The 115,343-nt window shown below is 63.1% G+C and carries 93 protein-coding genes and 2 pseudogenes (2 of these 95 running past the window's edge); 52 read left to right on the top strand and 43 right to left on the bottom strand.

Features of this window, described 5'->3' with window-relative positions; translation table 11 throughout:
• The 4 genes from CKW35_RS04235 to CKW35_RS04220 all read left to right on the top strand — a co-directional run.
• Positions 1-918, top strand: partial view of an aliphatic sulfonate ABC transporter substrate-binding protein gene (locus CKW35_RS04235; protein WP_016487392.1) — the 3' portion only. The gene continues 63 nt to the left of window position 1, outside the view; only the last 918 of its 981 coding nucleotides appear in the window; its start codon lies off the left edge, out of view; the stop codon is at positions 916-918.
• Between the two features lie 16 nt (positions 919-934).
• The gene (locus tag CKW35_RS04230) at positions 935-2,326 is read left to right on the top strand and encodes an LLM class flavin-dependent oxidoreductase (protein ID WP_024717556.1); all 1,392 of its coding nucleotides are present in this window, start codon (positions 935-937) and stop codon (positions 2,324-2,326) included.
• 106 nt (positions 2,327-2,432) lie between these two features.
• Positions 2,433-3,269: a bifunctional allantoicase/(S)-ureidoglycine aminohydrolase gene (locus CKW35_RS04225; RefSeq protein ID WP_060518220.1), complete on the top strand. Its 837-nt coding sequence runs from the start codon at positions 2,433-2,435 to the stop codon at positions 3,267-3,269.
• A gap of 90 nt (positions 3,270-3,359) precedes the next feature.
• On the top strand, positions 3,360-3,959 hold the full coding sequence (locus CKW35_RS04220) for an START domain-containing protein (RefSeq protein WP_095115179.1): 600 nt from the start codon (positions 3,360-3,362) through the stop codon (positions 3,957-3,959).
• Positions 3,960-4,114: 155 nt separating this feature from the next.
• On the opposite strand, the gene CKW35_RS04215 is transcribed toward CKW35_RS04220, so the two are convergent.
• Complete coding sequence (locus tag CKW35_RS04215; RefSeq protein ID WP_024717557.1) at positions 4,115-5,542, bottom strand: amino acid permease; 1,428 nt, start codon at positions 5,540-5,542, stop codon at positions 4,115-4,117.
• 343 nt (positions 5,543-5,885) lie between these two features.
• A complete protein-coding gene (locus CKW35_RS04210) occupies positions 5,886-6,308 on the bottom strand; it encodes an Lrp/AsnC family transcriptional regulator (RefSeq protein WP_016499380.1) in 423 nt (140 codons plus the stop codon).
• A gap of 191 nt (positions 6,309-6,499) precedes the next feature.
• On the opposite strand from CKW35_RS04210, the gene CKW35_RS04205 reads away from it, so the two are divergent.
• Together CKW35_RS04205 and ctlX are read left to right on the top strand one after the other, a co-directional pair.
• Positions 6,500-7,552, top strand: coding sequence for an ornithine cyclodeaminase (locus CKW35_RS04205; protein WP_016487397.1), 1,053 nt, complete (start codon positions 6,500-6,502; stop codon positions 7,550-7,552).
• 25 nt (positions 7,553-7,577) lie between these two features.
• Complete coding sequence (gene ctlX, locus CKW35_RS04200; RefSeq protein ID WP_049870359.1) at positions 7,578-8,531, top strand: citrulline utilization hydrolase CtlX; 954 nt, start codon at positions 7,578-7,580, stop codon at positions 8,529-8,531.
• A gap of 87 nt (positions 8,532-8,618) precedes the next feature.
• Here ctlX and CKW35_RS04195 read toward each other — a convergent pair whose 3' ends face one another.
• Both CKW35_RS04195 and ggt read right to left on the bottom strand, forming a co-directional pair.
• On the bottom strand, positions 8,619-9,500 hold the full coding sequence (locus CKW35_RS04195; RefSeq protein WP_016487399.1) for a LysR substrate-binding domain-containing protein: 882 nt from the start codon (positions 9,498-9,500) through the stop codon (positions 8,619-8,621).
• A 44-nt stretch (positions 9,501-9,544) separates the two neighbouring features.
• Positions 9,545-11,335: a gamma-glutamyltransferase gene (gene ggt, locus CKW35_RS04190; RefSeq protein WP_016487400.1), complete on the bottom strand. Its 1,791-nt coding sequence runs from the start codon at positions 11,333-11,335 to the stop codon at positions 9,545-9,547.
• 116 nt (positions 11,336-11,451) lie between these two features.
• Between ggt and CKW35_RS04185 the strand changes: the two genes are divergently transcribed.
• On the top strand, positions 11,452-12,102 hold the full coding sequence (locus tag CKW35_RS04185; RefSeq protein ID WP_024717558.1) for an ankyrin repeat domain-containing protein: 651 nt from the start codon (positions 11,452-11,454) through the stop codon (positions 12,100-12,102).
• A 140-nt stretch (positions 12,103-12,242) separates the two neighbouring features.
• Here CKW35_RS04185 and pobA read toward each other — a convergent pair whose 3' ends face one another.
• Entirely contained in the window at positions 12,243-13,430 is a 1,188-nt protein-coding gene (gene pobA, locus CKW35_RS04180; RefSeq protein ID WP_016487402.1) for a 4-hydroxybenzoate 3-monooxygenase, read from the bottom strand.
• A 172-nt stretch (positions 13,431-13,602) separates the two neighbouring features.
• Here pobA and CKW35_RS04175 point away from each other — a divergent pair, with 172 nt between their 5' ends.
• From CKW35_RS04175 to CKW35_RS04165, 3 genes are all read left to right on the top strand, one after another.
• Positions 13,603-14,481, top strand: coding sequence for a helix-turn-helix domain-containing protein (locus CKW35_RS04175; protein ID WP_016487403.1), 879 nt, complete (start codon positions 13,603-13,605; stop codon positions 14,479-14,481).
• Between the two features lie 200 nt (positions 14,482-14,681).
• Positions 14,682-15,080, top strand: coding sequence for a MerR family DNA-binding transcriptional regulator (locus tag CKW35_RS04170; RefSeq protein ID WP_016487404.1), 399 nt, complete (start codon positions 14,682-14,684; stop codon positions 15,078-15,080).
• A 19-nt stretch (positions 15,081-15,099) separates the two neighbouring features.
• On the top strand, positions 15,100-15,999 hold the full coding sequence (locus CKW35_RS04165; RefSeq protein ID WP_016487405.1) for a hydroxymethylglutaryl-CoA lyase: 900 nt from the start codon (positions 15,100-15,102) through the stop codon (positions 15,997-15,999).
• Between the two features lie 545 nt (positions 16,000-16,544).
• Here the strand turns inward: CKW35_RS04165 and CKW35_RS04160 are convergent.
• A complete protein-coding gene (locus CKW35_RS04160; protein WP_016487406.1) occupies positions 16,545-17,051 on the bottom strand; it encodes an MgtC/SapB family protein in 507 nt (168 codons plus the stop codon).
• A 189-nt stretch (positions 17,052-17,240) separates the two neighbouring features.
• Here CKW35_RS04160 and CKW35_RS04155 point away from each other — a divergent pair, with 189 nt between their 5' ends.
• The 5 genes from CKW35_RS04155 to CKW35_RS04135 all read left to right on the top strand — a co-directional run bounded on the left by CKW35_RS04155 (position 17,241) and on the right by CKW35_RS04135 (position 24,703).
• The gene (locus CKW35_RS04155) at positions 17,241-17,480 is read left to right on the top strand and encodes a DUF3203 family protein (protein ID WP_023046994.1); all 240 of its coding nucleotides are present in this window, start codon (positions 17,241-17,243) and stop codon (positions 17,478-17,480) included.
• Between the two features lie 121 nt (positions 17,481-17,601).
• Positions 17,602-19,005 (top strand): cytochrome c oxidase accessory protein CcoG, encoded by a 1,404-nt coding sequence (gene ccoG / locus CKW35_RS04150; RefSeq protein WP_095115177.1) that lies wholly within the window; start codon positions 17,602-17,604, stop codon positions 19,003-19,005.
• Between the two features lie 50 nt (positions 19,006-19,055).
• The gene (gene mapR / locus CKW35_RS04145) at positions 19,056-20,465 is read left to right on the top strand and encodes a GntR family transcriptional regulator MpaR (RefSeq protein ID WP_016487409.1); all 1,410 of its coding nucleotides are present in this window, start codon (positions 19,056-19,058) and stop codon (positions 20,463-20,465) included.
• A 56-nt stretch (positions 20,466-20,521) separates the two neighbouring features.
• Complete coding sequence (locus tag CKW35_RS04140) at positions 20,522-22,573, top strand: PAS domain-containing sensor histidine kinase (RefSeq protein WP_095115175.1); 2,052 nt, start codon at positions 20,522-20,524, stop codon at positions 22,571-22,573.
• A 63-nt stretch (positions 22,574-22,636) separates the two neighbouring features.
• Complete coding sequence (locus CKW35_RS04135) at positions 22,637-24,703, top strand: PAS domain-containing sensor histidine kinase (RefSeq protein ID WP_095115173.1); 2,067 nt, start codon at positions 22,637-22,639, stop codon at positions 24,701-24,703.
• 9 nt (positions 24,704-24,712) lie between these two features.
• Here the strand turns inward: CKW35_RS04135 and CKW35_RS04130 are convergent, their stop codons facing one another.
• The 6 genes from CKW35_RS04130 to CKW35_RS04105 all read right to left on the bottom strand — a co-directional run bounded on the left by CKW35_RS04130 (position 24,713) and on the right by CKW35_RS04105 (position 31,123).
• On the bottom strand, positions 24,713-25,459 hold the full coding sequence (locus tag CKW35_RS04130; protein ID WP_016487412.1) for an SDR family oxidoreductase: 747 nt from the start codon (positions 25,457-25,459) through the stop codon (positions 24,713-24,715).
• A gap of 156 nt (positions 25,460-25,615) precedes the next feature.
• Positions 25,616-27,151, bottom strand: coding sequence for a DHA2 family efflux MFS transporter permease subunit (locus tag CKW35_RS04125; RefSeq protein ID WP_016487413.1), 1,536 nt, complete (start codon positions 27,149-27,151; stop codon positions 25,616-25,618).
• Positions 27,148-28,341: an HlyD family efflux transporter periplasmic adaptor subunit gene (locus CKW35_RS04120; protein WP_016487414.1), complete on the bottom strand. Its 1,194-nt coding sequence runs from the start codon at positions 28,339-28,341 to the stop codon at positions 27,148-27,150. The genes CKW35_RS04125 and CKW35_RS04120 overlap by 4 nt, the downstream gene beginning before the upstream one ends.
• Before the next feature lie 30 nt (positions 28,342-28,371).
• Positions 28,372-28,845, bottom strand: coding sequence for a MarR family winged helix-turn-helix transcriptional regulator (locus CKW35_RS04115; protein ID WP_016487415.1), 474 nt, complete (start codon positions 28,843-28,845; stop codon positions 28,372-28,374).
• Positions 28,846-29,075: 230 nt separating this feature from the next.
• Positions 29,076-29,708, bottom strand: a complete 633-nt coding sequence (locus tag CKW35_RS04110; protein ID WP_024717471.1) for a response regulator transcription factor — start codon at positions 29,706-29,708, stop codon at positions 29,076-29,078.
• A gap of 8 nt (positions 29,709-29,716) precedes the next feature.
• A complete protein-coding gene (locus CKW35_RS04105) occupies positions 29,717-31,123 on the bottom strand; it encodes a sensor histidine kinase (protein ID WP_023046989.1) in 1,407 nt (468 codons plus the stop codon).
• 195 nt (positions 31,124-31,318) lie between these two features.
• Between CKW35_RS04105 and CKW35_RS04100 the strand changes: the two genes are divergently transcribed.
• From CKW35_RS04100 to CKW35_RS04090, 3 genes are all read left to right on the top strand, one after another.
• Positions 31,319-32,941 (top strand): acyl-CoA synthetase, encoded by a 1,623-nt coding sequence (locus tag CKW35_RS04100; RefSeq protein WP_060518243.1) that lies wholly within the window; start codon positions 31,319-31,321, stop codon positions 32,939-32,941.
• Between the two features lie 168 nt (positions 32,942-33,109).
• Complete coding sequence (locus CKW35_RS04095) at positions 33,110-34,879, top strand: acyl-CoA dehydrogenase C-terminal domain-containing protein (protein WP_070086536.1); 1,770 nt, start codon at positions 33,110-33,112, stop codon at positions 34,877-34,879.
• A 366-nt stretch (positions 34,880-35,245) separates the two neighbouring features.
• The gene (locus CKW35_RS04090) at positions 35,246-36,253 is read left to right on the top strand and encodes a FecR family protein (RefSeq protein ID WP_095115171.1); all 1,008 of its coding nucleotides are present in this window, start codon (positions 35,246-35,248) and stop codon (positions 36,251-36,253) included.
• A 10-nt stretch (positions 36,254-36,263) separates the two neighbouring features.
• On the opposite strand, the gene CKW35_RS04085 is transcribed toward CKW35_RS04090, so the two are convergent.
• On the bottom strand, positions 36,264-37,583 hold the full coding sequence (locus CKW35_RS04085) for a Na+/H+ antiporter family protein (RefSeq protein ID WP_016487421.1): 1,320 nt from the start codon (positions 37,581-37,583) through the stop codon (positions 36,264-36,266).
• Positions 37,584-37,804: 221 nt separating this feature from the next.
• On the opposite strand from CKW35_RS04085, the pseudogene CKW35_RS28820 reads away from it, so the two are divergent.
• The 8 genes and pseudogenes from CKW35_RS28820 to CKW35_RS04040 all read left to right on the top strand — a co-directional run.
• A pseudogene (locus CKW35_RS28820) lies at positions 37,805-39,091 on the top strand (HAMP domain-containing protein); the annotation flags it as partial.
• Positions 39,092-39,193: 102 nt separating this feature from the next.
• Positions 39,194-39,949, top strand: coding sequence for a methyl-accepting chemotaxis protein (locus CKW35_RS28815; RefSeq protein WP_371855220.1), 756 nt, complete (start codon positions 39,194-39,196; stop codon positions 39,947-39,949).
• Positions 39,950-40,045: 96 nt separating this feature from the next.
• Entirely contained in the window at positions 40,046-41,062 is a 1,017-nt protein-coding gene (locus tag CKW35_RS04070) for an ABC transporter substrate-binding protein (protein ID WP_095115167.1), read from the top strand.
• On the top strand, positions 41,059-41,907 hold the full coding sequence (locus CKW35_RS04065; protein WP_023048698.1) for a proline/glycine betaine ABC transporter permease: 849 nt from the start codon (positions 41,059-41,061) through the stop codon (positions 41,905-41,907). Before CKW35_RS04070 ends, CKW35_RS04065 begins: the two co-directional genes overlap by 4 nt.
• Positions 41,908-41,997: 90 nt before the next feature.
• Positions 41,998-42,861 carry a LysR family transcriptional regulator gene (locus CKW35_RS04060; protein WP_095115165.1) on the top strand — a complete coding sequence of 288 codons (864 nt, stop codon included), beginning with the start codon at positions 41,998-42,000 and terminating at the stop codon, positions 42,859-42,861.
• A gap of 223 nt (positions 42,862-43,084) precedes the next feature.
• Entirely contained in the window at positions 43,085-44,002 is a 918-nt protein-coding gene (locus tag CKW35_RS04050; protein WP_095115161.1) for an AEC family transporter, read from the top strand.
• Positions 44,003-44,036: 34 nt separating this feature from the next.
• Complete coding sequence (locus CKW35_RS04045; protein ID WP_016487427.1) at positions 44,037-44,648, top strand: cell wall hydrolase; 612 nt, start codon at positions 44,037-44,039, stop codon at positions 44,646-44,648.
• A gap of 206 nt (positions 44,649-44,854) precedes the next feature.
• Entirely contained in the window at positions 44,855-45,706 is an 852-nt protein-coding gene (locus CKW35_RS04040; RefSeq protein WP_060518254.1) for a CAP domain-containing protein, read from the top strand.
• A gap of 15 nt (positions 45,707-45,721) precedes the next feature.
• Here CKW35_RS04040 and CKW35_RS04035 read toward each other — a convergent pair whose 3' ends face one another.
• On the bottom strand, positions 45,722-46,696 hold the full coding sequence (locus CKW35_RS04035; RefSeq protein WP_016487429.1) for a GlxA family transcriptional regulator: 975 nt from the start codon (positions 46,694-46,696) through the stop codon (positions 45,722-45,724).
• A 105-nt stretch (positions 46,697-46,801) separates the two neighbouring features.
• On the opposite strand from CKW35_RS04035, the gene CKW35_RS04030 reads away from it, so the two are divergent.
• Positions 46,802-47,413 carry a LysE family translocator gene (locus tag CKW35_RS04030; RefSeq protein WP_023048309.1) on the top strand — a complete coding sequence of 204 codons (612 nt, stop codon included), beginning with the start codon at positions 46,802-46,804 and terminating at the stop codon, positions 47,411-47,413.
• A 185-nt stretch (positions 47,414-47,598) separates the two neighbouring features.
• Here the strand turns inward: CKW35_RS04030 and CKW35_RS04025 are convergent, their stop codons facing one another.
• Both CKW35_RS04025 and CKW35_RS04020 read right to left on the bottom strand, forming a co-directional pair.
• Positions 47,599-48,798 (bottom strand): MFS transporter, encoded by a 1,200-nt coding sequence (locus tag CKW35_RS04025; protein WP_070086538.1) that lies wholly within the window; start codon positions 48,796-48,798, stop codon positions 47,599-47,601.
• Between the two features lie 105 nt (positions 48,799-48,903).
• A complete protein-coding gene (locus CKW35_RS04020; RefSeq protein WP_016487432.1) occupies positions 48,904-49,809 on the bottom strand; it encodes a LysR family transcriptional regulator in 906 nt (301 codons plus the stop codon).
• A 284-nt stretch (positions 49,810-50,093) separates the two neighbouring features.
• Between CKW35_RS04020 and CKW35_RS04015 the strand changes: the two genes are divergently transcribed.
• Together CKW35_RS04015 and CKW35_RS04010 are read left to right on the top strand one after the other, a co-directional pair.
• Entirely contained in the window at positions 50,094-52,511 is a 2,418-nt protein-coding gene (locus CKW35_RS04015; RefSeq protein ID WP_016487433.1) for a glucose/quinate/shikimate family membrane-bound PQQ-dependent dehydrogenase, read from the top strand.
• A gap of 108 nt (positions 52,512-52,619) precedes the next feature.
• Positions 52,620-53,888, top strand: coding sequence for a carbohydrate porin (locus tag CKW35_RS04010; RefSeq protein ID WP_060518258.1), 1,269 nt, complete (start codon positions 52,620-52,622; stop codon positions 53,886-53,888).
• Positions 53,889-53,963: 75 nt separating this feature from the next.
• Here CKW35_RS04010 and argE read toward each other — a convergent pair whose 3' ends face one another.
• On the bottom strand, positions 53,964-55,130 hold the full coding sequence (argE, locus tag CKW35_RS04005; RefSeq protein WP_060518260.1) for an acetylornithine deacetylase: 1,167 nt from the start codon (positions 55,128-55,130) through the stop codon (positions 53,964-53,966).
• Entirely contained in the window at positions 55,123-55,800 is a 678-nt protein-coding gene (locus tag CKW35_RS04000; RefSeq protein ID WP_060518262.1) for a DUF1028 domain-containing protein, read from the bottom strand. The genes argE and CKW35_RS04000 overlap by 8 nt, the downstream gene beginning before the upstream one ends.
• A 329-nt stretch (positions 55,801-56,129) precedes the next feature.
• Here CKW35_RS04000 and CKW35_RS03995 point away from each other — a divergent pair, with 329 nt between their 5' ends.
• Complete coding sequence (locus CKW35_RS03995; protein WP_095115159.1) at positions 56,130-57,449, top strand: NAD(P)/FAD-dependent oxidoreductase; 1,320 nt, start codon at positions 56,130-56,132, stop codon at positions 57,447-57,449.
• Positions 57,449-57,865, top strand: a complete 417-nt coding sequence (locus tag CKW35_RS03990; protein ID WP_012271993.1) for a RidA family protein — start codon at positions 57,449-57,451, stop codon at positions 57,863-57,865. Before CKW35_RS03995 ends, CKW35_RS03990 begins: the two co-directional genes overlap by 1 nt.
• On the opposite strand, the gene CKW35_RS03985 is transcribed toward CKW35_RS03990, so the two are convergent.
• Genes CKW35_RS03985 through CKW35_RS03970 form a run of 4 tightly spaced genes read right to left on the bottom strand, consistent with a single transcriptional unit; the run spans position 57,856 to position 61,638 of the window.
• On the bottom strand, positions 57,856-58,686 hold the full coding sequence (locus CKW35_RS03985) for a sugar phosphate isomerase/epimerase (protein ID WP_095115157.1): 831 nt from the start codon (positions 58,684-58,686) through the stop codon (positions 57,856-57,858). The two genes, CKW35_RS03990 and CKW35_RS03985, sit on opposite strands and share 10 nt — an antisense overlap.
• Positions 58,683-59,423: an SDR family NAD(P)-dependent oxidoreductase gene (locus CKW35_RS03980; RefSeq protein WP_016487439.1), complete on the bottom strand. Its 741-nt coding sequence runs from the start codon at positions 59,421-59,423 to the stop codon at positions 58,683-58,685. Before CKW35_RS03980 ends, CKW35_RS03985 begins: the two co-directional genes overlap by 4 nt.
• Complete coding sequence (locus tag CKW35_RS03975; RefSeq protein WP_016487440.1) at positions 59,420-60,769, bottom strand: MFS transporter; 1,350 nt, start codon at positions 60,767-60,769, stop codon at positions 59,420-59,422. The genes CKW35_RS03980 and CKW35_RS03975 overlap by 4 nt, the downstream gene beginning before the upstream one ends.
• Positions 60,770-60,810: 41 nt before the next feature.
• Positions 60,811-61,638, bottom strand: coding sequence for an amidohydrolase (locus CKW35_RS03970; RefSeq protein WP_095115155.1), 828 nt, complete (start codon positions 61,636-61,638; stop codon positions 60,811-60,813).
• A 146-nt stretch (positions 61,639-61,784) separates the two neighbouring features.
• Between CKW35_RS03970 and CKW35_RS03965 the strand changes: the two genes are divergently transcribed.
• Entirely contained in the window at positions 61,785-62,714 is a 930-nt protein-coding gene (locus CKW35_RS03965) for a LysR family transcriptional regulator (protein WP_016487442.1), read from the top strand.
• 45 nt (positions 62,715-62,759) lie between these two features.
• Here CKW35_RS03965 and CKW35_RS03960 read toward each other — a convergent pair whose 3' ends face one another.
• From CKW35_RS03960 to pgm, 4 genes are all read right to left on the bottom strand, one after another.
• Positions 62,760-65,165 (bottom strand): TonB-dependent receptor, encoded by a 2,406-nt coding sequence (locus tag CKW35_RS03960; RefSeq protein ID WP_095115153.1) that lies wholly within the window; start codon positions 65,163-65,165, stop codon positions 62,760-62,762.
• Between the two features lie 65 nt (positions 65,166-65,230).
• Positions 65,231-66,175 (bottom strand): FecR domain-containing protein, encoded by a 945-nt coding sequence (locus CKW35_RS03955; RefSeq protein WP_060518266.1) that lies wholly within the window; start codon positions 66,173-66,175, stop codon positions 65,231-65,233.
• On the bottom strand, positions 66,172-66,684 hold the full coding sequence (locus CKW35_RS03950) for a sigma-70 family RNA polymerase sigma factor (RefSeq protein ID WP_016487445.1): 513 nt from the start codon (positions 66,682-66,684) through the stop codon (positions 66,172-66,174). Before CKW35_RS03950 ends, CKW35_RS03955 begins: the two co-directional genes overlap by 4 nt.
• 78 nt (positions 66,685-66,762) lie before the next feature.
• The gene (gene pgm / locus CKW35_RS03945) at positions 66,763-68,400 is read right to left on the bottom strand and encodes a phosphoglucomutase (alpha-D-glucose-1,6-bisphosphate-dependent) (protein ID WP_060518268.1); all 1,638 of its coding nucleotides are present in this window, start codon (positions 68,398-68,400) and stop codon (positions 66,763-66,765) included.
• A gap of 182 nt (positions 68,401-68,582) precedes the next feature.
• On the opposite strand from pgm, the gene CKW35_RS03940 reads away from it, so the two are divergent.
• Positions 68,583-69,230 (top strand): DUF1345 domain-containing protein, encoded by a 648-nt coding sequence (locus tag CKW35_RS03940; protein ID WP_016487447.1) that lies wholly within the window; start codon positions 68,583-68,585, stop codon positions 69,228-69,230.
• Positions 69,231-69,503: 273 nt separating this feature from the next.
• Entirely contained in the window at positions 69,504-69,764 is a 261-nt protein-coding gene (locus CKW35_RS03935; RefSeq protein WP_016487448.1) for a DUF1652 domain-containing protein, read from the top strand.
• On the opposite strand, the gene CKW35_RS03930 is transcribed toward CKW35_RS03935, so the two are convergent.
• From CKW35_RS03930 to CKW35_RS03890, 9 genes are all read right to left on the bottom strand, one after another.
• Positions 69,761-71,848 (bottom strand): bifunctional diguanylate cyclase/phosphodiesterase, encoded by a 2,088-nt coding sequence (locus CKW35_RS03930; RefSeq protein WP_016487449.1) that lies wholly within the window; start codon positions 71,846-71,848, stop codon positions 69,761-69,763. The two genes, CKW35_RS03935 and CKW35_RS03930, sit on opposite strands and share 4 nt — an antisense overlap.
• A 302-nt stretch (positions 71,849-72,150) precedes the next feature.
• The gene (locus tag CKW35_RS03925) at positions 72,151-73,641 is read right to left on the bottom strand and encodes an efflux transporter outer membrane subunit (RefSeq protein ID WP_016487450.1); all 1,491 of its coding nucleotides are present in this window, start codon (positions 73,639-73,641) and stop codon (positions 72,151-72,153) included.
• A complete protein-coding gene (locus CKW35_RS03920; protein WP_095115151.1) occupies positions 73,638-76,745 on the bottom strand; it encodes an efflux RND transporter permease subunit in 3,108 nt (1,035 codons plus the stop codon). Before CKW35_RS03920 ends, CKW35_RS03925 begins: the two co-directional genes overlap by 4 nt.
• On the bottom strand, positions 76,742-79,840 hold the full coding sequence (locus CKW35_RS03915; RefSeq protein ID WP_095115149.1) for an MdtB/MuxB family multidrug efflux RND transporter permease subunit: 3,099 nt from the start codon (positions 79,838-79,840) through the stop codon (positions 76,742-76,744). Before CKW35_RS03915 ends, CKW35_RS03920 begins: the two co-directional genes overlap by 4 nt.
• Positions 79,837-81,147: an MdtA/MuxA family multidrug efflux RND transporter periplasmic adaptor subunit gene (locus CKW35_RS03910; RefSeq protein ID WP_095115147.1), complete on the bottom strand. Its 1,311-nt coding sequence runs from the start codon at positions 81,145-81,147 to the stop codon at positions 79,837-79,839. The genes CKW35_RS03915 and CKW35_RS03910 overlap by 4 nt, the downstream gene beginning before the upstream one ends.
• Positions 81,148-81,488: 341 nt before the next feature.
• Positions 81,489-81,989, bottom strand: a complete 501-nt coding sequence (gene tpx / locus CKW35_RS03905; protein ID WP_016487454.1) for a thiol peroxidase — start codon at positions 81,987-81,989, stop codon at positions 81,489-81,491.
• Between the two features lie 167 nt (positions 81,990-82,156).
• Entirely contained in the window at positions 82,157-83,437 is a 1,281-nt protein-coding gene (locus CKW35_RS03900) for a serine/threonine transporter (protein ID WP_016487456.1), read from the bottom strand.
• Positions 83,438-83,679: 242 nt separating this feature from the next.
• Positions 83,680-84,876 carry an amino acid aminotransferase gene (locus CKW35_RS03895; RefSeq protein WP_016487457.1) on the bottom strand — a complete coding sequence of 399 codons (1,197 nt, stop codon included), beginning with the start codon at positions 84,874-84,876 and terminating at the stop codon, positions 83,680-83,682.
• Positions 84,877-85,036: 160 nt separating this feature from the next.
• Complete coding sequence (locus CKW35_RS03890) at positions 85,037-86,062, bottom strand: Ldh family oxidoreductase (RefSeq protein WP_095115145.1); 1,026 nt, start codon at positions 86,060-86,062, stop codon at positions 85,037-85,039.
• A 143-nt stretch (positions 86,063-86,205) separates the two neighbouring features.
• Here CKW35_RS03890 and CKW35_RS03885 point away from each other — a divergent pair, with 143 nt between their 5' ends.
• The 11 genes from CKW35_RS03885 (at position 86,206) to CKW35_RS03835 (ending at position 98,945) form a co-directional block, all read left to right on the top strand.
• Positions 86,206-87,078 carry a MurR/RpiR family transcriptional regulator gene (locus CKW35_RS03885; protein ID WP_095115143.1) on the top strand — a complete coding sequence of 291 codons (873 nt, stop codon included), beginning with the start codon at positions 86,206-86,208 and terminating at the stop codon, positions 87,076-87,078.
• A 22-nt stretch (positions 87,079-87,100) separates the two neighbouring features.
• Complete coding sequence (locus tag CKW35_RS03880; protein WP_016487460.1) at positions 87,101-87,853, top strand: transporter substrate-binding domain-containing protein; 753 nt, start codon at positions 87,101-87,103, stop codon at positions 87,851-87,853.
• A gap of 145 nt (positions 87,854-87,998) precedes the next feature.
• Positions 87,999-88,718 carry an ABC transporter permease gene (locus CKW35_RS03875; protein WP_016487461.1) on the top strand — a complete coding sequence of 240 codons (720 nt, stop codon included), beginning with the start codon at positions 87,999-88,001 and terminating at the stop codon, positions 88,716-88,718.
• Positions 88,715-89,425 (top strand): ABC transporter permease, encoded by a 711-nt coding sequence (locus tag CKW35_RS03870; RefSeq protein WP_016487462.1) that lies wholly within the window; start codon positions 88,715-88,717, stop codon positions 89,423-89,425. Before CKW35_RS03875 ends, CKW35_RS03870 begins: the two co-directional genes overlap by 4 nt.
• Before the next feature lie 16 nt (positions 89,426-89,441).
• Positions 89,442-90,686 carry an FAD-binding oxidoreductase gene (locus tag CKW35_RS03865; RefSeq protein WP_095115141.1) on the top strand — a complete coding sequence of 415 codons (1,245 nt, stop codon included), beginning with the start codon at positions 89,442-89,444 and terminating at the stop codon, positions 90,684-90,686.
• Between the two features lie 22 nt (positions 90,687-90,708).
• Positions 90,709-91,491: an amino acid ABC transporter ATP-binding protein gene (locus CKW35_RS03860; protein WP_016487464.1), complete on the top strand. Its 783-nt coding sequence runs from the start codon at positions 90,709-90,711 to the stop codon at positions 91,489-91,491.
• A 439-nt stretch (positions 91,492-91,930) separates the two neighbouring features.
• Positions 91,931-92,740 carry a gamma-glutamyl-gamma-aminobutyrate hydrolase family protein gene (locus CKW35_RS03855; protein WP_016487465.1) on the top strand — a complete coding sequence of 270 codons (810 nt, stop codon included), beginning with the start codon at positions 91,931-91,933 and terminating at the stop codon, positions 92,738-92,740.
• A 451-nt stretch (positions 92,741-93,191) separates the two neighbouring features.
• Positions 93,192-94,103, top strand: coding sequence for a 5-dehydro-4-deoxyglucarate dehydratase (gene kdgD, locus CKW35_RS03850; protein ID WP_016487466.1), 912 nt, complete (start codon positions 93,192-93,194; stop codon positions 94,101-94,103).
• Between the two features lie 104 nt (positions 94,104-94,207).
• Positions 94,208-95,572: an MFS transporter gene (locus CKW35_RS03845; protein WP_016487467.1), complete on the top strand. Its 1,365-nt coding sequence runs from the start codon at positions 94,208-94,210 to the stop codon at positions 95,570-95,572.
• A gap of 79 nt (positions 95,573-95,651) precedes the next feature.
• Positions 95,652-97,205 carry a galactarate dehydratase gene (gene garD / locus CKW35_RS03840; protein ID WP_070086700.1) on the top strand — a complete coding sequence of 518 codons (1,554 nt, stop codon included), beginning with the start codon at positions 95,652-95,654 and terminating at the stop codon, positions 97,203-97,205.
• A 159-nt stretch (positions 97,206-97,364) separates the two neighbouring features.
• Positions 97,365-98,945, top strand: a complete 1,581-nt coding sequence (locus tag CKW35_RS03835) for an aldehyde dehydrogenase (NADP(+)) (RefSeq protein ID WP_070086701.1) — start codon at positions 97,365-97,367, stop codon at positions 98,943-98,945.
• Positions 98,946-99,086: 141 nt separating this feature from the next.
• Here CKW35_RS03835 and CKW35_RS03830 read toward each other — a convergent pair whose 3' ends face one another.
• Entirely contained in the window at positions 99,087-99,836 is a 750-nt protein-coding gene (locus CKW35_RS03830; protein WP_016487470.1) for a FadR/GntR family transcriptional regulator, read from the bottom strand.
• Positions 99,837-100,034: 198 nt separating this feature from the next.
• On the opposite strand from CKW35_RS03830, the gene CKW35_RS03825 reads away from it, so the two are divergent.
• A complete protein-coding gene (locus CKW35_RS03825) occupies positions 100,035-100,685 on the top strand; it encodes a DUF998 domain-containing protein (protein ID WP_070086702.1) in 651 nt (216 codons plus the stop codon).
• A 74-nt stretch (positions 100,686-100,759) separates the two neighbouring features.
• A complete protein-coding gene (locus tag CKW35_RS03820) occupies positions 100,760-101,089 on the top strand; it encodes a hypothetical protein (protein WP_016487472.1) in 330 nt (109 codons plus the stop codon).
• 166 nt (positions 101,090-101,255) lie between these two features.
• Here the strand turns inward: CKW35_RS03820 and CKW35_RS03815 are convergent, their stop codons facing one another.
• A complete protein-coding gene (locus CKW35_RS03815) occupies positions 101,256-102,470 on the bottom strand; it encodes a YeeE/YedE family protein (protein ID WP_024717475.1) in 1,215 nt (404 codons plus the stop codon).
• A 168-nt stretch (positions 102,471-102,638) separates the two neighbouring features.
• Between CKW35_RS03815 and CKW35_RS03810 the strand changes: the two genes are divergently transcribed.
• A complete protein-coding gene (locus CKW35_RS03810) occupies positions 102,639-103,547 on the top strand; it encodes a LysR family transcriptional regulator (protein WP_016487474.1) in 909 nt (302 codons plus the stop codon).
• On the opposite strand, the gene CKW35_RS03805 is transcribed toward CKW35_RS03810, so the two are convergent.
• Positions 103,548-104,066: a DMT family transporter gene (locus CKW35_RS03805; RefSeq protein ID WP_016487475.1), complete on the bottom strand. Its 519-nt coding sequence runs from the start codon at positions 104,064-104,066 to the stop codon at positions 103,548-103,550.
• A gap of 220 nt (positions 104,067-104,286) precedes the next feature.
• Here CKW35_RS03805 and CKW35_RS03800 point away from each other — a divergent pair, with 220 nt between their 5' ends.
• Positions 104,287-105,051 carry a hypothetical protein gene (locus tag CKW35_RS03800; RefSeq protein WP_016487476.1) on the top strand — a complete coding sequence of 255 codons (765 nt, stop codon included), beginning with the start codon at positions 104,287-104,289 and terminating at the stop codon, positions 105,049-105,051.
• Between the two features lie 4 nt (positions 105,052-105,055).
• Here the strand turns inward: CKW35_RS03800 and CKW35_RS03795 are convergent, their stop codons facing one another.
• From CKW35_RS03795 to CKW35_RS03785, 3 genes are all read right to left on the bottom strand, one after another.
• Complete coding sequence (locus CKW35_RS03795; protein WP_016487477.1) at positions 105,056-105,637, bottom strand: hypothetical protein; 582 nt, start codon at positions 105,635-105,637, stop codon at positions 105,056-105,058.
• A gap of 152 nt (positions 105,638-105,789) precedes the next feature.
• Positions 105,790-107,082 carry a sorbosone dehydrogenase family protein gene (locus CKW35_RS03790; RefSeq protein WP_016487478.1) on the bottom strand — a complete coding sequence of 431 codons (1,293 nt, stop codon included), beginning with the start codon at positions 107,080-107,082 and terminating at the stop codon, positions 105,790-105,792.
• Positions 107,079-107,507, bottom strand: coding sequence for a DUF2231 domain-containing protein (locus CKW35_RS03785; RefSeq protein WP_016487479.1), 429 nt, complete (start codon positions 107,505-107,507; stop codon positions 107,079-107,081). Before CKW35_RS03785 ends, CKW35_RS03790 begins: the two co-directional genes overlap by 4 nt.
• Positions 107,508-107,673: 166 nt before the next feature.
• Here CKW35_RS03785 and CKW35_RS03780 point away from each other — a divergent pair, with 166 nt between their 5' ends.
• The 3 genes from CKW35_RS03780 (at position 107,674) to CKW35_RS03770 (ending at position 112,150) form a co-directional block, all read left to right on the top strand.
• Positions 107,674-107,961 (top strand): DUF4189 domain-containing protein, encoded by a 288-nt coding sequence (locus tag CKW35_RS03780; RefSeq protein WP_016487480.1) that lies wholly within the window; start codon positions 107,674-107,676, stop codon positions 107,959-107,961.
• Between the two features lie 314 nt (positions 107,962-108,275).
• Positions 108,276-111,266: a T6SS effector BTH_I2691 family protein gene (locus CKW35_RS03775; RefSeq protein ID WP_095115139.1), complete on the top strand. Its 2,991-nt coding sequence runs from the start codon at positions 108,276-108,278 to the stop codon at positions 111,264-111,266.
• 2 nt (positions 111,267-111,268) lie between these two features.
• Positions 111,269-112,150: a DUF6708 domain-containing protein gene (locus CKW35_RS03770; protein WP_095115137.1), complete on the top strand. Its 882-nt coding sequence runs from the start codon at positions 111,269-111,271 to the stop codon at positions 112,148-112,150.
• Here CKW35_RS03770 and CKW35_RS03765 read toward each other — a convergent pair.
• Together CKW35_RS03765 and CKW35_RS03760 are read right to left on the bottom strand one after the other, a co-directional pair.
• A pseudogene (locus tag CKW35_RS03765) lies at positions 112,137-112,948 on the bottom strand (class I SAM-dependent methyltransferase). The gene CKW35_RS03770 and the pseudogene CKW35_RS03765 sit on opposite strands and share 14 nt — an antisense overlap.
• Before the next feature lie 283 nt (positions 112,949-113,231).
• Positions 113,232-115,343 carry the 3' portion of an OsmC domain/YcaO domain-containing protein gene (locus CKW35_RS03760; RefSeq protein WP_095115135.1) on the bottom strand. 75 nt of this gene lie beyond the right edge of the window, so the window shows 2,112 of its 2,187 coding nt (coding positions 76-2,187); the start codon falls outside the window, past its right edge; the stop codon is at positions 113,232-113,234.

Here is a 115,343-nt window from a genome sequence, read left to right as displayed (position 1 = left end):
GCCAGTGCCCTGCTGCCGTGGTCCGAAGCCCTGGCCGACGACGCCAAGACCCTTCGCATCGGTTACCAAAAGTTCAACAGCATCAACATTCTCAAAGGCAGCGGCGCCCTGGAAAAGGCCCTGGCCCCGCAAGGCGTGAAGGTGAGCTGGCACGAGTTTGCCGCCGGCCCACAGCTGCTCGAGGCCCTGAGCACGGGCGCCATCGACCTCGGCCACGCCGCCGACGCACCGTCGGTGTTCGCCCAGGCCGCCGGCAAACCGGTGGTGTACCTGGCCGCCGAACAGCCCTACCCACGCGGCATCGGCCTGGTGGTACGCGAGCAGGACCACCTGACTGGCGTGCAGGACCTGAAAGGCAAACGCGTGGCCACCGGCCGTGGCTGGAATGCCCAGTACCTGCTGGCTGTCGCCCTGCAACAGGCTGGCCTGAGTTACCAGGACATCACCCCCGCCTACGTCAACAATGCCGCCGATGCCGTGGCCGCCTTGCAGTCGGGAAGCGTGCAGGCCGTGACCCTGTGGGACCCGTTCCTCGCCGCTGCAGAAAGCCAGCCAGGCCTGAAGAACCTGCGTGACGGCAGCGGCCTGTCCAACAACCGCACCTTCTACCTGTCCACCGCCAGCTACGCCGACCAGCACCGTGCGCTGCTGAAAACCTTCTTTACCGAACTGGGCAAAGTCAGCCAGTGGGCCAACGCCAAACCCGCAGAGGTTGCCGCACTGCTGGCCCCGCAGCTGGGCATCAACGCCAACGTGCTTGAAGTGGCCAGCGAGCGCCGTAACTACAACGCCGTGGCCATCACCCCGCAGATCGTCGCCGAGCAACAGAAACTCGCTGACACCTTCCAGGGCCTGGGCCTGATTCCACACAAGCTGCAGGTGGCCGACGCGGTCTACCCGGCTTCCGTATTGCCTTGAGTGGAGCGCAACTGACATGCCCCGCCCGATCCGCTTCAATGCGTTCAGCATGAACGCCGCCAGCCACCAGTCCCCCGGCCTGTGGCGCCACCCACGCAACACCAGCGTCGCCTTCAACCGCCTGAGCTACTGGACCGACCTGGCCCGCCTGCTGGAGCGCGGCCTGTTCGACGCCCTGTTCATTGCCGATGTGCTGGGTATTTACGACGTGTACCAAGGCGGCCCTGAGGCCGCCCTGCGCGGTGGCGTGCAAGTGCCGGTCAACGACCCGCTGCTGCTGGTGCCGGCCATGGCCGGGGTCACCGAGCACCTGGGGTTTGGCGTGACCTTCTCGCTCACCTACGAGCACCCCTACCCGTTCGCCCGGCGCATGTCCACACTTGACCACCTGAGTAACGGCCGGGTCGGCTGGAACATCGTCACCGGCTACCTCGACAGCGCTGCACGCAACCTCGGCCTGGCGCGCCAGCTGGGCCACGATCAGCGCTACGACCTGGCCGAGGAGTACCTGCAGGTGCTCTACAAGCTGTGGGAAAAGAGCTGGGACGATGACGCGGTGCTGCTGGAGCGCGACAGCGGGCGCTACATCGAGCCAACCCGGGTGCACCCGATCAACCACGTGGGCGAGCACTTCCAGGTGCCCGGCATGCACCTGTGTCAGCCGTCACCGCAACGCACGCCGGTACTGTTCCAGGCCGGCGCTTCGGCACGCGGCCAGCAGTTTGCCGCGCGCCACGCCGAATGCGTGTTCATCAGCGGCCCAACCCCTACAGTGTTGCGCCGCTACGCCGATGGCATTCGCCAGGCCAGCGAAGCCGCCGGGCGAGGTCGTGATGAAGTGCTGATCTATGCCCAGGCATTGCTGATTGTCGCCCCTACCCGGGAAGAAGCCGAGGCGCGGTTCGCCGAATACCGTCGCTATGTCGACCTAGACGCGGCCTTGGCGCTGCTGTCGGGCTGGACCGGCATCGACTTTGCCGGCCTCGACCCTGATGCGCCGATCGAATACGTCGAAAATGACGCCGGGCGCGCTGCCCTGGCGGCGTTTACCGCCGCTGACCCGAACCGCCGCTGGACCGTGCGCGAGGCTGCCGAGTTCGTTGGCCTGGGTGGTCGCGGCCCGGTACTGGCAGGTTCTGCCAGCGAGGTGGCCGACCAGCTGGAAAGCTGGCTGGACCAGACCGGCATCGACGGTTTCAACCTGACCTACGCCGTGCAGCCGGATGACCTGGCCAACGTGGTCGAGTTGCTGGTGCCCGAGCTGCAACGCCGCGGCCGCTACCCTTCGAGTTACACCGAAGGGACCTTGCGCCAAAAATTGTTCGGTCAAGGCGATCGACTGCCGGAAGCCCACGCCGGGCGCCAGGTCGACATTCAGCGATCAAATACCGGGTATTCCAACATTTAATTTGTGGATGGCACGCGCTCGACCCTATTCTGTGGCCACATCCCCTGCGCCGCACCGGCCGGTGCGGTTCACGGCATGGGGAGAGAACAACAAGTCGAGATTGTCCATGTCGAACCATTCGTACTTCGCCCCCCACGGTGGGCACCCGGCTCAAACCGAGCTGCTGACTGACCGTGCCATGTTCACCGAAGCCTATGCCGTCATCCCCAAGGGCGTGATGCGTGACATCGTCACCAGCCACCTGCCGTTCTGGGACAAGATGCGCATGTGGGTCATCGCCCGCCCGCTGACCGGTTTTGCCGAAACCTTCTCGCAGTACATCGTCGAGCTGGCCCCGGAAGGCGGCAGCGAGCGCCCCGAGCTGGACGCTAACGCCGAAGCCGTGGTGTTCATCGTCGAAGGCGAACTGGACATCACCGTGGAAGGCAAGCACCACACCTTGGTACCCGGCGGCTATGCCTTCCTGGCGCCAGGCGCCGAGTGGAGCCTGCGCAACAACAGCAAGTCCAACGTCACCTTCCACTGGCTGCGCAAGCACTACCAGAAAGTCGAGGGCCTGGACGTACCGGAATCGTTCGTCACCCACCGCGACAACGCCACCGTCATCGAGATGCCGGGTACCGAAGGCCGCTGGAAAACCACCCGTTTTGTCGACATGGCCGACATGCGCCACGACATGCACGTGAACATCGTCACCTTCCAGCCGGGCGGCGTTATTCCGTTCGCTGAAACCCACGTGATGGAACATGGCCTGTACGTGCTGGAAGGCAAGGCGGTGTACCGCCTGAACCAGGACTGGGTTGAAGTGGAAGCCGGCGACTTCATGTGGCTGCGCGCCTTCTGCCCGCAAGCCTGCTACGCCGGCGGACCTGGCAACTTCAGCTACCTGCTGTACAAGGACGTTAACCGTCACGTGCACCTGACGCTGAACCCTAAGCGCTAAGCCCAGGCTGATGCCCGCAAGCCCGCCAACCTGGCGGGCTTTCTGTTTGCCGCGCATACTCAAACACCCATCCCCCGCGCGGTGCCGGCCATGAACCGCTGCCTGCTGCTCACTGCCCTGCTGCTGTGTACCCCTGCCCCGGCCGCCGATGAGTGGAACCTGGCCTATGACCGCGAAGGCATTCGCGTGTACCTGAGCAGCGCGCATGACACGCCCTACCAGCAATTTCGTGGTGTAAGTACCATGAAAGCCAGCGTGCGCACCCTCACCGACCTGCAAGAGAACCTGCGGGTAGCCTGCAAATGGCTATACGCCTGTGACCAGATGCGTTTGCTGGAAGTGGATGGCGCCAATACCTGGGTGTACCTGACCACCAACCTGCCGTGGCCGACGATGCCGCGGGACATTGTGCTGAAAGTCACCAGCGAACGCCTGGACGACGGCACCCTGCTGCGGCACCTGAGCGCCGAGCCTGACAGGATTCCCAAGGTTGACGGCCTGATCCGGGTGCAGCATCTGCGCGGTGAGTGGCGCATGAAACCCCTGGGCGAGCGCGAGACGGAGGTGACCTACCAGTTGCAGGCCGACCCTGCCGGCGATGTGCCCGGCTGGCTGGCCAACCGGTTTGTGGTGGATGCGCCGGTGGTAACGTTGCGTACGTTGCGGGCGGTTGCTGAACGCCAGCCCTGAAGAATGCTGGAACTACCTGTCCTGGCCGCTGTAGCAGATCGCCAGCCCTTTTGGACTGCTGTGGGAGCGGGCTTGTCCCGCGAAGGCAACCCTGCGGTGCCTGGCACCGGCTTTGCCGGTGTTCGCGGGGCCAGCCCGCTCCCACAGAGCACCCGCTAAATCAACGAATCAGCAGTAGCGCTCTGCGGTTGGGCAGAGGCCTTGGTCCTGCGCCGATAGGCCAGCAACAGGCCCGCATACCACAGCGGCATCACGTACAACGCCGTGCGGGTGTCCGGTTCCAGCACCAGCAGGCACAGCACGAAAATCAGGAATAGCTGCGCCAGCGCGGCGGTGACCTTGCCGCCCGGCAGCTTGAACCTGGACTGCTCATGGGCCTGCGGGTTCTGTCGGCGGTAAGCAAAGTAGGACAGCAGGATCAGCGACCAGGTAACGATGATCATTACCGCAGAAATGGTCGACACCAGGGTGAACACGGTCATCACTTCCGGGATCACGAACAGCAGCGTCAACGCAATCGCCATGCACACCCCGGAGAATACCAGCGCCCGCACTGGCGTACCCGACCCGGACAGGCGCCCGAACGCCTTCGGGGCCTGTTGTTGATGCGACAGGCCATAGAGCATGCGCGAGCCCGAGTAAACGCCACTGTTGGCCGACGATGCCGCGGAGGTCAGCACTACGAAGTTGATGATGCCAGCAGCAGCGGGCAACCCGCCAAGCAGGAACAATTCAACGAAGGGGCTGCGGTTGGCTGGCACATTGGCCCAGGACACCACACTGATGATGCACACCAGCGAACAGATGTAGAAAAGCAGGATACGCACGGGGATGGTGTTGATCGCCTTGGGCAGGGTCTTTTCGGGGTCTTTGGCCTCTGCCGCTGCGGTGCCGATCAGCTCGGTGCCGACGAAGGAGAAAATGGCGATCTGGAACCCGGCGAGGAAGCCAAGGATGCCATGCGGCATGACCACGCCGGGGGCCACCAGGTGGCTGAACGATGCCGTCACCCCGCCCGGCGAGGTATAGGAGGTGGCGACCATCACCAGGCCGGTTACCACCAGCAGCACGATGGCGACGATCTTGATCAGGCCGAACCAGAACTCCACTTCACCAAAGGCCTTCACCGCCAGCATGTTCAGGCCCAGCAACAGGAACATGGTGCCGAAAGCCGGTAGCCAGGTAGGCACATCGGGGTACCAGTACTGCACGAACCCTGCGACCACCACCACGTCGCCCACCGCCGCCACCACCCAGCTGAGCCAGTACGACCAGCTGAGAATGTAACCGGCCCGCGGCCCCAGGTAGTTGTGCACCAGGTCAGCGAACGATTCCATCTGCAGGTTGGCCAGCAGCATCTCGCCCATGGCGCGCATGATGCAGAACACAAAAAAACCGATGATGGCGTAGACGAGGATGATCGAAGTGCCAGACAGCGCAATGATCTTGCCCGAGCCCATAAACAACCCGGTACCAATGGCACCACTGATCGAAATAAGCTGTATGTGTCGGTTTTCCAGCCGTCGCTTGAGCACTCGGCCCTCTTGCGGAGCAGCGCTTTGCGCATTGCACGTTTGATGCATAGTCGACCTCTTATTCTTTTTTGGTAAAACTTCAGCGCCCCGCGCCGCACCATGTAAGTGGCACTAAGGTGCAGGTTCCCTGTCATTGAAAATGATAAAAGCGCAGGTAATAACGAAAACGGACACTCACGCCCGGTGCAACTTAGCTGCGGGCTTTTTTATTGTTTGAAACGCACCCTGGTTGGTGCGCCTTGTACCGTTGCACGAAAACAGTTTCATTCTGCCAGTGGCCCGGGCCAAGCGGAACGCTACAGAATGCGCACAGCCAAAGGGATTTTTTGCACTGTGGAAAGCCTGGGTGACAGTTTGCGCAATGCGCCTTTCAAAAGGCCTGACCCCGCGGTCACATCTTGTAGGTGGAGAGCAGGATGCTGGTCTCGGTATTCTCGATGTGCGGAATGGAGCGAATGGTATTCAGCGCCCGGTCGAACGCTTCAAGGGTGTCTGCGCGCAGCTCTGCCATCAGGTCCCAACGGCCATTGGTGGTGTGGATGGCGACCACGTTGGGGTGCCCACGCAGCGCGTGCTTGACCTCTGCAGCGTGGTGGCCGCTGATGCCTATGCTGGTAATTGCCCGCACGCCCTGGTCCAGCGCATCGGAGCGCAAACGTACCGTGTAGCCAATGATCACGCCCTGCTCTTCGAGCCGGGTGATGCGGTTTTGCACCGTTGCCCTGGCCACCTTGAGTTTTTTTGCCAAGGTCAGCACGGGAGTGCGTGCATTGTCCCGCAACAGCGCAATCAGTTCCCGATCGATAGTGTCCATATGCCTGCCAAATAATCAGATTGCTACTTTGGGGTGGCAGATTGTCTAGAAAGTTGGCGAAACTGGCAACCTGCATTCTTCCTGTTGACGCCACCTTTCATCAAAATGTTCGAGCCGGCGACACTTCGATAATCCTAAGCGCTCACCCTGCAATATCCAGGGCGCAGCGCACAATAACAAGGTGCAAGAGCATGACGTATTTCATTGATGTTCCAACCATGTCGGACTTGGTGCACGACATCGGCGTAGCGCCGTTCATAGGTGAACTGGCTGCGGCCATGCGTGAAGACTTCAAACGCTGGCAGGAGTTTGATAAATCCGCACGGGTTGCCAGCCACTCGGAAGTGGGTGTGATCGAACTGATGCCGGTCGCCGACAACAGCCGCTACGCCTTCAAATACGTCAACGGCCACCCGGCCAACACCGCACGTGACCTGCATACGGTGATGGCCTTCGGCGTACTGGCCGATGTCGACACCGGCTACCCGGTGCTGCTGTCCGAACTGACCATTGCCACCGCCCTGCGCACTGCGGCCACCTCGCTGATGGCAGCCCAGGCACTGGCCCGACCGAACTCGCGCAAGATGGCGCTGATCGGCAACGGCGCGCAAAGCGAATTCCAGGCGCTGGCGTTCCACAAGCACTTGGGCATCGAAGAAATCGTCGCCTATGACACCGACCCGCTGGCCACCGCCAAGCTGATTGCCAACCTCAAGGAATACAGCGGCCTCACCATTCGCCGGGCCGGCTCGGTGGCCGAAGCGGTAAAAGGCGTGGACATCATCACCACGGTCACTGCCGACAAGGCCTACGCCACCATCATCACCCCGGACATGCTCGAACCTGGCATGCACCTGAATGCCGTGGGGGGCGACTGCCCGGGCAAGACCGAACTGCACGCCGATGTGCTGCGCAACGCCCGGGTGTTCGTCGAGTACGAGCCGCAAACCCGTATCGAAGGTGACATTCAGCAGCTGCCCGCTGACTTCCCGGTGGTTGACCTGTGGCGTGTGCTGCGCGGCGAAACCGAGGGGCGCCAGAGCGACCGCCAGGTCACCGTATTCGACTCGGTGGGCTTCGCCCTGGAGGATTACACCGTACTACGTTACGTACTACAGCAGGCCGAAAAGCGCGGCATGGGCACGAAGATCGACCTGGTGCCATGGGTGGAAGACGACCCGAAAGACCTGTTCAGCCACACCCGCGGCCGTGCTGCCAAAAGCCGTATCCGACGCGTTGCTTAACCCTGCTCTCAACCCGGTATTTCTCATGGCATTTCCAACGCGTTCGATTCAAGCACCTGCAGCAGTGGTCATGGTCAGGCCACATGCGTTCACCCCCAACCCGGAAACCGCAGCCGACAACTCGTTCCAGCGCAGCAGCCCCGGCCTCGCCGCACAGGCGCTCGCCGAGGTTGCCCGCGATGAAGTCACGCAGGCCGCCGGTCGCCTTGAGGCCGAAGGCGTGCGGGTACACCTGTTCGATGATTTCGGCGAACACAACACCCCGGACTCGGTGTTCCCCAATAACTGGTTCTCTACCCACCCCGGTGGACACATCGCAATCTACTCGATGTATTCGCGCAACCGCCGCCGCGAGCGGCGCGCGGATGTGATCGAGATGCTCAAACATGAGTACCGCGTGCAAGATGTCATCGATTATTCAGGGCTGGAGCAAGACGAACTGTTTCTTGAAGGGACCGGCGCCATGGTCTTCGACCACCTGTCGCGGGTGGCTTACACCGCACGTTCCAACCGCGCCGACCCGATCGCCCTCGAGCGCTTCAGCACGCACTTCAACTTCGAGCCGATGGTGTTCGACACGGCCGACGAGCAAGGCACGCCGATCTACCACACCAACGTACTGATGTGCGTGGCGACCGAATTTGCACTGGTGGGTTTTGGCACGTTCACCAACAAGGCGCGGGCCGAGGAAGTGCGCATGCGGCTGATCGAATCGGGCCGCGACGTGATTGACCTGAGTAACCAGCAGATCAGCCAGTTTGCCGGCAATGCCATCGAGCTGTCCGGGCGTGACGGGCGAATCCTGGCACTGTCACGCAAGGCCTTCGACAGCCTGACCGGTGAGCAACGCCAGCGCATCGAGCGCTCGGCGCGGCTGGTGCCGCTGGACGTGCCGACCATTGAGATGGCCGGCGGCTCAGTGCGCTGCATGATCGCCGGCATTCATCTGTCGCCACGCCTCGCTGCGGCTTGCGCCTGACCCATCAACCGTCGGCCGACTCGATCTTCTGTGGGAGCGGCCCTGCCGGGGCGCCCCACAAAGACCGCGTCAGTTCGTCAGGCCGGCTCAGATCCCACCGCCCGCCAGCAGTTGTGTCATGACCTCGGCCAACGCCTTGACCATCACATCCGCCGTCGGCCGGTGGACGATGACGATTTCATAGCTGTCGACCTCCGGTAGCCCCTGCCCTGCCCCCAGCACCCGGTGCTCGCCCGTAGCCGCCCTTGGTGGCAGCAGGCTGATGCCCATGCCATCGGCAACTGCCGCCTGGATACCGCTGAGGCTGGAACTGGTGAAACTGATGCGCCAGCGCCGGCCCATGCTTTCGATCGCGTTGATCATGTCTTCGCGGTACAGGCCGCGCGGCGGGAAGGTCACCAGCGGGATCGGGTCCAGCTCAAAGGCGGGGGTGCGCGCACTGTCGATCCATTGCAGGCGCTCGGGCCAGCAAGCCACGCCCTCCCGGGTGTTGCGCCGCTGCTTGAGCAGCACCAGGTCCAGTTCACCGTTGTCGTAGGCCTGGCTGAGGTCGCGGCACAGGCCGCTGGTCACTTCCAGTTTCACTTGCGGGTGCAGCCGGCTGAACGCCGACAGCGCATTGGTGGTGCGCCCGCCAACGAAGTCCTCGGGCACGCCCAGGCGTACGGTGGTGCCCACCATCGCCCCGGCCAGGGCTTCGAGCATCTGGTCATTCAGCGCCAGCATGTGCCGGGCGTAGCCGAGCAAGGTCTGCCCGGCGTCGGTCGGTAGCACATCGCGGTTACCCCGCACCAACAGGCGATGGCCGACCATGTCCTCCAGGCGGCGCACCTTTTGGCTGATGGTCGACTGGGTCGAGTGCAGGCGCGCCGCCGCCGTGGTGAAGCTGCCGCAATCGGCCACCACCACGATGGCGCGTAGCAGGTCGAGGTCGAACAGGGCTCTATTCGATTTCACGCTGATAGACATGTTGGTATTCAACTGCTGAATGGCAAGACTGCGTTCTATCACGGCTAGTCGCCAAGGGCCACACCTTCACGCCGAGGATCGGCGCCACCGGACCAGCCATCGCCGCTGCGCTGGATGATCTGCATGCCACTGGTCATGGTCATCGGCGTGACCTCATGGCCCCAGGCTGCCAATTGGCGGATCAGCGATGGGCTGGCGAGCCCGGCTTCCACTTCGGTGCCGGCATTGCGGCTGCCGAAGTTGGGCAAGCCGGCCGCCTGCTGCGGGTCGAGCTGCCAATCCAGCAAGCCGATCAGCGCCTTGTTCACGTAGCCGATGATCTGCGAGCCCCCTGGCGAACCAAGGCTGGCCACAAGCTCGCCAGAGGCCCGCGAAAACACCAGCGTGGGCGCCATCGCCGACAGTGGCCGCTTGCCCGGCTGCACCCGGTTGGCCACAGGCTTGCCGTGCTCCTGAGGGATGAACGAGAAGTCCGTCAGGTGGTTGTTGAGCAGGAAGCCCTTGACCATCAGGTGCGAACCGAACGCGGCCTCCACCGAGGTGGTCATGGCCAGTGCCTGGCCGCTGTCATCCACTGCGCTGAGGTGCGAAGTGGAAATGCGCAAAGGCGAGCGATCAGGCGCCAGGGCCAGGTCGGCGCCTGGCGGTTGGCCCGGGCGAGCGCGCTTCATGCTGTATGCCCCAATCTGTGCTGCCCGGCGGGCCAGGTAGGTGGCGTCGGTCAGGGCCTTGACCGGGACCGGCACATAATCGCTGTCGGCCAGGTACTGAGCGCGGTCAGCATAGGCCAGGCGCTCGGCTTCGGCGATCAGGTGCACGGCCAGCGGCGATGCCTCCAGGCCTGCCGGGGACGCGTTCGCCAGCGGCCGCAACGCCGCCAGATCGCGTTGTGGCGTGGTGCGCTGCACGGCTTCAAGCATGCCCAGCGTCTGCAACACCGTCACCCCGCCCGACGACGGCGGCGGCATGCCGCAGATGCGCCAGGCCTTGTAAGGGCCACACACCGGCTCGCGCTCCTTGGCACCGTACCGCTCGAGGTCTTGCAACGACAAATAACCGGCATTGGCATGGCTGCGCACCTTGGCCACGATGGCCGCGGCGATTTCACCGGTGTAGAACGCCTGGGGACCGTGCGCGGCAATTTGCTCGAGCGTTTGCGCAAGTTCGGGGTTGCGCAACGTTGTACCCACTGGCAGCGGCTTGCCTTTTTTATCCAGGAAGTAGCGAGCCATGGCCGGTGAATGGGCAATATACGGGTCACCGGCCACCAGGGTGTGAAGGCGCTCGGATACCGGGAAACCGCTACGTGCCAACGCAATGGCCGGGGCAAAGAGTTGCTGCCAAGGCAGCTTGCCGTGCTGCTCGTGAGCCAGCTTCAGCGCGCGCAAAACCCCGGGCACCCCCACTGAACGCCCGCCGATCTGTGCCGACCTGAAGGGCATCGGTGAACCATCGGCTTGCAAGAACAGCTTTTCCGTTACCTGCGACGGGGCTGCCTCGCGGCCGTCGAAAGCCTGCACGCGCTTCCCGTCCCAGTAGAGGATAAAGGCCCCACCCCCAATGCCACTGGATTGCGGCTCGACCAAGGTCAGCACCATCTGCATGGCGATGGCGGCGTCAATGGCACTGCCACCGGCACGTAACATCGCCCGCCCCGCTTCACTGGCCAGCGGGTTGGCGGCGGCGGCCATATGCCGGTTGGCGTGCACCGGCTGCAGGCCAGTGCGGTAGCCGGAGGCCCGTTCGGGTGGCGCGGGCAACACGTGATCGGCACAGGCCCACCCACTGGCGATCGCCAGGCACAGCGCGCTCATCACCGGTGCGGAGAACTTCATCGTTTTGCTTCCTGCCTTGTCTATTCAGCAGACCACTGTCGGTCATGCGCAAACTTAACTTCAAGACTTGGTGCGATTTTTCTAGGATGCAGGCAGGCCAATCCGGAGCACACCCCATGCGTAGACCCGTCGCAGCCATGCTGTTTGCCCTGTTCACCAGCCTTGCCGCCCACGCCGAGAACACCACCATGGACTACCGCCTGCACACCGCCGCCCGCCACAACGACGTGCACACCCTGCAACAGTTGCTGGCGCAAGGTGCCCAACTGGAAAGCCGTGATGAGCAAGGGCGCACTGCCCTGCTGGTGGCCACCCACGCCAACCAGGTGGCGGCGGCGCAAGCGCTGATCCAGGCCGGTGCCGATGTGAACGCCGAGGACAATATTGCTGACAGCCCTTACCTGTATGCTGGCGCCCGGGGCCTGAACGATATACTGCGGCTGACCCTGAGCCACGGTGCCGACCTCAAGAGCACCAACCGATACGGGGGAACTGCGTTGATACCGGCGGCCGAGCGTGGGCATGTAGAAACAGTGCAGATGCTGATCGATGCCGGGGTGGACGTGAACCACTTGAACCGGCTGCACTGGACCGCGCTCATGGAGGCAGTGATTCTGGGGGATGGCGGACCGCGGCATGTGGAGATTGTGCGCCGGCTGCTGGCGGCAGGTGCGGACCGGCAGATTGCCGACCAGGAGGGGGTCACCGCGCTGGAGCATGCGCGCCAGCGAGGGTATCGGGAGATGGAGGCGCTGCTGGCCCAGTAGGCAAGGTTTGCAGGGCACGGGCTTCGCCCGTGATCGCCGGCAAGCCAGCACCCACATTGGCCGCATCGTATTCAAGTCATGTGCAGTACCTGTGGGAGCTGGCTTGCCGGCGATGGGGCCAGGACAGGCAGCACAGAAACTCAGACGACTTCTTCGTACGGCAGCCCCACATAGTTCTCGGCAATGTTCAGCAAGCCCGCCGCGGAGTTCAGGAAGTACTCGCGGTCAGCCTCCTGCATCTTCTGGTCCCAGGCATCCTTTTGGCTGCCGAAGTCATGCAGCAGCTGGGTCATGAACCAGCTGAAACGCTCGCCCTTCCACACCCGGCGCAAGGCCAGCGGCGAATACTGTTGAAGCAGGTCGATACGCCCTTCGCGGTACACCTTGACCAGAATGCGGTAGAGGTAGTTGACGTCCGAAGCTGCCAGGTTCAGGCCTTTGGCACCGGTGGGTGGGACGATGTGCGCAGCGTCTCCCACCAGGAACAGGTGGCCGTACTGCATGGGTTCGACCACCAGGCTGCGCAGCGGCGCAATACTTTTTTCCAGGGCTGGGCCGGTCACCAGATCCGCCGCTACGTCAGCGGGCAGGCGGGCTTTCAGTTCGTCCCAGAAACGCTCGTCAGACCACGCCTCGACACGGTCCTGCAGAGGTACCTGAAGGTAGTAGCGGCTGCGTGTTTGCGAGCGTTGGCTGCACAACGCGAAGCCACGCGCATGGTGGGCATAGATCAACTCGTGATTGACCGGCGGTGTGTCCGACAGCAGGCCCAGCCAGCCAAACGGGTAAACGCGTTCGTATTGCTTCAGCACGCCCTCGGGGATGCTTTGCCGGGAGACACCATGGAAGCCGTCACAGCCGGCGATATAGTCGCAGTCCACCCGGTGCACGCGGCCATCTTTTTCGTAGGTCAGATACGGCTTCTCGCCCTTCAACTCATGCGGCTGGACATTGCTGGCAGCATAGATGATCGGCGCGCCGCTGGCTTCGCGGGCCTGCATCAGGTCACGGGTGACTTCGGTCTGGCCATACACCATCACCGTCTTGCCACCGGTCAAGGCCTTGAGGTCCAGGCGTTGACGGCGCCCGCCAACCAATAGCTCGACCCCTTCGTGCACCAGGCCTTCACGGTCCATGCGTTCGGCCACACCGGCTTCGCGCAGCAGGTCGACAGTGCCTTGCTCCAGCACACCGGCGCGGATGCGGCCAAGGACGTACTCGGGCGTCTGGCGTTCGACGATGACGTTATCGATACCGGCCTTGTGCAGCAGTTGGCCCAGCAGCAGGCCAGACGGACCTGCACCAATAATTGCAACCTGAGTTTTCATTGTTGTTGTCTCTTTTCGGACGATGCCGGCCCTGGACTGGCAGTGGGGCGGCATCTGCTGTTAGGGTTTGCCTTTGCATTTTTACTGGCAAAAACTGCCAACTAACTGTGCTATTCCATGAATAACCTGCACTTTTACAAAAATCGTTCGATTAACGGACAGGCCAGCCTGCATGAAATCCACCCTCCCCGGCGTCCCCTTGTTCAAGCTCTATGGCGAAAACCAGGCCTGGCCCGGCACCGACTTGCTGCACTGCGAGTCGATCCCGGCGCGTAGCCGCCTGCACCACTGGGAAATCAAGCCGCACCAGCATGCCGAGCTGTTCCAGCTGCTGTACGTACAGCGCGGTCAGGCCCTGGTGGAGATCGAAGGCGTGCGCAGCGCCATCGGTGAGCCAGCGATCCAGGTGGTGCCGCCAATGACCGTGCATGGCTTTCGCTTCAGTGCCGATATCCAGGGGTATGTGCTGACCTTTGGCACCGCACTGGTGGCAAACCTGGAACAACGCCTGGGCATGCCGCTGACGGTGCTGGCAAAACCTGGGTGTTACCCGCTCGGCCAGGACCGCGTGCACCTGCGCAGCCTGATCGGCACCTTGCAGCAGGAGTACCAGGGCAATGCCCCGGCACGGGCAGCCTTGCTGGAGGCGCTGGTAACCACGTTGATGGTGTGGATCAGCCGCCGCCCGCAACCTGGGCAGGCGCCCCGCAATCGGGATGAGCGTGACCGCCAGTTGCTGGGGCAGTACTTGCGACTGGTGGAGGCGCATTACCGCGAGCACCTGTCGATGGAGGACTTCGCCGCGCGACTGAATATTCCGAGCCTGCAACTGAACCAGTTGTGCCGGGCGCTGAGTGGGCAGACTGCGCTGCAGGTGCTGCACCAGCGTTTGTTGCTGGAGGCGCGTCGCAACCTGATTTACACGCGGATGAGTATCGGGCAGCTGTCGGACAGCCTGGGGTTCACCGACCCGACATACTTTGCCCGCTGGTTCAAGCGCTTGAGTGGGCAGACGCCCAATGGATATCGTCGGTCGGTGCAGCCGGAATGAAATGGGGTTACCTGCATCGGCCTCTTCGCGGGCTTGCACGCTCCCACAGAAGTGCGCGGCTTGCGAGCCTGACGCAATCCCTGTGGGAGCGGGCAAGCCCGCGAAGCGGCCGGTGCAGGCCACACACATTTTCAGCCCTTGCTTGACGTATACGTAAACCTGCAGTCAGGATAAACGCATACCCCACGCCGAGCCCCAGCATGAGCACCCAGACCTACAGCATCTCCGACCTGTCCCGCGAGCTGGACATCACCACCCGCGCCATCCGCTTCTACGAGGAGCAGGGCCTGCTGAGCCCCGAGCGCCGAGGCCTGGAACGTATCTACACGGCCCGCGACAAGGTCAGCCTGAAGCTCATCCTGCGCGGCAAGCGCATCGGCTTTTCGCTGGCCGAGTGCCGCGAGCTGATCGAACTGTACGACCCCACCAGCGGCAACCTCAAGCAGCTCAACAGCATGCTGGCGAAAATCGCCGAACGGCGCGCACAGCTGGAACAGCAGATGCTCGACATTCACCAGATGCAACTGGAGCTGGACACCGCCCAGGAGCGCTGTGAGCAAGCCCTGGCCGCCACCCTGAACAACAAAGACAACCGCTGAACACCACAGGAAACCCGCCATGCCCTTGCCCAAAGAAGTCCGTCTGGTCGAAGTAGGCCCCCGCGACGGTTTGCAGAACGAAGCCCAGCCCATCAGCGTTGCCGACAAGGTGCGCCTGGTGGACGACCTCACCGAGGCGGGCCTGGCCTATATCGAGGTGGGCAGTTTCGTCTCGCCCAAGTGGGTGCCACAGATGGCCGGCTCTGCCGAGGTGTTCGCCGGTATTCAGCAACGCCCCGGCGTTACCTATGCGGCACTGGCGCCAAACCTGCGCGGCTTCGAGGACGCCCTGGCGGCCGGGGTGAAGGAAGTGGCGGTGTTCGCAGCCGCCTCCGAGGCGTTCTCGCAGCGCAACATCAATTGCTCGATCGGCGACAGCCTCAAGCGCTTCGAACCGATCATGGAGGCCGCGCACAACCACGGTGTGCGCGTGCGCGGCTATGTGTCGTGCGTACTCGGTTGCCCCTATGAGGGCAAGGTCAGCGCCGAACAGGTGGCCCCGGTAGCCCGCGCCCTGCATGACATGGGCTGTTACGAGGTCTCGCTGGGCGACACCATTGGCACCGGTACCGCCGGCGATACCCGCCGCCTGTTCGAGGTGGTATCCGCCCAGGTGCCGCGCGAGCAACTTGCCGGGCACTTTCATGATACCTATGGCCAGGCGTTGGCCAACGTCTATGCCAGCCTGCTCGAAGGTATCAGCGTGTTCGACAGCTCGGTGGCCGGGCTGGGTGGGTGCCCGTACGCCAAAGGCGCTACCGGCAACATCGCCACGGAAGATGTGGTGTACCTGCTCCAGGGGTTGGGCATTGCCACCGGTATCGACCTGGACCGGTTGATCGCCGCCGGTCAGCGCATCAGCAGTGTGCTTGGCCGTGGCAATGGGTCGCGGGTAGCGCGGGCGCGCAGCGCGCATTGAGTCACACGGGTGTCACATACGTGTGGGTGAAGTGTTACCGCCCCCACGTTTCACAGCAAAAAATCGGGTAACAGGGAAACAAATCGACAAAATTTCAGGCAGACTGATTTTGCCAAAAGTAGCCAACCGCTTGATTTTAAAGGATTTAAAAAAGTTGGCACGCACCCTGCTATATCTTTCGTACAAGAACAAAAAAAATGTGACACCCAATAAAAACAACAGGTAACGGCTCTGACATAACAAGAACAACACGGCAGAGGCGTAGCAAGCAGATCTTTTTGGAGTCGACACGCTTTTCAGGGGTACGCCCCGCGGTCTGGCACAGAACAATAAAACTACCTCGAGGTAGCTACAGCCAGGTTCGGATCAGCCATGATGAAAGCAGGTCAGCGCTCAAAAAAATACGTTTGCTCTTGACCCCGCATGGGGGTCGCACGCAACACCAAGGCAGGCTTACAAAAACAACAAAAAGCCAGCCTCAATAATAAAAAGAGCAAGCAGCAACGCTTTGGGGGGAGCTTCGGCTCCCCTTAGTGCTTCCCACCCTACTCCTCCTCCTTTTGCTTTTCCTCCCCCTGTCCTTCTACCTTTTCTACCAGCATTGGCATCGTGCCCAATACCAGCAGGGCCAGTACCGTGCTGATCAACGCCGTGGCTTCGCGCCCCATGCCGGCAGCGGTACCAATGGCTGCAGTCATCCATAGCCCTGCGGCAGTAGTCAGGCCTTTCACATGGCTGGTGTCCTGGCCGTTTCCTTTGAGAATGGTACCCGCACCCAGAAAACCGATACCGGCGACGATACCCTGGATCACCCTGCTCAGCGCCTGCTCATCAGCCCCGGCCATGCTGGGCGCCAGCACGAACAGGGCCGCGCCCAGCGAAACCAGCATGTGGGTGCGCACGCCGGCAGACTTGCCTTTGTGTTCACGTTCAAATCCCAGCACAGCGCCAAGCACTGCCGCCATAAGCAGCCGCACGAGGATTCGCGTCACTTCACGCTCATCGGTGACATCGGCGAACTCGGCCTGGATTGCTTGCCAGATGACGTCCATCACAGTTGTCCCCATGCTGACCATTGTATGGCCAGGTCCGGCCTTTTCGGGGGCGTGCCCGCGAAAAGGCCGGCCTGCCGTATGCAAGGGTTGACCTCAGCACACAGGGCAAAGTGCCGCTCAGCCTGTTGATGCAGCAACCAGCACCTCATTGCGGTCCACCCTGTACAACCCGAGGAGGACTGCACCATGCCCGTTGAAATCGATGAAACCAGTCGCCGCTGCACGCTGATCGGCGAAAACGTGCGTATCGAGGGTGATGGCCCTGATGTCGAAATCTTCACCGACGAAAATCTGCGCATGTCAGTGGCCCTGCTCGCAGGCCAACGCGTGCCCATTACCGAATCCGAAGCCGATGCACTGACTGTGGCAGGTGCGGTGGATAGCCGCAGGCATCTGAAGACCAGTGTGCCAGGCTCTGTGATCTAGGGCCTGGCGGGGCCTACCGGATAATCTGATACGGTTTTTATCGCAAAATCTGAGCCTGTGCTGATAACAGCCTCAGGGCCATAGTGCTCATGCCTGATCGAGGCCTGATGAGCACCGAGCCATGAACACTAGAATCCCTTTTGCAGAGATCGCCGACGCCCCAGCCAGCTCACGACAGCGAAGCGCCGACAAGGGTATCCACACCCGCAGCTTCACCGGGCTTTACCGCACCCTGCGCATCGGCTTTGCCGGCGCACTGTTCGTGCTGTTTTTCGGGACGGCCTGGCTGAACTGGAATGGCCGCCAAGCCGTCCTGTGGGATTTGGCCGAGAGCAAATTCCACATTTTTGGCGCCACATTCTGGCCACAGGACTTCATCCTGTTGTCAGCGCTGCTGATTATCTGCGCCTTCGGCCTGTTCGCCATCACGGTGTATGCCGGCCGCGTGTGGTGCGGCTACAGCTGCCCGCAGAGCACCTGGACCTGGCTGTTCATGTGGTGCGAAAAGGTTACTGAGGGCGACCGCAACCAGCGCATAAAGCTTGCCGCCGCGCCCTGGAGCCTGAACAAACTGGCGCGCCGCACGCTGAAGCACAGCCTGTGGCTGGCTATCGGTGTAGCCACCGGGCTGACCTTCGTCGGCTACTTCACGCCAATCCGCCCATTGGCCGCAGAACTGTTCACTTTGCAACTGGGCGGCGTGGCACTGTTCTGGGTGCTGTTCTTTACCGCAGCGACCTACATCAACGCAGGCCTGCTGCGCGAAGCGGTGTGCCTGCACATGTGCCCATATGCGCGCTTCCAGGCCGTGATGTTCGACAAGGACACCCTGGCGGTCGCCTACGACCCGCGCCGTGGTGAAGCCCGTGGGCCGCGCAAGAAAGGCAGTGACGTAGGCGCCCAAGGCCTGGGTGACTGCGTCGACTGCACGCTGTGCGTGCAAGTGTGCCCCACCGGCATCGATATTCGCGATGGCTTGCAAATGGCCTGCATCGGATGCGCAGCGTGCATAGACGCCTGCGACGGTGTGATGGACAAGATGGGTTACGCCCGCGGCTTGATCGGTTACAAGTCCGAACACGGTCTGCAGGGCGGCACCACCCACTGGCTGCGCCCGCGCCTGCTGGGCTACGTCGCAGCGCTCGCGGTGATGATCGCAGCGCTGGTGGTGGCCTTGCAGATGCGCCCGATGGTTTCGCTGGACGTCATCAAGGACCGTGGCCTGTTCCGTGAAAATGCCCAGGGCCAGATCGAGAACATCTACCTGCTCAAGGTCATCAACAAGACCGGGCGCACCCAGCACTATGCGCTGCGCCTGCTGGACGCTGACGGTTTCACCTTGCAGGGCAATACCACATTGGTGATCCCGGCTGGCGAAATGAGCGAGCTGCCGGTATCCGTGGCGATGCTGGCCGAGCGCCCGGCCAGCAGCTCGCAAACATTGAGCTTCGAAATCAGCGAGCGCGACGACCCCGCCATCCGCAGTGTGGCGCAAAGCCGCTTCGTCGCACCGATGAACCGTTGATCCCTTACACTGACGCCACCTTGCCTGCCAGGCTTCGACAGAAGGCCAGAATGAAACGCTACGAACGCTTTGCCGACGACATTGCCGAACTGATCCGCTCCGGGGTACTGGGCCCGGGCCAACGCGTGCCTTCGGTACGCTACGCCAGCCAGACCCACGGGGTCAGCCCGTCCACGGTGTTCCAGGCTTATTACCTGCTGGAGCGGCGCGGGCTGATCCGTGCCCGGCCGCGCTCAGGCTATTTCGTCAACGCCCACGCACCGCGCCAGTTCAGCGAGCCGCAAGCGTTGCAGCCGGTCAGCGAGTCCACTGACGTTGACGTCAGCGCACTGGTGTTCTCGATACTCGACTCGATCAAGGACCCCAACACCATACCGTTCGGCTCAGCCTTCCCCAGCCCCGAACTGTTCCCGCTGCAGCGCCTGTCGCGCTCACTGGCCAGCGCCAGCCGCAGCATGGACCCGCGCATGGTGGTGACCGACCTGTCGCCCGGTAACCCGCAGCTGCGCCGGCAAATTGCCCTGCGCTACATGGTCGGTGGGCTGATGCTGCCAATGGAAGAGCTGCTGATCACCAACGGTGCACTGGAAGCCTTGAACCTGTGCCTGCAGGCCGTTACCCAGCCGGGCGACCTGGTAGCCATCGAGGCCCCCGCCTTCTATGCCTGCCTGCAAGTGCTGGAGCGGCTCAAACTCAAGGCTGTGGAAATCCCCGTGCACCCGCGCGAAGGCATGGACCTGGGGGCACTGGCGCAGACGCTGGAAAAGCACCCGGTAAAAGCCGTCTGGTGCATGACCAACTTCCAGAACCCGGTAGGCGCGAGCATGCCGGAGGCGAAAAAGCAGGCGCTGGTGGAACTGCTGGCGCGGCACCAGGTGCCGTTGATCGAAGACGACGTCTACGCCGAGCTGTACTACTCGCAGCAGGCGCCCAAGCCGGCCAAGGCCTTCGACACCCAGGGCCTGGTGATGCATTGCGGCTCGTTCGCCAAAAGCCTGGCCCCCGGTTACCGCATCGGCTGGGTGGCGGCCGGTCGCTTCGCGCAGAAGATCGAACGGCTGAAACTGATGACCTCGCTGTGCGCCTCGATGCCGGCCCAGGCAGCGATAGCCGACTACCTGCAGCACGGCGGCTACGACCGCCACCTGCGCAAACTGCGCTACGCCCTGGAAGGCCAGCAGGCCAACATGCTGGCGGCCATCTCCCGCCACTTCCCGGCGCAGACGCGGGTCAGCCAGCCCTCAGGAGGCTACTTCCTGTGGCTGGAACTGCCCGAGCAGATGGACGCCCTCAAGCTGTTCCACATGGCCCTGGCACAAGGCATCAGCATCGCCCCGGGGCCGATCTTTTCGCCCACCCGCCGCTTCGGCAACTGCATCCGTCTTAACTATGGCAGCCCCTGGCATGACGGTGCCGAACGGGCCATGGAAACGCTCGGGCGGATCATTCGCTCGTTCTGAAGGAAAGCTGTCGAAGGCCAGCTATAGTTGTCGGACTCGCAGGCAGGATAGCCAGCATGCCCCAAGACAACACCCCAGCTTGCATAGAGCAACTACAAGAAAAACTACTCGAACTGGAGACGCAGAATGCCGAGCTGCGCCTCAAGGCGGCCTGTTATGAGGTCATGACTGGCCACATGCATCAAGGTTTCTGCGTGCTCGAAATGCTCGAGAACAGTGACGGAGAGCTGTACGACTACCGTTACATCCTTGCCAACGACGCCTCTATGCAGCACACCGCCCACCCCAAGCAGTTGGGCCAGACGGCACGTGAAACGATCCCGGACGAAATTGGAACCTGGCTTCCGCGGTTTGCCGAAGTGGCGCGCTCAGGGCAGCCCCTGCAGTTCGAAGCGCGGCTGGCGGTGACCGACCGCTGGCTAAAGCTGTCGGTGTATCCCCTGGAGCCCGCCAGCCAGAAACGAGTAGCGGTAGTCTTTACCGGGGTGCCGGCCGAACAGGTAACCCTCGATAACCTGCAAGCACTTAACCAGGAACTGTGGAACAGGGTCGACAAGGAGCAAGCCAACAGCAAGCTGCTTGGCGAGCTGGTCGACCACAGCCTGGCCAATGTGTTTGCTGCGGACCGCAGCTTCAGGCTGCTGGCGATCAACCGCACCGCACAGGAAACGTTCAAGCGCCTGCGCGGTTTCGTACCCAAGGTCGGCGACTACATTCCGCAATTCCTGTCAGGCCAGCAGGACATCAAGCGTCAGCTTGACCCCTTATGGCCACGCGTACTGGCGGGCGAGGCATTCGTCCAGACAATCGCCCTTGGGAACTCACAAGCATTGCGCCACTACGAAATCCGCTACAACCCCTTGCGTGATGCTCAGCAGCAAATCCAGGGGGGGTACCTGTTTGCATACGACATCACAGAACGCGTCGCAGAGCACGAGCGGCTGCGAGAGATCGAAAACGCTTTGCGCCAATCCCAGAAGATGGAAGCCATCGGCCAGCTGACCGGGGGGATAGCGCATGATTTCAACAATCTGCTGGGTAGCATCCTCGCCGCCCTGGAAGTGGCCACCGAACGCCAGGCACAACAGCGCTACCCGGAAGCTACACGGCTACTTGCCATCGCCCGACAGGACTCCAAGCGTGCTGCCTCTATGGTTCAACGCCTGCTGGCATTCGCACGCCAGCAAATCCTGATTCCGCAAACTACAGATGTGCATCAACTGGTGGCCGGTATGCACGATCTGATCAAGCGCTCGCTGCATGAAGACATCCACTTCGTTGACCAGACACTGGCCGGCCAATGGCTGATAGCGATCGACCCTCCGCAACTGGAAAGTGCTTTGCTCAACCTGTGCATCAACGCCCGCGATGCCATGCCGCTGGGTGGCGAATTAGCTATCTGTTGCGCGAACACCCCATTGAATCAGGCACAGGCCCGGGTACTGGACCTCCCTGCGGGTGACTACTTGCAGATTCGTATCAGCGATAATGGCATTGGCATGACCGACGACACGGCTCAACGCGCGCTGGAGCCATTCTTCACTACCAAACCATTGGGTCAGGGCTCAGGCCTTGGGTTGTCGATCGTCTACGGCTTCATCCGCCAGTCCGGCGGGCAGTTGCAGATCAATAGTGCGCCTGGGCATGGCACGCGTATTGACCTTTATCTCCCCAGGAAAAGCGCGGCAATAGTAACTCCGCCTGAGCCCCATCAACCCACGCCTGCCAAAACGGAATGCACACCTCGCCTGATCATGCTCATGGAGGACCAGGTAAACCTGCGCCTGGTGATCGAAGAAGTGCTGCAAGAACTCGGGCACGATGTGCGCACGTTCGTCGATGGACGCAGCGCACTGGCTGCCTGCCAAGAGGGCTTGCGGCCTGACCTGCTGGTGACCGATATCGAGCTGCCAGGCGACATCGACGGCCGGCAATTGGCCGCAGCGCTTCCCGAGGAGGTGCCAGTGCTCTACATCACCGGCTACAGCGAAGACCAGGCAGATGTCAAACCATCAAAGCACTCTAGCGTGCTGTGCAAGCCATTCAGCCTGGCGCTGCTCAGCGAGCAAATCGAAAACCTGCTGGCAAACCTGCATCCGCCGCGATGAACAGCTGTACGTTCAAGGGCCAGCCACAGTACAGTCTGTCTGATACTTTTCTGGAATGTCGCCATGCACCACCGCGACCTGTCCGGCCTGCGCCGGGAAATCGAGGCCTTGCGTCAGCATAACGCGCAGCTGGAAGCACAGCTTCGGCAACAGCAGGATCAAGACCACAGCGTCTACCGCTTTCTGTTCGACACGATGGACGAGGGGTTCTGCATCATCGAATTCTTCGATGGCCCGCATGGGCCTCTGAGTGACTATATACACGTCATGGCCAACGCGGCCTACGCCAAGCACGCCGGCATCCCCGACGTGGTCGGGCAGAAACTGCGCGAGATGGTGCCCGATGAGGCCGATGACTGGGTGGCCCGCTATGGCGCTGTACTTCGCACGGGCGAACCGCTGCACTTCGAGCAGGAACTGGTCGCCACCGGCCATGTGCTGTCAGTGACTACTTTCCGCGTAGAGCCTGCTGAGAAACGCCAGGTAGCGGTGTTGTTCAAGGATGTCACCGAACGCCGGCGTGCAGAGCAGGCCCTGCAGCGCCTTAACGAACAGCTGGAACAGCGGGTGAATGCCGCACTGGCCGAACGACGCTTGTTTGCCGAATTGGTCGATCACAGCGTGGTCAATGTGCATGTGATAGACAAGAATCTGCGCTGGCTGGCTGTCAACCGCCAGGCCAGGCATGACTTCCACCTGCTGTACGGGAGAACACCGGAAATCGGCGACTACCTGCCCGGGTTGTTCGAAGATGGAAGCGCTGGCCAGACGCCTATCCTGCCAATGTGGCAGCGCGCCCTGGCAGGCGAGCAGTTCATCGAGATTGGCATCTTCGGCAAGCCCCCCATGCTGCGCCACTACGAATTGCGCTTCAACGCGTTGCACGACCAAAAAGGCGAGATTCTAGGCGCGTTTCTGTTCGCTTATGACATCAGTGACCGGGTACAAGAGCAGGAACGCCTGGCCAAGGCCGAAGAAGCACTGCGCCAGGCACAGAAGATGGAAGCCGTAGGCCAGCTCAGTGGCGGCATCGCCCATGACTTCAACAATTTGCTGGGCAGCATCCTTGGCGCCCAGGAGCTGATGCGCCAACGCCTGGACCAGTCACGCTTCGACGCCCTGGAGCCCTTGCTGAAGCTGTCCAGCGGCTCGGCGCAGCGGGCCTCTTCACTGGTGCACCGGCTGCTGGCATTCTCTCGCCAGCAGACCCTGCAACCCTGCTCCACGCAGGTGACCACGTTGGTGGCCGGTATGGAAGAGCTTCTGCGCCGCACCATCGGCCCGGCCATTACCCTGAGCAGCCGCTTCGCCAGCCCGCTGTGGCCTACCTTCATTGATCCGCCCCAACTGGAAAGCGCCCTGCTCAACATCTGCATCAACGCTCGCGATGCCATGCCCGCAGGTGGGGTGATCGACATCATTGGCGACAACCTGCTACTTGACGACGAGCAGGCCCTGGCTTTGCAACTGCCAGCCGGCGAGTATGTGCGGCTGAGCATCGTCGACAACGGTAAAGGCATGTCGGCTGAAGTGGCGGAGCGCGCAGTCGACCCGTTCTTCACCACCAAGCCGATGGGCCAGGGCAGCGGCCTGGGTCTGTCCATGACCTACGGCTTCGTGCGTCAGTCGGGTGGGCAATTACGCGTGCTGTCGGTGCTTGGCGAGGGCACCCGCATCGAGCTGCTGCTACCCCGACACCCCGAGCAGCCCCAGGCGCCAGCCGAAAAACTGCAGCACCCGCCTTTGCAAGCAAGCAGCGCGGCTGCACGGCGCATTCTGTTGATTGAAGACCAGACCGCCTTGCGCTTGGTGGTCGGCGAAGTGCTGGAAGAGCTGGGCTATCTGGTGGACGCCTTCGAGAATGGTCCGACCGCCCTCGCCCACCTGCAAAGCGGCGAACGGCCAGACCTGCTGCTGAGCGATATCGGACTGCCGGGTGGCCTGAATGGCCGCCAGGTGGCCGAACGCTGCCGTGAGCGCTACCCAGACCTCAAGGTGCTGTTCATCACCGGCTACGATGAGAGCGCCGCGCTCAGCGACGGCCAGCTGTTGCACGGTACGTTGGTGCTGACCAAGCCGTTCGAGCTCGAAGTACTCGCCGAGCGGGTACGCGAGCTGCTGGAGGATTGACGGGCGCGTTCAGCGCCCGCCGCTCAGGTCGATGAAACTGCCGGTGGAGTAGGAGGCTTTGTCCGAGAGCAGCCAGAGGATGGCTTCGGCCACTTCCTCGGGGCGTCCGCCGCGCCCCATGGGCAAACCCGGCTCAAGCTTGCTGACCCGGTCGGGGTCGCCGGACAAGGCATGGAACCCTGTGTGGATGTAACCTGGGCGTACGCCATTGACCCGCACGCCCTCGCCTGCCACTTCTTTAGCCAGGCCGATGGTGAAGGTGTCGAGCGCGCCCTTGGAGGCGGCATAGTCGACATATTCGTTGGGCGAGCCCAGGCGCGCAGCCATCGATGACACGTTGACAATGGCCCCGCCCTGCCCGCCATGCCGGTGTGCCATGCGCAGCAAAGCGTGCTTGGCGCAGAGCATGGGGCCGACGACGTTGGTTTTCATGATCTTCAGCAGGCGGAACTCAGACATGGCCTCGACGCGGCTCTGCTGGCCGATGGTGCCGGCGTTGTTGACCAGTGCGGTGACCGGGCCGAGCTCTTCGTCGACGCGCTGAAACAGGTGGATGATCTCATCCTCGACGCTGACGTCGGCCCGCACGGCGATAGCCTCGGCGCCCAGGGCGCGGACCTGGCCGAGGAGGGTTTCGGCGGCCTGGTCGTCGGCGTGGTAGTTGATGCAGATGCGGTAGCCCTGGCGGGCCGCCAACAGCGCCGTGGCGGCACCGATACCGCGGCTGCCGCCGGTGATGACGATGACGTTCTCCATGATTTTGCCAATCGCTTGGGGAAGGGAGGATCGACAATAGGCGAAACGGAGCAGTATGTGAATAGAGGGGCCACCCAGTGCCTGACTTGAGAGATTGGGCGTGGCGGCGCTCGATATCCGCCCCACCCTACATCCCGAGCCATTCACCTCGTCGCCTTAATGCCCCGCCGATGCCGGCCCGGCCTTGGCAGTGAAGGGTGGTTTGGCGAACCACACCAGCAGGATCAACCCGGCAAACACCCAGGTCATCAAGGTGAAGTAGTCCACCGTCGACATCATGTAAGCCTGCCCATTCAGTATCTGCTCCAGCTGCGCATAACTCTGCGGGCTGGCCCCACCCAACTGCTCAAGCGTATGCCGCGTCGCCGGGTCGAACTGGCTGATGTTCTCGCTCAGATAAGCATGATGCTGGTCCGCCCGGCGAATCCAGATCCAGGTCGTCAACGACGCGGCAAAGCTCCCGCCCAAGGTCCGCAGGAAGGTCGCCAGCCCCGAACCGTCGGCAATCTGGTGCGGCGGCAGGTCGGACAGCAGAATGCTCAAGGTCGGCATGAAGAACAACGCCACACCAATGCCCATGAACAGCTGCACCAAGGCCACATGCTGGAAGTCCACCTCGCTGGTGAAGCCGGCACGCATGTAGCAACTGGTGCCGATCGCCAGGAACGCCAGCCCAGCCAGTACACGCAGGTCGAAGCGGTGCGCATATTTGCCCACGAACGGCGACATGATCACCGGCAGCAAGCCGATCGGTGCCACCGCCAGGCCCGCCCACGTCGCGGTATAACCCATTTGCGTCTGCAACCATTGCGGCAGGATCAGGTTGATACCGAAGAACCCTGCATAGCCCCCGACCAGCACGATGGTGCCGACGCGGAAGTTGCGGTGCACGAACAGGCGCAGGTTGACTACCGGGTGGCGGTCGGTCAGTTCCCAAATCACGAAGACTGCGAGGAACACCACCGAAATCAAGCTGCCGATAATGATGAACGACGATTCGAACCAGTCCAGGTCGTTGCCTTTGTCGAGTACCACCTGCAAAGCCCCGACACCGATAATCAGCGTCAGCAAGCCGATGTAGTCCATCGGCTGGCGGCTGGTGACCACCGGCCGGGTGCGCATCTGCTGGCGCACGACGGCGGCGGCGAACAGGCCGATGGGCACGTTGATGAAAAAGATCCACGGCCAGCTGTAACTGTCGGTGATCCAGCCCCCCAGGATCGGCCCGGCAATCGGCGCCACCACCGTGACCATCGCCAGCAGTGCCAGGGCCATGCCCCGTTTTGCAGGGGGGTAGACGGCAATCAGCAAGGTCTGGGTCATCGGGTACAGCGGCCCGGCGACCACGCCCTGCAATATCCGGAAACCGACCAGCTCCGGCATCGACTGGGCGATACCGCACAGGAACGAGGCCAGCACGAACAACAGCGTGGCCCAGATGAACAGTTTCACCTCGCCAAACCGTCGGCTGAGCCAGCCCGTCAATGGCAAGGCGATGGCGTTGCTCACCGCGAACGAGGTAATCACCCAGGTGCCCTGCTCGTAACTCACCCCCAGGTTGCCGGATATGGTCGGCAGCGCCACGTTGGCAATGGTGGTGTCGAGCACCTGCATGAACGTCGCCAGCGACAACCCGATGGTGGTCAACAGCAGGCTGGGCGGCGTGAACTGGGCAGCGGCGTTGTTGCTCATCGCTGGGCCGTCTTGCCGGGTGCGCTGTTTTCGTGGATCAACCGGGCGATCAGGTTGTCAGCCTCGACCAGCTGACGGTCATACACCTGGGTGGTGTAGCTGGCCTGCTGTGGGGGCTGCTGGGCCAGGGCCGGCCCGCTCTGGTCATGCAAGTCGACTTCCACCACGGTGGACAGGCCAATACGCAGTGGGTGGTCCTTGAGCTGATCGGGGCTCAGGTGAATACGCACGGGCACGCGCTGGACGATCTTGATCCAGTTGCCAGTGGCGTTCTGTGCCGGCAGCAGCGCGAAGGCACTGCCGGTACCGGCGCCAAGGCTATCGACCGTGCCGCTGTACTTGACCTCGCTGCCGTACAGGTCGGCGGTGATCTGCACCGGCTGGCCAATACGCATCTCACGCAGCTGGGTTTCCTTGAAATTGGCGTCGATCCACACCTGGTCCAGCGGGATTACCGCCATGGTCGCAGTGCCAGGCTGCAGGCGCTGGCCCAGCTGCACGGTACGTTTGGCGACGTAGCCAGTGACCGGTGCTACCAAGGTGGTACGGGCGTGGTCGAGGTAGGCCTGGCGCAGATCGGCGGCGGCTGCCATGACCTCCGGGTGCGAGGACACCACCGTGTCGTCGACCAGCGCGCTGCTGGTGCTGAGCTGCTGACGTGCGCTGTTTACAGCGGCCAGGGCCACACTCAGGTCATCGCGAGCATGGGACAGTTCTTCCGCAGCAATTGCACCGCTGTCGGCCAGCACCTTGCGCCGGTTGAAGTCCTGCTGGGCTTTGCGCAGTTCGGCCTGGCGGGTTTCCAGCTGGGCCTTGAGCGAGTCGACATTGCTGTACAGCCCGCGCACCTGGCGCACGCTGCGTGCCAACTTGGCTTCGGCAGACTGCAGGGCCACCTCGCTGTCGGCGGGGTCGAATTGCAGCAATACCTGGCCGGCATGAACCAGGTCGCCGTCATCGGCACCAATGCTGGTGACGGTGCCGGTGACCAGCGGGGTGATCTCCACCACGTTGCCGTTGACGTAGGCATCGTCGGTGCTTTCGTGCCAGCGCCCGACCAGGCTGTACCAAGCCCAGGTGCCGGCACCGGCAAGCATCAGCAAGAGCAGCAGGCCCAGCAGCCAGGCCTTGCGCTTGCGCGACTGCTCGGGCGCTGCGGGGGAAGTCGGGGTGTCTGCGGGAGTGGCCATGACAGTACCTTGGAGAATTCGTTACAGGGTTCAACGTTCGCCGAAACGGCGGATCGTCAACGGGTCGCCAGCAGCGAGCAGGACCTTGGCCAGCAAGCCTTCCAGGTTCTTCAGCTCTTCTGGGGCCAGCGCGCCGCACAATTCGTTCATGGCGGCAGCGCCGATTTCTGGCAAGCGGTCCGCCAGGCGCTGGCCATCAGTGGTGAGCGCCAGGCGCACCAGCCGGCGGTCCTCGGCGCAGCGGTTGCGCACAATCAGCTCCTTCTGCTCGAGCCGGTCGAGCATGCGGGTCATCGAACCGCTGTCCAGGCCCAGGTAGCGGCACAGCTCGGCCGGGGTATCCACCTGGTACTGGGTGACGATGATCAGCACCTTGAACTGCGCGGCAGTGACGCCCTCTGACTCGAGGTGCCAGTCGAGAATGCGGTCCTTCAGGATTGCCGCGCGGCCCAGCAGCATGCCGATGGCGCAGGTCTGGAAATTTTCGGGGGAGAAATGGGCCATCGAGGCTGCTCTGACAATTGTGTAGAAATATTACTGCCTAGGCAGTGAATGTCAAAGCTTTGATTAGCCAGCTATGTAAAATTTCATATTTTCGGGCTGTCACACTGCCCCCTGTAGGAGCGGCCTTGTGCCGCGATGGGCCGCAAAGCGGCCCCAAAAATCTCTGCCCTGGCACAAAACTGGGGGCCGCTTCGCGCCCCATCGCGGCACAAGGCCGCTCCCACAAGTGCTTAACGCGCCCGCAGGCCCAGCGCCTCCACGGCCCCGCAGGCAACCGCCATGCCAACCAGCTCCGCCAGGCTGGCCGCCTGCAAGCGCTTCATCACCCGCCCGCGGTACAGGTCCACGGTCTTCACGCTAACCCCCAGCCGCTCGGCAATTTCACGGTTGCTCAAGCCCTGGGCCAACGGCACGAACACGTCACGCTCACGTGGCGTCAGGCCGTCGATCCGCGCCTGCACCATGGCCAGCGCCTGGTCGCCCTGCCGCGCCCGCCCGGCGTGCTCCAGCGCAGCTTGCACGCTGTCGAGCAGCAGCTGGTCGTTATAGGGCTTTTCGATGAAATCACAGGCGCCGGCCTTGAATGCCCGCACCACAATCGGCACATCGGCATGGCCGCTGACGAAGATCACCGGCAGCGCCAGGCCGCGCTCGCGCATCGCCTGCTGCACCGCCAACCCGCCCAGCCCCGGCATACGCACATCCAGCAGCACACAGGCGGGCCCATCGTCGACACAGGCATCGAGAAACGCTTGCCCACTGGCGAACGGCAGGGCTTGCAGGCCCACCGACTGCAACAGCCAGACGGTCGAGTCGCGCATTCCCTGGTCGTCATCGACCACATACACTTTCGCTTGCACCACGCCTCCCCTTATCCCCTGCTGACTGCCAGCCGACAGCACAGTACCAGACCACCATTGTCACCCGCCCGCGCCCACAGGCTGCCGCCAAAGCCTTCGATCAGGCTGCGGCTCATGCTCAAACCCAGGCCCAAACCGTCAGCCTTGCTGGTAGTGAACGGCGTGAAGATGTCATCCAGGCGCTCGGGCGCCACACCTGCGCCCTGGTCCGACACTTCGACCAGCACACCGTCGCCGTCGCGCACTGCGCCGAGCAGGATACGTGACGGCTGTTCGCCGTGCAGTTCGCGGTTGGCATCGATGGCATTGCGCAACAGGTTGAGCAGCACTTGCTCCAGCAACACCTGGTCGGCATACACCGAGGGCATTTGCGCGCTCATGCGCAGTTCCACCAGCACCTGGTCACGCGCGGCTTCCCACGCACACAGCCGCATGGCTTCCCCAGCCACTTCTGCCACGTCCACCGCCTGCAGCCGCCGTGGTCCTTTGCGCAGGAAGGCGCGCAGGCGGCGAATCACTTCGGCGGCATGGGTGGCCTGCTCGCGGATGCGCTGCAGGCCCTGCCCTACCCGCTCGCGGGCCTGTGGATCACGCTCCAGGCCTTGCAGGTAACGTTGACTGGCGTTGGCATAGTTGACCACCGCAGCCAGTGGCTGATTGATCTCGTGGGCAATGCCTGAAGCCAGCTCGCCGAGGGTGGCCAACCGTGCACTGTGCGCCAGGCTTTCCTGGGCTTCAATGCGCAAGGTGATGTCGCGGGACACACTGACCACCTCCACCACCGAGCCGGTGTAGGTTTCGCGGATGGCCCGGCTGGCAATTTCAAACCAGCGATAGCCGCCAGAGGCCTGGCGCACCCGGCAGGTCATGGTGTGATAGCCATCCTGGTCCAGGGCAGCGGCCGCCTGGCGCAGCACCTGGCGGCGCTCACGCGGGTGCAACAGGGTATGCACGGCGATGCCACGCAATTGCTCGGGCCACAGGCCGAGCAGGCGAAACGCTGCCGGCGAGGCATCCAGAAAACGGCCATCCGGGCTGTGCCGGGAGATCAGGTCGGTGGTGTTTTCAATGATCAGCCGGTACAAGCGCCGGGCGCGGCTGGCTTCCCGTGCGCCTTGGCGCTCTTCGCTGGCGTCGCGACAGCGCCCGAGCACCTGCTGGCCCTGGTCATCCGGAATGAATGACCACAGCACGGTGCGCGCCCCCACTTGCACCTCGACGTCGGCAATCGCCCGATGCTGGCGCAGGCACGCACGCACCAGGGCGGCACAGTTGGCCGGCAGCCAACTGGCCAGCGCCGGGCCTTCGTCAACCCATGCTTGCAGCGCCGCATTGAGTGCCAGTGGCTTGGCGTCGGCTGCCAGCAAAAGGCTGGGTTGTGGGTCCTTGGCAAGCAAGGGGTAAGCAGTCTGGTCCATGGTAGGCGGTTCGTTGTTATAGTAGTTTTACTATATTGCTATAGTCGATATTCCTATTACCATAGCGACTCGCGTAAAACTGCGACAGAAGGAGCGGCCCACCGTCCGCCTCCCTGCACCCTGAACAGAGCTAACAATCAGCCATCGGGGGGCCAAGCGCACAAGCAGCGCCTGCCTCCCTTACAGGATTACCGCATGTCGATCTATGCCCAGGGCCTGATGCCCGCTGCCGTCAACCATGTCGCCCTCACCCCGCTCAGTTTCATCGAACGCACCGCTGCCGTGTACGGCAATTACCCCGCGGTGATCCACGGTGCCATCCGCCGCAACTGGCAAGAAACCTACCAACGCTGCAGGCGCCTGGCCAGCGCCCTTGCGGGCCGTGGCATAGGCCGTGGCGACACGGTGGCGGTGATGCTGCCCAACACCCCGGCGATGCTCGAAGCGCACTTCGGTGTGCCCATGACCGGCGCCGTGCTCAACACCCTGAACGTGCGCCTGGACGCCGAGGCCATCGCCTTCATGCTGCAGCATGGTGAAGCCAAGGTGCTGATTACCGACCGCGAGTTCCATGCGGTGATCGAAGCCGCCCTGGCGTTGCTCGAACACCCGCCCCTGGTGGTGGATGTGGATGACCCGGAGTACGGCGAAGGCCGTGCGGTCAGCGCGCTGGACTATGAAGCCCTGCTCGCCGAAGGCGACCCGCAATTCGCCTGGGAATGGCCGGATGACGAGTGGCAGGCCATTTCGCTCAACTACACCTCCGGCACCACCGGCAACCCCAAGGGCGTGGTCTACCACCACCGCGGCGCCTACCTGAACGCGCTGGGCAACCAGATGACCTGGGCCATGGGCCACCGCCCGGTGTACCTGTGGACCTTGCCCATGTTCCACTGCAACGGCTGGTGCTACCCCTGGACCATCACCGCCCTGGCCGGCACCCACGTGTTCCTGCGCCGGGTCGACCCGCAGAAGATCCTGAACCTGATCCGCGAACACCGGGTCACCCACCTGTGCGGCGCCCCGATTGTGCTCAACGCCCTGGTCAACATGCCCGAGGCCGCCAAAGCCGCCATCGAGCACCCGGTACAGGCCATGGTCGCCGGCGCCGCGCCACCGGCCAAGGTCATTGGCGCCGTGGAAGAGATGGGCATCCACGTCACCCACACCTACGGCCTGACCGAAGTCTACGGCCCGGTGACCGTGTGTGCCTGGCATGATGAGTGGAACGAACTGGCGCTGGAAGAGCGTGCGCGGATCAAGTCACGTCAGGGCGTGCGCTACCCGACCCTGGACGGGTTGATGGTGGCCGACCCGCAGACACTCGAGCCGGTGGCACGCGATGGCAATACGCTTGGCGAGATCTTCATGCGCGGCAACACCGTGATGAAGGGTTACCTGAAAAACCCCGAAGCCACCGCCGAAGCGTTCCGTGGTGGCTGGTTCCACACCGGTGACCTGGCCGTGTGGCATGCCGACGGCTATGTCGAGATCAAGGACCGCCTCAAGGACATCATCATTTCCGGTGGCGAGAACATCTCCACCATTGAAGTCGAGGACGCCCTGTACAAACACCCGGCGGTGCTTGAAGCCGCCGTGGTGGCGCGCCCGGATGAAAAGTGGGGAGAAACCCCGTGCGCGTTCATTGCCCTGAAGCCAGGCCGGGAGGACACCCGCGAAGCCGACATCACCGGCTGGTGCCGCGAGCACCTGGCCGGTTTCAAGGTGCCGAAGACCGTGGTGTTTGGCGAGTTGCCCAAGACCTCCACCGGCAAGATCCAGAAGTACGTACTGCGCGACCGGGCCAAAGCCCTCTGAAGCCGTAACGGCCTCGACGTTTCCCTGCAGGAGCAGCCTTGTGCTGCGAAGAGGCCCTCACCGGCGAAGACTACCTTCAGCCATGCCGGCCCTTTCGCAGCACAAGGCTGCTCCTGCACGGGTACGGCGCAATTTTCACAGATATCGTCTTCACTTCAAGAGCCCCTGATGACTACTTACTCCGCCCCGCTGCGCGACATGCGCTTCGTCCTGCATGACGTGTTCAACGCCCCGGCCCTGTGGGCCCGCCTGCCCGCCCTGGCCGAGCGCATCGATGCCGACACCGCCGATGCGATCCTGGAAGAAGCCGCCAAAGTCACTGGCCAGCTGATCGCCCCGCTCAGCCGTAACGGCGACGAGCAAGGTGTGCGCTTCGCCGCCGGCCAGGTCACCACGCCAGACGGTTTTCGCCAAGCCTGGCAAACCTACCGCGAAGGCGGCTGGGTCGGCCTGGGCGGCAACCCGGCATTTGGCGGCATGGGCATGCCGAAAATGCTAGGGGTGCTGTTCGAAGAAATGCTCTATGCCGCCGACTGCAGCTTCAGCCTGTATTCGGCGTTGAGCGCTGGTAGCTGCCTGGCCATCGATGCCCACGCCAGCGAGACGCTCAAGGCCATTTACCTGCCGCCACTTTACGAAGGCCGCTGGGCCGGCACCATGTGCCTGACCGAGCCCCACGCGGGCACCGACCTGGGGCTGATCCGCAGCCGGGCCGAACCCCAGGCCGACGGCAGCTATCGCATCAGCGGCAACAAGATTTTCATCACCGGTGGCGAGCAGGACCTGACCGAGAACATCATCCACCTGGTACTGGCCAAGTTGCCGGATGCGCCCGCCGGCGCCAAAGGCATCTCGCTGTTCCTTGTACCGAAATACCTGATCGAGGCCGATGGCAGCCTGGGCGCGCGCAACGCCGCACACTGCGGTTCGATCGAGCACAAGATGGGCATCAAGGCTTCATCCACCTGCGTGATGAACTTCGACGATGCCAAGGGTTACCTGGTGGGCGAACCGCACAAAGGCCTGGCGGCGATGTTCACCATGATGAACTACGAGCGCCTGTCCATCGGCATCCAGGGCCTCGGTTGCGCCGAAGCGTCTTACCAGAGCGCCGCCCGTTATGCCAACGAACGCCTGCAAAGCCGTGCCGCCACCGGCCCTAAAGCGCAGGACAAGGCTGCCGACCCGATCATCCACCATGGCGATGTACGGCGCATGCTGCTGACCATGCGCACCCTCACCGAAGGTGGCCGGGCGTTTGCCGCCTACGTCGGCCAGCAACTGGACCTGGCGCGTTACGCCGAAGACGCCGGTGAACGTGAGCACGCCCAGCGCCTGGTGGCGCTGTTGACGCCAGTGGCCAAGGCCTTCTTCACCGACAACGGCCTGGAAAGCTGCGTGCTCGGCCAGCAGGTATACGGTGGCCATGGCTACATCCGCGAATGGGGGCAGGAGCAACGGGTGCGTGATGTGCGCATTGCGCAAATCTATGAAGGCACCAACGGTATCCAGGCACTCGACCTGCTGGGGCGCAAGGTGCTGGGCGACGGTGGCCAGGCGCTGGCCAGCTTTGCCGCCGAAGTACGTGCGTTCAGTGTTGATGCACCGCTGCACCGCGAGGCTTTGCAAGCGAGCCTGGCGCGACTGGAGGCCACCAGCGCCTGGCTGCAGGCGCGAGCAGGCGATGATGCCAACCTGGTCAGCGCGGTAGCGGTTGAATACCTGCAACTGTTCGGGCTGACGGCGTATGCCTATATGTGGGCGCGGATGGCGGCGGTGGCCTTGGCCAAACGTGACGAGGATGACGCGTTTCATGGTGCCAAGCTTGCGTGTGCGGCGTTCTTCTTCCAGCGCGTGCTGCCGCGTGGTCTGGGGCTGGAAGCCAGTATCAGGGCGGGCAGCAGCAGCCTTTATGGGCTGGAGCCGGCGCAGTTCTGAAGCCTGCGCATTACCCGTGGGAGCGGGCATGCCCGCGAAGCAGGCCACGCGGTGCATGGCACGGGCTTCGCCCGTGTTCGCGGGGCAAGCCCGCTCCCACAGTGATCGCGCAAGCTTTGTGATTTCGTACAACACAGTTGCCCCACAAGAGGTGCGCGATTACTTGTGGGAGCGGCCTTTTGTCGCGATGGGCTGCAAGGCAGCCCCATGGATTTCCGCCTCCCTGGCGGCACGCGAAGGGTTCTCAAACGCTGAAAAACCGTTGCAAATCCGATGAAAAACCGTCACAACTGATAGTCATTCGCCATTACGTTGGTTCTCGGGAGCCCTCTAGCAAGGGTAGAATATGCAAAATCCGGAGCCGCAATGAACCACGACCGCCTCAACACCAGCCCTGACGATGCCATCACCGACGCCGCCGCGCACTGGTGCATGCGCCTGCACGCTGAAGACTGCACGGCGGGCGAGCGCGAGGCGTTTGCCCGCTGGCTGGCGGCGGACCCGCGGCATGCCGAGGAATACCAGGCAATGCTGGAAATCTGGCAAACCGCCGACCTGTTGCCACGCAACGCCACCGTCGTCGACTTCAACCCGGCCACCCGTCTACCCGCACGCCCGCGCAATTGGCGTCCGCTGGCATCTGCTGCCGCCATCGCCCTGGCCGTGCTGCCGCTGGCCGGCTGGGTGGGCTGGGAACAAGGCTGGCTGCCCAACCACTACCAGCACTTCGAAGCCGGCGACCGCATGCAGACCATAGAGTTGAGCGACGGCAGCACGGTACAGCTCAACCTCCACACCGAGCTTACCTACCTCAACTACAAGGACCAGCGCCAGGTCACGCTCAAGCGCGGCGAGGCGTTCTTCAAGGTGCAGCACGACAGCAACCACCCGTTCATCGTGCATGCCGGCAATGGCCAGACCCGCGTCACTGGCACCCAGTTCAACGTGTGGAAGTACCAGGACCAGGTCAAGGTCACCCTGGTGGAAGGCTCGGTACTGGTATCCAGCGACGGCAACGCCGGTGGCTACCGCCTGGGCCCGGGGATGCAGGCCAGCTACCACAAGGGCGATTTCGAGCCGCAGCTGGAGCAGAGCAATGACTACACCAACAGCCTTGCCTGGCGCAGTGGCAAGCTGGTGCTCGACAACCTGAGCCTGGAGCAAGCGCTGCCAGTGATCAACCGCTACCTCGACGCGCCGCTGCAGCTGGCCGATGCCAGCACCGGCCGCATCCGCATCAGCGGTATCTACAACACCCGCGAGGTCGCCCGCCTGGTCAACAACCTGCCCAAGGTGCTGCCGATTTACCTGACCCGCAGCAAGGACGGCAGCACCGTGCTCAACCGCATCTCACCGCCGCCCAACAAGGGCTGACACCCTCCCCTTACAGCGTCATCGCTGCCAACCACCCAAACGCCAGCAATGGCAGGTTGTAGTGGATGAAGGTCGGTACCACGGTGTCCCAGATATGGTGGTGCTGACCATCTACGTTCAGGCCCGAGGTCGGCCCCAAAGTCGAGTCAGAGGCCGGCGAGCCTGCGTCCCCCAAGGCACCGGCAGTACCGACGATGCACACGGTGGCCAGCGGGTCGAAGCCCAGTTGCACGCACAGCGGCACAAAGATCGCGGCCAGGATTGGCACCGTGGAGAACGACGAGCCGATGCCCATGGTCACCAGCAGCCCGACCAGCAACATCATCAGGGCACCGATGCCCTTGCTGTGGTCGATCCACCGGGCGGAGGTTTCCACCAGGCTCTGCACCTCACCGGTGGCCTTCATGACGTCAGCAAAACCCGAGGCGGCAATCATGATGAAGCCGATCATGGCCATCATCTTCATGCCTTCGGTAAACAGGCCGTCAGTGTCCTTCCATTTGACGATGCCTGACAGCGAGAAAATCAGAAAACCGACCATGGCGCCGATGATCATCGAGTCCAGCAGCAACTGGACGATGAACGCGGCGGCGATTGCCAGCCCGGCCACCAGCAGTGTCAGCGGGTTGTACTGCACGCTCACCTGCTCCACCTGCTCAATGCGCGCCAGGTCGTAGTCACGCTTCTTGCGGTAGCTGATAAACACCGCCAGGAGCAGGCCGACCAGCATGCCAGCAGCGGGGATGGCCATGGCGTGGGTGACGTTGACACCGCTCACGTCGACACCGGCGCGCGCGACGTTGGCCAGCAGGATTTCATTGAGGAATATGTTGCCGAAGCCCACTGGCAAGAACATGTACGGGGTAATCAGGCCGAAGGTGATCACGCAGGCGATCAGCCGGCGGTCGATGCGCAGGCGGGTCAGTACATACAACAACGGCGGCACCAGCAGCGGAATGAACGCAATGTGGATGGGCAGGATGTTCTGCGACGACACCGCCACCACCAGCATCAGGCCGATCATCAGCCATTTGACCTTGCCGCCATTGGTGTGCCCCTGGCGATCGATCATGGCCAGTGCACGGTCAGCCAAGGCATGGGCCAGGCCCGACTTGGCAATGGCCACGGCAAAAGCGCCCAGCAGAGCGTAGGACAAGGCAACCGTGGCACCACCGCCCAAGCCACCGTTGAACGCCTTTAACGTGCCCTCGATGCCCAGGCCGCCCACCAGCCCACCGACCAGGGCACCGATGATCAGGGCGATGACCACGTGCACGCGGGACAGGCTGAGTATCAGCATGATGCCGACCGCGGCGATCACTGCATTCATGGTTGGCTTACCTCATTACGACAGAAAAAAGCGCGCACTCTGAAGCAGTAGGCTGCAGATGTCAAAAGCGCCATGTTGCGGCACATTACGCAGCGGGGCTGGATTTAAATTGAATGTTTGAATAAAGAAAAAACGCGGTGGGCCGATAACGTGTTGCGCTGGGGGTGCCTGACCCAGCCTGAAAGCCAAAACCCTTAGAGCCCGGAAAAGGGATCCGCCCCATGCCTTTGCGCCAACTTTCCATCCAGTGGAAGATCACCCTGCTCGCCGGCCTCTGCCTGGCCGGCATCGTCACCTTGCTCGTCGGCCTGTCGTTATATCGCATGGACCACAGCTCGGACCTGGTCAAGGCCAGCAGCATGCAGATGCTGACCGAAGCGGCGCAATCGCGCATCGAGTCACAGGGTGAGGTGCAGGCGCTGAACATCCGTCGTCAGTTCATGGACGCCTACCAGTACGGCGCCGGCTTCGCCCGCCAGGTGCTGTTCCTGCGCGAACAGGCAGAAAAGCGCTACCTTGACGCCTTTGACCTGCGCGAAGACATGACACGCCAAGTGCGCACCGCCCTGCAGGCCAACCCCGACCTGCTCGGCCTGTCGCTGGTGTTCGAGCCCAACGCGCTGGACAACAAAGACAGCCTGTTCGCCGGCAAGGCGGAGCTTGGCAGCAACGAAACCGGGCGCTTTGCCCTGTACTGGTCGCAGCCGCGCCCCGGCCAGCTGACCGCCATGGCGCTGCCTGAACAGGACATGGCCAACACCGAGATCGGCCCCAGCGGCCAGCCCGCCAACACCTGGTGGGTCTGCCCGCGTACCACTGGCAAGGTGTGCGTGGTAGAGCCCTACTTCTATGACATCAATGGCCAGCAAGTGCTGATGACCAGCATCGTCTTCCCGCTGGTGGTCAACGGCAAGACCCTTGCCACGCTGTCCATCGACATCAACCTCAACAGCCTGCAGGCCCTGAGCCAGGAGGCCAGCCGCAGCCTGTACGAGGGCCGCACCACGGTCGGTATCCTCAGCCCGGTCGGCCTGCTGGCAGGCTATAGCGCCGATGCCAGCAAGCTGGCCCAGCGCTTCGACCAGGTAGACAAGGCCAAGGGCGCCGAGCTGGTACGCAAGCTGGCCGATGGCAAGATGACCATCCTGCACGACCAGCAGCGCCTGAAGGTGATGGCCGCGTTCCGGCCGATCCCCGACGCGCAACCCTGGGGCGTGCTGCTGGATGTGCCGGAAAACGCACTGACCGGGCCTGCCGAAAAACTGAAGCAGGAACTGGACGCGCTCAACACCAGCGGTACCCTGCTGGAGCTGGGCCTGGGGCTGGCGGCAGCCATTGCCGGCCTGCTGATGGTGTGGTTGATGGCCCGCGGCGTTACCCGGCCGATCCTCGGCGTAGCCGCAATGCTCAAGGACATTGCCAGCGGCGAAGGCGACCTGACCCGCCGCCTGACTTATCAGAAGCAGGACGAACTGGGCGAACTGGCCGGCTGGTTCAACCGGTTCCTCGACAAGCTGCAGCCAACCATCGCCGAGGTCAAACGCTCGGTGCAGGCTGCCCGTGGCACCGCCGACCAGTCTTCGGCAATTGCCACGCAAACCAGCGCCGGCATGGAGCAGCAATACCGCCAGGTTGACCAGGTGGCCACGGCCTCGCACGAAATGAGCGCTACCGCCCAGGACGTGGCACGCAGCGCTTCCCAGGCCGCCCAGGCCGCCCGCGATGCCGACCAGGCCACCCGCGAAGGCCTGGCAGTCATCGACCGCACCACCCAACGCATCGATGCCCTGGCCGCCGACATGAGCAACGCCATGGCCGAAGTCGAAGGCCTGGCGCAGAACAGCGAGAAGATCGGTTCGGTGCTGGAAGTGATCCGCTCGATTGCCGAACAGACCAACCTGCTGGCGCTGAACGCCGCCATCGAGGCCGCCCGCGCGGGTGAAGCCGGCCGTGGCTTTGCCGTGGTTGCCGATGAAGTACGCAACCTGGCCCGACGCACCCAGGAGTCGGTGGAAGAAACCCGCCAGGTGATCGAGGCCTTGCAGGACGGCACCCGCGAAGTGGTCGGTGCCATGGACAACAGCCACCGTCAGGCCCAGGTCGGGGTCGAACAGGTTAGCCAGGCCGTGACTGCGTTGCAGCGTATCGGCCAGGCGGTGACGGTCATTACCGACATGAACCTGCAAATAGCCTCGGCCGCCGAGGAGCAAAGCGCGGTGGCCGAAGAGATCAACAGCAACGTGGCAACGATCCGCGATGTCACCGAATCGCTGTCGGGGCAGGCCAACGAGTCGGCGCGTGTCAGCCAGTCCTTGAACAGCCTCGCCAACCAGCAGCAGGCGCTGATGGACCAGTTCCGCGTTTGAGTAAACGGGGCCGCCCCAAGCAGCCCTGCCCTGCGCCAACACCTCGTCGTCTACACTTGCCCCCACCCCCAAGGCGCGGTAAACGACGAGGTCTGGATGAACAAGTTTTCAACGCTGCTGGCCGGCATGCTGCTGGCCGTAGGCCTGGCCAGCACCGACAGTGCTGTATCGGCAGAGCAACCCTCCCCCATCCACTTTGGTGCCATAAGCTGGGAAAGCGGCGCCCTCACCACCGAAATTTTGCGGCTGATTGCGGAACGCGGCTATGGCTACGCCACCGACACCCTGCCCGGCAGCACCGTCAGCATGGAAGTGGCCTTGGCCCGCAACGACCTCCAGGTGATCGCCGAAGAGTGGGCCGGGCGCAGCCCTGCGTGGGTCAAGGCGGAACAGGAAGGCCAGGTTTTCGCACTGGGCAACACGGTCAAAAATGCAGAAGAAGGCTGGTGGGTACCCGCGTACGTGATCGAGGGCGACGCTGTTCGCAAGCTGAAGCCTTTGGCGCCCGAACTGCGCAGCGTCGATGACCTCAAGCGCTACCCACAGGTATTTCGTGACCCCGAGTCACCCGACAAGGGCCGTTTTTTGAACAGCCCCAGCGGCTGGACATCGGAAACGGTCAACAGCCAGAAACTCAAGGCGTATGGCCTGGATGAGCTGTACACGAACTTTCGCAGTGGCTCCGGTGCGGCGATGGACGCCGAAATCGCCTCCGCCATCCGCCGTGGCCAGCCGGTGCTGTTCTACTACTGGAACCCGACCCCGCTGATGGGGCGATACAAACTCATCCGCTTGCAAGAACCACCGTTCGATGCCCAGGCCTGGGCCACCCTGACAGATGCCGGCAACCCTAACCCAAAGGGCAGCCGCTCACTGCCGGCGAAACTGTCCATCGGCGTATCCAAGGCCTTCCGTGATGGCTACCCGGACCTGGTGACGGTGTTCGAGCAGGTCGACCTGCCGATCGATCGGCTCAACAAGGCGCTGGCCGTCATGAGTGAAAAGCGCCCGCCACCGCGCGAGGCCGCACTCGCCTTCCTGCGTGACAATCGCGATGTGTGGAAAGCCTGGCTGCCCGCAGACGTCGCCGACAAGGTCGAGGGCAGCCTGTGAGCAACGGCTTTCCCCAAGCGCTGCAGTTTTCTTTCGCTGAAAGCGTAAACAGGCTGGTCGACTGGCTGGTACTCAATTACGGCGATCAGTTGCGCGCGGTTTCAGACCAGCTGCTGCAACTGCTGGTCGGCCTGGAGAACCTGCTGCGCCTGCTGCCCTGGTGGCTGTTGTTGCTGCTGGTTGGCCTGCTTGCCTGGCACGCCAGCCGCAGCCTGCTGCGCAGCGCGGTACTGGTGGCGCTGCTGGCGCTGATTGGCATGCTCGGGCTGTGGGACAAGCTGCTGCAAACCTTGGCCTTGGTACTGGTGAGCACCGGTTTGTGCGTGCTGGTGGGCGTGCCGCTGGGCATACTGCTCGCGTCCCGGCCACTGGCCAGGCGGCTACTGTTACCCGTGCTGGATGTGATGCAGACGCTGCCGGCCTTCGTTTACCTGATCCCGGTGCTGATGCTGTTCGGCCTGGGCAAGGTCCCTGCCGTGTTCGCCACGCTGATCTACGCCCTGCCGCCACTGGTGCGGCTGACCGAACTGGGCCTGAGCCAGATCGACCCTTCGCTGCTGCAGGCCGCACACGGCCTGGGGGCCAGCCGCTGGCAGCGGTTACGGCGCATTGCGCTGCCACTGGCGCTGCCAAGCATCATGGCTGGGCTCAACCAGTCGGTAATGATGGCCTTGTCGATGGTGGTGGTGGCATCGATGATCGGTGCCCGCGGTTTGGGTGAGGATGTGCTGGCGGGAATCCAGACCCTGAACGTCGGCCAGGGTGTGGAGGCCGGCCTGGCGATCGTCGCCTTGGCCATGGTGATCGACCGGATCAGCCAAGCGTATGGGCGTATTGCGCGCTGAACAAGGTTGCCTGTCGCGGCCCTGGCTTGCCGGCGACAGGGCCGGGCCTGACAATACTGCCCTGTCAGCTTGTAACCGGACCGCTTCCGCATGTCTCTCAAAGCCCTGCGCACCCTGGTAACCATCGCCCGCCACGGCACCTTTGCCCGCGCAGCCGACTTGCTCAGCCTTACCCCTTCGGCGGTGAGCCTGCACATCAAAACCCTTGAAGACGAGTTAAAGGTCCCCCTGTTCGACCGCAGCCGCAGGCAGGTGGTGCTGACCGAAGCAGGCCAACTGGCAGTCGCCCGCGCCGAGAGCATTCTGGCTGCCTACGACGAACTGGCCGACGCCCTGGCCAGCGGCCCGAGCCTGCGCGGCCGCCTGCGCCTGGGCGCGATCCACACCGTACTGGCGCGGCGCCTGCCCAAGGCGCTGGTGTGGATCAAGGCCCACTACCCGCAGCTGCATATCAGCGTGGCCTCGGGCATGTCGGCGGAGCTGGCACGTCGGGTGGAGGACGGTGAACTGGACGCGGCCATCACCACTGAGCCCGTCAGCCCGTACCCACAGAGCCTGGATTTCACACCACTGTTCGAGGACCGCTTCTGGGCCATCGCCAGCCCCGAACTGGCCGGCCGTAGCGTACGAGAACTGCTTGCCAGTCAACCCTTCCTGCGCTTCGACAAGCGCGCCTGGGCCGGGCGACAGATCGAGCAGGAGCTCCGTCGCCAGCATTTGCAGGTGAGCGAGCAGATGGAACTGGACAGCCAGGAGGCCCTGGCCAGCATGGCCGTCATGGGCCTGGGTGTGGCGATCATTCCCATGGCAGACGACGACCTGAACCGCTTGCCGCCAGCCACCTGCCTGCCGTTTGGCGAACCGCAACTGACCCGGCGGGTGGTGTTGCTGGAGCATGAGAAAAGCCAACGGCGGCATTTGAGTGCGGTGTTGAAGACTGCGCTTGAAGCTTGAGAATGCAGGGGCTGCTTTGCAGCCCAATCGCGACGCAAGGCCGCTCCCACAGGGTCCGTGCTGCACTCAACCCTGTGGGAGCGGCCTTGCGTCGCGATTGGGGCGCAAAGCGCCCCCCTGCGAAACATGCATTTATTCTCAACAGTCAGTGCAGAAAACAACGGTTTTACAAACCATTTCGCACCCGTAGTCTGTGCCCGTACCCGACCACGGAACGTCGACCATGCTTCAATTGCTGCTGACCACCCTGCTACCCATCATCCTGCTGATTACCCTGGGTACCTTCCTGCGCCTGCGCGGCTTTCTGGCCGAAAGCTTCTGGCCCGGCGCTGAGCGCCTGAGCTACTACGTACTGCTACCTTCGCTGTTCCTGCACGGCCTGGCCACCGCCAACCTCGACGGCGTACCGGTGATGGGCATGGTCGGTGTGCTGATGCTCTCGACCTTGGCCGGCGCCGTGCTGCTGGTGCTGTACCAAGGCGCGATCAACCACGATGGCGCTGACTTTACCTCGGTCTTCCAGGGCGGTATCCGCTTCAACAACTACATCGGTGCCACCCTGGCCGCCGGCCTCTACGGCAGCGCCGGCATCGCCCTTGCAGCGGTGGCCAATGCCGCCATCGTGCCCTTGGTCAACCTGCTCTGCGTGCTGGTGTTCGCCCGTTTCAGCGCCCGCCACAGTTCACCGACCACGGTGCTACGGGCAATCTTCGCCAACCCGTTGATCGTCGGCTGTGCCGGCGGCCTGCTGCTGCGGGTGACGGGCCTGGGCTTGCCGCCAGGCATCGAACCCACCGTCAAGGCGCTGGGCCAGGCGGCGCTACCGATGGGGCTGTTGTGTGTGGGCGCAGCGCTGGGTGGGGCCAGCCTGGGCCAGCAGGTGCGCCCGCTGATGGCAGCGTCGGCGTTCAAATTCCTGGTCATGCCCTTGACCACCTGGGGGCTGTGCCGCGTGCTGGGCCTGAGTGGCCAGGCCGCGGTGGTGGCGGTGCTGTTCCAGGCCCTACCCACTGCCTCGTCCTCCTATGTAATGGCCAGGCAGATGGGTGGCAACGCCCCCCTGATGGCCACCATCATTGCCCTGCAGACCGTAGCTGCCGCGGCCACCCTGCCTTTGGTATTAATGCTTACGCTTGGCTAGACTGGCAATCAGCCCCCCTTTCGGAAGCACTGCCATGCGCGCTACCTGGATAGTGATTGGCTTGACCTTGGCCCTGATCGCAGGCCCCTTGCATGCGGCCGACACGGCAAAGGCCGCAGTGGCCGAAGGCAAGGCCGAAGTGCTGGAAGAAAAGGTGGCCAACGATGCACCACCTCCGAAAAAAACGGAAAAACTGACCTCAAGCGAAGCCCAGGCAGTCGACCCGGCCGGCCAGGCGCCGCTGGACGACAGCCTCACCTGCCTGGCACGCACCATCTACTGGGAAGCCAAGGGCGCCGATGCGCAAGACATGTCAGCCGTGGCCAGTGTTGTGATCAATCGCCTGGGCCATGATGGCTTCCCCGATACCATCTGCGGCGTGGTCAAGCAGGGCGTGGAAACCAAGGCCTGCCAGTTTTCCTGGTGGTGCGACGGGCGCCCTGACCAGGTCGAGGAAGCGCAACGCTACGCTGTGGCCAAAGAAATTGCACGCAAGGCGCTCAACCAGCAATTGAAAGACCCTACCGGCGGTGCGCTGTACTTCCACGACCGCACGGTGCACCCCGACTGGGCCAAGGCTTACCGCAAGACTGCGCAGACCACGCACTTCCTGTTCTACAGGCCGAACCAGGCGTTGGCCCGGTGATGCGTACACAGCCGAACGCGCTAGCTCGATACGAATGATTAGCAACTCATCGCACTTTTCCGGCGACCATTGGTCTACTCCCTCTTATGCCGCCAGCAGCGATTGCCGGCGCCGTCATTGCTTTACACCCGCTAGGGCCAAAAGCCCCAGGCTTGTGTAGGATGAGCAGCGCATACCACGACGCTGCCAGTCATAGGGAGATCCACATGCGCGTCCTGTCATCCGTTGCCGCCTTGTCGCTGGGCTTGGTCATGTCGACCGGGGCACTGGCTGTCACCGGCGAAGAGGCGCAACTGATCGAGTCGATCAATGTCTACCGCAGCAAGGCCCAGCCCTGCGGTGGTGAGGCGTCGCTGGAGCTGCCCCCGCTCAACAGCGACACCCGCCTGGCGTTGTCGCCAGAGGGCACCCGCGACCTGCAGCAGGCCATGACCCGCGCCGCCTACCCCATGGTCAATGTCCAGGCCATCAGCCTGTCGGGGCCACGCGATGCACGTGCGGCCATGCGTGCCATCGAAGAAAGCTTCTGCCAAGTGGTGCTCGACCCGCAGTTCGTCGATATCGGCGTCAGCCAGGAGGGCCGCGACTGGCGCATCGTGCTGGCCCGGCCGCTGCTCAGTGGCCGCCTGGGCGACTGGCAGGCCGAGGGGCAGAAGGTATTGCAAGAAATCAACGCGGCGCGCAAGGTACCGCGCCAATGCGGCGGCCAGCCGTTCGCCGCAGCCCCCGCGTTGAGCTGGAGCACAGTGCTGGCCGGGGTGGCTGCCAACCACACGCGGGCCATGGCCAACCAGAACTTCTTCGACCACATCGACAAGGATGGCCGCACGCCCGGTGACCGGGCCGAGCTGGCAGGCTACCTTTACCAGCAAGTCGGGGAAAATATCGCAGCCGGGCGTGACACCGCGCACAAGGTGGTTGATGGCTGGCTGGAGAGCCCGGGGCATTGCGCCACGCTGATGAACCCGGAATTCCGTGAGCTGGGTGCCGCCTATGCCGTGGACCCGAAAAGCGATGCCGGGATCTACTGGACCGGCTTGTTCGGCACACCGCAGTGAATGCTGCGCCGGGTTTCAGCCTGGATGATTGGCTGTCCGCAACGCCACGGCCGTGCAGCCAAACCGCCGCCGGACGCATTTACCCAGGTAACTGGCATCGCCCAGCCCCACCTCATCGGCAATCTGCGCCAGGCTGTGGCTGGAGTTGAGCAAGCGCCAGCGCGCCTGCTGCAGGCGCATTTCCAGCCACCAGGCCTTGGCGCTCATGCCGTGGCTGGCCTGGAACTGCCGGTCCAGCTGGCGCCGGCTGATACCCAGTTCAGCAGCCAGTTGCTCCACCGCCAGTGGGTTGCCCAAATGGTGGCGCATCAGGGCTTGTGCCCGCTGTACCTGGCGCCCCTGGCCCACGCCCGGCTCCAGCGAGCGCAAGGCATGACGGCTGTCGCGGGTTTCGTCCACCAGCATGTCGGCCAGCCCTTTAAGCGCCCGGGTTCGCCCACAGGACAGTGACAACAGTGCCACTGCCAGGTCAATGGCCGCCGTGCCGCCAGCGCAGGTGATACGGCCTGCATCTATGCAATACAGTTGATCGCGCAGCACCTGCACCTGTGGGAACGCTGCTCGGAACTCGGCTTCGTGACGCCAGTGCACGACCACCTTGTGCCCCCTGAGCAAACCGCACGCAGCCAACAGGAAGGCGCCATTGTCGACCCCCACCAACTTGACCCCGGCTTTGCCGGCTTGCCTTAGCAAGGCTTGGTAGTGCGGCGCCAATGCAGCCGTTGCCATGGCGTTGCGCCCGCCGAACACCACCAGATAGTCGAAACTGGCCAGATCGAGCTGGTCGGCCCTCGCCTCGACCTGCACCACCGCACCGCTGCTCGACGGCACCGGGTCGAGGGTGAGCCCTGCCACGCTCCAGCTGCAATAGCGCTGCTGGCTGTAGTCTTCGTCGTCGGCGCTGAAACGCAATTTGTCGAGAAAACCACCGAATGGCAGCAGGGCAAAATCCGGTAACGGCAGGATTAGCAGGCGGATATCAGGCAGCATGGCATTGCGTCCAGAAACGACTATTCAATGTCCAGATCATACCCTTGCTGATGGGGCTGTGCGCCTTAGACTGCCAGCCTCCCAGTCACCAAGGTTACAAGCATCATGGCACTCGACACCTGGCTCATCTACCTGCTGGCCAGCATCGGCCTGTCACTGACACCCGGCCCGAACAGCCTGCTGGCCCTGACCCATGGCGCCCTGTATGGTGCCCGCCGCACGTTGTTTACCATTGTTGGCGGCGTGTTCGGTTTCAGCGCGCTGATCGCCTTGGCCATGTTTGGCCTGAGCGCCTTGCTGCAGACGTCGGCCGCCGTGTTGAGCGTGCTCAAATGGGTGGGCGGCGCCTACCTGGTCTGGCTGGGTATCCAGCTGTGGCGTAGCCCTGGTTTGCACCTGGAGTTGACCGACCGCAGTGCACGCCTTGGCAATGCAGGTTTGTTCCGCCAAGGCTTGTTGTCGGCCATGGCCAACCCCAAGGTGCTGCTGTTCTATGGCGCCTTCCTGCCGCAGTTCATCGACCCGCAGCGCGGGCTGATGCTGCAGTTCGTGGTGATGGCGGCGACCTTTGCCAGCGTCGAGTTTCTGGTCGAGTACCTGCTGGCGCGCCTGGCGTTTCGCATCCGGCCGTGGCTGGCCAAGGGGGGTAAAGGTTTCAACCGCTGCTGCGGCAGCCTGTTTGCCGTGATTGGCGTGGCGCTGCCGCTTGCTCGATAGCCCCTGAACATGGCGGCTGCCCTTTCATCGAGCAGAACATGACTCATTGACTTTGCAGGCGCGCTGTGGGAGCGGGCTTGCCCCGCGAACACCGGCAAAGCCGGTGCCATGCACCGCGGGGCCCCCTTCGCGGGACAAGCCCGCTCCCACAAAGTGGACTGCCCCCCACAAGGACCGCACACCGTTCATGCCCGGGGCGCCTTGGCCAGAAAGGTGATCAATGCCACACCCGGCAATCCCGCCCCCACCAGCGCGATGCCCTGCCAACCAAACTGGGAAAACAGCGCACTGGCCACTGCCGACCCCAGCGCCCCGCCCACGAAGATGCTGGTCATGTACACCGCATTCAGCCGCCCGCGGCTCGCCGGGTCCAGTGCATACACTTCGCGCTGGCCGATGACCATGTTCATCTGCACCGCAAAGTCCAGCAGCACGCCAGTCAGGCCCAGGCCGATCACGCTGTAGCCCGGCACCGTCAACCCGAGCAACAACGCCGCCGGCGCCAGCAGCAGCGCAAGCAGCGAGCCGGCCCGCGCATGCCCGGCGTCTGCCAGGCGGCCAGCCAAGGGGGCGGCAACGGCACCCACCGCGCCCACGAGGGCGAACACGGCAATCTGGGTCTGCGACAGGCCATGCTCACCCGCCAGCGCCATTGGCACCGCGGTCCAGTAAAGGCTGAATGCCGCGAACATCAGTGCCTGGTACAACGAGCGCTGACGCAGCAGCGGATAGCGGCGCAACAATGTGAGCAACGACAGCATCAATCCGGCATAGCTGGCTTTGTGCTCGGGTCGCCGCTGCGGCAGGGTCAGGGCCAGCAGCAAAATGATCGCCAGCATCACCCCGGCTGCGCCAATGAACACCGCGCGCCAGCCGAAATGGTCGGCCACCAGGCTGGACAACGGCCGCGCCAGCAGGATACCCAGCAACAACCCGCCCATGATGTTACCGACTACCCGACCACGCTGCTGCTCCGGCGCCAGGTGCGCCGCCAGCGGAATGAGCATTTGCACCGCCACCGAACTGAAGCCGATCAACAAGGCATAGCCCAGAAACAGCAGGCCCTGGCCGCTGCTGCTGGTCCCCGCCAGCAGCAGGCTGACACAGGCCAGCACAGCAGTGGCGACCATCAGGCGGCGGTTTTCCAGCAGGTCAGCCAGCGGGACCAGCAACAGCAGGCCCAAGGCATAACCCAGCTGGGTCAGTGAAACGATCAGGCTGGCATGCTCGGTGGACAGCCCCAGGTCCGGAGCGATCAGACCGACGATGGGCTGGGCGTAGTAGATGTTGGCGACGATCGCGCCGCAGCAGAACGCCAGCAGCACTACCAGCGCACGGCTGAGGCCGGTGGTTGCGGGCTGCCCGGCGGCAAGGGAGGGATTCATGCGAGGTTCCTGGACAAGGGATGGAATATGCCGGCTACCTTAACCAGCCATGCCAGTGCCGAGAATCCGGTTGTAGCGCAACGCGCTTTTGCGCACCGCGCAACGCTAGTTATGCTGACCTGACAAACTTTCGCAAAAATCGATGAATGCTTTCACCCGCCGCGAACCACGGTGGTTGGGCAAGTAAAGGGCATTGATGTTGTCATTGGCCGTGCCAGGGCTGGCTCGCCAGTCAGGGAACAGCCGCAGCAGGCGCCCGGCCAGCACATCCTCGCGCACCAGCCAGTCGGCCAGCAGCGCGATGCCACTGCCCGCCAGTGCGGTTTCGCGCAACATGTCGGCGTTGGCGCTGCGCAACGGCCCGGTAACGTCCAGTTCCAGGCTGTCCTGACCTCTCACCAGGCGCCAGGGCCGCGCTTTTTGCCCGTAACGAAAGCGCAGGCAGGCATGCTCAAGCAGCTGCCGGGGGTGCTGCAGGGTGTCGCGCCCGGCCAGGTAAGCCGGGCTGGCCACCAACCAACGCTCGAAGCGCCCGAGCTGGCGACAGACCAGTTCGTCGTTGGGCGAGGGGTCGCCCAGGCGAATCGACAAGTCGTAACGCCCGTCCAGCAGGTCATCCAGGCGGTCGCTGAGATCGATGTCCAGCTCAAGCGCAGGGTGTCGCGCCAGAAACGCCCCCAGGTGCGGCGCGATCACCCGCCTGCCGAACTCCACCGGCAGGCACAGGCGCAATACGCCGACAGGCTGCTCGCCACGGTCGGCAACACTGGCATCGGCCTCGTCCAAGGCTTCGAAAATACCCCGCGCACGCTCATAGTAGCGGGCGCCAGCTTCGGTCAGGCTGACCTGGCGAGTCGAGCGGTTGAGCAACGTGGCGCCCAGCGCCGTTTCCAGGGCGTCGACCAGCCGCGTTACCGACGAAGTGGCCAGCCCAAGCCTGCGCGCAGCGGCAGAAAAGCCCTGTGCATCAACGGTGGCCACGAACATCTTCATCGCCAGGAATTTGTCCATTTGCTGCCTGTTTTCCAAATCTCAGCAAGTTCTTACAAACAGCCGAGCGGGTCAAGACGCATGATGGCTGGCCACTTTTGTACTCGACCAAAGTATGAATGCAGATTGCATAGCCAGCTTTAACCACCTGTTTAATGCTTTTTTCGTCACCTGATCTAAACTTTTAACGACATCATCGCACGTTCAGCCCTGCGACAATCAGCCTCATTAAATTATGTACCAACTTGTTAATTAGCAAGCTAAGGGCTTAGACTGCGCGCATTCCACCTGCTGAGATCCCTGGCATGAACGAAACTCCGCGCGCTTCTGGCGCCACAAACATTATCCTGATCGGCCTGGGCGTGATCATCGCCCTGCTCGGCCTCCTCCTGGCTGCTGGCGGCATCAAGCTGGCCGGCCTGGGCGGTTCGTTGTACTTCCTGATCGGCGGACTGGCCATGGCCATCGCCGGTGTCCTTATCGCCTGCCGCAAGAAGACCGGCGCCTGGCTGTACGCGGCGTTCCTGATCGGTACCGCGATCTGGGCGCTGATCGACACTGGCCTGGTGTTCTGGCCACTGTTCTCGCGCCTGTTCATGTTTGCCGCGATCGGCATGGTGGTAGCACTGGTCTACCCGCTGCTGGCCCGTGCCAACGGCGCCAGTGCCGGCCGTGGTGCCTACGGCATTGCCGGGGTGATGGCCGTGGCACTGGTGATTGCCGCCGGCAACATGTTCGTTGCCCACCCAAGCGTCGCCCCAACCGGCAAAGGGCCGGGCATGACCCCGGTCGAAGCTGGCAAAGAGCAGAAGGACTGGGCCCACTACGGCAACACCGAAGGTGGCAGCCGCTTCGCCGCGCTGGACCAGATCAACCGCGACAACGTGAACAAGCTGAAGGTGGCCTGGACCTACCACACCGGTGACGTAGCCATCAGCGATGGCAACGGTGCCGAAGACCAGCTGACCCCGTTGCAGATCGGCAACAAGGTGTTCATCTGCACCCCGCACAACAACTTGATCGCCCTTGATGCCGACACCGGCAAAGAGCTGTGGAAGAACGAAATCAACGCCCAGTCCAAGGTGTGGCAGCGTTGCCGTGGCATGGCCTACTTCGACGCCACTGCCGCCATCGCCCAGCCGACCCAGCCGAACAGCTCGCCGGTCGCCGGCGGGAGCGTGCCGGCCGGTGCCAACTGCCAGCGTCGCCTGCTGACCAACACCATCGATGGCCGCCTGATTGCCGTCGACGCCGACAACGGCGAGTTCTGCCAGGGCTTCGGCAACAACGGCCAGGTCAATCTGATGACCGGCCTGGGCAATGTGCCGGATTCCTATTACCAACTGTCCTCCGCACCGCTGATGGCCGGTACCACCGTGGTGGTCGGCGGCCGTGTTGCCGACAACGTCCAGACCGACATGCCAGGCGGCGTGATCCGTGGTTTCGACGTGATCACCGGTGAAATGCGCTGGGCCTTCGACCCGGGCAACCCGGAAGACCGCCAGGCACCGCAGGGCGACAGTACCTACGTGCGCAGCACCCCGAACAGCTGGGCACCGATGTCCTACGACCCGGCGATGAACACCGTGTTCCTGCCAATGGGTTCGTCGTCCACCGACATCTACGGTGTAGAGCGCAGCAAGCTGGACCACACCTACGGCGCTTCGGTGCTGGCCCTGGACGCCACCACCGGCAACCAGAAATGGGTGTTCCAGACCGTGCACAACGACCTGTGGGACTTTGACCTGCCGATGCAGCCAAGCCTGATCGACTTCACCAAGGACGACGGCCAGTCGGTACCTGCGGTGGTGATCGGCACCAAGGCCGGGCAGATCTACGTGCTTGATCGCGCCACCGGCAAGCCGCTGACCCAGGTCGACGAAGTACCGGTCAAGCCAAGCAACATCCCGAACGAACCTTACTCCCCAACCCAGCCGAAGTCTGTGGGCATGCCGCAGATCGGCGCGCAAACCCTGACCGAGTCGGACATGTGGGGCGCCACCCCGTATGACCAGCTGCTGTGCCGCATCGACTTCAAGAAAATGCGCTACGACGGCCTGTACACCGCACCGGGCACCGACCTGTCGCTGAGCTTCCCGGGTTCGCTGGGTGGCATGAACTGGGGCAGCATTTCTACCGACCCGGTACACGGCTTCATCTTCGTCAACGACATGCGCCTGGGCCTGTGGATCCAAATGATTCCGTCGCAGAACAAAGGCGGTGCGGCGTCCGGTGGCGAAGCGCTGAACACCGGCATGGGCGCAGTACCGCTCAAGGGCACCCCGTATGCGGTGAACAAGAACCGCTTCCTGTCGGTAGCCGGCATTCCGTGCCAGGCGCCACCGTTCGGCACCCTGACCGCCATCGACATGAAGACCCGCCAGGTGGCCTGGCAAGTACCGGTTGGCACCGTTGAAGACACCGGCCCGCTCGGTATCCGCATGCACCTGCCGATCAAGATCGGCCTGCCAACCCTGGGCGGTACCTTGTCGACCCAAGGCGGCCTGGTGTTCATCGCCGGCACCCAGGACTTCTACCTGCGCGCCTACGACAGCAGCAACGGTAACGAAATCTGGAAGGCTCGCCTGCCAGTGGGCAGCCAGGGCGGCCCGATGACCTACGTTTCGCCGAAAACCGGCAAGCAGTATGTGGTAATCACTGCTGGCGGTGCGCGCCAGTCGACTGACCGCGGCGACTACGTGATTTCTTACGCCTTGCCGTAAACCCGCGTCGCCCCCTTCGCGGTGAACCCGCTCCCACGAGGTCAGCACTGGCCACGCGGGAGCGGGTTCATCTGTGAATGGCCCCTGAATAACAACCGAGACACAGCAATGCCATCCGCAATTCGCATGACCCCTACCCTGCTGCTGGCCTTGGCGAGCACCACTGCCCTGGCCGACGGCGACCTGATGACCCGCAGCACCCTGACCGGTGACTGGGGTGGCCTGCGTCACCAGCTTGAAGACGACGGCGTCAAGTTCACCGGCGACTACAGTGGCGAAACCGCCTACAACGCCCACGGCGGCCTGCACCGCTCGGCGCGCTATTCGCAGAACCTGAAGCTGGGCGTGCAGTTCGACCTGTCGAAACTGTACGGCCTGGACAACGGTGGCAAGGTCCAGCTGACCATCAACGACCGCCGCGGTAACAGTGCCTCGGAAGACCTGGTAGGCAACCGCCTGCCGATCCAGGAAAACTTCGGTGGCCTGTACACCCGCCTGACCGAGCTGAGCTACGAGCGCACCCTGTTCACCCCGGCGCTCAACGTCAAGCTGGGCTACATGGCCATGGGTAACGACCTGGGCGGCCTGGACAGCGGCATCCTGTGCAACTTCATGAACGCCGGCTTCTGCGGCCACCCGCTGAACATGTCCGGCGGCAGTGGCTGGACCAACTACCCCAACGCACACCTGGGCGTGCGGGTGAAATACGACCTGTCGCCGGCCTGGCAACTGCGCGTGGCGGCGTTCAACGTCGACCCTGAGAGCAACGGCAACTCGAGCCGGGCCTGGCATCTGGGCCCCAAGCACACCACCGGCACCGTAGTACCGGTGGAGCTGGTGTACAAGCTGCAGGGTGAACTGCCCGGCGAATACAAGCTGGGCTACTACTACGACAGCTCCGATGTGAAACGCATCGGCAGCGATGACGAAGTAGCCGGCCGTGGCGGCCACTACCTGTTGATCGACCAGGCGGTGTGGAACGACCAACGCTCGCCAGGCCGCAGCCTGCACGCCTTCGGCCAGTACTCGGCATCCAGCAAGGCCGCCTCGCCGTTCACCAAGTGGTATGGCGCCGGCGTGGTGCTGTACAAGCCGTTCGAAGGCCGCCCGAAGGATACCGTGGCGCTGGGTTACGGCCGTGCCGTGCCCAACCCGCGTAGCCGCGATGTGCTGGAAGATGCCGCCTTTGACGCGGGCCAGCAGTTCCCCGACATCGACAGCGCCGAGCAGTTGATCGAACTGAGCTATGGCTACCAGGCAACGCCGTGGCTGAACTTGCGCCCGGATGTGCAGTACATCATCGAGCCGGGGGCGTTCTCGGGGAAGAAGATCGACAACGCGTTGGTGGTTGGCCTGCAGGTCAAGGCCAGCTTCTAACCTGAAGCAGACACCGATCCCTGCAGGAGCGGCCTTGCGTCGCGATGGGCCGCTCCTGCATACGTTCTTACCCTGTCAGACGGCAGCCTGCCGAAGGTAATCCACCAACCTCAGCAGCATGGCATCACACCCGCGCAACTGCTCGACACTGACGAATTCGTCCGGTTTGTGACCTTGGTCCATGCTGCCTGGGCCACACACGACGGTGGGGATACCCGCCTGGTCGAATAACCCGCCCTCGGTGCCAAACGCCACGGTACCGAAATCTTCCGAGCCACTGAGCAACGCCACCAACCGTGCCGCTTCGCTATCAGCCGAGGTCGCCAGCCCGGGATACGCGCTCAACGGTTGCAGGCGAATGTCACTGGCCGCATTGACCTTGCGCATGCGCGGCAGCAGCTCGGCCTCTGCATAGGTCTGCAACTGGTCAGCCACTGCCTGCGCCTCGAACCCCGGTAGCGCGCGCACTTCGAAATCGAACTCACACTCTGCCGGCACGATATTCAGCGCCCTGCCCCCTTTGATCACCCCGGTCTGCACCGTGGAGAACGGTGGGTCGAAGCGCGCGTCGTGATGCGCGGGCAATGCCAGCGCCTCACCGATGTCACCCAACTTGCCGATCAGCTTCGCCGCAAACTCGATGGCATTCACCCCATACGGGGCATACGCCGAGTGGCAGGCCGCACCTTGCACCTGGCAGCGCATCGCCAGTTTGCCTTTGTGCCCCAGCACCGGCTTCAGCTCGGTAGGCTCGCCAATCAGGCACAGGCGTGGCTTGTGCGGGCGCTGCTCAAGCGCGGCCAGCATCGAGCGCACCCCCAGGCAACCCACCTCCTCGTCATAGGAAAATGCCAGGTGTACCGGCAGGTGCAACGGCTGGGCAAGAAACGCGGGCACGGCTGCCAGCACCGAGGCGATGAAGCCTTTCATGTCGGCCGTACCGCGGCCATACAGGCGCCCGCCACGTTCGCTCAGGACAAACGGCTCGACGGTCCAGGCCTGGCCGTCAACCGGCACCACATCGGTGTGCCCTGACAGCACCACGCCGCCAGCATTCAGAGGGCCGATGGTGGCAAACAGGTTGGCTTTGGTGCCCTCGGGGTTATGGAACAGTTCGCTTTCCACCCCCAGCTCGGCCAGGTAATCACGTATAAAGCCGATCAGCTCAAGGTTGGAGTCGCGGCTGACCGTGGCAAAGCCGACCAGCCGGGCCAACAGCGCGCGGCTGGCAAAATCACTCATCGCCAGGCACCCCATAGGAGGGTGCGGCTGTCGGGTTCAACGCACGGGTAACGTAATCCTGCATCTGCGGGCGGTACGCTTGCCACAGGCCATCGAGCACACCGATCGGGTCGGTATCGGCCCAGTCCACGCGCAGGTCCACCAATGGCCAGGTGAGCTCGCCAGCGACCTTCAACGCCGCCGAGTGCACCGGGCCGGCTTCGCCACCAGCGGCCATCGCCGCATGCATGGCAGCCAGCAAGCGGTCGGCCAGGTGCCCGCCGGCCTGCTCGAAGGCCACTACCATCGTTTCAATCACCTGGGTCGAGGACAACAGGTTACCCGCCGCCGCGCATTGCTCACCGGCCACGGCATGGTGCGTGCCCAAAGCCTCACGCCCGGTGAACAGCGCCACCTGACCATGGCTGTCGATCACCGTGACCTGGCGGTATTCGCTCCAGCCATTGGCGCTCAGTACCCGGTCCAGCGCAGCGCCGGGCGGCAACTGACCCTGCTCCAGGGCATCGAGAATCTGCGGGCCCAGCGCCGGCAAGGTGATGTTCTGGGTGGAAACAGCGCCAACACCCGCACGTACCCAGGGGCAACGGGCGCCCACAGCGATGCTCGACGAACTGATGGCGATGCCGACCTGGCCGGTTTCCTGGCAGCGGCCGATGATGGAGAAGGTCATGGTATAGCTCCTGTTGTCCTGTGCGATGCAGGGCATTCTGGGCGCAACCTTCTAGACCACGAAACCAACATTTTCCGAGGGGTTAGGCAGGAAAAAACTGTGCTGTGGCTGAGGTCGCGCGGCGCTCGATTCCTGCACCCCCCATAAACCAGGACATGCACTGGGCCAACACACACTACACGCCACAAAATCCAAGGCCTTCGCCGTTTTATCGGCAAGCACCAGCTAAATACTATTTTCGCCATTCGTGCAGCATCCCTAGTCTGGCTCCAGGCAACGGCGGTCCTCCAAACCGACCTTACAAAAACCGCCTGAACAAGGGCTCGGACATGACACTGAACAACCTCGAAATCGATACGCTCGTCGTCGGCGCCGGTCAGGCCGGCGTGGCCATGAGCGAACACCTGAACAAGCTTGGCGTGCCGCACCTGGTGCTGGAGCGCAACCGCATCGCCGAGGCCTGGCGTACAGGCCGCTGGGACTCGCTGGTGGCCAACGGCCCGGTCTGGCACGACCGCTTCCCGGGCCTGGAATTCAACCTCGACGCCGACGCTTTCGCAGGCAAGGACCAGGTGGCCGACTACTTCGAGCAGTACGTACGCAAGTACAACCTGCCAGTGCGCACCGGCATCGAAGTGAAGCGCGTGGTGCGCAACAGCGACTGCCCAGGCTTCACCATCGAAACCAATGAAGGGGTGATTCGCGCCAACCGTGTGGTCGCCGCCACGGGTCCGTTCCAGAAACCGGTGATCCCGGCCATCGCACCGAAAGACAGCAACCTGCACCAGATCCACTCCGCCGCCTACTTCAACCCCGAGCAGTTGCCTGAGGGCGCTGTGCTGGTGGTCGGTGCCGGCTCCTCCGGCGTGCAGATTGCCGAAGAACTGATGCGCGCAGGCCGCCAGGTGTATTTGTCGGTCGGTGCCCACGACCGCCCGCCACGGGCCTACCGCAACCGCGATTTCTGCTGGTGGCTGGGTGTGCTGGGTGAGTGGGACGCAGAAATCGCCAAGCCCGGTCGCGAGCACGTGACCATCGCCGTCAGCGGCGCCCGCGGCGGCCACACCGTGGACTTCCGCGCCCTCGCCCATCAAGGCATGACCCTGGTCGGCCTTACCCAGTCGTTCGAAAACGGCGTGGCGCGCTTCCAGGACAACCTGGTCGAGAACATCAACCGCGGCGATGAAAACTACCTGGCCCTGCTGGATGCCGCCGATGCCTACATCGAAAGCAACGGCCTGGACCTGCCTGAAGAACCCGAAGCCCGCACACGCCTGGCCGACCCAGCCTGCATGAGCAACCCGCTGCGCGAACTGGACCTGGCCAACGCCGGCGTTACCAGCATCATCTGGGCCACTGGTTACGGCGTGGACTTCAGCTGGCTGCAGGTGGACACCTTCGATGCCAACGGCAAGCCCCAGCATCAGCGCGGCGTGGGCCGCGAACCTGGTGTGTACTTCCTGGGCCTGCCGTGGTTGTCGCGCCGTGGCTCTTCGTTCATCTGGGGCGTGTGGCACGACGCCAAGCACGTCGCCGGCCACATTGCCACGCAACGCACCTACCTGGCCTACCGCGACCGCGAACAGCGCGAGGCGGATGAGCAGCAAGCCAACACGATCAGCAACGTCAGCACCTTCGGAGCCCACTGATGCCTACCCATACTCGCATCCGCATGTTCAACACCAAGGAAACTTACCCCAACCAGACCCTGGACAACGACCTGTGCCAGGCCGTGCGGGCCGGCAATACCATCTACGTGCGCGGTCAGGTCGGTACCGACTTCGAAGGCAAACTGGTGGGCCTGGGTAACCCTCAGGCACAGACCGAGCAAGCCATGAAGAACGTCAAGCAATTGCTTGAAGAAGCAGGCTCCGACCTGTCACACATCGTCAAGACCACCACCTATATCACCGACCCACGTTTCCGCGAGCCGGTGTACAAGGAAGTGGGCAAGTGGCTGAAGGGCGTATTCCCGATCTCCACCGGGCTGGTGGTTGCCGGGTTGGCCCAGGCCGAGTGGCTGATGGAGATCGACGTGATTGCCGTGGTACCGGATCAGGAGTGACCAGCAACCTGCACAGCGGGTGACAGTTGTCGCCTGCCGTGCAGCCAGGCGTGGGTTACCTGTGCTGCCGCTTGCAGCCGATGCTCGGGGGGCAAGCCGGCGCACGGTACCTCCACACTGATGTCCACGTCCCCCGGCAACGCCGCCAGCAACGCTGCCAGCGGCAGTTGCCCTTGGCCCGGCAGCAAACGGCCTTCGCGCGCCTCGGGGATGATCAGCGCTTCTGCGGGCGCCAGCATCGGTGCATCGCACAGTTGCACCGCACGCAGCAAACGCGGGTCGACTGCGGCGATGTCGGCCACCTGGCCACCGGAGCGGAACAGGTGCAACGCATCCACCAGCACGCCACTGTTGGCCTGCCCCGCCCCCGTCACCACCGCACAAGCCTGCTGCACGGTCGCCACCGGGCGCCAGCGCATGAACTCAAGGTCCACACGCAGGCCATGGTCCCGCGCCATTTCACACAGCGCTGCAAAGTTCCCGGTCAGCCGCGCAACATCCTCGTCGTCGCCGGACACTGTCAGGCTCAACGCGCCCAGTTCGGCACCGGCGGCCAACAGCGCCTGGTAATCGGCAACCCGGGTTTGCGCTGTCAACGACACGAACTCGATGTCCCTCACACGTACGCCTTCCCCTGCCAGCACCGCCCGCAGCTCACGCATTGCCTGGCTACCGGCGGCAACCGGGTAGGTCAACGCACCCGCCATTACCGGGTGCAGGCGCAGCCCCACCGCACTGAATCCGGCGTGGCGCGCCTCGCGTACCAGCCGCGCCGGCGCCAGCTCCAGCGCCGTCAGGTGCGCCACGCCCAGGCCAGTCAATAGGTCGCCCTCCCACCACTGAGGTCGAATACAAAACCGGTGGTAAAGCTGCACTCGGGCCCGGCAATCCAGCTGACCATGTTGGCGATCTCCTCGGCCTTGAGGAAGCGCCCCATGGGGATCTTGGCCTTGCTCGCGGCGATGTGTTCCGCCGTCATCTCGGCCATCAGCGGCGTCTCGACCATGGCCGGTGCCACGCAGTTGAGCAGTACACCGTCCTGGGCCAGTTCCTTGGCCGCTGCCTTGGTGAAGGCGATGACACCGGCTTTGGCGGCCGAATAGGCCGAGATGTACTGCACGCCATCCTTGCCGGCCATGGAGGCGATGTTGACGATGCGCCCGTAACCGCGCTCACGCATGTGCGGGATGGCGGTGCGGCAGCAATAGAACACACCGTTCAGGTCGATGGCGATGACCTTGTCCCAGGCCTCTGGCGGGTACTCCCACGACGCCACCACCGGGCCGTTGATGCCGGCATTGTTGACCAGGATCTGCACTTGCCCCAAGCGTGCCAGCGTCTCGGCGAAAGCCGCCTCCACCGAGGCCAGCGACGACACATCGACCGGCTGGCGCAGCACCGGCTCAAAGCCGTTTTCGACGCTGTCCCAGCCATCGACCGCGAGGTCCCATATCACCACCTGCGCGCCGGCGGCATGCAGGCGCTGCGCGATCGCCAGGCCGATGCCACGCATGCCACCGGTCACGATTGCGGTCTGGCCTTGCAGGTACTGGCTCATTGTTTAGCTCCATTTTCTTCAGAAGGAATTTCCGGCAAGCGACGCAGGTCGCTGACCATGAACAGGTAGCACAGCGCCCCCAGCACGGTGATCGACGACACGAACGCCAGGGCCCACACGAACGAGCCGGTCAGCGAAACGATGATGCCGATGGTCAGGGGTGTCACAATGCCCGCCGCGTTGGCAAACAGGTTGAACAGCCCACCACTGAGGCCCAGCAAACCTTTGGGGGCGATATCGGACACGATCATCCAGGCCAGCGCCGACATGCCCTGGGCGAAATAGGCGATGCACAGGATGGTGATGACCAGCGCGTCGGACTCGACGTAGTTGGCCAGCACGATCACCGAGGCGGTAAGCAACCCGGCGATGACTGGCAGCTTGCGCGCTACGTTCAGCGAGTAGCCACGGCGTAGCAAGGCATCCGACAGCCATCCGCCGACCAGTGTGCCCAGCGAAGCGGCAATGAACGGCAGCACCGCCACCCAGCCGACCTTGAGCCAGGGCATGTGCCGCTCGGTCACCAGATAGGTGGGGAACCAGGTCAGGAAGAACACGTTGGTGGAGTTGCAGGCGAACTGCCCCAGGCAGATGCCCAGCATGTTGCGGTGCTTGAGCAGCGCCGGGATCTGCGACCAGCGGAACGAGGTGGCTTTCTGCCCGCCATCGACCACCCCGCCACCGGCGGCGATGTAGTCAAGTTCGGCCTGGTTGGCGGTGGTCGACTCGTGTGGTTCATGGTACTTGCGCCACCACACCAGGCCATAGAGGATGCCCACCAGGCCCACGGCCAGCAGCAGAAAGCGCCAGCCATAGGCGTGCAGCACCCAGAACAGCAGCGGCGTCAGGAACGCCAGCCCGGTGTATTCGGCAAAGGTGTAGATACCCGTCGCCCGGGCCCGCTCACTCTGCGGGAACCAGGTAGCCACCACCCGGCTGTTGGTAGGGAAGCACGGTGCTTCGGTCATGCCCACCAGAAAGCGCATGCCCAGCAACGACATAAAGCCCTGCGCCAGCCCTTGCAGGCCGGTGAACAGCGACCACAGCGTCAGCGCCAGCCAATAGGTGAGCTTGGTGCCCAGCCGGTCGATGAGGATGCCACCCGGGATCTGCGCGGCGGCGTAGGTCCACGAGAAGGCAGAAAAGATCACCCCCATCATTGCCGCGTTCAGGCCCAGGTCGGCACTGATGCTGGGCGCGGCAATGCCCATCACGCTGCGGTCGAGGTAGTTGATCATGGTGCCGCCCGAAATCAGCGCCAGAATCATGAAGCGGGTGCGGGTGCGTTGCTGCGCGCGTGCCGGGGTGTCAAACACCCCAAGGCTGGCGTTCTGTTCAGTGTTCATGACGGTTGCTCTCTTGTTATTGGAATGGCAAAAACCAGGTTCTAGGCGAACCCGAACAAGCGTCGGGGGGTGTCCCACATCACCGTGCGGCGCAGCCGGGCATCCGGCATCAGGCGCTCGGCCAGTTTCAGCAGCGGGCCGTAGTCCACCCGCGAGCGTTGGCGGATGAACGGCCAGTCCGAGCCCCATACGCAGGCATGCGCACCAAAGGCTTCGAGCAGGGCGTGCACGTAGGCGCTGCTTTGCTCCAGCAACGCATCACTTGCAGCGAACTTCTGCATGCCTGACAGCTTGACACTGGCGCGGCCACTGTCAGCCAGTTGCAACAAAGCCTGAAAGCCCGGTTGCTGCACGCCGGCCGCCACGTCCGGCCGACCGCAGTGGTCGATCAGCAAGCGTGCACGTGAGCCCTCGAGCAGGCGGCGCAGTTCAAGCAGCTGGTCATCGCATACCTGCACCTGGGCGAACAGACCGAGCTCGGCAAGCTTGCCGAACAGCCCGTCAACGTCCTTGAGGCTGGCTACCCCGTAAAGCGCGGGGTTGAAGGCGATGCCGACCACGCCCTGCGCCTGCAGCGCAGCCAGGGCATCGAGGTGGATACCCGCCTCGACCACGGCCACGCCTTTGAACCGCCCCTGCCCGGTGGCCAAGGCATGCAACAGGCAGCGGTTGTCGGTGTGGTAGCCACTGTTGGGGCCTACCAGCAAGGCATGTTGCACGCCGTAGGCATCCATCACCTGGGTGAACTGTTCCTGGGTGGCGACTTCCTGCCCGGAGGGCGCATAGGGTGCGTCGGGGTGGTAAGGGAAACGGGCGGGATCAAACAAATGGTTATGGCAATCGATCTTCGGTTCGTCAAAGATGTTCACGCAACACTCCCGGCAAGCGCCACTGCACTGGCCTTCAGATCTTGTAATTGTGCGCCGCAAGGCGATTTGGCTGGGCTCAAGATACTGCGTGGCCGGGTTTGACGCTCATACCCAGATGGCCAATACCATAACCGAAGGTAATACATATGCTGCTTGGCAACGAAGGCGCAGACACGAGCCCCATGGTGTTCAAACTGCGGCACATGGAAGTGTTCCGTGCGGTGATGCTGACCGGCTCGATCAGCGCGGCGGCCAAGCTGCTGTACGTATCGCAGCCCGCTGTCAGCAAGCTGATCCAGTACATAGAGGGGCGTTTGACCTACCGCCTGTTCGAGCGCATCAACAACCGCCTGGTGCCCACGGCCGAGGCGCAGGTGCTGTTCCGCGAAGTCGAGCGGGTGTACCAGGCGGCGCTGGAGGTTAACGAATGCGCCCTGTCACTGGGCGCAGGCGGCCACCGCAAGCTGCGCATCTCGTGCAGCGCTTCGCTGTCCACAGTGGTGATCCCGATTGCCCTGGCCCAACTCAAACGGGAGGCACCTTCGCTGAACATCGAGTGGCAAACCTCGCTGATGGGCGAGATGCCCAACCAGATCCTGTCGAAAAAGGTCGACCTGTCGATTGCCGCCCTGCCCGTGGTACACGATCACCTGCATTCGCAGGCCTTCATGCGCGGGCGTATGGTGGTGGTGATGCCACCCGATCACGCTTTGGCCAGGCATACCTCGCTGACCTTGCAGCAACTGGAAGGCCATGCGCTGCTGCTGTTCAGGCCCGACATGCCCTTTGGCAAACTGCTGGCCGGGCACATCGAGCGGCACGGCGTGCAGTTGCCGTCGCTGTTGTCGTTTACCAATGCCAACGAGGCGGTGGCGCTGGTCAAGCAAGGCATGGGCATCAGCGTGATCGACGAATTCGTGGCGCAGGACAGCGGCCTGGCGGTGGTGCCGCTGGCGGACGAAATTCACTTCGACATCAGCTTTGTCTATTCGCGCTTCGAGCCGCCGTCGCATGCGGCGATGCACCTGATGCGCGTGTTGCAGGGCCAGGCGCAAAAGCTTGGGCGGGCGATGTAGGCTGATCAGTCCATTGGGGCTGCTGTGCAGCCCCGGCTGTTTGAGCTAGAAACCTACGGTTGCCGATAGCAGGTAGGTCCGCGGCGTGGAAAGGGTCAGCCCCGGTTCACTGTCATCCGAGGCCCCGGCCGAGCTCCAGTAGCGATCATCCAGCACGTTCTCGACACTGGCCCGCAAGGTAACCTCGGTAGCGTCCACGTTGAAGGCATAACGCGCCCCCAGGTCGTAACGCTCCCAGCCATCGATCTGCTTGCTGTTGTTCTGGTCCAGGTATTGCGAGCTGGAGTGAATGCCCCGCGCCGTCAGGGTCAGGCCGTGCACCCCCGGCACATCCCATTCGGCGCCGAGGTTGACGTTGTACTCGGGGGTGGCCGGCGCGCGGTTGCCATCAACGGCGCCACCCACGGTATCGGTCAGCTCGCTGTCGATGTACATCACCCCGCCCAGCACCCGCACCCCTTGCATGGGTTCACCGAACACGCTCAACTCGATACCGCGGTTGTCACGCTTGCCATTGGGGCCGAACACCCGCGAAGTGGCGTTGGTTTCGTACGCCGGCTGGCGGATGCGGAAGGCACTGGCGGTAAAGGCGACCTGGCCCAGGTCGTACTTGGCCCCTACCTCGACCTGGCGGCTGGTGAAAGGCGGGAAGATCTGGTCTTCGTTGATCGAGGTCGACGGTGCGATCTTGCCTTGGCTCAGGCCTTCCATGTAGTTGGCGTACAGCGACAGCTGATCGGTGACTTTGAGCAACACGCCCCCAGAAGGCGAGACCTTTTCTTCATCGTAGGCGGTGTCGCCTTTGACGCCGTCGCTCCAGTCATCCACTTGCACCCGCTGCCAGCGCGCCCCCAGGGTCAGCAGCAGGCGGTCATCGAAAAACCCGAGGGTGTCGGCCAGCGCCACGCCGGAGAAGCGGTTCTCGGTGTAGACCTCTGGATCGATGCGCGTCGGCGTACCCGGTGTCGGCGTCGCTATCGGGTTGTAGAGGTTACTGGGCGCCGAAGCATAGCGGGCGCCGCCGTTGGTGAAGTCCATGTAGAAGTAGGTGGCGGCCAGGTTCAGCTCGTGGCTGACAGGCCCGGTGTGGAACCAGTTGCGCACACCCGCCATGGCGGTGCGCACCGTTTCATCGCGGGTAAAATCCCGAGGCTGCACGCTGAAGTCGCCGGCATCGTTGGTGATGGACACGTTGTGCCGCAGGAAGTCATGGTTGCTTTTGCGCGCGCCGACTGCACCATACGCCAGCAGCGACTCGCTGACGTCGTACTCGGCATGCAGTGCGCCAAAGGCGTCGTTGGTGCGCGCCTTGCTCCAGGCCTGGGCATAGTTGCGCCGTACATCGTTGGCATCCGGCACTCTGGCGTTGGCACCGACCAGCACACGCTCTTGCGGCGCATCGGTGTCACGCTGGGTGTGGCCGAGGTCTGCCGACAACCGCAGGCGCTCGCCACGAAAATCCAGGCCCAGCACCGCCATCTCGCGCTCGACGCGCTGGTGGTCCCATTCGGTATCACCCGACTGCTTCACACCGTTGAAGCGCACGCCAAACTGCTGGCCTTCGCCAAAGCGCCGACCAACGTCCACCGCGCCGCCTGCCTGACCAGCCGACGCGTAGCTGCCGGTGAACTCGGTGATCGGCTTGTCGCCGGCCCGCTTGGGCTGCACGTTGATACCGCCGCCCACGCTGCCACGCGGCGAAATGCCGTTGATCAACTGGCTGGGGCCTTTGATGATATCGACCCGGTCGGCCATTTCCATGTCGATCGAGTAGGTCGGCAAGATGCCGTACAGGCCGTTGTACGCCACGTCACTGTTGAACAGGCTGAAGCCGCGAATGGTGAACTGCTCGAAACGCCCACCCGCCGGGTTGGTGGCCCGCACCGAGGGGTCGCTGGCGATGAGCTCGCCCAAGGTGCGCGCTTGCTGGTTCTTCACCAGCTCGTGGGTGTAACTGGTGATGCTGAACGGGGTTTCCATGAAGTCGCGCGCGCCAAGCAGCCCCTGGGCGCCCTGGCGTGCCACCTGGCCACCGGCATAAGGCTGAACATCGCCACCCGCCGCCAGGCCGCCAACAATGCTGGTTGGGGCAATTTCCAGCGCCCCACCCGCCTGAGGCGCCGGCGCCAGCGTGAATGCGCCCTCACCCACTGGCAGCAACTGCAGGCCGCTGCCACGCAGCAGCTGCAGGAAGCCTTCTTCAACACTGTAGCTACCAGACAGGCCGTTACTCTGCCGGCCCTGGACCAGTGCCGGGTCCAGCGATAGGCTGACGCCGGCCTGGTCGGCAAACCGGGTAAGCGCGGCGCCCAGACTGGCGGCCGGTACCTGATAGGCACGTCGCTCCGCCTGATCAGCCCAGGTGGGTGCAGACAACAACAGGCTCATGGCAAACAACGGACGCACTGCGCGCACCAGTGGGCGCAAGCGGCAAGACATTACTGCAGGCATTGACAAGGCTCCCCTTTAGTTTCTCCTACCGGTAATGACCGGCAAGTGAAAAAAAGGGGACAGCCTCAAGCACGATGCTCTCGCGCAGCCAGGGTCACCCAGTAGCGCGTGCGTGCCTGCACTTGCAACGCAAGGCTGGCGGCAAGCAAGTCCAGCACCCGATCGGTATCGTTGAGACGGAAAGTACCGGTCACCCGGAGCTGTTCCAGTTCTGGCGCCCAGCGCAGCACACCAGGCCGGTACCGTCGCAGTTCATGCAACAGCTCGCCCAAGGGTCGGTCATCCAGGCGCAGCACGCCTTCGCGCCAGCCCAGCGGCCAGTCGTTCAGGGCTGTAACGGGGCCGATGCCAGCCTTCTGCAAGCTGGCCTGTTGCCCGGCGTGCAGCACCCCGGCCGCGCCACGCAGTGGCTGCAGGCTGGCCAGCCCGTTGACGACTGAAACCCGGCAGCCTTCATCGACCAGGCGCAAACACACTTCACCTGCATTGAGGGCAATCTGACCGTAGGGCACCTGCACGGCCAGGCTCGCGCTGTCGGGTACCCTGAGTGCCATTTCGCCGCGCAACAGCGTCAGCCGGCGCGCGCCCAGGTCGATATCCACCGCACTGTCAGTGTTCAACTGTAAAAAAGTGCCATCGCTCAGCAGCACCTGCCGGCGCTCACCTACCCCTGTGCGCATGTCCGCCGTCCAGGCCTCGAGCGGCAGCTCCCGGCTTGCCAGCCAGGCGGCCGGTAGCAGCGCCGCGACACCCAAGGCTTGCTTGAGCAGCGCGCGGCGGCCGGCGTCCGGGCGGTCAAGGGTGGCCATGGCCAACGCCCCGGGCAACCCGGAAAAACGCTCGCGCAGCAGTGATGCCTTTTGCCAGGCGTGTTCGTGCAGGCTGTTGCTGGCCCGCCACTGTGCCAGGCGCAGCAAATCAGTCTCGCTGGCGTCGCCAGAATCCAGCAACGCCAGCCAGCGGGCGGCAGCACGCACCGCTTCACGGGTTTCGGGGGAGTGGGTGGTCATTGCAACTCGGCCAGCAGGCAATGTTCGTAAGCCTGCGCCATGTAGCGTTTGACGGAGCGCTCGCACACGCCCAGGCGCGTGCCGATCTCGGCATAGCCCAGGCCTTCGAGCTGGCTCCAGAGAAAAGCCTTGCGGACCGGCGCCTTCAGGCCATCAAGCAGCTCATCCAGGGCTTGCAGGGTTTCCAGTAACAGCCAGCGCTGCTCGGGCGAGGGCACGTGCTGCTCGGGCAGATGCGCCAAGGCATCAAGGTAGGCCCGCTCCAGGCTGCGCCGCTGGTGGAAGTTGCTCAGCAGCCGCTTGCCCACCGTGAGCAGGTAGGCGCGTGGCTCACGAATGTCTGCCAGTGGCTGTGCACTGGCCAGCACCCGCAGGAAGGTATCCTGGCTGAGGTCGGCGGCATCCCAGGCATTGCCCAGGCGCCGGCGTAGCCAGGTTTCAAGCCAGCTGCGGTGCTCCCGGTACAGGGCAGGCAGGCTAGGCTCCGGTGGCGGCGCGACGTCGATCATGGGGATGGCCCTGCGGCGGCGTAAATAGTATTAATTCTAATTTACGTTACGCCGCAGCACCAAGCGGTTTGTTACCTGTCAGGCAATCGCCGCATCCACCAGCACCTGCGCTTCCTGCACCAGGCGCTGCAGGTGCGCCTCGTCGATGAAGCTTTCGGCGTAGATCTTGTAGATATCCTCGGTGCCCGACGGCCGCGCGGCGAACCAGCCATTGGCGGTCATCACCTTCAGGCCGCCAATCGCCTGGCCATTGCCCGGTGCGTGGCTGAGGATCTGCACGATCGGCTCACCGGCCAGTTCGGTCGATTTGACCTGCTCCGGCGCCAGCTTGCTCAGCAACGCCTTCTGCCGCGCATCGGCCTTGGCCTCAACGCGGGTGGCGAACGGCTTGCCCAGCGCCTCGGTCAGGTCGGCGTAGGCCTGGCTCGGGTTGCGCCCGGTGCGGGCGGTCATCTCGGCGGCCAGCAAGGCCGGGATCAGCCCGTCCTTGTCGGTCGCCCAGACCGAACCATCACGGCGCAGGAACGACGCACCGGCACTCTCTTCGCCGCCAAAGCCCAGCGAGCCGTCGAACAACCCTTGGGCAAAGTACTTGAAGCCCACCGGCACTTCGTACAGCTCACGGCCCAGGCGCTGGGTAACGCGGTCGATCAGGCCGCTCGATACCACGGTCTTGCCCACGGCAGCGTCGGTGCGCCATTGCGGGCGGTGGCGGAACAGGTAGTCGATGGCCACGGCCAGGTAGTTGTTGGGCTGCAGCAGGCCGTCCGAGGTGACAATGCCGTGGCGGTCGTGGTCCGGATCGCAGGCAAACGCCACGTCGAAGCGCTCGCGCAGGCCGATCAGGCCCTGCATGGCGTACGGCGAGGAAGGGTCCATGCGGATCTGGCCGTCCCAGTCCACGGTCATGAAGCGGAAGGTGGGGTCCACTTCGGTGTTCACCACTTCCAGGTCCAGCTTGTAATGCTCGGCAATGGCCGACCAGTAGCGCACCCCTGCCCCGCCCAACGGGTCGACGCCCAGGCGCAGCTTGGCGCTGCGGATGACGTCGAAGTCGATGACGTTTTCCAGGTCCGCCACATAGCTGCTCACGTAGTCGTGGCGCTGGGTAGTCGGCGCCTTCAGCGCCTGGGCATGGTCCATACGCTTGACGCCGGCCAGGTTCGCTGCCAGCAACTCGTTGGCCTTGGCCTCGACCCATTTGGTCACGTCGCTGTCGGCAGGGCCACCATTGGGCGGGTTGTACTTGAAGCCACCGCTTTGCGGCGGGTTGTGCGACGGGGTGATGACGATGCCGTCGGCCAGGCCCTGCTGGCGGCCACGGTTGTAGCAAAGAATGGCGTGGGATACGGCCGGGGTGGGCGTGTATTCGTCGTCCTTGGACAGCATCACCTGCACACCATTGGCTGCCAGCACTTCCAGCGCACTGGCAGTGGCCGGCGCCGACAGTGCGTGGGTGTCGGCGCCGATGAACAGCGGCCCATCGATGCCCTTTTCCTGGCGGTACAGGCAGATGGCCTGGGTGATGGCCAGCACGTGGTATTCGTTGAAACTCAATTCAAGCGAAGTGCCCCGGTGCCCTGAGGTGCCGAAGGCCACTCGCTGGGCCGCCACGGCAGCGTCGGGGCGGCCGGTATAGTAGGCGGTGAGCAGTCGGGGAATATCGACCAGCACACTTGCCGGAGCCGGCTTGCCTGCCAAAGGACTGAGCGTCATGCAAAAACCTCGAGTTCAACGGATGTTGGTGTTGGAGCATGCAGTGTACTGAGAGTTGCAATGCCGCGCGACGGGCGACATCAAAGAATCAGCATGTGCACCGTGCCCTTGTAGGCGCGTGAAGCAGAGACAGCGCGTAAACGGTCTAGAGTAGTAGCCACCCCCCCAGTAAATGAGGCCCCATGGCTTTTCACCGCCTGACCCGAACCCACCCCCGCCTGAGCATCGCCGCCGCAGTCGGCCTTGTCGGCGCCTGGCTGATCCCCGCCGGTGACACCGTCCAGCACATCCTCGCCGGCTGGAACCTCGGCGTATGGCTGTACCTGCTGCTGGTGCTGTACCTCACCTGGGGCGCCAGCCCGGAAAAAGTCCGCAGGGTGGCCCGTGTCGAAGACGAAAACGCTGGCATGGTGCTGCTCACGGTGTGCATCGCTGCCATCGCCAGCCTCGCCGCGGTCACCCTGCAACTGGTGTCCAGCAAAGGCTTGCAGGGCACGGCACTGGCCCTGCACTACCTCTACACCGGCCTGACCGTGGCCGGCTCCTGGCTGCTGATCGGCTGTATTTTCAGCCTGCATTACGCCCGCCTGTTCTATACCGGACGCAACCATGAACCACCGTTACGTTTCGCCGACGGCGAGCGCAACCCGGATTATTGGGACTTTCACTACTTCTCCTTCACCATCAGCGTGGCCGTGCAAACCTCCGACGTAGGCGTTGCCGGCAGGCAACTGCGGAGGGTGGTGCTGGCACATTCGCTGGTGGGTTTCGTGTTCAATACGGCGATCCTAGGGTTCACCATCAACATCGCGGCCGGGCTGCTGGGGTGAGCCTGCCGCTCGTCCGAAAAGTGTTTCGCCGATACCCCGTGAAAACGTACGGCTTGACGCGGATAACCGCTGCTATCGCGCGATGTAAACGTTTGCCTGAACGCAGCTGGCTTATGGGCATGCTCCCACGGATGTGAGCCAAGTCATGGATTGCTACATTTGTCATGTTTGCAGCCGAGAATCACCCGTAGCAACTGCTATGTTTACATTCCCGGCAGCCACATGGGTGTGGCTGGCTGCTCACCACGTCCAGGCACGGACAAGGAGGCTGGCATGAACAAGATGACGTTCCCCAACGCCTGCCAGGTGATGCGCTGGCACTTTCATCCATTGGGCTTCGAAGCCAACATGGATGCGCCCCGCAGCATGGTCGCGCGGCTGTTCGACCGCACCACCGGCGAAACCCTGATGGCCATCGCCGGCATCCCGTGTGCCGCAATCATGGCCGCAGCCGATGTGGAGCGCATCATCGAAGCCGTCGAAGCGGAAATGGACGCGTTCATACCCGCCCTCTCCTTGCGCAGCGCTGGCTAACCTGCGGCGCTCTTGTCCTGGTGCAACGCCTGCAACTTGGCCATGAACTGCTCGGCCGGTACCGGCTGCCCTAGCAGATAACCTTGCAGCGAATCACAACCCAGACGGGTCAGGAAGTCCTGCTGCCTGTCGGTTTCCACCCCTTCGGCAACGATGCGCAGGCCCAGCGCCTGGCCCAACGCGACGATTGCCGAGACAATCGCTGCATCGTCACTGTCCTGCTCCAGGTCTCGCACAAAGCCACGGTCGATCTTCAACTCGTTGGCCGGCAGGCGCTTGAGGTACATCAGGCTGGAGTAGCCGGTGCCAAAATCATCGATGGACAGGTCCACGCCCATGTCAGACAGGCGTTGCAGCACGGTCAGGCTGGCATCGGCATCGTGCATGGCGGTGGTCTCGGTAATTTCCAGGGTCAGGCAATTGGCCGGCAGGCCGTTTTCCCGCAGGGCCCGGGCCACACTCTCGACCAACCCTGCATGGCAGAACTGGATGGCCGACAGGTTCACCGCCATGCGCCAGCCCGCGTGCCCCTGGTCCAGCCAATGGCGCATCTGCCGGCAGGCTTCGTCAAGCACCCATTCACCGATCGGGATGATCAGGCCGGTCTTTTCTGCCAAGCCGATGAAGCGGTCGGGCAGCAACAGACCGTGCTGCGGGTGTTCCCAGCGCAACAAAGCCTCGGCACCAATCGGCAGGCAGGCCTGGGCGTCGAACTTGGGCTGGTAATGCAACCGGAACTGGCGTTGTTCAAGCGCCTGACGCAGGTCCTGCAGCAGTTGAAGTTGCTGACGTGCATTGCTGTTCATCGACGCGTCAAAGAAGCTGTAGCCGTTCTTGCCGGCGCTTTTGGCGTGGTACATGGCGGCATCGGCATTGCGCAACAGTTCGTGTTGGTCCTGGCCATTACCGGGGTACAGGACGATGCCCAGGCTCGCCGACAGTTGCAGGTCGTGCTCGGCCACGCGAAATGGCCGCGACACCAGATTCACCTGCTTGACCGCCACGTCCATGGCATCGTCAGGCTCGTGCAGCTCTACCAGCAGCACGAATTCGTCCCCGCCGATGCGCGCCAGGGTGTCCTGGCTGTGCAGGTGGCCGCGCAGGCGTGCCGCTACGGCCTTGAGCAGCAGGTCACCTATATGGTGGCCAAAGGCATCGTTGACCGGCTTGAAGCCGTCCAGGTCGATGAACATCAGGGCAAAACAGCCGCCCTGCTCCGCCACCTTGGCGATGGCTTGCTCGATGCGGTCGGCCAGCAGGGTACGGTTGGGCAGATCTGTAAGGGTGTCGTGCAGGGCCAGCTGGGTCAGTTCCTGGTTGGCCAGTGTCAGCGAACGGGCCAACTCGGCTGTGCGCGCCTCCAGGCGGGCATCCAGCACCGAGGTCAGCAAGGCCACCGCCAGCACCGCCAGGGTAGTGATCAGCACCAGATAGACGAGGCCGTCGCCCTGCAGCCCGCCGCCCAGCGCACCACAGAAGCTGCCTACGGGGAAATTCGCCGCCGCCATGCCGGTGTAATGCATGCCCACGATCGCAATGCCCATCACCACCGCCGCCAGGCCACGGATCTGCCGCACATAAGGGGTGTGCCTGCGCAGACGGAAGGCGATCCACAACGCCGCCGCCGAGGCCCCCACGGCAATCAGCAGCGAGGCGCCGAACAATGTGGGGTCGTAATCGATGCCCGGTAGCATGCGCATCGCCGCCATGCCGGTGTAGTGCATGCAAGCGATACCGGCCCCCATGATCAGTGCGCCGAACCCCAGTTGCAGCCCCGGCAGGCTCGGTTGGCTCACCAGCCACAAGGCAAACCCCGAGGACAGCACGGCGATCAACAGCGAGAACGCGGTCAAGGCAAGGTCGTAACCCAGATCGATGGGCAGGCTGAACGCAAGCATGCCAATGAAGTGCATCGACCACACGCCGATGCCCATGGCCAGCCCGCCGCCGCCCATCCAAAGGTAGGCAGCCCGGCCCTTGGCGGTGGCGATGCGGCCAGTCAGGTCAAGGGCGGTATAGGACGCCAGAATCGCCACGCACAGCGAAATCAACACCAGTGAAGAGGAGTAGCTACCGGTCAGCATTGGGAATTCCAGCGACGGGACAGGGGGCCCGGCAAAAGCTGACGATTGTACTCAAGCTTAAGCGAAACGCACGGGGTTTTTGCGAATGGGAATGGATCCAATAAGGCCCATGGCCATTGTGGGAGCGGGCTTGTCCCGCGAAGGGGTTTACGCGGTGCATGGCACCGGCTGTGCCGGTGTTCGCGGGGCAAGCCCGCTACCACAGAGGTTGCAAAACCAGGTGCGCACACAGAGATCGCCGGGGCCGCCTTGCGGCCCGATCCCGACACAAGGCCGCTCCTCCAAGGGCCTGTACGTGCCGGTCAGTCCTGCTCGGCGAACGCCTGCTCGGCATCCCAGCCGCCACCCAATGCGGCCACTAATTGCACACTGGCCACCAGGCGCCCTTGCAGCAGGTTCAACACGCTGCGCTCGTTGCTCAGTGCCGTGGTCTGCACGTTGACTACGTCCAGGTAGCCGATCAACCCGGCGCGGTACTGGTTCTCGGTCAGGCGCAGCGACTCGCGTGCGGCATCCAGCGCCTCTTGACGCACCCCCGCTTCATCGCCGTACACCTTCAACTGCACCAGCAGGTTTTCCACTTCCTTGAAGCCGTCCAGCACCGTCTGACGATACTGGGCCACGGTCTGGTCATACACCGCCACCGTGCGGTCCACCTCGGCGCTGCGCTTGCCGGCGTCGAACAGGGTCAGCGCCAGCTGCGGGCCTACCGACCAGTACCGGTTGGGCAACTCGATCCAGTTGCTGAAACTGCTGCTGGAATAGCCACCACTCATGCTCAGGCTGAGGTCCGGGAAGTACGCCGCCCGCGACACCCCGATATTGGCGTTGGCCGCCATTACGTTGCGTTCGGCAGCAGCGATGTCCGGGCGACGCTCCAGCAGTTGCGACGGCAGCGAAACCGGAATTTGCGGCAATGCCGGAATGGCCTTGCTGTCGGCCAGAGCGAAGTCGGCCGGGGTCTTGCCCAGCAGCACAGCGATGGCGTTCTCGAACTGCGCACGCTGCCAGATCAGGTCGATCAGGTCAGCCTGGGTGCTTTTGAGCTGGGTGCGGGCCTGGGCCACGGCATCCGGCCCGGAGACACCAGCCCGGTACTGGTTTTCGGTCATTCGAAGCGAGCGCTCATAGGCTGCCACGGTGGCTTCCAGCAAGCGTTTCTGCTCATCGATAACCCGCAATTGCAGGTAGTTCTGCACCAGCTCTGATTGCTGGCTCAAGCGGATCGAGGCGAGGTCGGCAAAGCTGGCTTCGGCACTGGCCTCGTTGGCATTCATGGTTTCGCGCAGCTTGCCCCACAGGTCGATTTCCCAGCTGACACCGAGCTGGGCGTTGTAGGTATTGCGAATACCACTGCTGTTGTTGGAAAGGCTGGAACTGGAGCTGCCGGTACCTTGGGCGGAGCGGTTTTTGCTTGCGCTCAGGTCCAGGCTTGGGAACAACGCTGCACGGCTGCTGCGCACCAGCGCCTGGGCCTGGCGGTATTGCGCTTCCGATTGCGCCACGGTCTGGTTGCTGCGGTTAAGCTCTTCAACCAGCGCATTGAGCCCTGCATCGCCGTAGATTTCCCACCAGGCGCCGCGGGCGATGGCATCGGACGGCGTGGCCTGGGTCCAGCCTTCGGCGTGTTTGAACTGCGCCGCCGTGCTGTTCAGCTCGGGGCGGTGATAGTCCGGGCTCAAGGTACAGGCACTGAGCAAGGCCACGCACAGCCCGGCGCCTAGCAGGCGCGAGCCTCGCCCTTTGGTCAACGCTTGCAGCGCACGGTGAAGTGGGGTCTGGGCGAAAGTCATAGCGGGGTTTCCAGGGCGACGTCGGTGCGCACGCCGCGCCAACGGTTCAAACGGTGGCGCAGGCGGTCCAGGTACAAGTAGACCACCGGCGTCGTATAAAGGGTGAGGACCTGGCTGAAGACCAGGCCACCGATAATGGTCAGGCCCAGCGGCTGGCGCATTTCCGCGCCTTCCGCGTGGCTCAGCAGCAGCGGCAAGGCGCCAAGGATGGCTGCAAGGGTGGTCATCAGAATCGGTCGAAGGCGCAGCAGGCAGGCCCGACGGATCGACTCTTCCGGCGACAGACCTTGGTGACGCTCCAGCTGCAAGGCCAGGTCGATCATCAAGATGGCGTTCTTCTTCACCACACCGATCAGCAGGAACAGCCCCAGCAGCGAGATCAGGCTGAATTCGCCACCGGTGACATACAGCGTCAGCAAGGCACCGACGCCTGCCGAAGGCAGTGTCGACAGAATGGTCAGCGGGTGGATGTAGCTTTCATAAAGAATGCCCAGCACCAGGTACACCAGCAGCAGTGCGCCAAGGATCATGAAGGGCTGGCCCTGCTGGGTCTTGGCAAAGGCATCGGCCGTACCACCAAGCTTGGCGATCACCTCTTCGGGCAGGCCGAGCTTGGCCACTGCACGCTCCACCGCCGCCATGGCCTGGTCGGGGCTGTAGCCCTCGGCGACGTCGAAGGCGATGTCTTCCGAGGCGAACTGGCCTTCGTGGCTGACCCGGTCATTGGCCAGGCTGTTCTCGTAACGGGCGATGGTCGACAACGGCACGCGGGCCCCGTCCGCGGTAATCACCTGCACTTGCTCGAGGGTGCTCGGGTCCCAGGCGTATTTCGGGTTGATTTCCAGCACCACCTGGTACTGGTTGAGGCTGTCGTAGATGGTGGAAATCTGCCGCTGGCTGTAGGCGTTGTTCAGTACCGTGGTCACCATGTCCATGTCGATGCCCAAGCGCTTGGCCTGGTCACGGTCGACCACCAGCGTCACCTGCTGGGTACCGGAGCCGTCACGCGCGTCGATGGCGGTCAGCTCCGGCAGTGCACGCAGCGCCGCAACCACCTTGGGGAACCACTGGCGCAAAGCCGCCAGGTCGCCGCTTTGCAGGGTATACAGGTACTGTGACGAGGTCTGGTCACGCCCGCCGCCACCCAGCTGCAGGTCCTGGTCGGCCATCAGGAACAGCCGACCACCGGGCACTTTGGGCATTTCCTTGCGCAGCCGCTCGATCACCTTCTGCGCATCGATCTTGCGCTCGCTGATCGGCTTGAGGCGCACCAACACCATGGCATTGTTGGTACCGCTGTTGCCACCGATGAAACCGGCCACACTCTGTACTGCCGGGTCAGCCAGCAAGGCGCGGCGGTAGATTTCCATCTTCGGCTGCATCACGGTGAACGACAGGCCGTCGTCACCGCGGATAAAGCCCATCAGCTGGCCGGTGTCCTGCTGTGGCATCAGGGTCTTGGGTATTACCACGTACAGGGCGATGTTGATACCAATGGTCGCCAGCAGGCTGAGCAGGGTCAGGCGCTTGTGGCGCAAGACCCAACCCAGGCTCCGGTCGTAGGCGTTGACCATGCGCTGGTGGACGTTGTCGCTCCAGCGCTGCAGGCGGGTCTGCGCGGCCTGGTGTGGTTTGAGCCAGCGGGCGCACAGCATTGGCGTGAGGGTCAGCGATACCACCAGCGACACGATGATCGCCGCCGCCAGTGTGATCGAGAACTCCTGGAACAGGTTGCGCACGATGCCGCCCATGAACAGGATGGAGACGAACACCGCCACCAGCGACACGTTCATCGACAGCAAGGTGAAGCCCACTTCCTTGGCCCCCAGGAAGGCCGCCTTCATCGGCGGCTGGCCGTCCTCGATGTGCCGCGAGATGTTCTCCAGCACCACGATGGCGTCGTCCACCACCAGGCCAGTGGCGAGGATCAACGCCATCAGCGACAGGTTGTTGAGCGAGAACCCGCACAGGTACATGACCGCGAAAGTGCCCACCAGCGATACGGGCACTGCCAGGCTGGGTATCAGTGAGGCGCGCAAGCTGCCGAGGAACAGGTACACCACCAGGATCACCAGCACCACAGCGATCAGCAGGGTGTGTTCGGCTTCCTTCAGGGTGGCCTTGATCACCGGCGAGCGGTCCATCGCCACGTTCAGTTGCACACTGGCCGGCAGCAACGACTGCAGGGCGGGCAACTGCGCCTTGATCTGGTCGACCGTCTCGATGATGTTGGCACCGCTCTGGCGGTTGACCACCAGCAACACCGCACTCTGGTCATTGAAGAAACCGCTGTTGTAGCGGTTCTCCACGCCATCGGTAATGCTCGCCACGTCGGACAGGCGCAGGATGGTGCCGTTCTGCTGGCGGATCACCACCGGCTCGTAATCCTTGGCGCTTTCCAGCTGGTCGTTGGCCCTTACCTGCCAGTTGCGCTCGGCATCCTCGACAAAGCCCATGGGCCGACGCTGGTTGGCGTTGGCCACGGCCGTGCGCACATCGTCCAGTGACACACCGTACTGGTTGAGCAATTGCGGCTCGACGGCAATGCGCACCGCCGGCAGCGAACTGCCGCCGATCTGCACTTCCCCTACCCCCGATACCTGGGCCAGGCTCTGCGACAGGATGGTGTCGGCCAGGTCGTACAGCTGGCCTTTCTGCAGCACGTCCGACGTCAGCGACAGCACCATGATCGGTGCTTGCGACGGGTTGATCTTCTTGTAGGTGGGCATGCTGCGCATGCCGCTGGGCAACAGGTTGCGGGTGGCGTTGATCGCTGCCTGCACCTCGCGCGCCGCGCCGTCGATGTCGCGGCCCATCTCGAAACCGATGATGACCCGCGTGGAGCCCTGGTTGGAGCTGCTGGTCAAGGTGGTCACGCCGGCGATGCTGCCCAGCTTGCGCTCCAGTGGCGTGGCCACGGTGGAGGCCATGACCTCCGGGCTGGCGCCGGACAAATTGGCCGACACCACGATTACCGGGAAGTCCATCTGCGGCAGCGGTGACACAGGCAACAGGCCGAAGCTGACCCCGCCCAGCAGCATGATCGCCAGGCTCAGCAGCATGGTCGCTACCGGGCGACGGATGAAAGGACCGGACAGGTTCATGCCTCGGCCTGCTTCACGTCTGTGCCCGGGCGCCAGCGGCGGGCCAGGCGGTCGAAATACAGGTAGATGACCGGGGTGGTGAACAGCGTCAGCACCTGGCTGACCAGCAACCCGCCGACCATGACCAGGCCCAGCGGCTGGCGCAGCTCGGCGCCGGAACCAGTGGCGAGCATCAGCGGCACCGCACCGAACAGCGCGGCCAGGGTGGTCATCAGGATCGGCCGGAAGCGCAGCAGCGCCGCCTGGTAAATCGCATCGCGCGGGCTCATGCCCTGGTGGCGCTCGGCCTCAAGGGCAAAGTCGATCATCATGATCGCGTTCTTCTTGACGATGCCGATGAGCAGAATGATGCCGATGATGGCGATCATGCCCAGGTCGTTGCCGCTGATGAGCAAGGCCAGCAAGGCCCCCACCGCCGCCGACGGCAGGGTCGAGAGGATGGTCACCGGGTGGATGTAGCTTTCGTACAGCACGCCCAGCACGATGTACATGGTCACCACCGCCGCCAGAATCAGCAGCAAGGTGCTCGACAGCGACGCCTGGAAGGCCTCCGCAGCCCCCTGGAAGCGGGTTTGCACCCCCAGCGGCATGCCGATGTCCTTCTGCACCTGCTCGATCACCTGCACGGCTTCACCTAGCGAGGCGCCATGGGCCAGGTTGAACGACAGGGTCACTGCAGGGAACTGGCCAATGTGGGAAATGGCCAGCTGGGCCTGACGCTGCTCGATGCGCGCCAGCGCCGACAGCCGCACCTGGCCGCCATCGGTGGCCTTGACGTGGATCGACTCCAGCGCCTGCGGGCCGATCACTGAAGCGTCCTTCGACTGCAGCACCACGCGGTACTGGCTGGCTTGGGTGTAGATGGTAGAAATCTGCCGCTGGCCGAAGGCGTCGTACAGGGCATTGGTGATCTGCGACACGCTGATGCCCAAGCGGCTGGCCATATCGCGGTCAATCACCAGGTACACCTGCAGGCCCTTGTCCTGGAGGTCACTGGCGACGTCGGCCAGCTCCGCGCGTTGCTGCAGCGCCTGCACCAGCTTGCCGCTCCATTGCGCCAGCAGGTCGGCGTCCGGCGATGACAGGCTGAACTGGTACTGGGTTCGGCTGACCCGGTCCTCGATGCTCAGGTCCTGCACCGGCTGCATGAACAGGCGGATGCCCACCAGCCGGTCAAGTTGCGGCTGCAGGCGGCTGATCACTTCGCTGGCGGTGGCGTCGCGCTCGCCGTGAGGCTTGAGGTTGATCAGCAGGCGGCCGCTGTTGAGGGTGGCGTTGTCGCCATCGACGCCGATGTAGGACGACAGGCTTTGCACGGCAGGGTCCTGCAGGATCACCTTGCTCAGGGCCTGCTGACGCTCGCTCATGGCGGCGAACGAGGTAGACTGCGGTGCTTCGGAGATACCCTGGATCACGCCGGTGTCCTGCACCGGGAAGAAGCCCTTCGGCACTACCATGTACAGGAACACGGTCAGCACCAGGCTGGCCACCGCCACCAACAAGGTCAGCGGCTGGTGCTTGAGTACCCACTGCAGGGCGTTGCCGTAGTGTTTGATCAGCCAGTCGATCCAGGCGCCGCTGGCGCGGTAGAAGCGGCCTTGTTCCTCTTCCTTGGGCTCACGCTTGAGCAGGCGCGCGCACATCATGGGCGTCAGGGTCAGCGACACCACCAGGGAAATCAGGATGGCCACTGCCAGGGTGATGGCGAACTCGCGGAACAGGCGGCCGACCACGTCAGCCATGAACAGCAGCGGGATCAGTACCGCAATCAGTGAGAAGGTGAGCGAGATCAGGGTAAAGCCGATCTGCCGGGCGCCCTTGAGCGCCGCCTGCATGGGCATCTCGCCCTCCTCGATGTGCCGGGAGATGTTCTCCAGCATGACAATGGCATCGTCGACCACAAAGCCGGTGGCAATGGTCAGGGCCATCAGCGTCAGGTTGTTCACCGAGAAACCGGCCAGGTACATCACGCCGAAGGTGCCGATCAGTGACAGTGGCACGGCAATCGACGGAATAAGGGTAGCGCTGAAACGGCGCAGGAAGACGAAGGTAACCATCACCACCAGGACAATGGCAATCAGCAGTTCATGCTGTACGTCCTTGACCGCGGCGCGGATGGTCTGGGTGCGGTCAGTCAGCACCGACACATCGAGGCCGGCCGGCAGGTTGTCGGTGATCGACGGCAACAGTTCCTTGATACGGTCGACCACTTCAATGACGTTGGCGCCAGGCTGGCGCTGGATGTTCAGCAGCACCGCATGGTTTTCGTTGGCCCAGGCGGCCAGCCGCTCGTTTTCGGCGCCATCGACAATTTCCGCCACATCCTTCAGACGCAGTGGGGCACCGTTGTTGTAGGCCAGGATCAGGTTGGCGTATTCCTCGGGGGAGCGCAGCTGGTCATTGGCATCGAGCATCGACACCCGGGTGGGGCCATCGAAATTGCCCTTGGGCTGGTTCACGTTCGAGGCGCCGATCAGCGTGCGCACGTCATCCAGGTTCAGGCCGTTGGCCGCCAGGGCGTCCACGTTGACCTTGATGCGTACCGCCTGACGCTGGCCGCCGGCAATGCTGACCATGCCTACGCCGCTGATCTGTGCAAGCTTTTGTGCCACGCGCGTATCGACCAGGTCATTGAGCTTGGGCAGCGGCATGGTCTTGGACGAAATGGCCAAGGTCAGCACCGGGGTGTCAGCCGGGTTGACCTTGTTGTACACCGGCGGCGCAGGCAGGTCGCTGGGCAGCAGATTGCTGGCAGCGTTGATCGCAGCCTGCACCTGCTGCTCGGCAACGTCCATGTTCATGTCGAGGTTGAAGCGCAGGGTAAGCACCGATGCACCACCGGAACTGGTCGAAGCCATTTGCTCCAGGCCAGGCATCTGGCCGAACTGGCGCTCCAGGGGTGCGGTGACGGCGCTGGTCATGACCTGCGGACTGGCGCCGGGGTACAGGGTCATGACGCGGATGGTCGGGTAATCCACCTGCGGCAAAGCGGAGACCGGCAGCAGCTTGTAGGCGATCAGGCCGGCCAGGACAATGGCCAGCATGCTCAGCGTGGTGGCGACCGGCCGCAGGATGAACAGACGCGAGAGGTTCATGCGCCCGCCTTGCCTGCTGCTTTGCCTGGCTGAGCTTCACCGGTGTGCGCCGCGCCCTTGGTGTCCTGCCCTTGGAGATGCTGGCCCGGGGTGGTCGGCACTTGCGAGCTGTCTTCGACCACTTCCACTTTGGTGCCTTCACGCAGGCGGTCGGTGCCTTCCAGCACCAGACGGTCGCCGGCCTTCAGGCCTTCGAGGATGACGCTGTTCTCGCCATCGCTGGCGCCGACCTTGAGCTTGCGAACATTCACAGTGTTTTCGGCGTTGACCACATAGGCAAACGTGCCGTCATTGCCAAACTGGATGGCCGCTGCCGGGGCCAACACCACCTGCTTGAGGGTATCGGCCAGCAGGCGCACGTTGACGAACTGATTGGGGAACAGGGCCAGGTCCTTGTTCTCGTAGCGCCCCTTGAACTTGAGGGTACCGGTGGTGGTGTCGATCTGGTTGTCGATACTGCCCAGCACGCCGGTGGACTGCAACTTGCTGTCACTGCGGTCCCAGGCCTCGACCGGCAGGCTGGCGCCGCTGCGGTAGCGTTCCAGCACGGTGCTCAGCTCGGTCTCCGGCAGGGTGAAGGCGACATTGATCGGCTCGGTCTGGGTAATCACCACCAATGCAGTGGTGTCGTTGGCCGCAACGAGGTTGCCCAGGTCGAGCTGGCGCAGGCCCACGCGGCCGTTGATCGGGGCACGGATCTGGGTGAAGTCGAGGTTCAGGCGAGCGTCGTTGACCTGTGCCTGGTTGGTCTTGACCAGCCCCTGGAACTGCGCCACCTGCGCTTCGGCGGTGTCGAGGGTTTGCTTGGCAATACTGTCTTCGGCGTACAGGCCTTTGTAGCGGGCTACATCCACCTGGGCGTTTTTCAGCTGCGCCTGGTTTTGCGCCAGCGTACCTTCGGCCTGCTGCAGGGCGATGCGGTACGAGCGCGGGTCGATTTCGGCGAGCAGGTCGCCGGCCTTGACCTGCTGGCCTTCCTTGAAGTGGATCTTCACCAGTTCGCCAGCCACGCGGCTGCGCACATTCACCGTATTGGTGGCGGTGACGGTGCCCAGGGCTTTGTAATACAGGGGGAAGTCGCCTACGCGTACCGGTTCGACGCGTACCGGCACCGCTTCGCTGGAGCCGCCGAACCCTGGGCGGCCACCCATCATGCCCATGCCCTTGCCACCGCGCCCGCCGCCGCCGGCTTCTTTATGCGCAGGCGTTGCTGCAGGCCACAGCCACCAGGCCAGTGCAGCCACCAGCAGCAGGATCAGCAGGCCGACGAGCCAGCGACGGGGGGAACGGGAATTGGACACTTGCATGGGTTGAACGAACCTTGTTCGGAATGGCGGCTTGGGGAGGATGAACGATAAGCAATGGTATCGTTTTAGCAAAGGGCCTTTACCAGAGGTTTACCTTTGGCTGACGTTGCCAAGACGCTGAACTTTAAATGAAAACGGCCCGGAAAGCGTTCCGGGCCGTTACAGGGTGTTGCTTGGAGGAGTGGCGGGCTGAAAGGTTTCGGTTGCCTGGGCTGGCCCTTTCGCGGGTGAACCCGCTCCCACAGGTACCGCACAGATTTCAAAAGCTGTGCTTTACCTGTGGGAGCGGGTTCACCCGCGAAGAGGCCACCACAGGACTCAGCCGCCCTGCCCCGCAACCCTTACTTCAGTACTGCCAGCGCTGCATCGTAGTTCGGCTCGTCAGCAATTTCGCCAACCAGTTCGCTGTGCAGCACGTTGTCGTTTTCATCCAGCACCACCACGGCGCGGGCAGCCAGGCCGGCCAGCGGGCCGTCGGCAATGGCGACGCCGTAGTTCTCGAGGAACTCGCGGCCACGCAGGGTCGACAGGTTCTTAACATTTTCCAGGCCTTCGGCACCGCAGAAACGCGCCTGGGCGAACGGCAGGTCGGCGGAGATGCACAGCACCACAGTGTTGGCTACATCATTGGCCTGAGCGTTGAACTTGCGCACGGAGGTGGCGCAGGTTGGGGTGTCGACGCTCGGGAAGATGTTCAGCACTTTGCGCTTGCCGGCGTAGTCCTTCAGCGACTTGTCAGCCAGGCCTTCACCGACCAGGGAGAATGCCGGAGCCTGGGCGCCGATTTTCGGCAGTTCGCCGTTGACTTGAACCGGGCCGCCTTTGAGAGTCACTTGAGCCATGACGAAATCCTTATGCTGGGTTTGAAAAGGACAGTGAGTTAAGCATGAAGGCGGCCGGGTGCCTATGGGGGCAGGTGAAATTGTTCTATTGCCGGACAATTTTTGTGGACAAAAAAATGCCCAGGTTACGACAAGCGACCTGGGCATTCTTCATCTAAAGCAGCGAATCAGCCCAGCAGGCCGTATACCACCGAGGTCAGCGCAACCAGGCCGACCACTACAACGAACACGTTGGAGGCTGCACCGCTGTATTTGCGCATCGACGGTACACGGCGGATGGCGTACATCGGCATCAGGAACAGCAGCACCGCGAGGATCGGGCCGCCGAGCGATTCGATCATGCCGAGGATGCTCGGGTTGAGGGTGGCAACGATCCAGCACACCACCAGCATCAACGCGGCCACTACGCGGTCCAGTGCCTTGGCGCCCGGCCGCGCGCCGGTCTTGGTGATAATGCCCTTCAGGCCCTCGCTGGCACCGATGTAATGGCCCAGGAACGACTTGGCGATGGCCACGAAGGCGATCAGCGGCGCAGCGAACGCGATGGTCGGGTTGCTGAAGTGGTTGGCCAGGTACGACAGAATCGACAGGTTCTGTGCCTTGGCTTCGGCCAGCTGGGCGCTGCTCAGGGTGAGCACGCAACTGAACACGAAGAACAGCACCATCACCACCATCAGCAGGTGGGCACGGCGCAGGATCTGGCCGCTACGCTCGTCGGCATGCTCGCCGTAGCGGCGCTTCTGGTCGACCGCGAAGGCCGAAATGATCGGCGAGTGGTTGAACGAGAACACCATTACCGGAATGGCCAGCCACAGGGTGTGCAGGAAGGCCGAGGCCGGCGGCACCTGGGTGGCGCTGTCGAGGATGCCACCGGTCCAGTGCGGTACCAGGTACAGGCCCAGCAGCGCCAGGGCGACGATGAACGGGTACACCAGCAGGCTCATGACCTTGACCGTGGCCTGCTCGCCACAGCGCACGATGGCCAACAGGCCGAGGATCAGCACAAACGACAGGATGGCCCGCGGTGGCGGCGCCATGTGCAGCTGGTGCTCCATGAAGCTGGACACGGTGTTGGTCAGCGCCACGCTGTAGATAAGCAGGATGGGGAAGATCGCGAAGAAGTACAGCACGGTGATCGCGGCACCGGCGTTGCTGCCGAAGTGCTCTTTGACCACTTCGGTGATGTCGCCACCATTGCGCCCGGAGAGCACGAAGCGGGTCAACCCGCGGTGGGCGAAGTAGGTCATTGGGAAGGCCAGTACAGCCAGGATCAGCAGCGGCCAGAAACCGCCAAGCCCGGCGTTGATCGGCAGGAACAGGGTTCCGGCGCCAATGGCTGTGCCGAACAGGCCCAGCATCCAGGTGGTGTCGTGACGCGCCCAGCTGCCGAGGGTGGCGGGGGTCGATTCTACAAAGCGTTGTTCAACGCTTGGGGCCTGCTCATTCATTCCGGGTGAAGCTCCACTCGCAAGACTGTAACAGGCTGAGAATGGCGAAACAGTGCCTTCGCCCAACTCAACCGGAAAAGAGGGGCGCGATTGTGCACCGAAAGGTTGCACTTGCGAAGCCCTTTTCCGAGGGGCGGTTGCACTTGTCTTTACAAGCAGGCTACACCGGTGGGTAAAGAAGATAATTGTGGGAGCGGCAAGGCCGCTCCCACAGGCAGGGCCGCGCAGGGCCCCTTGAGCGATTACTTCTGAACAGCAGCGAACGCTTCGGCAACCCGTTGCAGGTTGGCCGGGCGCAAGCCGGACATGCACACACGGCCGCTGTCGATCAGGTACACGCCGAACTCGTCACGCAGGCGCCGCACTTGCTCGACGCTGAAGCCGGTGTAGCTGAACATGCCACGCTGGCGCAGGAAGAACTGGAAGTCCTGGCCTGGCAGCAACACGGCCAGGGCATCGACCAGCGCCTGACGCATGTCGAGGATACGCTTGCGCATCACTTCGACTTCATCGGCCCACTGGGCATTGAGCGCTGCATCGCTCAATACGCCTGCCACCAGCTGGGCGCCAAAATTGGGCGGGCTGGAGTAGTTGCGGCGCACGGTTGCCTTGAGCTGCCCAAGCACGCTTTGGGCCGTGGCGTCGTCGTCGCAGACCACCGACAGGCCACCTACCCGCTCGCCGTACAGCGAGAAGATTTTCGAGAACGAGTTGCTGACCAGGCACGGCACGCCGGCGCGGGCCATTTCACGGATGGCGTAGGCGTCTTCCACCAGGCCTTCGGCAAAGCCCTGGTAGGCAATGTCGAGGAACGGGATCAGCTGGCGTGCCTTGACCACTTCGACCACGTGTTGCCACTGGTTTTGCGTAAGGTCGGCACCGGTGGGGTTGTGGCAGCAAGGGTGCAGCAATACCACGCTGTTGGCCGGCAGGGTCTGCAGGGTGGCCAGCATGCCGTCGAAGTCCACGCCACGGGAGGCCTGGTCGAAGTACGGGTAGGTGTGCACCTTGAAGCCGGCGCCTTCGAAGATGGCGCGGTGGTTGTCCCAGGTCGGGTTGCTGACCCAGACTTCGGACTGCGGGAAGTAGCGCTTGAGGAAGTCGGCACCGACTTTCAGGGCGCCGGAGCCACCCACAGTCTGTACGGTGGCCACGCGACCGCCGGTCACGGCCGGGTGATCGGCACCGAACAACAACGCCTGAATAGCCTGGCGGTAGCTGGCCAGGCCTTCCATTGGCAAGTAAAGGGACGCTTCATGGTCCTGGCCAGCAATGCGTTTTTCCACCGCATCCACAGCCGCCAGTTGCGGCACCACGCCGGCCTCATCGTAGTACAGGCCGATACTCAGGTTGACCTTGTCGGCGCGCGGGTCGGCCTTGAAGGTTTCCATCAGCGAGAGGATCGGGTCGCCGGCATAGGCATCGACATGTTTGAACACAGCGTGCAGCTCCTTGAATCAGGACAGTTCGAAAAGGCAGACCTGAGCATACCCGGAGTGTGTGCTCAGGAACATCCACTATTGTGCAAGGTTGTCTATGCAACATTGCATGGCCGGAGATTGGCGCTGACAGTGATGCCCTCATCGCCGGCAGGCCGGGTCAGGCAAGCAGCGCCTTCAGGCCCTGCAACTCCTGCTCGGTTACCGCCACCCCCTCCTCCTCGGCCACCTCGCGCTCACGATAGCGCCGCTCACCCGGCATGCGCGTCAGGCCCACCGCCTGCATCTGCTCCACCAGTTCGCGACTGCGCTGGGCAAAGCGCTCGCCCTCGCTCTTGCTAGGGTCGATGACGATGATCAGTTGCCCGGTCCAGGGTGTTTTCGCCCCCGGGTGCTCCGACCAGTCGAATGCCCAGGAGAAATTCCCCCCGGTCAGCGCCGCCGCCAGCAACTCGACCATCATCGACAGCGCCGAGCCCTTGTGCCCGCCAAACGGCAGCAACGCGCCGCCCTCCAGAATCGCCTTGGGCTCGGTGGTCGGTTCGCCATTGGCATCCACCCCCATGCCTTCGGGCAGTTGCTGGCCGGCACGCGCGGCAATCTGCACGTCGCCGTGGGCCATGGCGCTGGTGGCCATGTCGAAGACGATAGGGTCGTGTTCGGCACAAGGCGCTGCAAAAGCGATGGGGTTGGTACCAAACAGTGGCTTGCGCGCGCCATGCGGCACTACGCAGGTCATGCTGTTGACCACGCTCAGGGCCACCAGGCCCTCTTCGGCGAACGGTTCTACATCCGGCCACAACGCGGCAAAGTGGTGCGAATTGTGGATCGCCAGCACCGCAATGCCAGCGTTGCGCGCCTTGGCCACCAGTAGCTCACGGGCTGCCGCCAGTGCCGGCTGGGCAAAACCGCCAGCAGCATCGACACGCACGTAGCCGGCGGCCACGTCGCTGACCTTTGGGGTGGCATTGCCATCGACCCAACCACTGGTCAGGGTCGAAACATAGCCGGGGATGCGGAACACCCCATGGCTATGGGCGCCATCACGCTGGGCGCTGGCGCAGTTGTGGGCCAGCACCCGGGCCACGGCCTCGTTGCACCCATGGCGCTGGAAGATGGCCTGCAACAGGCTCTGGAGCTCGGTAAAAGGCACGCGCACGACGGTGCTGGTGGAAGGTGCGGACATCTGAAGCTCCTTGTTGGTATTGGAATGGCTACAGCGTTGCAACGACAAAAACTTTCCTGCATGTGACAGCAATCTGTCAAATGTTGACTTGATGACAGAAAACATTCATTTTCTTCCCAAGCCTTACCCCCTGGAGCCGCAGCATGAGCCAACCGATCAAGCAACGCCTGGAAAACAGCCTCGAAGGGGCCGCTGCCTCGGGTCGCAAGATCGCCACCTACATGCTTGCCAACCTGCACGAACTGCCTTTCCAGACCTCGGCCAGCATCGCCGCCAAGCTGCAGGTAAGCGAATCCAGCGTCGGGCGCTTCTGCCGCTCACTGGGTTATGCCCACCTCAAGGCACTTAAGCAAGACCTGCAGAACGACCTGGGCGATGGCCCATGGCTGGTGGGCGACCGATTGCAGGATTACCGCCAGAACCAGGACGCTGGTGACAACGCCGGCAGCCTGGAGCTGGAAATCGCGGCCTTGATGCGCGTCCACGAGTACCGCCAGAGCCCGACCTGGCACAGCGTAGCGCAACGCCTGGCGAGCAAGCCGCGGGTGTTCATCGCCGGCTTCCAGACCGAGCGCGGCATCGCCATGTGCATGAGCCACCTGCTGCAGTACCTGCGCGATGGGGTGCAACTGGTCGATCTCAGTGCCGGGCACTTCGGTGACGTGCTGCTGGGCCGCGCCGAAGACAGCGCTTTGGTGGTGTTCGAGGCGCGCCGTTACTCCCGTCACGCCCTGCTGCTGTGCCAAAAGGCACGTGAGGCAGGCATTGCGGTCACCCTGGTGACCGACACCTTCTGCGACTGGGCTGATGCCAACGCCGACGAGGTGTTCCGCATCCCCACCGAGTTCAATCTGTTCTGGGAATCCACCTCGACGATGTTGTCGTGGGTGCACCTGATGGTCAACGAGGTCTGCAAGAAGCTCGGGCCTGATGTTGAAAAACGCTTGGAAGCGACTGCCGCTCTACATAACGAGTTCGTCGGCTACACCTCGTGGCCGACGGGAAAACAACAATAGCAAGAGTGCAATGAGGTGCGAGATGAACAAGACCATGGCCTTGGTGGGAGCGTGTGCCCTGCTGCTGACGGGCGCCGCCAGTGCCGAAACCCTGCGCTTCGCCACCGAGGGTGCCTACCCGCCCTTCAACTATGTAGACGCCGATAACAAGCTGCATGGCTTCGATATCGACATCACCCATGCCCTGTGCGAACAGATGAAAGTCGAGTGCACGCTGGTGGCCCAGGACTGGGAAGGCATCATCCCCGCCCTGATGGCGCGCAAGTACGACGCCATCGTCGCATCGATGATCAACACCGAAGAGCGGCGCAAGAAAATTGCTTTCACCGACCACTACTACCGCACCCCGCTGACCGTAGCGGTAGCCAAGGACAGCAAGATCGACAGCGCACAGACCGACTTTGTCGGCTACACCGTCGGGGCTCAGTCGTCGTCCACCCAGGCTATCTACGCCGAAGACGTGTATGGCAAGGCCGGGGCCGATGTGAAGCTGTACCCGACCATGGACGAAGCCAACGCCGACCTGGCCGCCGGGCGCCTGGACGGGGTGATTGCCGATAAATTCCCGCTGCACGAGTGGATGAACAAGAACGGCGGGGACTGCTGCAAGATCCTCGGCGACGTGGCCGATACCAAGGCCGACGCCGCCATTGCCGTGCGCAAGGATGACGAAGCCCTGCGCCAGCGCCTGAACACCGCGCTGCAACAGATCGTGGCCAACGGCACATACCAGAAGATCGCCAGCAAGTACTTTGCTTTCGATATCTACAACTGATCCTAGAGCCCGTCTCGCCTGATCCGGCCCTATCGCCGGCAAGCCAGCTCCCACAGGACCGCACAAGGCCTGACAGATGTGCAGTCTCTTGTGAAAGCTGGCTTGGCGGCGATGAGGCCGGTGAGGTCAACACAAGGTGTTCGTCATGCTCGATCAATTGTCGTTGCTGTCCTTCGCCAGCGGAGGCTGGGGCCAGGCGTTGCTGGCCGGCGCCCTGGTGACTGTTTCACTGGCACTGGCCTGCCTGCCCATCGGTCTGCCGCTGGGCCTGCTGGTAGCGCTGGCGGCGCGTTCGCGCAAGCGCCTGCCACGGGCCTGGGCCACCACCTTCTCTACGGTGTTCCGCGGCCTGCCCGAACTGCTGACACTGCTGATCATCTATTACGGCTGCCAGATCGCCGCGCAGAAAATCCTCGCGGCCATGGGCTATCAGGGTGAATTCCTGATCAACACCTTCCTCGCCGCGATGATCGCCTTCAGCCTGGTGTTCGCCGCGTTCTCAAGCGAGATCTGGCTGGCCGCCTTCAAGACCCTGCCCAAGGGCCAGCTGGAGGCCTGCTCGGCATTGGGCCTGAGCAAGCGCACCGCTTTTTTCAAGGTGTTGCTGCCACAACTTACCCGCATCGCCCTGCCCGGCCTGTCGAACAACTGGCTGTCGCTGCTCAAGGACACCTCGCTGGTGTCGACCATCTCACTGGTCGACCTGATGCGTCAGACCAACCTGGCCGTCAGCGTGACCAAGGAGCCAATGTTCTTCTATGGCGTCGCCTGCCTGGGTTACCTGCTGTTCGCAGCGCTTTCCGGGCGCGTCTTCGCTTTCATCGAACGGCGCAGTAACCGCCACCTGCAAGGAGCACGGGCATGAGCTTCGAACAACTGTTGGCACTGGTGCTCGACCCCGACCTGCTGGAACGCTATGGGCCACGCTTTCTTGATGGCCTGCTGGTCACCGCCAAACTGGTAGCCATTTCCTTCAGCCTGGGCGCCGTCCTCGGGCTGTTACTGGCCCTGGCACGCATGTCGCGCAGCCTGCTGCTGCAACGCATGGCCGCCGGCTATGTGTACTTCTTCCGCGGCTCGCCGCTGCTGGCCCAGCTGTTTCTGCTGTATTACGGCCTGGGTTCGCTCAAGGGCTTCTGGCAGGACGTCGGCCTGTGGTGGTTTTTCCGCGAGGCGTGGTTCTGCACCTTGCTGGCCTTCACCCTGAACACCGCCGCCTACCAGGCGGAGATCTTCCGCGGCAGCCTGATGGCCGTCGCGCCGGGGCAGCATGAAGCGGCGCGGGCGCTGAACCTGAAGCGTTCTACCACCTTTTTCAAGGTGATTCTGCCGCAGTCGTTGCTGGTGGCCATCGGCCCGCTGGGCAACGAACTGATCCTGATGATCAAGGCCAGCGCGATTGCCTCGCTGGTGACCATCTACGACCTGATGGGCGTGACCAAACTGGCCTTCTCGCGCAGTTTCGACTTCCAGATCTACCTATGGGCCGCCGTGCTCTACCTGGTGATCGTCGAACTGGTGCGGCGCCTGCTGAAACACCTGGAAGGCCGACTGGGCCGCCACCTGAACTGACCGAAGGATACGCTCCATGCATTGCCAGACCCTTGTCCTCGGCGCCGGCATCGTCGGCGTCAGCACCGCCCTGCACTTGCAGGCCCGCGGGCGCCAGGTAGTCCTGATCGACCGCGACGAACCCGGCAGCGGTACCAGCCACGGCAACGCCGGGCTGATCGAGCGCTCCAGCGTCATCCCCTATGCCTTCCCCCGGCAGGTGGGTGCCTTGCTGCGCTACGGCCTGAACCGCCAGCCCGACGTGCGCTACAGCCTGGCGCACCTGCCAAAGGCGGCGCCGTGGCTATGGCGCTACTGGCGCCAGTCGGCCCCGGCGCGCCTGGCCGGGGCCGCCGCCGACATGCTGCCGCTGGTGCAGCGCTGCGTCGAAGAACACGACGCATTGATCGAAGCCGCTGGCCTGGAAGGGCTGGTGCAGGCCAAAGGCTGGATCGAAGTGTTCCGTGACCCTGCCCTGTTCGAGCAGGCCAAGGCCGACGCCAAGGGCCTGAGCCGCTATGGCCTGCAATTCGAAATCCTGGAATGCGGGCAGTTGCAGGCTCGCGAGCATCAACTGGATGCCACCGTGGTCGGCGGCATCCACTGGCTCGACCCCAAGACCGTGAACAACCCCGGCGCCCTCACACGCGGCTACGCGGCGCTGTTCCTGCAGCGCGGCGGGCAGTTCCTGCACGGTGATGCGCGCGCCCTGCGCCAGGCCGACGGCCAATGGCGGGTAGAGAGCCGCCGTGGCCCGATTACCGCCGACGAGGTGGTGGCCTGCCTCGGCCCGCAATCGGCCGAGCTGTTCAGCGGCCTGGGCTACCAGATTCCGCTGGCGATCAAGCGGGGCTATCACATGCACTACAGCACCCGTGACGGCGCAACGCTTGAGCATTCAATCTGCGACACCCAGGGCGGCTACGTGCTGGCACCGATGGCGCGCGGCGTGCGCCTGACCACCGGCATCGAATTCGACGCCAGCAGCGCACCAGGGAACCAGATCCAGCTGGGCCGCTGCGAGGCGCTGGCGCGCAAGCTGTTCCCGGCTTTGGGTGAGCGCCTGGACGATACCCCTTGGCTCGGCCGCCGCCCGTGCCTGCCCGACATGCGCCCGGTCATCGGCCCCGCAGCGCGCCACCCCGGGCTGTGGTTCAACTTTGGCCACGCCCACCACGGCCTTACCCTGGGCCCGGTCAGCGGCCGGCTGGTGGCCGAGCTGATCACCGGCGAGCCCCCTTTCACCGACCCTGCGCCCTACAGCGCGACTCGTTTCGACTGAACCCACGCGGGAGAAAAACAACATGACCGCCCCCCTGAGCCTTGCAAGCCTTGCCCCCGAGCCCGACCCACGCCCGGTGCTGATCCGCATCGAAGGCCTGAACAAGCACTACGGCGCGTTCCACGTGCTGCACAACATCAACCTGCAGGTGCGCGAAGGCGAACGCATCGTGCTGTGTGGGCCGTCCGGCTCGGGCAAGTCGACCCTCATCCGCTGCATCAACCGCCTGGAAGTGGCCCAGCAGGGCACCATCCAGGTGGATGGCATCGACCTGGCCGCCACCACCCGGGAAGCGGCGCAGGTGCGCAGCGACATCGGCATGGTGTTCCAGCATTTCAACCTGTTCCCGCACATGAGCGTGCTCGACAACTGCCTGCTGGCCCCCACCAGCGTGCGCGGGCTGTCGCGCAAGGACGCCGAAGAGCGGGCGCGCATGTACCTGAGCAAGGTGGGTATCGAGAGCCAGGCGCACAAGTACCCCAGCCAGCTATCAGGCGGCCAGCAGCAGCGCGTCGCGATTGCCAGGGCACTGTGCATGAAGCCGCGGATCATGCTGTTTGACGAGCCCACCTCGGCGCTGGACCCGGAAATGGTCGCTGAAGTGCTGGATGTGCTGGTACAACTGGCCGGCACGGGCATGACCATGCTCTGCGTCACCCATGAAATGGGCTTTGCCCGGCAGGTAGCCGAGCGGGTGCTGTTCCTTGAGGGTGGGCACATCATCGAAGACAGCCCGCCGCAGGTGTTCTTCAACCAGCCGCGTACCGAGCGGGCCAAGGCGTTCCTGGCGCAGATACTGCACTGAGCAAAATGTTTGATGCTTGTGCTGACCCTATCGCCGGCAAGCCAGCTCCCAGGATATCTGCAGCTTTCAAGGCCGATGCAGTACCTGTGGGAGCTGGCTTGCCGGCGATAGGGCCAGTAGCACAAACTCCAGGCCCCCTTCATTGCACCGCTGCAAAGACCCAACTGCGTCGTTAAATATTATTGACCAACACCCCCGCCAAACCCACGCCGCCACAGGCCCGCATCGGTTTCAGCCCCCAAAAACCGGTGCATTCCCCGCACTAAAGCCCGCTTCCGTCGTTTGACATATCGAACGGCTCTGGCAAGCTATCTACAAGCCCCGACCGGAATCGTCGCCTCTGACGAGCCGGCAGTGCTCGGAGCTTCAGGCTGCACCCAGGGCCCCGCGCCGTGCACCTGCACAACAACGACAGGCCGAACCTGTCCCAAGGTGACATATGTCCAACAGCAACATTGGCAACAAGCAACCTTCCCTGCGCAAACCCGTCGTCCTGATGACCATGGGCAGCCAAGAGCGCAAAGGCCATGACTATCAGGTCATGACCCACAAATACATCACCCCGCTGGTCGAATTCTCCGATTGCGTCCCGGTACTGGTGCCCACCTGCTGCGGCACTGAAGACCTCGACACCTACCTGGACATGGCCGACGGCGTGTACCTGACCGGCGCTGGCAGCAACATCGACCCGGCCCTTTACGGCCAGGAGAATGAAACCCCAGGCAAGGGCCAGGACCAGAACCGCGACCTGTTCGACATCCCGCTGGTGAAAGCGGCGATCAAGCGTGGCCTGCCGATTTTCGGTATCTGCCGTGGCATGCAGGAAATCAACGTGGCCCTGGGTGGCGACATCTACCAGAAGGTCTACGCCGAGCCTGGCTTCAACGACCACCGGGAAAACCCTGAAGACCCGGTTGAAGTGCAGTACGCCCAGGTACATGGTGTGAAGATCAAGCCGGGCAGCTGGCTGCGTGACACCCTGGGTACCGACGAAATTCGCGTCAACTCGCTGCATGGCCAAGGGCTGCGCACGCTCGGCGCCGGCATCGAAGCCATCGCACTGGCCGAAGACGGCCTGGTCGAGGCCATTCACGCCCCGAGCATTTCGCCCTTCCTGTTCGCTGTGCAGTGGCACCCGGAGTGGCAAGCTGCGAAGAACCCGGATTCGATCAAGATGTTCCAGGCCTTCGGCGATGCTTGCCGTGCCCAGGTACGCAAAGCGCAAATCAAGCGCCAGCACGCGGCCTGACCTTCAGTTTCCTCTGCTTTGATCGCGGGGCGGCGCAAGGCCGCCCCCGTATCCCCGGTCACCCTCTGCTGGTCCCAGAACACTTCCCGTGGAATCGGGCGGCGGCCTTGTGCCTGTCTCCGCGATCGTTTTTTTCCTTCCCCATAAAGAGATACGATGACTGATAGCGGATAGTCTGCCATCGGTGTCTTGCCTTGCGCCATGGTTCGCCTGCATTGGCCTCTTCGCGGGTAAACCCGCTCCCACAGGGATCTGCACAGGGGTCAAAGGGGGCGCCGTCCCTGTGGGAGCGGGTTTACCCGCGAAGAGGCCAGTACAGGTAATTCCCCTTCCTCCTTGCCTCACTGCAAAAAATCTCGCAAAGGGGACTAGTCATCGCTCAAGTTGTACGATAACTTACCTCCAGCACAGAACAACACCTTCACCCAAGCGCCACAGGATGCCTACAACAATGAATCCACAAGAACTTAAATCCATCCTCTCCCACGGCCTGCTGTCTTTCCCGGTCACCGACTTCAACGCCCAGGGCGATTTCCACCAGGCTGGCTACATCAAGCGCCTGGAATGGCTGGCCCCGTATGGCGCCAGCGCCCTGTTCGCCGCGGGTGGTACCGGTGAGTTCTTCTCCCTGGCCGCCAGCGAATACAGCCAGGTGATCAAGACCGCCGTCGACACCTGCGCCACTTCTGTCCCTATCCTCGCTGGCGTGGGCGGCTCCACCCGCCAGGCCATCGAATACGCACAGGAAGCCGAGCGCCTGGGTGCCAAAGGCCTGCTGCTGCTGCCGCACTACCTGACCGAAGCCAGCCAGGACGGCGTCGCCGCCCACGTCGAAGCAGTGTGCAAATCGGTGAAGATCGGCGTGGTGGTGTACAACCGCAACGTCTGCCGCCTGAATGCCGACCTGCTGGAAAAACTGGCCGAGCGCTGCCCGAACCTGATCGGCTACAAGGATGGCCTGGGTGATATCGAGCTGATGGTGTCGATCCGTCGCCGCCTGGGCGAGCGTTTCAGCTATCTGGGCGGCCTGCCGACCGCCGAAGTGTATGCTGCCGCCTACAAGGCCCTGGGCGTACCGGTGTACTCCTCCGCCGTGTTCAACTTCGTGCCGAAGACCGCCATGGACTTCTACAACGCCATCGCCCGTGACGACCACGCTGCCGTGGCCAAACTGATCGACGATTTCTTCCTGCCGTACCTGGACATCCGCAACCGCAAGGCCGGCTACGCCGTAAGCATCGTCAAGGCCGGTGCCAAAATTGCCGGTTACGACGCTGGCCCGGTGCGTACGCCGCTGACCGACCTCACCGCAGAAGAGTACGAGATGCTCGCCGCGCTGATGGACAAGATGGGCCCGCAGTAAGCGTTGCCCGCGGCCTGCCACCTGCCGCGCCCGGAGTGGGCCAGCCCCGCTCCGGTTACAATTCGTGAGCCCGCACAAAAATAACTAGTGGGAGTATTGCCAGCATGCAAGCGACTAAGAAGACGCATGTGCGCTACCTGATCCTGTTCATGCTGTTTCTGGTGACCACGATCAACTATGCCGACCGCGCTACCATTGCTATCGCAGGTTCCAGCCTGCAGAAAGATCTCGGCATTGACGCCGTAACCCTCGGTTATATCTTTTCCGCCTTTGGATGGGCTTACGTGGCTGGCCAGATTCCTGGTGGCTGGCTGCTCGATCGCTTCGGTTCCAAAAACGTTTACGCTTTCAGCATCTTCACCTGGTCGCTGTTTACCCTGCTGCAGGGGTTTGTCGGTGGCCTGCCGGTTGCCTGGGCTGTCGTCACCCTCTTCACCCTGCGCTTTCTGGTCGGTTTCGCCGAAGCCCCGTCGTTCCCGGGCAACGCGCGCATCGTCGCCGCCTGGTTCCCGACGCAGGAGCGCGGCACTGCCTCAGCCATTTTCAACTCGGCGCAGTACTTCGCCACTGCGCTGTTCGCCCCGATCATGGGCTGGATCGTGTTCAGCTTCGGCTGGGAGCACGTGTTCGTGGTCATGGGTGTGCTAGGCATCATCTTCTCGATGGTGTGGCTGAAAACCATTTACAACCCCCGCCAACACCCACGCATCAGCCAAAGCGAGCTCGAACACATCGAGCAGAACGGTGGCCTGGTGGACATGGACCAGAAGCGCGGCAACGCCGGCCCGAAATGGGGCTACATCAAGCAACTGCTGACCAGCCGCATGCTGCTGGGCGTGTACCTGGGCCAGTACTGCATCAACGCCATCACCTACTTCTTCCTCACCTGGTTCCCCGTGTACCTAGTGCAGGAACGTGGCATGACCATCCTCAAGGCCGGCTTCATCGCCTCCCTGCCGGCGGTCTGCGGTTTCATTGGTGGCGTGCTGGGTGGCGTGATCTCCGACTGGCTGCTGCGCCGGGGCAACTCGCTGACCTTCTCGCGCAAACTGCCCATCGTGTGCGGCCTGCTGCTGTCGACCACCATGGTGTTCTGCAACTATGTGGATGCCGAGTGGATGGTGGTTGGTTTCATGACCCTGGCGTTCTTCGGTAAAGGCATTGGCGCGCTGGGCTGGGCGGTGGTGGCAGATACCTCGCCGAAGCAGATCGCCGGGCTGTCCGGTGGCCTGTTCAATACGTTCGGCAACATCGCCTCGATCACCACCCCTATCGTGATCGGCTACATCATCAGCGCCACCGGCTCGTTCAAGTGGGCACTGGTGTACGTGGGCGCCAACGCCCTGGTAGCGGTGTTCAGCTACCTGGTGATCGTCGGCCCGATCAAGCGTATCGAGCTGCGCGACGATGCCCCAAAGCCACAGGCTGAGCCTGCCGCCAACGGCGAACTGGCCAGCTCGCGTCACTGAGTGAACACGCCCGCACCGATGCAACCGGTGCGGGCGGATGTACAAAAAAGCCTGAGAACCTGACAAGTAGGGCCCAAACATGCAGTTGATCGAACATTCCGACTCGCCCCGCTACGTCCGCCTGCACGACGACGATAACGTCGTGGTGGTGGTCAACGACGGCGGCCTGGGCGAAGGTGCCCGCTTTGCCGACGGCCTGACTCTGGTCGAAGGGGTGCCACAAAGCCACAAGGTGGCCACCGTGGCCATCGCCAAAGGTGAGCCGGTGCGCCGCTATGGGCAAATCATTGGCTACGCGCTGGAAGACCTGCACCAGGGCAGCTGGGTGCAGGAAAGCCAACTGGCCATGCCGTCCGCCCCGGAGCTGGACAGCCTGCCGCGCTGCGATGCCGTCCCACACCCGCTGCCGCCGCTCGAAGGCTTCACATTCGAAGGCTACCGCAACGCCGACGGCACCGTCGGCACCCGCAACATCCTCGGTATCACCACCACCGTGCAGTGCGTGACCGGCGTGCTCGAGCATGCGGTCAAGCGTATTCGCAGTGAACTGCTGCCCAAGTACCCCAATGTCGATGACGTGGTAGCCATCACCCACAGCTACGGCTGCGGGGTGGCCATCAACGCGCGCGATGCCTACATCCCGATCCGCACCGTGCGCAACCTGGCGCGCAACCCCAACCTGGGTGGCGAGGCGCTGGTCATCAGCCTGGGCTGCGAAAAGCTGCAGGCCGGCCAGGTGATGCACGAAAACGACCCTTCGGTAGACCTCAGCGACCCGTGGCTGTACCGCCTGCAGGACGCCAGCCTGGGCTTTGTGGAAATGATCGAGCAGATCATGGCGCTGGCCGAAACCCGACTGAAGAAACTTGACCAGCGCCGCCGCGAAACCGTACCGGCCAGCGAGTTGATCCTTGGCATGCAGTGCGGTGGCAGCGACGCCTTCTCGGGCATCACCGCCAACCCCGCGCTGGGCTACGCCGCCGACTTGCTGGTACGCGCCGGCGCCACCGTGCTGTTCTCCGAAGTGACCGAGGTGCGCGACGCCATCTACATGCTGACCTCACGTGCCGAAAACCAGGAGGTCGCCGGCGCCCTGATCCGCGAAATGGACTGGTACGACCGCTACCTGCAACAAGGCGCCGCCGACCGCAGCGCCAACACGACGCCGGGCAACAAAAAAGGTGGCCTGTCCAATATCGTCGAGAAGTCGCTGGGGTCGATCGTCAAGTCCGGCAGTGGCGCTATTCAGGGCGTGCTCGGCCCAGGCGAGCGGGTAACGCGCAAGGGCCTGATTTTCTGCGCCACCCCGGCCAGCGACTTTGTCTGCGGCACCCTGCAACTGGCCGCCGGCATGAACCTGCATGTGTTCACCACTGGCCGAGGCACGCCCTACGGGCTGGCCATGGCACCAGTGGTCAAGGTGTGCACGCGCAGCGAACTGGCCCAGCGTTGGCCCGACCTGATCGATATTGACGCCGGGCGCATCGCCACAGGGCGTTCGAGCATCGAAGAGCTGGGCTGGGAACTGTTCCATTACTACCTGGACGTAGCCAGCGGCCGCAAGCAGACCTGGGCCGAGCAGCACCGCCTGCACAACGACATCACCCTGTTCAACCCGGCACCGATTACCTGATGCCCCAGGGGTTGCTGGACCATAGAACCAACCCCTTCCCTGTGGGAGCGGGCATGCCCGCGAACACCGGCAAAGCCGGTGCCATACACCGGGTTGCCTGCTTCGCGGGCACGCCCGCTCCCACAGTCCAATTCCCCGTCAGCCAACAGGAGCACCCCAATGCCTGAAATCCTCGGCCACAACTTCATCGCCGGCCAGCGCAGCGCCGCTGGCACTCAGCGCCTGCAGAGCCTGGACGCCAGCACTGGCGAAGCCCTGCCCTACAGCTTCGCTCAAGCCAGCGAAGCTGAAGTAGACCAGGCCGCCAAGGCCGCCGCTGCCGCCTTCGCTGAGTTCCGCCAACTGGCCCCGGCCCGCCGCGCCGAATTCCTCGACGCCATCGCCGCCGAACTGGACGAGCTGGACGACGCCTTCGTCGCCATCGTCTGCCGCGAAACCGCCCTGCCCGCCGCCCGTATTCAAGGCGAGCGTGGGCGCACCAGTGGCCAGATGCGCCTGTTCGCCCAGGTATTGCGCCGTGGCGATTTCCTCGGTGCACGTATCGACCTGGCCTTGCCAGAGCGCCAGCCGATACCGCGCGTGGACCTGCGCCAGATGCGCATTGGCGTCGGCCCGGTCGCCGTGTTCGGTGCCAGTAACTTCCCGCTAGCCTTCTCTACCGCCGGCGGCGATACCGCTGCGGCGCTGGCCGCCGGTTGCCCGGTGGTGTTCAAGGCGCACAGCGGCCATATGGCCACTGCCGACCTTGTCGGGTGCGCCATCGTGCGCGCCGCCGAGCGCACCGGCATGCCCAAGGGTGTGTTCAACATGGTATTCGGTGGCGGTGTAGGCGAGTGGCTGGTCAAGCACCCGGCCATCCAGGCCGTCGGCTTCACCGGCTCGCTCAAGGGCGGCGACGCCTTGTGCCGCATGGCCGCCGAGCGCCCACAGCCGATTCCTGTGTTTGCCGAGATGTCCAGCATCAACCCGGTCATCATCCTGCCAGCCGCCCTGGCCAAACGTGGCGAGGCCATCGCCCGCGAACTGGCAGGCTCGGTGTGCATGGGTGCCGGCCAGTTCTGCACCAACCCTGGGTTGGTGATCGGCCTGCAATCACCACAGTACAGCCAGCTACTGGCCGACCTTGGCCAGCATCTGGACCAGCAGGCTGGGCAAACCATGCTCAACGCAGGGGGCTTGCGCAGCTACGTGGGAGGGCTTGAGCACCTGCAGGCCCATGCCGGTATCGAGCACCTGGCCGGCCAGCCGCAAGAAGGCAACCAGGCCCGCGCCCAGCTGTTCAAGGCCGATGCCCGCCTGCTGGTCGAGTCTGATCCGCTGCTGCAGGAGGAAGTGTTCGGCCCAACCACCGTGGCCGTAGAAGTGCAGGACAACGACCAACTGCGCAACGCCCTGCTGGGCCTGCGTGGCCAGCTGACCGCTACCCTGATCGGCGAAGCGGAAGATTTCGAGGCCTACGCCTGGCTGGTGCCGCTGCTGGAGGAGAAAGTCGGACGCATCCTGATCAATGGCTACCCGACTGGTGTCGAAGTAAGTGATGCCATGGTCCACGGTGGGCCTTACCCTGCGACCTCGGATGCCCGCGGTACCTCGGTGGGTACCTTGGCCATCGACCGCTTCCTGCGCCCGGTGTGTTACCAGAACTACCCGCAGGCCCTGCTGCCTGAAGCCTTGCGCGACGGAAACCCATTGGGGCTGCGCCGCCTGGTGAATGGGCAATGGAGTGACCAGGCGATCTGACCGAACGCCTGAAACAACAAAGCCCCGCATATGGCGGGGCTTTTCTTTGGGCTTTAGCGCCCTGCTACACCCTCAAGGATATGCAGGTCCCAGTGGGAGCGGCCGTGCCCGCGAAGAGGCCAGTACCGGCGACCAAAGGTCTCAGACCCCCTGCGCCTCAGCCTCTTCATGCACCTGACGCAAGCGCTCACGGCTATTGCTCAGGTGCATGCGCATGGCCATTTTTGCCCCTTCACTGTCACGCCGGGCGATTGCTTCATAAATGGCCTCGTGCTCATGCATCAAGCGGCTCATGTAGTGCGCCTGGTCATCATGCGCCAACCGCGCAGAGTTCACCCGGGTACGCGGGATGATGCTGGTACCCAAGTGGTTGATGATATCGGCAAAGTAGTGGTTGCCGCTGGCCTGGGCAATGCGCAGGTGGAACTGGAAGTCCGCCGAGACCGCATCATTGGCATGGGCCGCCCCTTCGTTGAGTTCGTCCAGCGCCGCGCGCATGCCCGCCAGCTCTTCATCACTGCGCCGCTGCGCCGCCAGGCCCGCCGATTCGATCTCCAGCGCAATACGCAATTCCAGCACCGCCAGCACTTCACGCAGGGTGACCACAGTCGCCGGGTCGATGCGAAAGCCCCCCGAAGCGGGCGCGTCCAGCACGAACGTACCGATCCCATGGCGTGTCTCGACCTGCCCGGCCGCCTGCAGCCGCGAGATCGCCTCACGCACCACGGTGCGGCTCACGCCCTCTTCAACCATGATCTGCGATTCGGTCGGCAGCTTGTCGCCACGCTTGAGCTGGCCACTGCGAATGCGTTCGGTCAGCACTGTGACCAGTTCCTGGGCCAGACTACGCGGCTTGCGCCGGGTCCTTGCCTGTACCTGCTGCTCTGTCATTGCCCTGTATTTCACCTTGGAAGACAGCGCTCATCATAGCGCAAGCAGTTGTACGATCACATACACCCGGTGCGGTATTTATTGCTCCTGCTTGCATCCCTCGCCCATGGAAAAACCGGTACAAGCGCTGGCCCAGAGCCCGCACAAGCCTGTACTGTGCGCCTTTGCGCTCACTCATCCATGGAAGGAAAATGCAGCATGAAACCTCTCGACCGTCTGTTGCTCGCCAGCGGCCTGCTGATACCCCTGTGGTTGCTGGCAGGTGTGTGGCTCACCGCCCAGGCTTACCCCGGCTATGACCACCTGCAACAGGCCATGAGCCAGCTCGGCGCCGTAGGCGCGCCCACCCACAGCTGGTCACCACTGGCCAACAACTTCCCCCTGGCGGCCCTGTTCGCGCTGTTTGCCTGGGGCCTGGCGCGGCGCTGGCGTGGATCGAAACTGGCACTGTTGAGTGCGGCCCTGGTGTTGCTGCATGGTGTTGGCAGCCTGGGCACCGGCTGGTTCCCCTGTGACCAGGGTTGCGCACCGGCGCAGCCGTCCATCTCGCAGCAACTGCATAACCTGTTTGGCTTGCTGATGTTCCTCTCGCTGACCCTGGCCAGTGCCCTGTGGGCGTGGCTGGGCAATCGCATTGCAGGCTCGCGGGCCCTGGCGCTGTGCTCGCTGGCCTGCGTGGTGCTGGCGATCATTACCGTCGCACTGATGGGCCAGGCAGCACAAAACGGCCAGCTGTTCGGCCTGTATCAACGGCTGAACTATGGTGTGTCGGTGATTTGGGCGGCCAGCTTGGCCTGGGCAAGCCTGCGCACGCCAGCCGCCAGCCCGCTGCGCATGGGGGTGATCTGACGGCAAATTGCTGGCCCCCTGCATCGCAAAGCGAAGGCAAACTTCGTTCTCCTTCAGATGCTTAGGACAGCAACATGCGAGTAATTCTAGCAACCATGGCCGGGTGCCTGCTGGCCACGCTGGCTTTTGGCGCCCAGGCCCGGGCGCTGAGCCAGAACGATCGCCACACCTGCGGCTGGGGTGCGCAGATCGCCGCCGACGCCCAGCAGGCCAAGCTTTCCGGGGTGACCCTGTATGCCACGCGCAAGAAGCTGCAGGTACGCAAATTCCCCAAACCCTGGATGCGCATGACCGCCTTCGGTATTACCGAGCAGACCTACAACAGCCGCTCGCGGCTCAAGCCTGCCGCGATCAGGCAGACTTACTATGAGCAGTGTGTCCAGCACGCTCTTGCCAAAAGATAAATTTCTATTTATCAATAGGTTATCGACGAAATATAAAGTGGTTTTCGAGCACCCTCGATCGCGACCAGTGTGACGCTGCCCAGCCACACGACTGGGCAGCAGACGTTGGATACTCAGGCGAAGTGCAGATGATTTCTACACCGCTTGCAGCAATTCACGCAGTGCCTCAGCAGCCCGTCAGCACCGCCGGGCGCCGCTCACCCGCGAAAAACAACGGGCGAAGACGCACCCCGATCAGATTACCGGCGTAAGCCGCCACCAGCCACAGCCAGCCATGCACGCTGCCCGAGGCTATGCCACTGAAATACGCACCGATATTGCAGCCATAGGCCAGCCGCGAACCGTAGCCCAACAGCAGGCCGCCGATGACTGCGGCAAGCAGCGACGGCAACGGGATTTTCAGGCTTGGCGCAAAGCGCCCCGCCAGGCCAGCCGCCAGCAGCGCACCCAGCACGATGCCCAGGTCCATCACCGTGGTGATGTCTTGCCACAACGGTGAGGCCAACGCCTTGGCATTGGCCGGCGCCTGCCAGAACACCCAGCTGCCGACATCCACGCCCAGGCCGTTGAGGGTTTTGGCCCCCCACAAGGCGAAGGCCGAAGTAATGCCCCACGGCCGCCCCGCCAGCGCCAGGGTCGCGTAGTTGAGCAGTGCCAGGGCAATGGCGCCCCACAGCAACGGCCAGGGGCCACGCAGGAAGCGCCGCAGGCCCTGGTGCTCGCTGGCAACTGGCGCTTCCAGCGCGCCGTGCCGGCGCTTTTCCAGCAGCACGGTGACCCAGGCAATCAGCCCGAACACTGCCAGGCTCACCAGCAGCGCCGGCCCCATACCCCAAACCTGCACGAGCGAGGTTGCCGGGAAAGACGGCAAGGCAAACCACCAGTCGGCATGATGGGTGGCGGTTACAGAACCCATGATGAAGAACAGCAAGGTCACAAGCATGCGCGCATTACCACCGCCCACGGTGAACAATGTGCCCGATGCGCAACCACCACCCAGTTGCATGCCGATGCCGAAGATGAACGCCCCGAACACTACCGAAACACCCGCCGGGGCCACCAGGCCGGTGACCGGGTTACCGAGCAGGCTGCCAGCTGACAATGCGGGAAAGAACAGCAGCACGGCCAGGGCCAGCATGACCATCTGTGCCCGCAGGCCTGCTCCGCGACGCTCGGTGATGAACACCCGCCAGGCCGAGGTGAAGCCGAAGGCGGCGTGATACAAGGTCAGGCCGAGCGCTGCGCCGACCAGCAGGAGCAATACCTGCTTGAAGCCGGCATTCAAATTGAGGAACCAGGCGCCAGCCAACAGTAAGGCCAAGGCGATCATAGGCGCGCCCTGGCGACGCGGTTCAGGTGTGGCAGTTGCGCAAAGACCCATCGGAGTACTCGGATAACAGTAAAACGGGCGAGGAGTATAACCCTAACGGTTAACGCAATCCTTGCAAGAGCGGCCTTGTGTCGCGATGGGCCGCAACGCGACCCCGGCGATATGCAAGGCTTGTTAAGCTAATAAAGACCCCTGGAATGCACCAAGGCCATTTACCCCATGGATGAACTGCGCAAGATCGACCTCAACCTACTGCTCGCCCTGCATGCCCTGCTCAGCGAAAAGCACGTGACCCGTGCCGCCCTGCGGCTGCACCGCAGCCAACCGGCGGTCAGCCACGCGTTGGCGCAGCTGCGCAAACACTTCGACGACCCCTTGCTGGTACGCCAAGGCGGCGGCATGGCCCTCACCGCCCGTGCCCAGTCGCTGGTAAAACCGCTGCAGGATGCGTTGACCCATCTCAACGGCCTGCTGGCCACCCCCCAGTTCGACCCAGCCAGAGCCCAGCGCCGTTTCCGGCTGTCACTGTCCGACTACTCCTCACGCATCATCCTGCCACCCCTATTGCGCCACCTGCGTCAGATCGCACCTGGGGTGGACCTGGCCATCAGCCAGGCCAGCCGTGAAACCATGCTGGCCCAACTGCTCGATGGCGAACTGGACCTGGCACTGGGCCTGTTCCCGGAGCTGCCTCAGGACATCACCGCCCAGCCCCTGTTTGCCGACCATTTCATCAGTGTTGCCGATCGCCAGGTGTTGCCCGCCAGCGGCAGCCTGGCCCTGACAGACTGGCTGGCACGCCCGCATGTGCTGATGGCCATGCGCCCGGATGCCTTCGACGAAATAGAGCGCGCTCTGGCAGCATCAGGCCTGCGCCGCCGTATCGCCTTGGCCTTGCCACACTGGAGCGCGGCAGTAGAGGTACTCGCTGGCACCGACCTGATCCTCACAGTGGCCAGCCGCGCGGTAGGGTCGTTGCGCCAGCACAAGACGCTGCGCCAGTTCACGCCGCCACTGACCATTCCCTCGTTCGACTACCAGCAGGCCTGGCACAGCCGCAAGGACAGCGACCCCGGGCACCGCTGGCTGCGCGAAACCGTGTGGGCCTGCAGCCAGCCGGGACGCTGATCAGCCTTCTGGCTGCTTTACCGTGGTGATTGCACTGGTCGCTGGCGCCGTCGCCCAGGTGCCTTGAACCAACAGCACGCCACACAGGATCAGCACTACACCTGCCACCCTGGCCAGGCTCAGCGGCTTGCCACCCAGCCCCATCACCCCGTAGTGGTCGGCGAGCACTGCCGTGATGATCTGCCCAGCCACCACCAGCACCAAAAAACCCGCTGCGCCCAGCCTGGGCGTAAGCGCCGCAGCGCCCGCCACATACATGGCCCCCAGCACACCCCCGATCCATAGCCACCACGGCCCCTGCAGGGCCTTGCCCAGCTCTGGTACGGGAACCCTGAGGATCAGCAGCGCGGCGATTACCACTAGCGAACTCACGGTCAACGATGTGAATGCCCCCCACAACCAATGCCCCAGGGCACGGCCCACGGCAGCATTACCTGCGGCCTGAAACGGCAATACCGCCCCGGCAAGCAACGCCAAGGCAAAGGGAAGCAGCAGTAGGCACAGGGTTTTACTGAACATGGCAGTCCTCATTGCTGAAACATATTGAAGCCATGATCGAAAATTCCCTCCATCTATGGAAATCGAAACCCTGCACACACCTTATTCGCCAGGCGCATATGCGAGTCCGTTTTTTGCCCATGAGCTAGGATACTGTGCTGTCGCGAAACCCCAGGGGCCATACGGGCACGGGTCACAGCAGCAAGAAAAAACAAACACCTGATGTGATGGAACACATTCGATGACTGATGAACGCAAAAACCTGATTGATCACGGGCAGTTGCCAACCCGCAACCTCGCCGAATGCCTGGCAGTAAATCAGGCCACCCTGGTCGGCTCATTGGCCAGCCTGCTACCCGACACACTGGTCGAACGGTTGCTCGCCTGTGCTGAAGCAGCAGCGACGCTGGGCCTTTCCAAGAAAATCGCAGCCATTGGCCTTGAGCTGGGGCATTGGTTGGAACAAGCTTCCTCGCCAATCCGCCAGCACGTATTCGAACAATGCAGCTCGCATGTTTCCGATACCGTGCGCAGCTGGGCCGCCTTTGCCCAAGTGCATCTGTCGCGCACGCAGGCGCTGGAGCCAGCGCTACTGGCTCAGTTGCGGTTTGCCCGCGATGAGCATTTTGGCGTGCGCGAGTGGGCCTGGATCGCCCTGCGTCCGCGCCTGGTCCAGGAGTTGGGGACTGCGCTCACCCTGCTCGGCCAGCATGCCGGCGATGCGGACCCGCTGGTAAGGCGCTTCTGCATCGAGGTGCTGCGCCCCCGTGGGGTCTGGTGCGAGCACATCACCGCACTCAAGCAGACGCCTGAAGCGGCCGAGCCAATGCTGGTACCGCGCCTGGCAGAAGCCGACAAGTACGCCCAGGACTCAGTCGCCAACTGGCTCAATGACGCCAGCAAGACCCGCCCGGACTGGGTGATTCAGCTGTTCGTACAGCATCCGCCGTCATGCAAGGCATCACGACGGATCCATTTACGGGCAACCCGTAGCCTGTCTCGGTAAATAGTCAGCGCGACGTTTCGACGCGCAGCACTTCGGTAAAGATCGCATCGACCGTCTGGCCGACCTTGAGATTACTCATGCGCGCCTGTAATTCCGGGTTTTCGACCTTGACCACCTGCAGCTTGCCCTCAGGTGGCAGCAGGCTCACTTCGTGCGTCTTGAGGTCGATCTTCTTGATCTGCGAGGTGACCCGGACCTGGCGGAATGCCTCGCCACCCGGGTTGGGGTTCTGCGCTGTGGCGCGAATGGTGCCGGACTCCTCGGTGGCCTTCGGCGCCCCACCCACATCGGTGTTGAGCACATAGGCCACGGCGCGGGTAACAAAGATATCGACCTTGTCCCCGACCTTGAGGTTAGGCAGGGCCTTGGCCTGATCCGTGAGCTGGAACGTCACATCCGCTTTGTTATCAGGGCCTTTCACCGTGACCTGGCGGTTGGCCTGGTCGATAGCTGTAACCTGCGTGGTGACATGGCTTTCCAGTGCCTCACTGGCAATCGGAATATCGGCAGCGTACGCCGTAAAGCTGGCAGCGGATGCCAGCGTGGCCAAGGCAACAGCACGAGCGAGAGAGCGAATCGGGTTCATAGACCTGCTTCCATGTGATCAAGCAAAAAAGGGCGCGAATTGTTCACGCGCCAACAAGCATAGACGGTGCCCGCAACCCTGCCGGCGCCAGTTACCTAACCGGCTCCTGGGTGAACCCACCCCCACGGGGGTGGATCCGGTCACACCGCTGCTCAACGGTTACGCGTCACCCGCCATACCGTATTGGCCAGGTCATCGGCAATGATCAACGCCCCACGCGGGTCCACAGTAACGCCCACCGGCCGCCCACGCGTCTTGCCATCCTCGCCGCGGAAGCCCGTGGCAAAGTCGATGGGCGCCCCTGCCGGCCTGCCATTGCTGAACGGCACGAATATCACCTTGTAGCCCACCGGATCGGGCCGGTTCCAGCTGCCGTGCTCGCCCACGAACACCCCGTCGGCAAACTCCTTGCCCATGGCCGGGATCGAGAAGTCGACACCCAATGCAGCCACATGCGAGCCCAGGCTGTAGTCCGGCTTGATCGCCGCAGCCACCTTGGCCGGGTTTTGCGGCCGCACCCGATCATCTACATTCTGCCCCCAGTAGCTGTAAGGCCAACCATAGAAGCCACCTTCGCGCACCGAAGTGAGGTAGTCCGGTACCAAGTCGGGGCCCAGCTCATCGCGCTCGTTAACCACCGTCCACAACTGCCCGGTCTGCGGCTGAATGGTCAATGCCGTCGGGTTGCGCAAGCCGGTGGCGTAAGGCCGGTGCGCCCCGGTTTCGGCATCGACCTGCCAGACCATCGCCCGATCGATCTCCACCTCCAGGCCGCGCTCGGTGATGTTGCTGTTCGAGCCGATCCCCACATACAGGTAGCGACCATCAGGGCTGATCGTCAGCGCCTTGGTCCAGTGATGGTTGATCTCGGCCGGCAGGTCGGTGACCTTGGATGGCGGGCCGTCTGCCTGGGTCTGGCCATCCTTGTAGTCGAAACGCACCAGCGCATCCTGGTTGGCCACATACAGCTTGCCGTTGGCAAAGGCCAGGCCATACGGTGCGTTGAGGTTTTCCGCGAACACGGTCTGCACCTCATAGGTGCCATCGCCGTCGGCATCGCGCAACAGGGTCAGGCGGTTGCCACCTTTGACCTGCGTATTGCCCTTGGCCTTGATCTGGCTGGCGATCACATCCTTGGGCTTGAGCTTGGCCGCGCTGCCGCCCCTGCCCTCGGCCACCAGGATGTCGCCATTGGGCAGCACCAGGCTCTGCCGCGGAATCTTCAGGTCAGTGGCAATGGCTGTGACGTTGAAACCCTCCGGCACGGTCGGTTTCTGCTCGCCCCAGGCCACCGGCTGGGCAATCTTCATGCTCGGCAACAAGCCGCGCTGCGGCTCGGGCAACTTGGGGTCCGGACCATGGGCCTGGGTACGCTCGCCGTCACCACCACAGGCACTCAGCAACACCGCCATGCTCAACAGGCTCAATGCATGCAAAGGCTTCATGCTGCACCTCCCGAGCGCAGGTTGCTCAAGCCGGTCCAGGCAGCCACTACCGAGAGCACGGTCACGATCACCGACAACACCAGCCCCGACGGCATCACCGCCCAGGCGTCCTTGGCGTGCTCGAACGCATTGATCAAGCCGAGCACCCAGGTCACCAGCAGCAGCACGAAGTACAGCGTGGCGCGCCCGCCCTTGCGTTCGGCGCGGACCAGGTTTGCCAGCGCGAACAACAGTGCCAGCCCGCAGAACACCAAGGCACCGGCAATCAGCCAGGCGGCGAAGTTGCTCCACTGGATCTGGTAGCTGTTGAAGTAGGCGATATCGCTCAGCAGTGCGCCAAGGAACAATGGCACACTGCCTGCCAGCAGCAGGGCGTGCAGCGGGCTGGGCGTACAGCGGTAGAGGGTTTGGTCAGTAGCGGTCACAGTGCCTCCTTTTCATTCAGTGACCCAGGGGGCTGATGGGCTTGCGCCATCAGGTGAGCGCAAGGTGCGCTTAGCAAAGGAGCCCCTTCGCGACGCGATAGTTCACCGCTTCGCTACAATGAAATATCCTGCAAGGCATTTGCTGCCAAGCGCAGAAGGGGAACACGTGAGCAGACCAAACGCATACTGGGCCCTGACCACCCTGCTCGCCCTCAGCCTGGCGCTCACCGCTGGTTGCTCCAGCAAAGGCAGCAAGGCGCGCTACGCCACGCCTGCAGTAGGCTCCAACTGCTTCGCCAAAGCCGTACCCACGACTGGCGAAGGCGGCCTGGCCTGGGGCAATACCCTGAGCATTGCGCGGCAAAAATCCATGAACAATTGCATACGCTATGCCGGCCGCTCGGGGGGCGCACCTCGAACTTGCCAAGTAGTGATGGCCAAGTGCAAGAACTGAAAGTTTAACGACCGCCTAATATGTAAGACAACTCCTACAGAAAAGGTCAAACTTTCCACTTATAAAACCACACTCGCGGAACACAAAAACATTCAAATAAAATATTACACTTTCAGCCTCGACCAAGAAGCAGAAATCGAGGCATTGTCTGTCGCCTGAGCCTTAACAAGCCGATCGTTTTTTCATCTCCTGAAACAAGGAAGATATTTCCTACAGCATTAGCCTCAGCCAACTCTTCCAGTCGTTATTTGCACTGGAACAGGCCGTTCTACGCGTTTGGTCTGAAAAGACTGCTCTCTGAGCAAGGAACTCGCATGAGCAATTCTTCCGTTAGCAGCGCCACTTCCGGTCCCGCCTGTACTGCACGCATCCCCATCCTGCCAGTGCGCTATGCCATCGTGCCACGCACCGGCGACACGCCCGCCTGCCGCTATGCCAGTGCGGGTTTCAATTTGGAACAAAGCTTCCCCCCGCTGCAACACTCTGCCTACACCCTGCGCGCTTTGCGCCCGGGTTATGTCTACGTGTTCATGAAAGGTCCGAAGGGCGAAAAGCTGGTCATCCATGAGTACGTTGGCGCGGGTCTTTACAAGGAACTGAGTTACAAAGGGCTGGAAAACTACCACCTGCGTGATCGCTATCTCTCCAGCCGCAGCATGGGCTGGGTGTGGGCCGATACCTGCCCCGATACCGCCAGGCAAGTGTGGATCGGCTACAGCCCCCACCTGTGGACCAACGCCGTGACCGCCCGCATCACCGGTTCATCAGCCCTGCGCAAACGGCATATGCGCCAGCTGGACATGGCCGAACTGATCGCCAGCAACCAGGCGCCATCCACCCAGCCCCATGTGTTGCCGGTCAGTGCCCTGCAAACCTGGGTCGAAGACTTCAAGCCAACCGAACGGCGCATGCCGCTGACCTGGAGCAGCGACCCGATCACCGAAACCTTGCCTATCGGCAACCTGGTCGCCGTGGCACGTCACTACCCCTGGACCCAACCGAAGGTACCGGTGGTAGTAGCACTCGCCGACGCCGAAGGCATGGCCCTGGACCTGAGCCTGTCGGTCTCGGCCTACCAGCATCAAATGCGCGACCTGATGCCCGCCGAGCAACTGGCACACACAAAACCCGCGCAACCTCCCGAGCAGGAACCCGTGCCGGCGTGCTACCGCCTGGATGCCGAGCAACTGAGCGTGCACAGCCGCGATTTTCACCATCGCAACCTGGTGGGCATGCTGCTGAACAAGACGCTGGAAAGCATGTACCCGGCCGATGCGCCTTCATCGGAACTGGCCGCGTTCAGGCTGGGCACGGAGCGGCGTGGCCCTGCGCTGTCTGCGGCCGAGTCACATTTCCAGGCCCTCACCCATGAGGATTACTCCCCCAACGGCGCGCGCCTGGCAAAGCGCATCGATATCGCCAAATACCGGCATTTCCTCGCCGAGCGCGATGAACTGGAACGGCGTATGGCAGTCCTGCGCAACCTGGCGTTGCAAGCGAGCAATGATCATGATGCCTGGCTGGCCACTGCCGAATCGCAACATATCGACAACCCCCACAGCCTGGCAGCCGCACTGGCGTGTTACGACCGCGACGAACGCACCTCCGCCCGCGGCCTGGAAATCTCGCTGGCTTTGCTGATTCACCCGATGGGCCAGCCGACACCCGGCACCGAAGAGCATGACCGACGCTTCAAACGCCTGGAGCAATGGTTGGACCAGCACGACAGCCCGCTTTACACCGCCTTGGCGCCGTTCAATCCGTTCAAGGACAAGGCGGATTCGACCGGCTTTTTGTTCGGTGCCAGCGACAACGTGATCGAAGGATTGGTGGGTCGCTTCCCGGCCATGGCCGACATCACCGACCTTACCGCCCAGGCGGTCAATACCGTAGTGCTCAAGCGCCTGCGCGGGCAAACCCGCTGGGATGCCAGTCATGGCCTGCGTCAGCAGGTGCTGTTGGCGGCGCGGGAGGCGAATGCCGAGAAGGCGTTGGGGCTGTTGGCAGCGCGCTATCGAATCACCGAACAGGCCATCACGGAAAATCCATTCAGCCAGGAGGCACAGAAGTATTTGAAGAGCGGCATGGCGCAGGTTGAGGAAATGAAACAACTGCGCATCTCGGGTAGCCGGACAATATCGATAGAACTGACCACCACTGCGCGAGTGAAGCCCAACTTTCTCGGGTTGCTCACCTCGGGCGGTGGGGGTGGTTTGAACGCGGGGATGCTGTGGTTCAACATCTTATCGCTGAAGACGGCCTATAACAGCCTGCAAAAGAACGATGCACCGGAATACACCTTGGGCTTTGCTTCATCGATTTTTGGGGTGATCGGTGCAGCGGCGGCGACGATGGTCAGCGTGCGAGCTACGCAGAAGGCTGTAATGCTGAAATTGAGTCCGACCGCACCAGGCATGGCCTTTGGCAATGGGATCATGAAGTTTTTAAGCAGTAATCTCTACGCACGCTTAGTGGGATACCCCGCTATAATTAGCGGATTAACTTCTGACATATTCAAGTCGCAGCGGCAGCGCACTTATGGCGACCAAATTGCAGCCCGATACACAATGGCTGGCGGAGTAACGATGGCCGCTGGCTCAATCGTCGTACTTGAAGCCGGACTGTCAATTGCAGGTGTTACTTCGTTTGTACCGTTCGCCGGATGGGCCGCGGCTGCACTTGTCCTGGTGGGAGTAGCCATCATTGCAGGAGGGCTGTACCTTCACGCCAAGGCACATGAGCGGCAGCACAGCCCGATAGAACTTTGGGCTGCACGTTGCGTGTTCGGCAATCGCATCAACGACGGAGAGATGCACGCTGGAATTAACTTGGACTACGAAAATAGACTTCCTGCTTTTGCTTCGCTAAAAACCGAAATCAAAGCTTGGTACAACGAACACTACGGCCCTAAACTACTCTCCGCCGAGCAGGCCCTGTCACTCGGTATAACTAAAGTCGATACCCGATGGCATCAAGATCATCTCTGGTCTCCGCCAAACTGGACCTCTATCACACATAACGAAGTAGCCACACCTCAACCAAGTGTCGAGTTCACAGTGCTACTGCCTGGCTTCAGGCTAGGCGTAAGCGAATGGTCAGGGAGCTTGAGCGCGCTCCGTGACGGCCAAGGAATGGACGTTTTCCCAATCGCCCCAACCGGCCACATCGTAGGTGCTGGTTTGGTTCTACATTTTGAGAACACGCTAACCAACCAAAATCATGTCTCACTGCATCTCGCCTACAGCGCCAATCAGGGGTTGGACGAAGACAATGAGACCCTGTCGATTTTTCGTTTGGAACGCTGATCATGACAACCATCTGGTTATTCAATTCAACGTCAGATTCAGGGCACAAAGCCGCTATTGGCGGTCAACTTTTAAAAGCATGTGAAAACAACCTATGCTTAAGAAACCCGTGGGTAACAGATTCTGTTTTCATGGGAAAATTGTACTGCGCATCGATTCTGATAGTAATGATCGGCATCTACCCTTCCTCTTTCTTTTCAAGTGACGCCTGGAATCCGCACACATTTGACCCAATACTTACTATCGGATTCGCACTCACCCCATTCATATTCCTCCCCTTCCTCATCTACCGAATATTTCTCATAAAGGGCTTATCTAACATCTACCTCAACCGATCAACACGAAAGTTTTACTATCAACGACTGAACAGGGTATTGGTTTTTGATTGGGATAATATGGGCGGGGGTATTTTCAAGCGTGTTGAGTTTGGCGGTTCATCCTTCAGCACCAGCTACGCCCTCGCCTTCGCCCCTCGCCGAGCGGATGGCAGCCTCCACCAAGAAGACTGCCTCTGGGTCGACAGCAACGAACCCACCGAGCCCGGGGTCAGACACGTCGCCGAAGTGTGGGAGTACCTCCGCCATTTCATGAACCACGGTCCGGACAAGCTTCCGCCTCCCGGCGAGCCCAATTGGTGGCACAAGCCACTCTACGCCATCTGCCTGACCCCGGCTGAAGCCTGGCGCCACTATGCCCCCTGGCGTACCGGCGAGCCCGGTGAAATGCAGGGCAAGAAAAACTGGCAACTGCCGTTCTGGGCTGTGTTGTTCCCCTACAACCTAACGGTCGCGATCGCTTGGTACTTCGTCTGCAAGCTTTTCAATGTCCGTGCAGCCCCCCCACCCGCGGAGGCATTGGAAGGAGCGCCTGCTAGCCCCGAATGACCACCACCTCAATGTATTCACTCGGCACCACCAACGATGAAGGTCCAGCGACGTTGTTCTCCTCCAGCAATTTGGTCAGATCCCGCTCCAGCGCACTGGCCGCCTCTGGCTCCAATGAGGCAAACGCCTTGTGTACCGGCCCATACCAGGTGCGGAACACCTCGATGAAATGCGCCGCCGAGCGATAGCGGAAGTTGAACTGCTGACGACTGACTTTCAGTTCGCCGAGCGCCCCTTCGAACATCACGCGCAACTGCTCCTCATCGCCCCATCGCGAAGGCGGCAAGGCACCGGGGGGTGGCGGCACATGCCGGCTTAGCATTTTGAACATCAGCCCGACAAAGCCTTGCGGGGTCCAGTTGGCCAGGCCGATGCGGCCACCGGGCCGGCACACCCGGACCAGCTCGCGTGCGGCCTGCGCCTGATCAGGGGCGAACATCACGCCGAAGGTGGAAAGCACGGCATCGAAGGTACCGTCGGCAAACGGCAACGCTTCGGCATCGGCCGCCTGGAACAACACATTCAAGTGCTCGGCCCGCGCCCGCTCTTCGCCTCGCTTGAGCAATTCGGGCACATAGTCGGTGGAGGTGACGCGACAGCCGCGGCGGGCAGCGGCCAAGGTGGCGTTGCCGTTGCCGGCAGCAACGTCCAGCACCTGCTCGTCCCAGCGCAAGTCGCAGGCCTCGGCCAGGCGTTCGCCAACCAGTTGCAGGGTGGTGCCGATTACCGCGTAGTCACCGCTGGCCCAGGCGGCTGCTGACGGGCTTTAAGGGCGTTGGTGTCCAAAGGGGTGCTCATGGTCTGCGCCTTCTTGTTGTGCGCGGCCGAGGTCCTTCTGGCGGTTAACGCGCCATATATTGGGGGAAGAAAAAATTACGCGCCTTTCAAGCGAAGCGGAAAGACGCTTTGGGGATAGCGCCAGGTTCAAAGTGCTATATGAGAGCTGCTGACCCAATCGCCGGCTAGCCAGCCCCATCAAGTTCAGCACAACGCTCAAGAACGGTGCAGTACCTGTGGGAGCTGGCTTGCCGGCGATGAGGGCGGTACAGCCAGCACAAAATAACGAGTGGGACCGCAGCTCTCAGGCGAATTTGGCCCGGGCCGCATGGAGCTTCTTGTAGCTGTCGATCAGGCGCAGGTGGCGGTCGAGGCCTTCGAGCTTCATGCTGGTCGGAGTCAGGCCATGGAAACGCACGCTGCCGTTCACCGAACCCAGCACCGCGTCCATGCGTGCATTCCCGAACATGCGGCGGAAGTTGGCTTCATAGTCATCCAGCTGCAGTTCGTCATCCAGCTGCACTTCCAGCACCACGTTCAGCGCCTGGTAGAACAGGCCGCGTTCGACGGTGTTGTCGTTGAACTGCAGGAACGCCTCGACCAGCTCCTTGGCATCCTCGAAACGCTGCACCGCCAGGCAAATCAGCAGTTTCAGCTCGAGAATGGTCAACTGACCCCACACGGTGTTCTCGTCGAACTCCACACCAATCAGCGTGGTGATGGTGGTGTAGTCATCCACATCGCAGTTGTCCAGGCGCTTGAGCAACAACTTCAGGGAGCGACTGTCGAGGCTGTGCAGGTTGAGGATGTCGGCACGGAACGACAAGGCGCGGTTGGTGTTGTCCCAGATAAGGTCCTCGACCGGGTAGATTTCCGAGTAGCCCGGCACGATGATGCGGCAAGCCGTGGCACCGAGGTTGTCGTACACCGCCATGTACACCTCCTTGCCCAGCGCTTCGAGGATGCCGAACAGGGTAGCGGCTTCCTGCTGGTTGGAATCCTCGCCGTGGCCGGAGAAGTCCCACTCCACAAATTCGAAGTCGGCCTTGGCGCTGAAGAAGCGCCACGACACCACGCCGCTTGAGTCGATGAAGTGCTCGACAAAGTTGTTCGGCTCGGTCAGCGCATGGCTTTCGAAGGTCGGCTGCGGCAGGTCGTTGAGGCCTTCGAAGCTGCGCCCCTGCAGCAATTCGGTGAGGCTGCGCTCCAGCGCCACCTCCAGGCTCGGGTGAGCGCCGAACGAGGCAAATACGCCGCCGGTGCGCGGGTTCATCAGCGTCACGCACATGACCGGGAACTCGCCCCCCAGCGAAGCATCCTTGACCAGCACCGGGAAGCCCTGCTCTTCAAGGCCCTGGATGCCGGCGACGATCGCCGGGTACTTGGCCAGCACGTCCTGCGGCACATCCGGCAGGCACAGCTCACCTTCGAGGATTTCGCGCTTCACCGCACGCTCGAAGATTTCCGACAGGCACTGTACCTGCGCCTCGGCCAGGGTATTGCCGGCGCTCATGCCATTGCTGAGGAACAGGTTCTCGATCAGGTTGGACGGGAAGTACACCACCTGCTGGTCGGACTGGCGCACGAACGGCAGCGAGCAGATGCCCCGGGCGGTGTTACCCGAGTTGGTGTCATACAGGTGCGAACCACGCAGCTCACCGTCCGGGTTGTAGATTTCCAGGCAATGCTCGTCGAGGATCTCGGCCGGCAGCGCGTCGCGCGGGCCAGGCTTGAACCACTGCTCGTTCGGGTAATGCACGAACGGCGCGTTGGCCAGCTCTTCGCCCCAGAACTGGTCGTTGTAGAAGAAGTTGCAGTTCAGGCGCTCGATGAATTCGCCCAGCGCCGAGGCCAGCGCCGCCTCCTTGGTGGCGCCCTTGCCGTTGGTGAAGCACATCGGCGACTGCGCATCGCGCACGTGCAGCGACCACACATTGGGCACAATGTTACGCCACGAAGCGATCTCGATCTTCATCCCCAGCCCCGCGAGGATGCCCGACATGTTGGCGATGGTCTGCTCCAGCGGCAGGTCCTTGCCGGGGATGTAGGTGCTGGTGTCTGCCACCGGCATCAACAGGCCCTGGGCATCGGCATCAAGGTTGTCGACCACTTCGATCACGAACTCAGGGCCAGTCTGCACAACCTTCTTGACCGTGCAGCGGTCGATGGAGCGCAGGATGCCTTGGCGGTCCTTGTCGGAAATGTCCTCGGGCAGCTCGACCTGAATCTTGAAGATCTGGTTGTAGCGGTTTTCCGGATCGACGATGTTGTTCTGCGACAGGCGAATGTTTTCGGTTGGGATGTCGCGGGCCTGGCAGTACAGCTTGACGAAGTAAGCCGCGCACAAGGCCGAAGACGCCAGGAAATAGTCGAACGGGCCTGGGGCCGAACCATCGCCTTTGTAGCGGATCGGTTG

Source organism: Pseudomonas sp. Irchel 3F3 (assembly GCF_900187545.1).
Classification (GTDB): domain Bacteria; phylum Pseudomonadota; class Gammaproteobacteria; order Pseudomonadales; family Pseudomonadaceae; genus Aquipseudomonas; species Aquipseudomonas fortuita.
This window is presented reverse-complemented; position numbering and strand designations above follow the sequence as displayed.

What these genes read in the sequence shown, in the direction of transcription:
- CKW35_RS04230 (WP_024717556.1), top strand. Translation starts at nt 935, where the DNA reads ATGCCCCGCCCGATCCGCTTCAATGCGTTCAGCATGAACGCCGCCAGC.
- CKW35_RS04225 (WP_060518220.1), top strand. Translation starts at nt 2,433, where the DNA reads ATGTCGAACCATTCGTACTTCGCCCCCCACGGTGGGCACCCGGCTCAA.
- CKW35_RS04220 (WP_095115179.1), top strand. Translation starts at nt 3,360, where the DNA reads ATGAACCGCTGCCTGCTGCTCACTGCCCTGCTGCTGTGTACCCCTGCC.
- CKW35_RS04215 (WP_024717557.1), bottom strand. Translation starts at nt 5,542, where the DNA reads ATGCATCAAACGTGCAATGCGCAAAGCGCTGCTCCGCAAGAGGGCCGA.
- CKW35_RS04210 (WP_016499380.1), bottom strand. Translation starts at nt 6,308, where the DNA reads ATGGACACTATCGATCGGGAACTGATTGCGCTGTTGCGGGACAATGCA.
- CKW35_RS04205 (WP_016487397.1), top strand. Translation starts at nt 6,500, where the DNA reads ATGACGTATTTCATTGATGTTCCAACCATGTCGGACTTGGTGCACGAC.
- ctlX (WP_049870359.1), top strand. Translation starts at nt 7,578, where the DNA reads ATGGCATTTCCAACGCGTTCGATTCAAGCACCTGCAGCAGTGGTCATG.
- CKW35_RS04195 (WP_016487399.1), bottom strand. Translation starts at nt 9,500, where the DNA reads ATGTCTATCAGCGTGAAATCGAATAGAGCCCTGTTCGACCTCGACCTG.
- ggt (WP_016487400.1), bottom strand. Translation starts at nt 11,335, where the DNA reads ATGAAGTTCTCCGCACCGGTGATGAGCGCGCTGTGCCTGGCGATCGCC.
- CKW35_RS04185 (WP_024717558.1), top strand. Translation starts at nt 11,452, where the DNA reads ATGCGTAGACCCGTCGCAGCCATGCTGTTTGCCCTGTTCACCAGCCTT.
- pobA (WP_016487402.1), bottom strand. Translation starts at nt 13,430, where the DNA reads ATGAAAACTCAGGTTGCAATTATTGGTGCAGGTCCGTCTGGCCTGCTG.
- CKW35_RS04175 (WP_016487403.1), top strand. Translation starts at nt 13,603, where the DNA reads ATGAAATCCACCCTCCCCGGCGTCCCCTTGTTCAAGCTCTATGGCGAA.
- CKW35_RS04170 (WP_016487404.1), top strand. Translation starts at nt 14,682, where the DNA reads ATGAGCACCCAGACCTACAGCATCTCCGACCTGTCCCGCGAGCTGGAC.
- CKW35_RS04165 (WP_016487405.1), top strand. Translation starts at nt 15,100, where the DNA reads ATGCCCTTGCCCAAAGAAGTCCGTCTGGTCGAAGTAGGCCCCCGCGAC.
- CKW35_RS04160 (WP_016487406.1), bottom strand. Translation starts at nt 17,051, where the DNA reads ATGGACGTCATCTGGCAAGCAATCCAGGCCGAGTTCGCCGATGTCACC.
- CKW35_RS04155 (WP_023046994.1), top strand. Translation starts at nt 17,241, where the DNA reads ATGCCCGTTGAAATCGATGAAACCAGTCGCCGCTGCACGCTGATCGGC.
- ccoG (WP_095115177.1), top strand. Translation starts at nt 17,602, where the DNA reads ATGAACACTAGAATCCCTTTTGCAGAGATCGCCGACGCCCCAGCCAGC.
- mapR (WP_016487409.1), top strand. Translation starts at nt 19,056, where the DNA reads ATGAAACGCTACGAACGCTTTGCCGACGACATTGCCGAACTGATCCGC.
- CKW35_RS04140 (WP_095115175.1), top strand. Translation starts at nt 20,522, where the DNA reads ATGCCCCAAGACAACACCCCAGCTTGCATAGAGCAACTACAAGAAAAA.
- CKW35_RS04135 (WP_095115173.1), top strand. Translation starts at nt 22,637, where the DNA reads ATGCACCACCGCGACCTGTCCGGCCTGCGCCGGGAAATCGAGGCCTTG.
- CKW35_RS04130 (WP_016487412.1), bottom strand. Translation starts at nt 25,459, where the DNA reads ATGGAGAACGTCATCGTCATCACCGGCGGCAGCCGCGGTATCGGTGCC.
- CKW35_RS04125 (WP_016487413.1), bottom strand. Translation starts at nt 27,151, where the DNA reads ATGAGCAACAACGCCGCTGCCCAGTTCACGCCGCCCAGCCTGCTGTTG.
- CKW35_RS04120 (WP_016487414.1), bottom strand. Translation starts at nt 28,341, where the DNA reads ATGGCCACTCCCGCAGACACCCCGACTTCCCCCGCAGCGCCCGAGCAG.
- CKW35_RS04115 (WP_016487415.1), bottom strand. Translation starts at nt 28,845, where the DNA reads ATGGCCCATTTCTCCCCCGAAAATTTCCAGACCTGCGCCATCGGCATG.
- CKW35_RS04105 (WP_023046989.1), bottom strand. Translation starts at nt 31,123, where the DNA reads ATGGACCAGACTGCTTACCCCTTGCTTGCCAAGGACCCACAACCCAGC.
- CKW35_RS04100 (WP_060518243.1), top strand. Translation starts at nt 31,319, where the DNA reads ATGTCGATCTATGCCCAGGGCCTGATGCCCGCTGCCGTCAACCATGTC.
- CKW35_RS04095 (WP_070086536.1), top strand. Translation starts at nt 33,110, where the DNA reads ATGACTACTTACTCCGCCCCGCTGCGCGACATGCGCTTCGTCCTGCAT.
- CKW35_RS04090 (WP_095115171.1), top strand. Translation starts at nt 35,246, where the DNA reads ATGAACCACGACCGCCTCAACACCAGCCCTGACGATGCCATCACCGAC.
- CKW35_RS04085 (WP_016487421.1), bottom strand. Translation starts at nt 37,583, where the DNA reads ATGAATGCAGTGATCGCCGCGGTCGGCATCATGCTGATACTCAGCCTG.
- CKW35_RS28815 (WP_371855220.1), top strand. Translation starts at nt 39,194, where the DNA reads ATGGAGCAGCAATACCGCCAGGTTGACCAGGTGGCCACGGCCTCGCAC.
- CKW35_RS04070 (WP_095115167.1), top strand. Translation starts at nt 40,046, where the DNA reads ATGAACAAGTTTTCAACGCTGCTGGCCGGCATGCTGCTGGCCGTAGGC.
- CKW35_RS04060 (WP_095115165.1), top strand. Translation starts at nt 41,998, where the DNA reads ATGTCTCTCAAAGCCCTGCGCACCCTGGTAACCATCGCCCGCCACGGC.
- CKW35_RS04050 (WP_095115161.1), top strand. Translation starts at nt 43,085, where the DNA reads ATGCTTCAATTGCTGCTGACCACCCTGCTACCCATCATCCTGCTGATT.
- CKW35_RS04045 (WP_016487427.1), top strand. Translation starts at nt 44,037, where the DNA reads ATGCGCGCTACCTGGATAGTGATTGGCTTGACCTTGGCCCTGATCGCA.
- CKW35_RS04040 (WP_060518254.1), top strand. Translation starts at nt 44,855, where the DNA reads ATGCGCGTCCTGTCATCCGTTGCCGCCTTGTCGCTGGGCTTGGTCATG.
- CKW35_RS04035 (WP_016487429.1), bottom strand. Translation starts at nt 46,696, where the DNA reads ATGCTGCCTGATATCCGCCTGCTAATCCTGCCGTTACCGGATTTTGCC.
- CKW35_RS04030 (WP_023048309.1), top strand. Translation starts at nt 46,802, where the DNA reads ATGGCACTCGACACCTGGCTCATCTACCTGCTGGCCAGCATCGGCCTG.
- CKW35_RS04025 (WP_070086538.1), bottom strand. Translation starts at nt 48,798, where the DNA reads ATGAATCCCTCCCTTGCCGCCGGGCAGCCCGCAACCACCGGCCTCAGC.
- CKW35_RS04020 (WP_016487432.1), bottom strand. Translation starts at nt 49,809, where the DNA reads ATGGACAAATTCCTGGCGATGAAGATGTTCGTGGCCACCGTTGATGCA.
- CKW35_RS04015 (WP_016487433.1), top strand. Translation starts at nt 50,094, where the DNA reads ATGAACGAAACTCCGCGCGCTTCTGGCGCCACAAACATTATCCTGATC.
- CKW35_RS04010 (WP_060518258.1), top strand. Translation starts at nt 52,620, where the DNA reads ATGCCATCCGCAATTCGCATGACCCCTACCCTGCTGCTGGCCTTGGCG.
- argE (WP_060518260.1), bottom strand. Translation starts at nt 55,130, where the DNA reads ATGAGTGATTTTGCCAGCCGCGCGCTGTTGGCCCGGCTGGTCGGCTTT.
- CKW35_RS04000 (WP_060518262.1), bottom strand. Translation starts at nt 55,800, where the DNA reads ATGACCTTCTCCATCATCGGCCGCTGCCAGGAAACCGGCCAGGTCGGC.
- CKW35_RS03995 (WP_095115159.1), top strand. Translation starts at nt 56,130, where the DNA reads ATGACACTGAACAACCTCGAAATCGATACGCTCGTCGTCGGCGCCGGT.
- CKW35_RS03990 (WP_012271993.1), top strand. Translation starts at nt 57,449, where the DNA reads ATGCCTACCCATACTCGCATCCGCATGTTCAACACCAAGGAAACTTAC.
- CKW35_RS03980 (WP_016487439.1), bottom strand. Translation starts at nt 59,423, where the DNA reads ATGAGCCAGTACCTGCAAGGCCAGACCGCAATCGTGACCGGTGGCATG.
- CKW35_RS03975 (WP_016487440.1), bottom strand. Translation starts at nt 60,769, where the DNA reads ATGAACACTGAACAGAACGCCAGCCTTGGGGTGTTTGACACCCCGGCA.
- CKW35_RS03965 (WP_016487442.1), top strand. Translation starts at nt 61,785, where the DNA reads ATGCTGCTTGGCAACGAAGGCGCAGACACGAGCCCCATGGTGTTCAAA.
- CKW35_RS03960 (WP_095115153.1), bottom strand. Translation starts at nt 65,165, where the DNA reads ATGCCTGCAGTAATGTCTTGCCGCTTGCGCCCACTGGTGCGCGCAGTG.
- CKW35_RS03955 (WP_060518266.1), bottom strand. Translation starts at nt 66,175, where the DNA reads ATGACCACCCACTCCCCCGAAACCCGTGAAGCGGTGCGTGCTGCCGCC.
- CKW35_RS03950 (WP_016487445.1), bottom strand. Translation starts at nt 66,684, where the DNA reads ATGATCGACGTCGCGCCGCCACCGGAGCCTAGCCTGCCTGCCCTGTAC.
- pgm (WP_060518268.1), bottom strand. Translation starts at nt 68,400, where the DNA reads ATGACGCTCAGTCCTTTGGCAGGCAAGCCGGCTCCGGCAAGTGTGCTG.
- CKW35_RS03940 (WP_016487447.1), top strand. Translation starts at nt 68,583, where the DNA reads ATGGCTTTTCACCGCCTGACCCGAACCCACCCCCGCCTGAGCATCGCC.
- CKW35_RS03935 (WP_016487448.1), top strand. Translation starts at nt 69,504, where the DNA reads ATGAACAAGATGACGTTCCCCAACGCCTGCCAGGTGATGCGCTGGCAC.
- CKW35_RS03930 (WP_016487449.1), bottom strand. Translation starts at nt 71,848, where the DNA reads ATGCTGACCGGTAGCTACTCCTCTTCACTGGTGTTGATTTCGCTGTGC.
- CKW35_RS03925 (WP_016487450.1), bottom strand. Translation starts at nt 73,641, where the DNA reads ATGACTTTCGCCCAGACCCCACTTCACCGTGCGCTGCAAGCGTTGACC.
- CKW35_RS03920 (WP_095115151.1), bottom strand. Translation starts at nt 76,745, where the DNA reads ATGAACCTGTCCGGTCCTTTCATCCGTCGCCCGGTAGCGACCATGCTG.
- CKW35_RS03915 (WP_095115149.1), bottom strand. Translation starts at nt 79,840, where the DNA reads ATGAACCTCTCGCGTCTGTTCATCCTGCGGCCGGTCGCCACCACGCTG.
- CKW35_RS03910 (WP_095115147.1), bottom strand. Translation starts at nt 81,147, where the DNA reads ATGCAAGTGTCCAATTCCCGTTCCCCCCGTCGCTGGCTCGTCGGCCTG.
- tpx (WP_016487454.1), bottom strand. Translation starts at nt 81,989, where the DNA reads ATGGCTCAAGTGACTCTCAAAGGCGGCCCGGTTCAAGTCAACGGCGAA.
- CKW35_RS03900 (WP_016487456.1), bottom strand. Translation starts at nt 83,437, where the DNA reads ATGAATGAGCAGGCCCCAAGCGTTGAACAACGCTTTGTAGAATCGACC.
- CKW35_RS03890 (WP_095115145.1), bottom strand. Translation starts at nt 86,062, where the DNA reads ATGTCCGCACCTTCCACCAGCACCGTCGTGCGCGTGCCTTTTACCGAG.
- CKW35_RS03885 (WP_095115143.1), top strand. Translation starts at nt 86,206, where the DNA reads ATGAGCCAACCGATCAAGCAACGCCTGGAAAACAGCCTCGAAGGGGCC.
- CKW35_RS03880 (WP_016487460.1), top strand. Translation starts at nt 87,101, where the DNA reads ATGAACAAGACCATGGCCTTGGTGGGAGCGTGTGCCCTGCTGCTGACG.
- CKW35_RS03875 (WP_016487461.1), top strand. Translation starts at nt 87,999, where the DNA reads ATGCTCGATCAATTGTCGTTGCTGTCCTTCGCCAGCGGAGGCTGGGGC.
- CKW35_RS03870 (WP_016487462.1), top strand. Translation starts at nt 88,715, where the DNA reads ATGAGCTTCGAACAACTGTTGGCACTGGTGCTCGACCCCGACCTGCTG.
- CKW35_RS03865 (WP_095115141.1), top strand. Translation starts at nt 89,442, where the DNA reads ATGCATTGCCAGACCCTTGTCCTCGGCGCCGGCATCGTCGGCGTCAGC.
- CKW35_RS03860 (WP_016487464.1), top strand. Translation starts at nt 90,709, where the DNA reads ATGACCGCCCCCCTGAGCCTTGCAAGCCTTGCCCCCGAGCCCGACCCA.
- CKW35_RS03855 (WP_016487465.1), top strand. Translation starts at nt 91,931, where the DNA reads ATGTCCAACAGCAACATTGGCAACAAGCAACCTTCCCTGCGCAAACCC.
- kdgD (WP_016487466.1), top strand. Translation starts at nt 93,192, where the DNA reads ATGAATCCACAAGAACTTAAATCCATCCTCTCCCACGGCCTGCTGTCT.
- CKW35_RS03845 (WP_016487467.1), top strand. Translation starts at nt 94,208, where the DNA reads ATGCAAGCGACTAAGAAGACGCATGTGCGCTACCTGATCCTGTTCATG.
- garD (WP_070086700.1), top strand. Translation starts at nt 95,652, where the DNA reads ATGCAGTTGATCGAACATTCCGACTCGCCCCGCTACGTCCGCCTGCAC.
- CKW35_RS03835 (WP_070086701.1), top strand. Translation starts at nt 97,365, where the DNA reads ATGCCTGAAATCCTCGGCCACAACTTCATCGCCGGCCAGCGCAGCGCC.
- CKW35_RS03830 (WP_016487470.1), bottom strand. Translation starts at nt 99,836, where the DNA reads ATGACAGAGCAGCAGGTACAGGCAAGGACCCGGCGCAAGCCGCGTAGT.
- CKW35_RS03825 (WP_070086702.1), top strand. Translation starts at nt 100,035, where the DNA reads ATGAAACCTCTCGACCGTCTGTTGCTCGCCAGCGGCCTGCTGATACCC.
- CKW35_RS03820 (WP_016487472.1), top strand. Translation starts at nt 100,760, where the DNA reads ATGCGAGTAATTCTAGCAACCATGGCCGGGTGCCTGCTGGCCACGCTG.
- CKW35_RS03815 (WP_024717475.1), bottom strand. Translation starts at nt 102,470, where the DNA reads ATGGGTCTTTGCGCAACTGCCACACCTGAACCGCGTCGCCAGGGCGCG.
- CKW35_RS03810 (WP_016487474.1), top strand. Translation starts at nt 102,639, where the DNA reads ATGGATGAACTGCGCAAGATCGACCTCAACCTACTGCTCGCCCTGCAT.
- CKW35_RS03805 (WP_016487475.1), bottom strand. Translation starts at nt 104,066, where the DNA reads ATGTTCAGTAAAACCCTGTGCCTACTGCTGCTTCCCTTTGCCTTGGCG.
- CKW35_RS03800 (WP_016487476.1), top strand. Translation starts at nt 104,287, where the DNA reads ATGACTGATGAACGCAAAAACCTGATTGATCACGGGCAGTTGCCAACC.
- CKW35_RS03795 (WP_016487477.1), bottom strand. Translation starts at nt 105,637, where the DNA reads ATGAACCCGATTCGCTCTCTCGCTCGTGCTGTTGCCTTGGCCACGCTG.
- CKW35_RS03790 (WP_016487478.1), bottom strand. Translation starts at nt 107,082, where the DNA reads ATGAAGCCTTTGCATGCATTGAGCCTGTTGAGCATGGCGGTGTTGCTG.
- CKW35_RS03775 (WP_095115139.1), top strand. Translation starts at nt 108,276, where the DNA reads ATGAGCAATTCTTCCGTTAGCAGCGCCACTTCCGGTCCCGCCTGTACT.
- CKW35_RS03770 (WP_095115137.1), top strand. Translation starts at nt 111,269, where the DNA reads ATGACAACCATCTGGTTATTCAATTCAACGTCAGATTCAGGGCACAAA.